This is a genomic window from Immundisolibacter sp. (assembly GCF_050250495.1).
Taxonomy (GTDB): domain Bacteria; phylum Pseudomonadota; class Gammaproteobacteria; order Immundisolibacterales; family Immundisolibacteraceae; genus Immundisolibacter.
The window spans coordinates 1-111,799 of sequence record NZ_JBFWOM010000003.1 but is presented as its reverse complement, the minus strand read 5'-3'; the positions used below and the strand labels follow the sequence as shown (position 1 = coordinate 111,799).

General features: G+C 68.2%; 116 protein-coding genes and 5 tRNA genes (1 of these 121 cut by a window edge). 54 read left to right on the top strand and 67 right to left on the bottom strand.

Annotated elements, in window-relative coordinates; genetic code table 11:
• The 3 genes from AB7F93_RS03930 to AB7F93_RS03920 form a co-directional block, all read left to right on the top strand.
• Positions 1-627 carry the 3' portion of a sulfite exporter TauE/SafE family protein gene (locus AB7F93_RS03930; RefSeq protein ID WP_428301580.1) on the top strand. It extends 108 nt beyond the left edge of the window, so the window shows 627 of its 735 coding nt (coding positions 109-735); its start codon lies beyond the left edge, outside the window; its stop codon occupies positions 625-627.
• A 212-nt stretch (positions 628-839) separates the two neighbouring features.
• Complete coding sequence (locus AB7F93_RS03925) at positions 840-1,598, top strand: TIGR01458 family HAD-type hydrolase (RefSeq protein WP_428301579.1); 759 nt, start codon at positions 840-842, stop codon at positions 1,596-1,598.
• A gap of 166 nt (positions 1,599-1,764) precedes the next feature.
• Positions 1,765-1,986, top strand: coding sequence for a type II toxin-antitoxin system HicB family antitoxin (locus AB7F93_RS03920; RefSeq protein WP_428301578.1), 222 nt, complete (start codon positions 1,765-1,767; stop codon positions 1,984-1,986).
• Between the two features lie 186 nt (positions 1,987-2,172).
• Here AB7F93_RS03920 and AB7F93_RS03915 read toward each other — a convergent pair whose 3' ends face one another.
• The 3 genes from AB7F93_RS03915 to fumC form a co-directional block, all read right to left on the bottom strand.
• Entirely contained in the window at positions 2,173-2,556 is a 384-nt protein-coding gene (locus tag AB7F93_RS03915) for a hypothetical protein (protein WP_428301577.1), read from the bottom strand.
• Positions 2,557-2,657: 101 nt separating this feature from the next.
• Positions 2,658-3,047 (bottom strand): hypothetical protein, encoded by a 390-nt coding sequence (locus AB7F93_RS03910; protein ID WP_428301576.1) that lies wholly within the window; start codon positions 3,045-3,047, stop codon positions 2,658-2,660.
• 154 nt (positions 3,048-3,201) lie between these two features.
• Entirely contained in the window at positions 3,202-4,596 is a 1,395-nt protein-coding gene (gene fumC / locus AB7F93_RS03905; protein WP_428301575.1) for a class II fumarate hydratase, read from the bottom strand.
• A 302-nt stretch (positions 4,597-4,898) separates the two neighbouring features.
• On the opposite strand from fumC, the gene AB7F93_RS03900 reads away from it, so the two are divergent.
• The 7 genes from AB7F93_RS03900 (at position 4,899) to msbA (ending at position 14,524) form a co-directional block, all read left to right on the top strand.
• Positions 4,899-5,693: an SDR family oxidoreductase gene (locus AB7F93_RS03900; protein ID WP_428301574.1), complete on the top strand. Its 795-nt coding sequence runs from the start codon at positions 4,899-4,901 to the stop codon at positions 5,691-5,693.
• 8 nt (positions 5,694-5,701) lie between these two features.
• Entirely contained in the window at positions 5,702-6,472 is a 771-nt protein-coding gene (locus AB7F93_RS03895) for a 2-keto-4-pentenoate hydratase (protein WP_428301573.1), read from the top strand.
• Between the two features lie 69 nt (positions 6,473-6,541).
• Positions 6,542-9,103, top strand: coding sequence for an alpha-glucan family phosphorylase (glgP, locus tag AB7F93_RS03890; RefSeq protein WP_428301572.1), 2,562 nt, complete (start codon positions 6,542-6,544; stop codon positions 9,101-9,103).
• Positions 9,104-9,216: 113 nt separating this feature from the next.
• Positions 9,217-11,613: a DNA internalization-related competence protein ComEC/Rec2 gene (locus tag AB7F93_RS03885; protein ID WP_428301571.1), complete on the top strand. Its 2,397-nt coding sequence runs from the start codon at positions 9,217-9,219 to the stop codon at positions 11,611-11,613.
• A gap of 70 nt (positions 11,614-11,683) precedes the next feature.
• The gene (locus tag AB7F93_RS03880) at positions 11,684-12,325 is read left to right on the top strand and encodes a MotA/TolQ/ExbB proton channel family protein (protein WP_428301570.1); all 642 of its coding nucleotides are present in this window, start codon (positions 11,684-11,686) and stop codon (positions 12,323-12,325) included.
• Positions 12,322-12,747, top strand: a complete 426-nt coding sequence (locus AB7F93_RS03875) for an ExbD/TolR family protein (protein WP_428301569.1) — start codon at positions 12,322-12,324, stop codon at positions 12,745-12,747. The genes AB7F93_RS03880 and AB7F93_RS03875 overlap by 4 nt, the downstream gene beginning before the upstream one ends.
• 10 nt (positions 12,748-12,757) lie before the next feature.
• Positions 12,758-14,524 (top strand): lipid A export permease/ATP-binding protein MsbA, encoded by a 1,767-nt coding sequence (msbA, locus tag AB7F93_RS03870; RefSeq protein ID WP_428301568.1) that lies wholly within the window; start codon positions 12,758-12,760, stop codon positions 14,522-14,524.
• A gap of 5 nt (positions 14,525-14,529) precedes the next feature.
• Here msbA and AB7F93_RS03865 read toward each other — a convergent pair whose 3' ends face one another.
• Complete coding sequence (locus tag AB7F93_RS03865) at positions 14,530-15,783, bottom strand: EAL and HDOD domain-containing protein (RefSeq protein ID WP_428301567.1); 1,254 nt, start codon at positions 15,781-15,783, stop codon at positions 14,530-14,532.
• A 26-nt stretch (positions 15,784-15,809) separates the two neighbouring features.
• Positions 15,810-16,229, bottom strand: a complete 420-nt coding sequence (locus AB7F93_RS03860) for a YybH family protein (RefSeq protein ID WP_428301566.1) — start codon at positions 16,227-16,229, stop codon at positions 15,810-15,812.
• Between the two features lie 113 nt (positions 16,230-16,342).
• On the opposite strand from AB7F93_RS03860, the gene AB7F93_RS03855 reads away from it, so the two are divergent.
• Positions 16,343-17,377 carry an ABC transporter substrate-binding protein gene (locus AB7F93_RS03855; protein ID WP_428301565.1) on the top strand — a complete coding sequence of 345 codons (1,035 nt, stop codon included), beginning with the start codon at positions 16,343-16,345 and terminating at the stop codon, positions 17,375-17,377.
• Positions 17,378-17,418: 41 nt separating this feature from the next.
• The gene (locus tag AB7F93_RS03850) at positions 17,419-17,787 is read left to right on the top strand and encodes an MAPEG family protein (RefSeq protein ID WP_428301564.1); all 369 of its coding nucleotides are present in this window, start codon (positions 17,419-17,421) and stop codon (positions 17,785-17,787) included.
• 219 nt (positions 17,788-18,006) lie between these two features.
• On the opposite strand, the gene AB7F93_RS03845 is transcribed toward AB7F93_RS03850, so the two are convergent.
• On the bottom strand, positions 18,007-19,890 hold the full coding sequence (locus AB7F93_RS03845) for an ATP-binding cassette domain-containing protein (RefSeq protein ID WP_428301563.1): 1,884 nt from the start codon (positions 19,888-19,890) through the stop codon (positions 18,007-18,009).
• 115 nt (positions 19,891-20,005) lie between these two features.
• Between AB7F93_RS03845 and AB7F93_RS03840 the strand changes: the two genes are divergently transcribed.
• Together AB7F93_RS03840 and AB7F93_RS03835 are read left to right on the top strand one after the other, a co-directional pair.
• Positions 20,006-20,329, top strand: coding sequence for a hypothetical protein (locus tag AB7F93_RS03840; RefSeq protein ID WP_428301562.1), 324 nt, complete (start codon positions 20,006-20,008; stop codon positions 20,327-20,329).
• A gap of 23 nt (positions 20,330-20,352) precedes the next feature.
• Entirely contained in the window at positions 20,353-21,564 is a 1,212-nt protein-coding gene (locus AB7F93_RS03835; RefSeq protein WP_428301561.1) for an aromatic ring-hydroxylating oxygenase subunit alpha, read from the top strand.
• A 55-nt stretch (positions 21,565-21,619) separates the two neighbouring features.
• On the opposite strand, the gene nadC is transcribed toward AB7F93_RS03835, so the two are convergent.
• Both nadC and AB7F93_RS03825 read right to left on the bottom strand, forming a co-directional pair.
• Complete coding sequence (gene nadC, locus AB7F93_RS03830; protein WP_428301560.1) at positions 21,620-22,480, bottom strand: carboxylating nicotinate-nucleotide diphosphorylase; 861 nt, start codon at positions 22,478-22,480, stop codon at positions 21,620-21,622.
• A 130-nt stretch (positions 22,481-22,610) separates the two neighbouring features.
• Positions 22,611-24,710, bottom strand: a complete 2,100-nt coding sequence (locus AB7F93_RS03825; RefSeq protein ID WP_428301559.1) for a PhoX family protein — start codon at positions 24,708-24,710, stop codon at positions 22,611-22,613.
• Between the two features lie 461 nt (positions 24,711-25,171).
• Between AB7F93_RS03825 and AB7F93_RS03820 the strand changes: the two genes are divergently transcribed.
• The 11 genes from AB7F93_RS03820 to gspM are packed head-to-tail and all read left to right on the top strand — an operon-like array spanning position 25,172 to position 34,818.
• The gene (locus AB7F93_RS03820) at positions 25,172-25,621 is read left to right on the top strand and encodes a type II secretion system protein N (protein ID WP_428301558.1); all 450 of its coding nucleotides are present in this window, start codon (positions 25,172-25,174) and stop codon (positions 25,619-25,621) included.
• A 29-nt stretch (positions 25,622-25,650) separates the two neighbouring features.
• Positions 25,651-27,591: a type II secretion system secretin GspD gene (gene gspD / locus AB7F93_RS03815; RefSeq protein WP_428301557.1), complete on the top strand. Its 1,941-nt coding sequence runs from the start codon at positions 25,651-25,653 to the stop codon at positions 27,589-27,591.
• The gene (gene gspE, locus AB7F93_RS03810) at positions 27,557-29,065 is read left to right on the top strand and encodes a type II secretion system ATPase GspE (protein ID WP_428301556.1); all 1,509 of its coding nucleotides are present in this window, start codon (positions 27,557-27,559) and stop codon (positions 29,063-29,065) included. The genes gspD and gspE overlap by 35 nt, the downstream gene beginning before the upstream one ends.
• The gene (gspF, locus tag AB7F93_RS03805; RefSeq protein WP_428301555.1) at positions 29,065-30,276 is read left to right on the top strand and encodes a type II secretion system inner membrane protein GspF; all 1,212 of its coding nucleotides are present in this window, start codon (positions 29,065-29,067) and stop codon (positions 30,274-30,276) included. The genes gspE and gspF overlap by 1 nt, the downstream gene beginning before the upstream one ends.
• Positions 30,276-30,722 (top strand): type II secretion system major pseudopilin GspG, encoded by a 447-nt coding sequence (gspG, locus tag AB7F93_RS03800; protein WP_428301554.1) that lies wholly within the window; start codon positions 30,276-30,278, stop codon positions 30,720-30,722. The genes gspF and gspG overlap by 1 nt, the downstream gene beginning before the upstream one ends.
• 15 nt (positions 30,723-30,737) lie before the next feature.
• A complete protein-coding gene (gene gspH, locus AB7F93_RS03795) occupies positions 30,738-31,253 on the top strand; it encodes a type II secretion system minor pseudopilin GspH (protein ID WP_428301553.1) in 516 nt (171 codons plus the stop codon).
• On the top strand, positions 31,253-31,708 hold the full coding sequence (gspI, locus tag AB7F93_RS03790; RefSeq protein ID WP_428301552.1) for a type II secretion system minor pseudopilin GspI: 456 nt from the start codon (positions 31,253-31,255) through the stop codon (positions 31,706-31,708). Before gspH ends, gspI begins: the two co-directional genes overlap by 1 nt.
• Positions 31,705-32,277 carry a type II secretion system minor pseudopilin GspJ gene (gene gspJ / locus AB7F93_RS03785; RefSeq protein ID WP_428301551.1) on the top strand — a complete coding sequence of 191 codons (573 nt, stop codon included), beginning with the start codon at positions 31,705-31,707 and terminating at the stop codon, positions 32,275-32,277. Before gspI ends, gspJ begins: the two co-directional genes overlap by 4 nt.
• Positions 32,274-33,188: a type II secretion system minor pseudopilin GspK gene (gene gspK, locus AB7F93_RS03780; protein ID WP_428301550.1), complete on the top strand. Its 915-nt coding sequence runs from the start codon at positions 32,274-32,276 to the stop codon at positions 33,186-33,188. Before gspJ ends, gspK begins: the two co-directional genes overlap by 4 nt.
• A complete protein-coding gene (gspL, locus tag AB7F93_RS03775) occupies positions 33,188-34,330 on the top strand; it encodes a type II secretion system protein GspL (protein WP_428301549.1) in 1,143 nt (380 codons plus the stop codon). The genes gspK and gspL overlap by 1 nt, the downstream gene beginning before the upstream one ends.
• Positions 34,327-34,818, top strand: coding sequence for a type II secretion system protein GspM (gspM, locus tag AB7F93_RS03770; protein WP_428301548.1), 492 nt, complete (start codon positions 34,327-34,329; stop codon positions 34,816-34,818). Before gspL ends, gspM begins: the two co-directional genes overlap by 4 nt.
• An 85-nt stretch (positions 34,819-34,903) precedes the next feature.
• Here the strand turns inward: gspM and AB7F93_RS03765 are convergent, their stop codons facing one another.
• Positions 34,904-35,923, bottom strand: coding sequence for a sulfotransferase domain-containing protein (locus AB7F93_RS03765; protein ID WP_428301547.1), 1,020 nt, complete (start codon positions 35,921-35,923; stop codon positions 34,904-34,906).
• Positions 35,924-35,952: 29 nt separating this feature from the next.
• Complete coding sequence (gene ispG, locus AB7F93_RS03760) at positions 35,953-37,089, bottom strand: (E)-4-hydroxy-3-methylbut-2-enyl-diphosphate synthase (protein WP_428301546.1); 1,137 nt, start codon at positions 37,087-37,089, stop codon at positions 35,953-35,955.
• A gap of 68 nt (positions 37,090-37,157) precedes the next feature.
• On the opposite strand from ispG, the gene AB7F93_RS03755 reads away from it, so the two are divergent.
• Genes AB7F93_RS03755 through AB7F93_RS03745 form a run of 3 tightly spaced genes read left to right on the top strand, consistent with a single transcriptional unit; the run spans position 37,158 to position 38,691 of the window.
• Positions 37,158-37,634: a PaaI family thioesterase gene (locus AB7F93_RS03755; protein WP_428301545.1), complete on the top strand. Its 477-nt coding sequence runs from the start codon at positions 37,158-37,160 to the stop codon at positions 37,632-37,634.
• A complete protein-coding gene (locus AB7F93_RS03750) occupies positions 37,627-38,013 on the top strand; it encodes a PaaI family thioesterase (protein WP_428301544.1) in 387 nt (128 codons plus the stop codon). Before AB7F93_RS03755 ends, AB7F93_RS03750 begins: the two co-directional genes overlap by 8 nt.
• A gap of 60 nt (positions 38,014-38,073) precedes the next feature.
• Entirely contained in the window at positions 38,074-38,691 is a 618-nt protein-coding gene (locus AB7F93_RS03745) for an HAD-IA family hydrolase (RefSeq protein ID WP_428301543.1), read from the top strand.
• Here AB7F93_RS03745 and AB7F93_RS03740 read toward each other — a convergent pair.
• Positions 38,619-39,284: a pseudouridine synthase gene (locus tag AB7F93_RS03740; protein ID WP_428301542.1), complete on the bottom strand. Its 666-nt coding sequence runs from the start codon at positions 39,282-39,284 to the stop codon at positions 38,619-38,621. The genes AB7F93_RS03745 and AB7F93_RS03740 overlap by 73 nt on opposite strands.
• Between AB7F93_RS03740 and AB7F93_RS03735 the strand changes: the two genes are divergently transcribed.
• The 5 genes from AB7F93_RS03735 (at position 39,276) to AB7F93_RS03715 (ending at position 43,247) form a co-directional block, all read left to right on the top strand.
• A complete protein-coding gene (locus AB7F93_RS03735) occupies positions 39,276-40,697 on the top strand; it encodes a DUF4139 domain-containing protein (RefSeq protein WP_428301541.1) in 1,422 nt (473 codons plus the stop codon). The genes AB7F93_RS03740 and AB7F93_RS03735 overlap by 9 nt on opposite strands.
• A gap of 28 nt (positions 40,698-40,725) precedes the next feature.
• Positions 40,726-41,355, top strand: a complete 630-nt coding sequence (locus AB7F93_RS03730) for a hypothetical protein (protein WP_428301540.1) — start codon at positions 40,726-40,728, stop codon at positions 41,353-41,355.
• A 126-nt stretch (positions 41,356-41,481) separates the two neighbouring features.
• Positions 41,482-42,498: a ketopantoate reductase family protein gene (locus tag AB7F93_RS03725; RefSeq protein ID WP_428301539.1), complete on the top strand. Its 1,017-nt coding sequence runs from the start codon at positions 41,482-41,484 to the stop codon at positions 42,496-42,498.
• 157 nt (positions 42,499-42,655) lie between these two features.
• Entirely contained in the window at positions 42,656-42,946 is a 291-nt protein-coding gene (locus AB7F93_RS03720; protein ID WP_428301538.1) for a BrnT family toxin, read from the top strand.
• The gene (locus AB7F93_RS03715; RefSeq protein ID WP_428301537.1) at positions 42,936-43,247 is read left to right on the top strand and encodes a hypothetical protein; all 312 of its coding nucleotides are present in this window, start codon (positions 42,936-42,938) and stop codon (positions 43,245-43,247) included. The genes AB7F93_RS03720 and AB7F93_RS03715 overlap by 11 nt, the downstream gene beginning before the upstream one ends.
• A 113-nt stretch (positions 43,248-43,360) precedes the next feature.
• Here the strand turns inward: AB7F93_RS03715 and AB7F93_RS03710 are convergent, their stop codons facing one another.
• The 3 genes from AB7F93_RS03710 to AB7F93_RS03700 all read right to left on the bottom strand — a co-directional run bounded on the left by AB7F93_RS03710 (position 43,361) and on the right by AB7F93_RS03700 (position 53,485).
• Positions 43,361-49,579 (bottom strand): DEAD/DEAH box helicase, encoded by a 6,219-nt coding sequence (locus tag AB7F93_RS03710; protein WP_428301536.1) that lies wholly within the window; start codon positions 49,577-49,579, stop codon positions 43,361-43,363.
• 7 nt (positions 49,580-49,586) lie between these two features.
• Positions 49,587-52,964: an STY4851/ECs_5259 family protein gene (locus tag AB7F93_RS03705; RefSeq protein ID WP_428301535.1), complete on the bottom strand. Its 3,378-nt coding sequence runs from the start codon at positions 52,962-52,964 to the stop codon at positions 49,587-49,589.
• 278 nt (positions 52,965-53,242) lie between these two features.
• A complete protein-coding gene (locus AB7F93_RS03700) occupies positions 53,243-53,485 on the bottom strand; it encodes a sulfurtransferase TusA family protein (protein ID WP_428301534.1) in 243 nt (80 codons plus the stop codon).
• Positions 53,486-53,564: 79 nt separating this feature from the next.
• On the opposite strand from AB7F93_RS03700, the gene AB7F93_RS03695 reads away from it, so the two are divergent.
• Positions 53,565-55,028, top strand: a complete 1,464-nt coding sequence (locus AB7F93_RS03695; protein WP_428301533.1) for a M48 family metalloprotease — start codon at positions 53,565-53,567, stop codon at positions 55,026-55,028.
• 83 nt (positions 55,029-55,111) lie between these two features.
• Here the strand turns inward: AB7F93_RS03695 and AB7F93_RS03690 are convergent.
• Positions 55,112-55,187, bottom strand: a tRNA-Ala gene (locus tag AB7F93_RS03690).
• 128 nt (positions 55,188-55,315) lie between these two features.
• Between AB7F93_RS03690 and AB7F93_RS03685 the strand changes: the two genes are divergently transcribed.
• Positions 55,316-55,879 carry a tetratricopeptide repeat protein gene (locus AB7F93_RS03685; RefSeq protein WP_428301532.1) on the top strand — a complete coding sequence of 188 codons (564 nt, stop codon included), beginning with the start codon at positions 55,316-55,318 and terminating at the stop codon, positions 55,877-55,879.
• Between the two features lie 50 nt (positions 55,880-55,929).
• The gene (locus AB7F93_RS03680) at positions 55,930-56,721 is read left to right on the top strand and encodes a sulfite exporter TauE/SafE family protein (protein WP_428301531.1); all 792 of its coding nucleotides are present in this window, start codon (positions 55,930-55,932) and stop codon (positions 56,719-56,721) included.
• Between the two features lie 102 nt (positions 56,722-56,823).
• On the opposite strand, the gene AB7F93_RS03675 is transcribed toward AB7F93_RS03680, so the two are convergent.
• Together AB7F93_RS03675 and AB7F93_RS03670 are read right to left on the bottom strand one after the other, a co-directional pair.
• Positions 56,824-57,321, bottom strand: coding sequence for a dihydrofolate reductase (locus tag AB7F93_RS03675; RefSeq protein WP_428301530.1), 498 nt, complete (start codon positions 57,319-57,321; stop codon positions 56,824-56,826).
• Positions 57,318-58,112: a thymidylate synthase gene (locus AB7F93_RS03670; RefSeq protein ID WP_428301529.1), complete on the bottom strand. Its 795-nt coding sequence runs from the start codon at positions 58,110-58,112 to the stop codon at positions 57,318-57,320. Before AB7F93_RS03670 ends, AB7F93_RS03675 begins: the two co-directional genes overlap by 4 nt.
• A gap of 45 nt (positions 58,113-58,157) precedes the next feature.
• On the opposite strand from AB7F93_RS03670, the gene apaG reads away from it, so the two are divergent.
• From apaG to trmB, 4 genes are all read left to right on the top strand, one after another.
• Positions 58,158-58,559: a Co2+/Mg2+ efflux protein ApaG gene (apaG, locus tag AB7F93_RS03665; RefSeq protein ID WP_428301528.1), complete on the top strand. Its 402-nt coding sequence runs from the start codon at positions 58,158-58,160 to the stop codon at positions 58,557-58,559.
• A 1-nt stretch (position 58,560) separates the two neighbouring features.
• Positions 58,561-58,761, top strand: a complete 201-nt coding sequence (gene thiS / locus AB7F93_RS03660; protein ID WP_428301527.1) for a sulfur carrier protein ThiS — start codon at positions 58,561-58,563, stop codon at positions 58,759-58,761.
• A gap of 96 nt (positions 58,762-58,857) precedes the next feature.
• On the top strand, positions 58,858-59,649 hold the full coding sequence (locus AB7F93_RS03655; RefSeq protein WP_428301526.1) for a thiazole synthase: 792 nt from the start codon (positions 58,858-58,860) through the stop codon (positions 59,647-59,649).
• Complete coding sequence (trmB, locus tag AB7F93_RS03650) at positions 59,642-60,325, top strand: tRNA (guanosine(46)-N7)-methyltransferase TrmB (protein ID WP_428301525.1); 684 nt, start codon at positions 59,642-59,644, stop codon at positions 60,323-60,325. The genes AB7F93_RS03655 and trmB overlap by 8 nt, the downstream gene beginning before the upstream one ends.
• A gap of 70 nt (positions 60,326-60,395) precedes the next feature.
• On the opposite strand, the gene AB7F93_RS03645 is transcribed toward trmB, so the two are convergent.
• Positions 60,396-61,619: a DUF1015 domain-containing protein gene (locus AB7F93_RS03645; protein WP_428301524.1), complete on the bottom strand. Its 1,224-nt coding sequence runs from the start codon at positions 61,617-61,619 to the stop codon at positions 60,396-60,398.
• A 69-nt stretch (positions 61,620-61,688) separates the two neighbouring features.
• Positions 61,689-62,558 carry a protease HtpX gene (htpX, locus tag AB7F93_RS03640; protein WP_428301523.1) on the bottom strand — a complete coding sequence of 290 codons (870 nt, stop codon included), beginning with the start codon at positions 62,556-62,558 and terminating at the stop codon, positions 61,689-61,691.
• Between the two features lie 325 nt (positions 62,559-62,883).
• On the opposite strand from htpX, the gene AB7F93_RS03635 reads away from it, so the two are divergent.
• From AB7F93_RS03635 to AB7F93_RS03605, 7 genes are all read left to right on the top strand, one after another.
• On the top strand, positions 62,884-63,639 hold the full coding sequence (locus AB7F93_RS03635) for an alpha/beta hydrolase (protein ID WP_428301522.1): 756 nt from the start codon (positions 62,884-62,886) through the stop codon (positions 63,637-63,639).
• Positions 63,640-63,700: 61 nt separating this feature from the next.
• Complete coding sequence (locus AB7F93_RS03630) at positions 63,701-64,450, top strand: S1 family peptidase (RefSeq protein WP_428301521.1); 750 nt, start codon at positions 63,701-63,703, stop codon at positions 64,448-64,450.
• Positions 64,447-64,836 carry a VanZ family protein gene (locus tag AB7F93_RS03625; RefSeq protein ID WP_428301520.1) on the top strand — a complete coding sequence of 130 codons (390 nt, stop codon included), beginning with the start codon at positions 64,447-64,449 and terminating at the stop codon, positions 64,834-64,836. Before AB7F93_RS03630 ends, AB7F93_RS03625 begins: the two co-directional genes overlap by 4 nt.
• 151 nt (positions 64,837-64,987) lie before the next feature.
• Complete coding sequence (locus AB7F93_RS03620; protein WP_428301519.1) at positions 64,988-65,977, top strand: glycosyltransferase; 990 nt, start codon at positions 64,988-64,990, stop codon at positions 65,975-65,977.
• On the top strand, positions 65,967-67,268 hold the full coding sequence (locus AB7F93_RS03615; protein ID WP_428301518.1) for a glycosyltransferase: 1,302 nt from the start codon (positions 65,967-65,969) through the stop codon (positions 67,266-67,268). Before AB7F93_RS03620 ends, AB7F93_RS03615 begins: the two co-directional genes overlap by 11 nt.
• A complete protein-coding gene (locus AB7F93_RS03610; protein ID WP_428301517.1) occupies positions 67,265-68,299 on the top strand; it encodes a GNAT family N-acetyltransferase in 1,035 nt (344 codons plus the stop codon). The genes AB7F93_RS03615 and AB7F93_RS03610 overlap by 4 nt, the downstream gene beginning before the upstream one ends.
• On the top strand, positions 68,296-68,994 hold the full coding sequence (locus AB7F93_RS03605) for a tetratricopeptide repeat protein (RefSeq protein WP_428301516.1): 699 nt from the start codon (positions 68,296-68,298) through the stop codon (positions 68,992-68,994). Before AB7F93_RS03610 ends, AB7F93_RS03605 begins: the two co-directional genes overlap by 4 nt.
• Before the next feature lie 34 nt (positions 68,995-69,028).
• Here AB7F93_RS03605 and AB7F93_RS03600 read toward each other — a convergent pair whose 3' ends face one another.
• On the bottom strand, positions 69,029-70,003 hold the full coding sequence (locus AB7F93_RS03600; RefSeq protein WP_428301515.1) for a sulfotransferase: 975 nt from the start codon (positions 70,001-70,003) through the stop codon (positions 69,029-69,031).
• 76 nt (positions 70,004-70,079) lie between these two features.
• Between AB7F93_RS03600 and AB7F93_RS03595 the strand changes: the two genes are divergently transcribed.
• Genes AB7F93_RS03595 through AB7F93_RS03580 form a run of 4 tightly spaced genes read left to right on the top strand, consistent with a single transcriptional unit; the run spans position 70,080 to position 74,206 of the window.
• Entirely contained in the window at positions 70,080-71,237 is a 1,158-nt protein-coding gene (locus tag AB7F93_RS03595) for a GNAT family N-acetyltransferase (protein WP_428301514.1), read from the top strand.
• Positions 71,234-72,967 (top strand): asparagine synthetase B family protein, encoded by a 1,734-nt coding sequence (locus tag AB7F93_RS03590; RefSeq protein WP_428301513.1) that lies wholly within the window; start codon positions 71,234-71,236, stop codon positions 72,965-72,967. Before AB7F93_RS03595 ends, AB7F93_RS03590 begins: the two co-directional genes overlap by 4 nt.
• A gap of 45 nt (positions 72,968-73,012) precedes the next feature.
• Positions 73,013-73,492 carry a GNAT family N-acetyltransferase gene (locus tag AB7F93_RS03585; RefSeq protein WP_428301512.1) on the top strand — a complete coding sequence of 160 codons (480 nt, stop codon included), beginning with the start codon at positions 73,013-73,015 and terminating at the stop codon, positions 73,490-73,492.
• Between the two features lie 36 nt (positions 73,493-73,528).
• Positions 73,529-74,206 carry a DUF4197 domain-containing protein gene (locus tag AB7F93_RS03580; protein ID WP_428301511.1) on the top strand — a complete coding sequence of 226 codons (678 nt, stop codon included), beginning with the start codon at positions 73,529-73,531 and terminating at the stop codon, positions 74,204-74,206.
• A 31-nt stretch (positions 74,207-74,237) separates the two neighbouring features.
• Here AB7F93_RS03580 and AB7F93_RS03575 read toward each other — a convergent pair whose 3' ends face one another.
• Positions 74,238-75,557 (bottom strand): UDP-glucose dehydrogenase family protein, encoded by a 1,320-nt coding sequence (locus AB7F93_RS03575; protein WP_428301510.1) that lies wholly within the window; start codon positions 75,555-75,557, stop codon positions 74,238-74,240.
• A gap of 136 nt (positions 75,558-75,693) precedes the next feature.
• On the opposite strand from AB7F93_RS03575, the gene AB7F93_RS03570 reads away from it, so the two are divergent.
• Entirely contained in the window at positions 75,694-76,866 is a 1,173-nt protein-coding gene (locus tag AB7F93_RS03570) for a (Fe-S)-binding protein (protein ID WP_428301509.1), read from the top strand.
• On the top strand, positions 76,863-78,287 hold the full coding sequence (locus AB7F93_RS03565) for an FAD-binding oxidoreductase (protein ID WP_428301508.1): 1,425 nt from the start codon (positions 76,863-76,865) through the stop codon (positions 78,285-78,287). Before AB7F93_RS03570 ends, AB7F93_RS03565 begins: the two co-directional genes overlap by 4 nt.
• Here AB7F93_RS03565 and AB7F93_RS03560 read toward each other — a convergent pair.
• Both AB7F93_RS03560 and AB7F93_RS03555 read right to left on the bottom strand, forming a co-directional pair.
• The gene (locus AB7F93_RS03560) at positions 78,280-78,705 is read right to left on the bottom strand and encodes a universal stress protein (protein ID WP_428301507.1); all 426 of its coding nucleotides are present in this window, start codon (positions 78,703-78,705) and stop codon (positions 78,280-78,282) included. The genes AB7F93_RS03565 and AB7F93_RS03560 overlap by 8 nt on opposite strands.
• Positions 78,702-79,445 carry a TerC family protein gene (locus AB7F93_RS03555; protein WP_428301506.1) on the bottom strand — a complete coding sequence of 248 codons (744 nt, stop codon included), beginning with the start codon at positions 79,443-79,445 and terminating at the stop codon, positions 78,702-78,704. The genes AB7F93_RS03560 and AB7F93_RS03555 overlap by 4 nt, the downstream gene beginning before the upstream one ends.
• A gap of 152 nt (positions 79,446-79,597) precedes the next feature.
• Between AB7F93_RS03555 and AB7F93_RS03550 the strand changes: the two genes are divergently transcribed.
• On the top strand, positions 79,598-80,563 hold the full coding sequence (locus AB7F93_RS03550) for a dihydrodipicolinate synthase family protein (protein WP_428301505.1): 966 nt from the start codon (positions 79,598-79,600) through the stop codon (positions 80,561-80,563).
• Between the two features lie 104 nt (positions 80,564-80,667).
• Here the strand turns inward: AB7F93_RS03550 and rplQ are convergent, their stop codons facing one another.
• The 44 genes from rplQ to AB7F93_RS03330 all read right to left on the bottom strand — a co-directional run bounded on the left by rplQ (position 80,668) and on the right by AB7F93_RS03330 (position 111,658).
• Entirely contained in the window at positions 80,668-81,051 is a 384-nt protein-coding gene (gene rplQ / locus AB7F93_RS03545; protein ID WP_428301504.1) for a 50S ribosomal protein L17, read from the bottom strand.
• 32 nt (positions 81,052-81,083) lie between these two features.
• Positions 81,084-82,085, bottom strand: a complete 1,002-nt coding sequence (locus AB7F93_RS03540) for a DNA-directed RNA polymerase subunit alpha (protein WP_428301503.1) — start codon at positions 82,083-82,085, stop codon at positions 81,084-81,086.
• An 86-nt stretch (positions 82,086-82,171) separates the two neighbouring features.
• The gene (rpsK, locus tag AB7F93_RS03535; protein WP_428301502.1) at positions 82,172-82,564 is read right to left on the bottom strand and encodes a 30S ribosomal protein S11; all 393 of its coding nucleotides are present in this window, start codon (positions 82,562-82,564) and stop codon (positions 82,172-82,174) included.
• Positions 82,565-82,607: 43 nt separating this feature from the next.
• Entirely contained in the window at positions 82,608-82,964 is a 357-nt protein-coding gene (gene rpsM, locus AB7F93_RS03530; RefSeq protein ID WP_428301501.1) for a 30S ribosomal protein S13, read from the bottom strand.
• A 38-nt stretch (positions 82,965-83,002) separates the two neighbouring features.
• Complete coding sequence (rpmJ, locus tag AB7F93_RS03525) at positions 83,003-83,116, bottom strand: 50S ribosomal protein L36 (protein ID WP_075968177.1); 114 nt, start codon at positions 83,114-83,116, stop codon at positions 83,003-83,005.
• A gap of 175 nt (positions 83,117-83,291) precedes the next feature.
• A complete protein-coding gene (secY, locus tag AB7F93_RS03520; protein ID WP_428301500.1) occupies positions 83,292-84,653 on the bottom strand; it encodes a preprotein translocase subunit SecY in 1,362 nt (453 codons plus the stop codon).
• Positions 84,653-85,090, bottom strand: coding sequence for a 50S ribosomal protein L15 (gene rplO, locus AB7F93_RS03515; RefSeq protein ID WP_428301499.1), 438 nt, complete (start codon positions 85,088-85,090; stop codon positions 84,653-84,655). The genes secY and rplO overlap by 1 nt, the downstream gene beginning before the upstream one ends.
• On the bottom strand, positions 85,090-85,278 hold the full coding sequence (rpmD, locus tag AB7F93_RS03510) for a 50S ribosomal protein L30 (protein ID WP_428301498.1): 189 nt from the start codon (positions 85,276-85,278) through the stop codon (positions 85,090-85,092). The genes rplO and rpmD overlap by 1 nt, the downstream gene beginning before the upstream one ends.
• On the bottom strand, positions 85,275-85,778 hold the full coding sequence (gene rpsE, locus AB7F93_RS03505) for a 30S ribosomal protein S5 (protein ID WP_428301497.1): 504 nt from the start codon (positions 85,776-85,778) through the stop codon (positions 85,275-85,277). Before rpsE ends, rpmD begins: the two co-directional genes overlap by 4 nt.
• Before the next feature lie 9 nt (positions 85,779-85,787).
• The gene (rplR, locus tag AB7F93_RS03500) at positions 85,788-86,141 is read right to left on the bottom strand and encodes a 50S ribosomal protein L18 (RefSeq protein WP_428301496.1); all 354 of its coding nucleotides are present in this window, start codon (positions 86,139-86,141) and stop codon (positions 85,788-85,790) included.
• Between the two features lie 27 nt (positions 86,142-86,168).
• Positions 86,169-86,705, bottom strand: coding sequence for a 50S ribosomal protein L6 (gene rplF / locus AB7F93_RS03495; protein ID WP_428301495.1), 537 nt, complete (start codon positions 86,703-86,705; stop codon positions 86,169-86,171).
• Positions 86,706-86,717: 12 nt separating this feature from the next.
• Positions 86,718-87,113, bottom strand: a complete 396-nt coding sequence (rpsH, locus tag AB7F93_RS03490) for a 30S ribosomal protein S8 (RefSeq protein ID WP_428301494.1) — start codon at positions 87,111-87,113, stop codon at positions 86,718-86,720.
• A 15-nt stretch (positions 87,114-87,128) separates the two neighbouring features.
• Complete coding sequence (gene rpsN / locus AB7F93_RS03485) at positions 87,129-87,434, bottom strand: 30S ribosomal protein S14 (protein WP_428301493.1); 306 nt, start codon at positions 87,432-87,434, stop codon at positions 87,129-87,131.
• A gap of 13 nt (positions 87,435-87,447) precedes the next feature.
• The gene (rplE, locus tag AB7F93_RS03480) at positions 87,448-87,987 is read right to left on the bottom strand and encodes a 50S ribosomal protein L5 (RefSeq protein ID WP_428301661.1); all 540 of its coding nucleotides are present in this window, start codon (positions 87,985-87,987) and stop codon (positions 87,448-87,450) included.
• A 15-nt stretch (positions 87,988-88,002) separates the two neighbouring features.
• The gene (gene rplX / locus AB7F93_RS03475) at positions 88,003-88,317 is read right to left on the bottom strand and encodes a 50S ribosomal protein L24 (protein WP_428301492.1); all 315 of its coding nucleotides are present in this window, start codon (positions 88,315-88,317) and stop codon (positions 88,003-88,005) included.
• Between the two features lie 10 nt (positions 88,318-88,327).
• Positions 88,328-88,696, bottom strand: a complete 369-nt coding sequence (rplN, locus tag AB7F93_RS03470; protein ID WP_428301491.1) for a 50S ribosomal protein L14 — start codon at positions 88,694-88,696, stop codon at positions 88,328-88,330.
• 25 nt (positions 88,697-88,721) lie between these two features.
• A complete protein-coding gene (gene rpsQ / locus AB7F93_RS03465; protein ID WP_428301490.1) occupies positions 88,722-88,985 on the bottom strand; it encodes a 30S ribosomal protein S17 in 264 nt (87 codons plus the stop codon).
• Complete coding sequence (gene rpmC / locus AB7F93_RS03460) at positions 88,982-89,176, bottom strand: 50S ribosomal protein L29 (protein ID WP_428301489.1); 195 nt, start codon at positions 89,174-89,176, stop codon at positions 88,982-88,984. The genes rpsQ and rpmC overlap by 4 nt, the downstream gene beginning before the upstream one ends.
• Positions 89,177-89,178: 2 nt before the next feature.
• Positions 89,179-89,595 carry a 50S ribosomal protein L16 gene (rplP, locus tag AB7F93_RS03455; RefSeq protein WP_428301488.1) on the bottom strand — a complete coding sequence of 139 codons (417 nt, stop codon included), beginning with the start codon at positions 89,593-89,595 and terminating at the stop codon, positions 89,179-89,181.
• A gap of 17 nt (positions 89,596-89,612) precedes the next feature.
• Positions 89,613-90,272, bottom strand: a complete 660-nt coding sequence (gene rpsC / locus AB7F93_RS03450) for a 30S ribosomal protein S3 (protein WP_428301487.1) — start codon at positions 90,270-90,272, stop codon at positions 89,613-89,615.
• Positions 90,273-90,275: 3 nt separating this feature from the next.
• Positions 90,276-90,623, bottom strand: coding sequence for a 50S ribosomal protein L22 (gene rplV, locus AB7F93_RS03445; protein ID WP_428301486.1), 348 nt, complete (start codon positions 90,621-90,623; stop codon positions 90,276-90,278).
• Between the two features lie 7 nt (positions 90,624-90,630).
• Positions 90,631-90,897, bottom strand: coding sequence for a 30S ribosomal protein S19 (rpsS, locus tag AB7F93_RS03440; RefSeq protein WP_428301485.1), 267 nt, complete (start codon positions 90,895-90,897; stop codon positions 90,631-90,633).
• Between the two features lie 21 nt (positions 90,898-90,918).
• A complete protein-coding gene (gene rplB / locus AB7F93_RS03435) occupies positions 90,919-91,746 on the bottom strand; it encodes a 50S ribosomal protein L2 (RefSeq protein ID WP_428301484.1) in 828 nt (275 codons plus the stop codon).
• 29 nt (positions 91,747-91,775) lie between these two features.
• The gene (gene rplW, locus AB7F93_RS03430) at positions 91,776-92,060 is read right to left on the bottom strand and encodes a 50S ribosomal protein L23 (protein ID WP_428301483.1); all 285 of its coding nucleotides are present in this window, start codon (positions 92,058-92,060) and stop codon (positions 91,776-91,778) included.
• Positions 92,057-92,677 carry a 50S ribosomal protein L4 gene (rplD, locus tag AB7F93_RS03425; protein WP_428301482.1) on the bottom strand — a complete coding sequence of 207 codons (621 nt, stop codon included), beginning with the start codon at positions 92,675-92,677 and terminating at the stop codon, positions 92,057-92,059. The genes rplW and rplD overlap by 4 nt, the downstream gene beginning before the upstream one ends.
• A 1-nt stretch (position 92,678) precedes the next feature.
• Complete coding sequence (gene rplC / locus AB7F93_RS03420; RefSeq protein ID WP_428301481.1) at positions 92,679-93,329, bottom strand: 50S ribosomal protein L3; 651 nt, start codon at positions 93,327-93,329, stop codon at positions 92,679-92,681.
• An 82-nt stretch (positions 93,330-93,411) separates the two neighbouring features.
• Positions 93,412-93,723, bottom strand: coding sequence for a 30S ribosomal protein S10 (gene rpsJ, locus AB7F93_RS03415; RefSeq protein ID WP_290616701.1), 312 nt, complete (start codon positions 93,721-93,723; stop codon positions 93,412-93,414).
• 5 nt (positions 93,724-93,728) lie between these two features.
• On the bottom strand, positions 93,729-94,919 hold the full coding sequence (gene tuf, locus AB7F93_RS03410) for an elongation factor Tu (protein ID WP_428301469.1): 1,191 nt from the start codon (positions 94,917-94,919) through the stop codon (positions 93,729-93,731).
• 39 nt (positions 94,920-94,958) lie between these two features.
• Positions 94,959-97,043, bottom strand: coding sequence for an elongation factor G (fusA, locus tag AB7F93_RS03405; RefSeq protein WP_428301480.1), 2,085 nt, complete (start codon positions 97,041-97,043; stop codon positions 94,959-94,961).
• 39 nt (positions 97,044-97,082) lie between these two features.
• On the bottom strand, positions 97,083-97,553 hold the full coding sequence (gene rpsG / locus AB7F93_RS03400; RefSeq protein WP_428301479.1) for a 30S ribosomal protein S7: 471 nt from the start codon (positions 97,551-97,553) through the stop codon (positions 97,083-97,085).
• A 61-nt stretch (positions 97,554-97,614) separates the two neighbouring features.
• Positions 97,615-97,989, bottom strand: a complete 375-nt coding sequence (gene rpsL, locus AB7F93_RS03395; RefSeq protein ID WP_428301478.1) for a 30S ribosomal protein S12 — start codon at positions 97,987-97,989, stop codon at positions 97,615-97,617.
• 226 nt (positions 97,990-98,215) lie between these two features.
• Positions 98,216-102,424, bottom strand: a complete 4,209-nt coding sequence (gene rpoC, locus AB7F93_RS03390; protein WP_428301477.1) for a DNA-directed RNA polymerase subunit beta' — start codon at positions 102,422-102,424, stop codon at positions 98,216-98,218.
• Between the two features lie 48 nt (positions 102,425-102,472).
• On the bottom strand, positions 102,473-106,549 hold the full coding sequence (gene rpoB / locus AB7F93_RS03385; RefSeq protein WP_428301476.1) for a DNA-directed RNA polymerase subunit beta: 4,077 nt from the start codon (positions 106,547-106,549) through the stop codon (positions 102,473-102,475).
• Positions 106,550-106,809: 260 nt separating this feature from the next.
• Positions 106,810-107,187, bottom strand: coding sequence for a 50S ribosomal protein L7/L12 (gene rplL, locus AB7F93_RS03380; protein ID WP_428301475.1), 378 nt, complete (start codon positions 107,185-107,187; stop codon positions 106,810-106,812).
• Positions 107,188-107,253: 66 nt separating this feature from the next.
• Positions 107,254-107,778, bottom strand: a complete 525-nt coding sequence (gene rplJ, locus AB7F93_RS03375; RefSeq protein WP_428301474.1) for a 50S ribosomal protein L10 — start codon at positions 107,776-107,778, stop codon at positions 107,254-107,256.
• Between the two features lie 47 nt (positions 107,779-107,825).
• Positions 107,826-108,518, bottom strand: coding sequence for a 50S ribosomal protein L1 (gene rplA / locus AB7F93_RS03370; protein ID WP_428301473.1), 693 nt, complete (start codon positions 108,516-108,518; stop codon positions 107,826-107,828).
• A gap of 1 nt (position 108,519) precedes the next feature.
• Entirely contained in the window at positions 108,520-108,951 is a 432-nt protein-coding gene (gene rplK / locus AB7F93_RS03365) for a 50S ribosomal protein L11 (protein WP_428301472.1), read from the bottom strand.
• A gap of 66 nt (positions 108,952-109,017) precedes the next feature.
• Entirely contained in the window at positions 109,018-109,551 is a 534-nt protein-coding gene (gene nusG, locus AB7F93_RS03360) for a transcription termination/antitermination protein NusG (protein ID WP_428301471.1), read from the bottom strand.
• A gap of 3 nt (positions 109,552-109,554) precedes the next feature.
• Positions 109,555-109,935: a preprotein translocase subunit SecE gene (gene secE, locus AB7F93_RS03355; protein ID WP_428301470.1), complete on the bottom strand. Its 381-nt coding sequence runs from the start codon at positions 109,933-109,935 to the stop codon at positions 109,555-109,557.
• Between the two features lie 44 nt (positions 109,936-109,979).
• Positions 109,980-110,055 (bottom strand) — tRNA-Trp (locus AB7F93_RS03350).
• Between the two features lie 39 nt (positions 110,056-110,094).
• Complete coding sequence (gene tuf / locus AB7F93_RS03345; protein WP_428301469.1) at positions 110,095-111,285, bottom strand: elongation factor Tu; 1,191 nt, start codon at positions 111,283-111,285, stop codon at positions 110,095-110,097.
• A 57-nt stretch (positions 111,286-111,342) separates the two neighbouring features.
• Positions 111,343-111,418: transfer RNA gene (locus AB7F93_RS03340), tRNA-Thr, on the bottom strand.
• 20 nt (positions 111,419-111,438) lie between these two features.
• Positions 111,439-111,512 (bottom strand) — tRNA-Gly (locus AB7F93_RS03335).
• Between the two features lie 61 nt (positions 111,513-111,573).
• Positions 111,574-111,658: transfer RNA gene (locus tag AB7F93_RS03330), tRNA-Tyr, on the bottom strand.
• Positions 111,659-111,799: the final 141 nt, after the last annotated feature.

The following is a 111,799-nucleotide window of genomic DNA, read 5'->3' as shown; positions in this document are numbered from 1 at the left end:
GGCGGCGGCCGCGGGCCGGCGTGGCGCAGCGCCCTGCTGCTCAGCACCGGCCGCGTCGCCAGCTACAGCCTGGCCGGCGCCATCGCCGGCACGGGCGGCGCGCTGCTCGGCCGCGGGCTCGATCTGCTGCACCTGGGGCAAACGCTGCGGCTCGTCTTCGGCCTGCTGCTGGTGGCGGTGGGGCTCACGCTCGCGCTGCGCTGGCGCGGGCTGCTGCGCATCGAGGCGCTCGGCGGGCGCCTGTGGGCGCGCCTCGCCCCGGCGCTGAAGGATTTGCTGCCACCGCGCGGCCCGGCGCAGGCGCTGCTGGCCGGCGCGCTGTGGGGCTGGCTGCCGTGCGGGCTGGTGTACAGCATGCTGACGCTGGCGCTCGCGAGCGGCGATCCCGCCCGCGGCGCGCTGGTCATGGCCGGCTTCGGTCTTGGCACGCTGCCGGCTGTGGTCGGCGCCGGCAGCGCGGCGGCAGGCGCGCTGCGGCGACTGCGCGGTGGCGCAGGGCAGCGCGCAGCCGGTGTGCTGCTGGCGGTGTTCGGCGTGTGGACTGCGATCGGCGCCCTGCCACATGGCGAACATGCGGCGCACGCCACCCACGCGCCCGCAGCCGCAGCCGAGCATCACCACCACTAGGCGAGCGCTGATCTTTTCAGCGATCGCCGTCCGGGCAGGACGCCCCGGCCTGAATCAAGGGCATCAGCCATTGATTCAGGGAGCGCCACGCGGGTGTCACCCGCGTGGACGTGAGCTGAAACATTCCACGGACGGAACGTTTCAGCCTTTCCGTAGAATCTATCCGCCACCGGAGGAGGCCGCACCGCCAGCCCGACTGGCCGGAGGCCCACATGTCCACCCTGCGTGCCGTACTGCTTGATCTCGGCGGCGTGTTCTACGAAGCCGACCGCCCCATCCCGGGCGCCACCGAGGCGCTGGCGCGGTTGCGGGAAAGCGGCCTGCCGCTGCGCTTTGTCACCAACACCACGCGCCAGAGCCGCGCCGCCCTGCTGCGGGAACTCGCCGGGCGCGGCCTTGCGATTGCGCAAGACGAACTGTTCACGCCGGCCACCGCAGCGCGCGACCTGCTGGTCGGCCGTGGCCTGCGCCCGCTGCTGCTGATCCACCCGGATCTCGCGCCCGATTTCGCCGGCCTCGACACCGCCGAGCCGAACGCCGTGGTCGTCGGCGATGCCGGCGAGCATTTCCGCTACGCCACGCTGAACCAGGCATTCCGGCTCGTCCACGGCGGCGCGCCGCTGTTTGCGCTGGGGCGCAATCGCTACTTTCAGGAGGCGGACGGCCTGTCGCTCGACGCCGGGCCGTTCGTCGCCGCGCTGGAATACGCGAGCGGCCAGACGGCCGAACTGCTCGGCAAACCCGCGCCGGCCATCTTCCGCGCTGCGCTCGCCTCCACAGGCTGCGCGCCCGCCGACGCCGTGATGATCGGCGACGACGTCGACTCCGACGTCAATGGCGCCATCGATGCCGGGCTGCGCGGCATTCTGGTCAACACCGGCAAGTACCGGCCGGGCGACGAGTCGCGTCTCAAACCGGGCGGCGTGGTGGTCAACGACATCGGTGCGGCGACGACCGTGGCGCTGCGATAAGGCTCAGTCTTCGTGGCGCGTCCCCGGTAACGGCGTAACGCGGAATATGCTGCGCTGTCCCGCGGGCGTTTCACGGAGCTTTGCGCGCCCCGTTTCCGTTGGCATGATGCGATCGCAACGGCGCCAAACGCACACGCCTCGGCGCGACAACACGGCAGCACGCATCATGCACATGCAGCTCACAGCGATCATCGAACGTGAGGGGGATGGCTACGTCGCCTTGTGCCCCGAAATCGACATCGCGAGCCAGGGTGAATCGGTCGAGGAAGCCCGCGACAACCTGCGGGAGGCGCTGGAGCTGTTCTTCGAAACCGCGTCGCCGGAAGAAATCAGGCAGCGCACGCACGAAGAAGTGTTTGTGACACGCCTGGAAATCGCGATTGGGTAAGCTCCGAGTCCTTTCCGGGCAAGCGGTCTGCGCGATTCCGAGGGCGGCATGGTTTCAACGAGGTGCGCCGCCGCGGCAGCCACGTCGGTGCGCGACGACCGTGGCGCTGCGATAAGGCTCAGTCTTCGCCCGGTAACGGCGCAACACGGAAGGCCGAATACGCGGCGCTATTCCGCCCTTCGCGGGCTACGCGGGCTCACGGGCGGAATAGACCGATGAATCAAAGCGATCTCTATAACGTTGTGAAAGTGCCTCAGAAATTCCACTTAACCTTGAGTCTGATGGCACGGTAAGGCGAGCGCTGATATTGAAATGTGGATATCTGCCATGTATTTCAGGATGGAGATAAGCAGCCACCTCAACATCACTAGTTGATATATACCGACCAGCCCATTCTTCAATAATGTGTTTTAGTGCGAATGTTTTTGTCGTTGGGTTTTTAATTTTTTTCTGCGCATCAAGCCATTCGTAAGCCATGCGAATGCAGTCGTGGTGTTCATGGCGGCCGCCTTCATTGAGGCTGTACGTCACCTTTGCCTTTCCATACTCAATTTGATTATCGGTAAGCACAATGAGCTCCTTGTTACAGTTAACGTGTTAGTTAAGGTGCCCGCCAAGCAGGTTTTTTCCGCGCATAGGGCGGGTCGCGATCCCCTTCCGCGTTAGGCGGGCTATATCAGTCCCAATCTCGACAATTCCTCTCGGATTCGAGTCGCTGACCCTCGCGGTGTTGTGCCAATCCAAGATTTGTCCTTGATATTAAAATCAAAGTGATCCCACTTCTTGGTGCTCGGCATTTTGTTGGTAAATTCAGTGATGCATATCACGGTGACCTCCGAGTCGCCGGCGTTCCAAGTGATGGCCGCTTTCGTTCCATAGAGGTCGAACTCCTCCACATGGATTTTCTCTTTCTTAAAAACATCTAGCCATATTTCGTAGTCATCGGCGTATTGCTTTCTTTGAGGCTGGAGGTGGCTATTGCCCTTGCTCAATATGGGGATCAATTTTCGTATAAAAAATACCACCAAAATGACGGCAATGGCTGTCAGAAATAGGTTCACTTCCCTTCCCTCTCAACATTGACCATGCTTCGCAGGGCGTAGGGCGGATCGCGATCCGCCTTCCGAGTGGCCATTGGGCACAACTCTACCCCACACACGGAAGGCGGAATACGCCGCGCTATTCCGCCCTACGCCTACTGGCGTCGCGCCGTCCTCACCCCGGCCCCAGCATATCGGCCGGGCGGATCAGCCGGTCGAAGTCTTCCGCACTCAGCAATCCGAGTGCCACGACGGATTCCTTGAGCGTGAGGTTCTCGTGGTGGGCCTTCTTGGCGGCCTTGGCGGCGTTGTCGTAGCCGATGTGCGGGTTCAGCGCCGTGACCAGCATGAGGTTGCGGTCGAGGTACTCGGCAATCTGCGGTTTGTTGGCCACGGTGCCGGCGGCGCAGTGGTCGGCGAACGAGCGGCCGGCATCGGACAGCAGGCGCACGGACTGCAGCAGGTTGCGGATCATGAGCGGCTTGAAGACGTTGAGTTCCAGATGCCCGCTGGCGCCGCCGAAGTTGATGGCGACGTCGTTGCCGAACACTTGCGCGGCGACCATGGTGAGCGCTTCGGACTGGGTCGGGTTGACCTTGCCGGGCATGATGGAGCTGCCGGGTTCGTTTTCCGGCAGGTACAGCTCGCCGATGCCGCAGCGCGGGCCGGAGCCGAGCAGGCGAAAGTCGTTGGCGATCTTCATGCACGCGGCGGCGACGGTCTTGAGCATGCCGCTCATCAGCACGATGGCGTCGTGCGCGGCCAGCGCGGCGAACTTGTTGGGCGCGGACACGAACGGCAGGCCGGTGAGCTTGGCGATGTGCGCGGCGACGGTGTCGGCGAACTTCGGGTGGGTGTTGAGGCCGGTGCCAACGGCGGTGCCGCCAATGGCCAGCTGGTACAGCCGCGGCAGGGCGCTGCCCACGGCGTCGATGACGTCGTTGAGCTGATGCACGTAGCCGCTGAATTCCTGGCCGAGCGTGAGCGGCACGGCGTCCATCATGTGCGTGCGGCCCACCTTGATGATGGGCTCGAACTCGGCGGCCTTTCTGGCCAGCACGTCGCGCAGGTGCCGCAGCGCCGGCAGCAGGCGGTCGTGCACCTCGCGCGCGGCGGCGATGTGCATGGCGGTGGGGAAGGTGTCGTTCGACGACTGGCTCTTGTTGACGTCGTCGTTGGGGTGCACGGGCTTCTTGGAGCCGAGTTCGCCGCCCACCATCTCGATGGCGCGGTTGGCGATGACTTCGTTCACGTTCATGTTGCTCTGCGTGCCGGAGCCGGTCTGCCAGACCACCAGCGGGAAGTGGTCGTCGAGCTTTCCGGCGGCGACCTCGGCCGCGGCGCGGGCGACCAGATCCGCCTTGTCCTGCGGCATGAGGCCGAGTTCCGCGTTGGTGATGGCGGCGGCCTGCTTCAGGATGCCGAACGCGTGGACCACTTCCAGCGGCATGCGCTCGCGCTCGCCGCCGATGGCGAAGAACTTGAGGCTGCGCGCCGTCTGGGCGCCCCAGTAGCGGTCGCTCGGGACTTCGAGTTCGCCCATGGTGTCGCGTTCGATGCGAATAGACATTGCCGTGCTCCGCGGTGGCTGTGCGTGGAAAGGCGGCGATTTTACCGGGCCGGGGGGAAGGGCTTGGGGTGGGTTTGTGGGAGGCCCGCCCTCGGGCCGAAGGGGCGTGGCTGGAAGATTCGCGGCGGGGGCGCCGCTCCCACAGCACCGCTCCCACAAGGCCGCTCCGACAGGGGCTTGCTGTGGGAGGCCCGCCCTCGGGCCGAATGCCGGGGCGCAGACCATAGAATCTGCCGCGTGGCACGGACGGTGGGTCCGTGGCGGTTTGCCTTCGGCAGCGAAGGCCAGGCGGAGGGCGAAACGTGGATTTGGGCTTGAAGGACCGCGTGGCGGTGGTGTGCGGGGCGAGTCAGGGCATGGGGCGGGCGATTGCCCAGAGCCTTGCCGCCGAGGGCGCGCGGGTGCTGCTGGTGGCGAGGAGTGCGGACAAGCTGCAGGCGGCGCAGGTGGAGATCGCGGAGCACGTGCGCGGCGCGCAGCTCGCGACGCTGGCGCTCGACCTCACCCCGCCCGACAGTGCCGCGGCGGTGGTGGACGCCGCGCGCACGCACTGGGGCCGGCTCGATGTGCTGGTGACCAATACCGGTGGGCCGCCGCCGGGGCAGCCGCTCGACCTCGACGATGACAAGTTCATGCTGGCCTACCAGCAGAATTTCATGAACGTGGTGCGCCTGTGCCGGCACGCGGTGCCGCTGATGCGCGAGAACCAGTACGGGCGCATCGTGAATGTGCTGGCGCTGTCGGTGCGGCAGATCGAGGACAACCTGGTGCTCTCATCCACGTCGCGTCTGGGCGTGGTCGCCTACTCGCGGTATCTGGCCGAGCAGGTGGCCAACGACGGCATCACTGTCAACAGCGTGTTACCGGGCTCGATCCACACTGAGCGCCTGGGGCAGGTGGCCGCCAATCAGGCGCGGCATTTCGGGCGCGATCCGGACAAGGAGCTTGAACTGCGCGCCACGCGCGTGCCGATGCAGCGCCTGGGCCGGCCGGACGAGATGGGTGATCTGGTGGCGTTTCTGGCGTCCGAGCGGGCGGCGTTCCTCACCGGGCTCAACATTCCGGTGGACGGCGGGCAATTGCGGTCAGTGGTATGAGGCAAGACATGGATATCAACGCGATCGTCGAGGATTTCTGGGCGAGCCGCGCGCGCGGCGTGGCCTACCCGCCGCAGTGGTTCGACAAGCTCACGCTGGACCAGGCGTGCCGCGTGCAGCTCGGCCTGCTCGACAAGGCCGTCGCGGCGGGCGCGCGGCAGGTGGGCTGGAAGGTGGGCCTCACCGCCGCGGCCATCCGCGAGCAGTTTCGCGTGCACGAGCCGGTGTTCGGTTACCTGCTGGAGGAAGGCCGGCTCGACAGCGGCGTCGAGATCGATCTTTCCACCTGGCAGGGCACGGGCTTCGAGAATGAACTGTGCCTGCGGCTCGGCCAGGGGCTGCGCGGGCCGAACGTGACGACCGAGCAGGCGCGCGCCGCGGTGCGCAGCTGTCACCCGTCCATGGAGCTGGTGGAGAACCGCGGCGATTTCACCGCTCAGCTCGCCGTGGCGGTGGCCGACAACGTGCAGCAGCGGGCGTTCGTGATCGGCCCCGAGGTGGCGCTGGATGGCGCGATGAATCTCGCCGCCGTGCGCTGCGCGGTGGACATCAACGGCGCGGAGGTGGCGCAGGCGACCGGTGACGCCGTGATGGGCGACCCGTGCGCGTCGCTCGCCTGGCTCGCCAACAAGCTCGCCGAGTACGGACGCGGGCTCGAAGCCGGCCAGTACGTGATGAGCGGCTCGTTCACGCGGCAGTTCCCGCTGCGGTCGGGCGACGCGGCGCGCACGCGGTTCGAGGGCATCGGCGCGGTGGCCGTGAGCGCGCGGCCGGCGTAACACGGCCGTGACGTTTGGCACGGAGCCTGCTGCCGACCCGCTGCCCTCCCCACACGCGGAACGTTTGCGATGACGCACACCACCTTCACGCTGGAAGTCCAGCCGCGCATCCCGGCGCGCTTGCGCCGCCTGGAGGAGCTGGCTGGCGATCTCTACTACAGCTGGGACCGGCGCGTGCGGGCGCTGTTCGCGCGCCTCGACGGCGAGCTGTGGCGGGCCTGCGGGCACAACCCGAAAGTATTCCTGCGCCGCGTGTCGCAGCAGGCGCTGGACGAGGCCGCCCAGGACCGCGGCTATCTTGAGGAATACGGCCGCGCGCTGTCCGGCTACGACAGTTACCTGCAGGCACAGGCGAGCCCGCGCGTGGCGGCGCACTTCGACCCGCAGGCGGACCTGGTGGCGTATTTCTGCGCCGAGTACGGCCTGCACGAAAGCCTGCCGATCTACTCGGGCGGGCTTGGCATCCTGGCCGGCGACCACTGCAAGGCGGCAAGCGATCTCGGGCTGCCGTTCGTCGCCGTCGGCCTGCTGTATCGGCAGGGCTACTTCACGCAGGCCATAGACGGCCGCGGCCAGCAACAGGCGCTGTACCGGCCAAACCAGATCGATGACCTGCCGGTGACCATCGCGCTGGATGCGGGCGGCGTGCCGCTGCGCGTGCAGGCGGAGCTGCCCGGCCGGGCAGTGGGCCTGCACGTGTGGCGCGCCAAGGTGGGGCACATTGATCTTTACCTGCTCGATTCCGACTTGCCCGAGAACAACGAGTCGGACCGGGCGCTGACCTATCAGCTTTATGGCGGCGACCGCGAGTGGCGCCTGCAGCAGGAGATCGTGCTCGGCATCGGCGGCGTGCGGGCGCTGCGCGCGCTGGGTCTCGCGCCGACCGCCTGGCACATCAACGAAGGCCACGCCACGTTCCAGATTCTGGAGCGCTGCCGCGAGAAGGTGGCGCAGGGCATGACCTTCGCCGCGGCGCTGGAACGCGTGGCGGCGAACACCGTGTTCACCACCCACACGCCGGTGCCGGCCGGGCACGACATCTTCGACGCGACGCTGTTCGATCGCTATTTCACGAGCTTTGCGCCGACGCTCGGCATCGGCCTTGACGCCCTGCGGGCGCTGGGCACCTCGCCGCACAACGCGAGCGGCTTCAACATGACCGCGGCCTCACTGCGCGGGTCGCGCTTTCACAACGGCGTGAGCAAGATTCACGGCGAAGTGGCGTCGGTGATGGAGCAGTACATCTGGCCGGACGTCCCGCCGGACGAAAACCCGGTCGGGCACGTGACCAACGGCGTGCACGTGAGCACCTTCCTGGCCCAGGAATGGACCAACCTGCTCGACGTGCGCTTCGCCGACTGGCGCGGCTCGCTGACCGACTGCGCGTGGTGGGAAGCCCTGCGCGAGGTGCCCGATCATCGCTTCTGGAGCCTGCGGCAGGAGCTGAAGTCGCTGCTGCTGCAGGTGGCGCGGCGCCGGCTGATGCTGCAACACCGCCGGGCCGGGGTGTCGGACGCGCAACTGCGGCGCATCACCCAGCACCTCGGCAACGACAACGGCCACGTGCTGGTGCTGGGCTTCGGGCGGCGTTTTGCGACCTACAAGCGCGCCACGCTGCTGTTCCAGGACCCGGCGCGGCTGGCGCGGCTGCTTGGTGATCCGCAGCGGCCGGTGCTGATCATGTTCGCCGGCAAGGCGCACCCGAGCGACCAGCCGGGGCAGGACCTGATCCGGCAGATTCACGAGTTCTCGATGCGCCCGGAGTTCATCGGCCGCATCCTGCTGCTGGAGAACTACGACCTGAACCTCGCACGGCGTCTGGTGTCCGGCGTCGACGTGTGGCTGAACAACCCCATCTATCCGCTGGAAGCGAGCGGCACCTCCGGCATGAAGGCCGCCATGAACGGCGTGCTGAACTTGTCCGTGCTCGACGGCTGGTGGGCCGAGGGTTACGACGGCAGCAACGGCTGGGGCATCGTGCCGCACGGCGCCGACTTCGACCCGGCCTACCGCGACCGCGAGGAGGCGAACGACCTGTATGACCTGCTGGAACGGCAGGTGATCCCGCTGTACTTCGAGCGCGACGGCCACAGCTACTCGCCGCGCTGGGTGGAAATGGCCAAGGCATCGATGATCACCATCCTGCCGCGCTTCAACGCCGAGCGGCAGGTGCTGGACTACGTCGAGAAGTTCTACGCACCGGCGCGCGATCATCGCCGCCGCCTGGACGCCGCCGACGGCGCTGCCACGCTGGCGGCCTGGAAGCGGCGCGTCGTCGAGCGCTGGTCGGGCGTGGGTTTCGTGCCGCAGGCCGATATCGGCGCCGCCGCGAGCCGCCTGCTGCCGTTCGGCGACACGCTCGACGTGCAAGCCGTGCTGCGCCTGAACGGTCTCGCCACGCAGGACGTGGTGGTCGAATGCCTGCTCGGCGAAGCGCAGGACGACGGCAGCCTGGTGGTGCGCGAGACCCTGCCGCTGGAACCCGGCGCCAGCCTGCCGGGCGGCGAGGTGAGCTATCAGCTCGCCCTGCGCCCGCGACGAACGGGCCTGCAGCAGTACCGCATCCGCGCCTATCCGTACCACGAGTTGCTGGGGCACCGCTTCGAGCTCGGCTGCATGCGCTGGCTGTAGGTGCCCGCGCCACCGGCAGTGACGCGTGACACTGTCGCTGCGCCACCCGCCGGCTAAGGTCTGACGCTCCATCATCTGGCGGCGCCGTCCTTGGCCCCGCGCGGGGGCGTTACGTGGACAAGCCGGCTGGCATCACGCCGCTTGCGCTGGCCTACGGCGTCGGGCTCGGACTGGCGCTGTCAGCACCGGCCCTGCCGGCGGCGGGTAGCGCCTGGTTGCTCGCGGCGAGCGGTGGGGCCATTGCCCTCATTGGCCTGCTTCGGCGACGCGCCGTCTGGCTGTTGCTGGCAGCGGCCTGTGCCGGAGCCACCGCCGGCCTGCTGACCGCCGAGGAGACTCTGGGCCGGCGTCTGCCGCTGGCGCTCGAAGGCGCCGACGCCGTGCTGACGGGCGTCATCGCCGATCTTCCCCAGATGAACGCGCTGCGGGCGCGGTTTCCTGTCGACGTCGAGCGGCTCACGGTCGCCGGCCGGGCGGTGCCGGGCCCACGGCGCGTTCTGCTGTCCTGGTACGGCGCACGGCCGGCGCTGCGGGCGGGCGAGCGTTGGCAACTGCCGGTGCGTCTGAAGGCCCCGCGGGGCTTCGTGAATCCGTCCGGCTTCGATTACGAGCGCTGGCTGGCCGGCGCCGGCATCGACGCCACCGGCTACGTGACTTCCGCGCACGCGCAGCGCGTGCCGGCGGGCGCCGCGACAGCGCCGGTGCAGCGCCTGCGCCACGCCATCGCCGACCGGCTGGATCGGCACCTGCCGGCTGGCGATGCCGGCGGCGTGGTGCGCGGCCTTGCCATCGGTGTCGGCAACGCCGTCGGGCCGGCCACCTGGCGCACGCTGCGCGACACCGGCACCGCGCATCTGCTGGCGATCTCCGGCCTGCACGTGTCCCTGAGCGGACTTCTGGTGTATGCGCTGACACGCCGGCTGTGGCCGTGCTGGCCGGTGCTTGCCCGGCGCTGGCCGGCGCCATGGGCGGCCGCCGGGGCGGCGACGCTGGCCGTATTCGTCTACGCGGCGCTGGCCGGCTTTGCCGTGCCGGCGCGGCGCACGGCGCTGATGTTCAGCGTGGCGGCGCTCGGCGCGGCGAGCGGGCGCGTCACCTCGCCCGCCCGGCTGCTGGTGCTGGCCGGGTTGGTGGTGCTGCTGCTCGACCCGCTGGCGCTGCTGGCGAGCGGTTTCTGGCTGTCCTTTGGCGCGGTGGCGATCCTGCTGTGGCTGGCGCTCGGCCGCGCGCGGCCGCCGGACGACGATCCCTCCGCGCCGCCGGCAGGCTCTTTAAGGCGCGCCTGGCTTGGCGCGGAGCGCACCGCGCGCGGGGCGGTGCGCTTGCAGGTGGCCGTCGCGCTGGCGTTGACACCGCTGACACTCGGCTTCTTCGGGCTTTTGTCGCCAAGCGCGGTGCCGGCCAACCTTATCGCAGTGCCGCTGCTCGGCCTGGTGGCGGTGCCGCTCACGCTGCTCGGCGTGCTGGCGCTGCCGGCGCCTGCCGTGGCCGGTCCGCTGCTCTTTGCGGCGGAGCGGGTGTGCGCCGGCACGCTGTCGCTGCTCGGGTTATTGCAAGCGACGCTACCGGCACTTTTGTGGTCGCCGGTGCCCTGGCCGTTCTTGGCGGCCGCGGGCGTGGGCGTGCTGGTGTTGCTCGCGCCGCGCGGCCTGCCGGGGCGCTGGCTTGGCCTGCTGTGGTGTCTGCCGGCGCTGCTGTATAGGCCGGCGGTTCCAGACGAAGGCGTCTTCGCGGCTACGGTGCTCGACGTGGGACAAGGGCTCGCCGTGGTGGTGCGCACGCGCGCTCATGCGCTGGTTTACGACAGCGGGCCGCGCTTCAGTGACCGGTTCAGCGCCGGCGAGGCCATCGTGCTGCCGGAACTCGCGCGGCGCGGCGTGCGGCGGCTCGACCTGCTGCTGCTGTCGCACGGCGACGCCGACCACGCCGGCGCCGCCGACGACATTCTGGCGGGCGTCACGACAGACCGGGTACTGAGCGGTACGCCGGAGCAGATGGTCGGCGGCGGGCCAGTCGCGCCGTGCCAGAACGGCGAGCGCTGGACCTGGGACGGCGTGCTGTTCGAGCTGTTCGCGCCCGGCGCCGACGTCGGGGGCGCCGGTGACAACGACCGCTCCTGCGTGTTGCGCGTCCGGGACGCGGCGGGGCGCAGCCTGCTGCTGACCGGCGATATCGAGGTGCCGGCCCAGCGGCAGTGGCTGCGGTCAGGCGTCACGGCGCCGGTGGATGTGCTGCTGGCGCCGCACCACGGCAGCCGGGGCGCGCTGCACGCACCGCTGATTGCGCGCCTCCAGCCGCGCGAGGTGATTTTCTCGGCCGGCTACCGCAGCCGCTTCGGCCATCCGCATCGGGAAGTGACCAGCGCTTACCGGGCGGCCCGCGCGCGCCTTTGGAATACCGCGCAGGACGGCGCGGTGTCGATCGGCTCCGGCGCCGATGGCCTGGAACTCAGGGGCCAGCGCGCCCGCTATCCGCGCTGGTGGCGGGCCGGAGCACCGGAGGCCCCGTGATAGACTGCCGGCCCGCCATTGCGCGGGTTTTGGCTTCGCTTTCAACGCTCGATCGGGGATCTCGGCCGCCGTGTGGGAACTGCTGAAGGCCGGTGACTGGCCCGTCATCCCGTTGCTCCTGTGCTCCGTGGTGGCGCTCGGCATCGTGCTCGAACGCGCCTGGTCATTGCAGCGCCGCCGCGTGCTGCCGCCGGGCCTGCTCGCCGAGGTGCGAGGCTGGTGCCTGGCGGGCGAGGTGGATGCCGACCGGATCAACCGCCTGCGCGCGCACTCCCCGCTCGGGCGCATCCTGGCGGCGGTGCTCATGCACGGCGGCGAGGACCGCCAGCGCCAGCGCGAGAATGTCGAGGACACCGGCCGGCATCTCACGCTGGAGCTGGAGCGGTACCTGAACGCGCTCGGCACGCTCGCCACCATCGCGCCGCTGATCGGCCTGTTCGGCACCGTGATCGGCATGATCGAAACCTTCAACGCCATCAGCCTGGCCGGCATCGGCGCGCCGGAGAAGCTGGCGAGCGGCATCGCCATTGCGCTGGTCAACACGGCGTTCGGTCTGTTCGTGGCCATCCCGAGCTACATCTTTCACCGCTATTACCGCGGCCGGGTGGACGAGCTGGTGGCCGACCTCGAACGCCAGGCGGCGGAGCTGTCGGAGTCGCTGGCGCACCTGTCCGAGCGCCTGCAGCGCGAGCGCGCGGTGCGCCGGGCATGAATTTCCGCACCCGGCGCCGGCCGGACGACGTTGAACTGAACTTCGTGCCGCTGATCGACGTGCTGATCGTGCTGCTGATCTTCCTGATGGTGACCACCAGCTTCAGCCGCCTGAGTCGGCTCGACATCACCCTGCCGCAGGCGGCCAGCGACGCCACGCCGCCGCAGGACAACAGCATCGAGCTCGCCATCGCCGCCGACGGCAAGAGCGTACTTGGCGAACGCACGCTGGCGGCGGGCGATATGGCGGGCCTGGTCGCCGCGCTGCGGCAGGCTGCCGCCGGACGCCCCGAACCGGTGCTGGTGCTGTCCGTCGATCACCTGACGCCGCACGAGCGCGTCATCGCCGCCATGCAGGCGGCGCGCGAGGCCGGCATCGAGAGCCTCACCTTTGCCGTGGAGACGGCGGGCGCCACACCGTGACGACCACGTGGTGACCGACACCGTCGAGCGCGCCGCGCGCTGGCAGATTTACGCCCGCCTGCTGGGTTACGCCCGCCCGCACTGGCGCGTGTTTGCGCTGGCGCTGATCGGCATGATCGGCGGCGCGGCCACGGACCCCGCGTTTGCCGCGCTGATGAAGCCCATGCTCGACGGCAGCTTCGTCGAGCGCGACCCGCAGGTGATCCGCTGGCTGCCGGTGGTGCTGGTGGGCCTGTTCGTGCTGCGCCTGCTGTGCACCTTCGTGTCCGACTTCGGCATGAACTGGGTCGCCCGGCGCGTCATCAAGGACTTGCGCACGGCCATGTTCGACCACCTGCTGCGCCTGCCGGCGAGTTTTTACGACCGTCAGGCGGCCGGTGCGCTGATCTCGAAAATCACCTACGACGTCGAGGCCGTGGCCGGCGCCACCAGCGACGCGCTGACCACGCTGCTGAAGGACTCCGTGGCGGTGCTCGGCCTGCTCGGCTGGATGTTCTATCTGAACTGGAAGCTGGCGCTGATCTTCCTGGTGATCGGTCCGGGCATGGCGGCCTCGATCAGCGCAGTCTCGAAGCGCTTTCGGCGCCTGAGCGGTCACATCCAGGCGTCGATGGGCAACATCACCTCCGCCGCCGGCGAGGTGGTGGAGGGCCACCTCGTGACCAAGCTGTTCAACGGCCAGGAGCGCGAGTCGGCGAGCTTCGGGCGTCTTTCCGAACGCAACCGCCACCTGCACATGAAGTGGGTGTCCGTGGACGCGCTCGGCAATGGCGTGGTGCAGCTGCTGATCGCGCTCACCATGGCCGGCATCCTGTACGCGGCCACCACGTTTGCCAGCACCGAGCGCACCACGGTCGGCGGGTTCACGTCGTTCATCGTCGCCGTGACCATGCTGCAGGCGCCGGTCAAGCGCCTGACCAAGGTCAACGGCGTGCTGCAGAAGGGCATCACCGCCGCGCGCAGCGTGTTCGGGCTGATCGACGAGCAGGCCGAGCTGGACACGGGCACGCGGCGGCTGGAGCGCGCCCGGGGCGACGTGGTGTACGACAACGTCGAGTTCCGCTACGCGACCAGCCCGGCGCCGGTGCTGCGGGGCGTGTCGCTGCACGCGACGCCCGGGCAGCGGGTGGCGCTGGTGGGGCGATCGGGCTCCGGCAAGACCAGCCTCGTGAACCTGCTGCCGCGCTTCTACGACCCGAGCGCCGGGCGCATCCTGGTCGACGGTGTCGACATCCGCGATCTCACGCTCGCCTCGCTGCGCGACCAGATCTCGCTGGTCAGCCAGCAGGTGGTGCTGTTCAACGACACGGTCGGCGCCAACATCGCCTACGGCCGCCGCGGGGCGGTGAGCGAAGCCGACATCGTCCGCGCCGCCGAGCAGGCGCACGCCATGGAGTTCATCCGCGCCCTGCCGCAGGGGCTCGACAGCCTGGTCGGCGACAACGGCGTGCTGCTGTCGGGCGGCCAGCGCCAGCGCATCGCCATCGCCCGCGCGCTGCTCAAGGACGCGCCGATCCTGATCCTGGACGAGGCCACCTCGGCGCTCGACACCGAATCCGAGCGCCACATCCAGGCCGCGCTCGACGCACTGATGAGCCACCGCACGACACTCGTGATCGCGCACCGGCTGTCGACCATCGAAAACGCCGATCTCATCCTGGTGATGCAGGACGGGCGCATCGTCGAGCGCGGCACGCACGGCGAGCTGCTGCGCGCCGATGGCGCCTACGCGCGCCTGCACGCGATGCAGTTCCGGGATGTCCCGCTGGCGGTGTAACGCCGTCAGCGGCTGGCGGCGAGGATGTTCTGCGTGAAGTCGACCGCGTCCACGTAGAGCGCGGTCAGGTCAAGACCGGCCAGCTCCGCCACCGCGGGGTGCTCGAAATGGCCCTGCTCGTACTCGACCACGGCTTCGAGCAGGCGACCGAGCCCGCCCTCGCGGTGCAGGATCGCGCGCACCACAGGCTGACTGAGCGGCAAATCCTTCATTACCGCGGCCAGAGGCTGGTCAAGCAGCAGACCCGCAGTCGAGAACAGCCCCACCGTGAAGGCGGCATCCGGGTCCAGCTTGCGCTCGCGCGCCAGCAGCTCGCACAGACGCGCGCGAAGCAGGGTCAGACCCAGCAACTCGTGTGGTGGCGAGTCGCCCTCGTCCAGCAGCAACAGGGCTGCGATCTGGCCGATCTGCCGCTGTCCCAGCAGCACCACCGCCTGGCGCAGGGAATCGATGCGGCGGGACAGGTAAAACGTCGCCGAGTTGATGTAACGCAGCAGCCGGTGGCTGAGGCTCGCGTTGTGGCGCACCAGGTCGTACAGCTCGCGTGTCTGCAACGCAGGGTCCTGCAGGCGAGCGGCCAGACGCAGCGTGGCAGCGCGGTCGTCTGGGCCGCGGCTGCCGGTCATTGTTTTCGGTCGGGCCAGCCAGTAGCCCTGAAACAGCGTGAAGCCGAGATCTTGCGCGCGGGCGAATTGGCCCTCGGTTTCCACCTTTTCCGCCAGCAACTGCACGCCGAAACGGCGCAGCGCCTCGACCTGCGCCGGCAGATCGGCGTCGGCGATCGCCGGCAGGTCCACCTTCACGATGTCGGCGAGTGCCAGCAGCGGGTCGAGCGCCGGTTGGTACACCACGTCATCAAGCGCAATGCGGTAACCGCGCTCGCGCAGGTGGCCGAGCGCCGCCAGCACCGGCGGCTCCGGCGCTACGGTTTCCAGCACCTCGATCACCACCCGCTGCGGCGGCAGGGACAGCGGCAGCTCCGCCAGCAGGCTCGCGGTGTCCATGTTCAGGAAGGCGCGCTGCGGGCCAACCAGGCGCTCGAAGCCGATCGACATCAGCGCGTCCACCATCACCACGCTGGTCGCGTTCCGGTCGCCACGCTGCGCCGAATCGGTCTGGTCGTTGTGGCGATACAGCAGCGCGTAGGCGGCGACCTGACGCTGCTCGTCGAAAATCGCCTGCCGGCCGATGAAGACCTGTCGCGTGGTGACCGGGCTCGTCGTCGATCCAGCCGCCGCGCTGGCCGCCGCTCCCCGCATCCCGGGCGCCGGATCCTGACCCGCCGTCAATGCAGCACCGTGTCCTCGTCGACCGTCACGGTCGGCGTCGGCGAGGCATGGTGCAGGATCATCCGCCAGCCGGCCGGCGTGTGGCGGTAGATGTTGGTAGCCACCACCGGCGGCTGCTGGTCGTCCTCGCCGCGCAGGGCGAGCTGCTCATGCACCACGTGCATGGCCAGATCCCCGTCGCGGCGCTGCAGCACCGGCACGGTGCTGACGGTCAGATGCGGGCCGGCCGCGAACATGCGCCGCCAGGCGGCGAAGATGGCGCGGTGGCCGTGCAGCTCCGGCCACATCGGGTGCACGCACACCAAGTCCGGGCCGTCGTCCCACACGGCTTTCATCAGCTCGGTATTGGCCGATTCGAGCGCTTCGTAGAAGGCCGCCTCGGCGGCGGCCGGCGTGTCGAACTCGCGCGGGTTCATGGGGGTCCGGAATGGCCTCGTCTGCACGGTTGTCGGCGCCGACAGTTGGGGACTAAAGTGCGCGCCTTCAAGACCCAACCGGCGGTGCCGGATCAGACCGAGGAGGAACACTCATGCCCCGCACCCTATGGTATACGCGCTGCCCGGTGGCCACGGCGTCCGGCATCGCCTTCCAGCGCAAGTCCTTCGACGAGGAATTCGCCGGCTCCGATTTCGACGTGCGCAACATCAAGGAACTCGGCGCGGCGCAGGCCGACACGCATTTCGATCATCGCCTGGCGGACTCGTTCCGTGAGGGCGGCGCCATCCCGCCGCTGTGGGCGCGCACGCGCGGCGCGGACACGCTGGCGGTGGGCCTGACCTTCGTCGCCGACTCGCTGGCCACCTTCGTGCGGGCCGATGATCCGGCCCGGCGTGTGCAGGATCTGGCCGGCCGGCGCTTCGGCCTGCCGGTGCGCCCGAACATCCTGATCGATTTCATGAAGGTGAACGCCCACAAGGGCTTCTATTCCACCCTGCTCGCCAACGGCATGCAGGAGTCGGACGCCAAGTTCGTCGAGATGACCATCACCGACGACATGCACAGCACCATCAATGCCGACCTCAAGCAGGGCGACCGGCCGTCGCTGTACGACGCCGACGTCGACTACCTGCTGCGCGGCGAGGTGGACGCCATCTTCTGCAAGAACGCCGAAGTGGGCCTCATCGAGCGCCGCTACAAGGGCCGCATCCGCAAGGTCTACGACCTGATGACCGACCAGACCGATCGGGCCCACATGGTGAACGCCAACCCGCGCATCATCACCGTGAGCGCGGGTCTCGCCAAGGAAGCGCCAGAGGCGGTGGAGCGTTATCTGCAGGTGCTGGTGCGCACGGCCAACTGGGCGTCCACCCACCCGGCCGAGGCCACGGCCACCATGGCCAAGGAGCTTGGCGTGTCCGAGGACGACATCCGCAACACCTACGAGCCGGACTTCCACAAGAAGCTGTGGCCGTCGTTCGGCCCGGAGGTGCGGCGCCTGCTGCAGGTGCAGATCGACTTCATGCAAAGCCACGGCTACCTTGGGCAGGTGGACCTGGAGTCCTGGATGCAGCCGCGGTTTCTGGAGCAGGCGTACCGGCGCGAAGGGCTGCCGGCGGTCGCCTGATTGGCCATTCAGCAGCCCTGAACAACGCTTAGGAGGGGAGTGTGACTACAGCCTACTGGTGTGTGCTGGCTCTGGTGTTTTTCCCGCCCGTGCTGGGCGCGATGGCCAAGAGCGCCGGCTTCGACAACAGCAAGCCGCGCGAGGCGCTGGCGGCGGCGACCGGCTGGCGCAAGCGCGCCGACTGGGCGCAGTCGAACGCGCTGGAGAACTTCGCCCCGTTCGCGGCGGCAGTGATCATCGGTCACCAGCTCGGCCTTGCCCAGCCGACGCTCGACAAGCTGGCGCTGGCGTTCGTGGCGCTGCGCGTCTTGCACGCGATCTTCTACATCGCCAACCAGGCGACGCTGCGCTCGCTGTCGTACGTGGGCGGTCTTGCCTGCATCATCGCCATCTTCGTGATGGCGGCGTAAAGCCAAGACAACGCGCTGAAAAGCCGGCCGGGACCTGCGCGTCCCGGTCGGCTTTTTTTATTGGGCGCAGAGTTTGTGAAGAAATGCACGTCCTGTGCATTTCTTGCATCGCAAGTCCGGTACAGGCCCGGACTTGCCCGCCCGAATCAAGCCCTTGCGTGCTTGATTCGGGTCCGGCCATCCCTGGCCGGCCTGAGAGCTTGAAAAATTCACAAGCGCTCAGTCCTGCGCGGCTTCGAGCGCCGTCCAGCGTTCAAACGCCTGTTCGAGCGCGGCTTCCTGCTCGGCGAGGTCGCGCTGCGCCGCGCGTTGCTCCTCGACCGGCTGCTGGTAGAACTCGGGCGCGGCCATGCGCGCGTGCAGGGCGGCGATGCGGGTTTCGATCTTCTCGATGTCCTGCGGCAGGCGTTTCAGTTCCCGCTGTTCGGCGGAACTGAGGCGCGCGGCGGCGGTCGGCGCGGCGCTCGCCTGCTGGGCGGGTCTCGCCGCGGCCTTGGTGGCTGTCTTGGCAGGCGCGCCGTTGGCGGCGCAGCGCGCCTGGCGCAGCCAGTCGTCGTAATCGCCCACGTAGTGCCGAAAGCCGCGCTCGCCCTCGTGCACCAGCAGACCGTCGATGACTTCGTTCACGAAGGCGCGGTCGTGCGACACCAGGATCACCGTGCCGGGGTAGTCGAGAATCAGATCCTCCAGCAGCTCCAGCGTTTCGACGTCGAGATCGTTGGTCGGCTCGTCCAGCACCAGCACGTTGGAGGGCTTGGCGAACAGGCGCGCCAGCAGCAACCGGTTGCGCTCACCGCCGGATAACAGACGCGTGGCGGTGCGGGCACGGTCCGGCGTGAACAGGAACGCCTTCAGATACCCCAGCACGTGCAGGGAACGGCCGTCGAAGTCGATGCGGTCGGCGCCCTCGGCGATGTTCCAGGCGGCGTCCCGGTCCCCGTCGAGCTGCTCGCGGTTCTGGTCGAAGTAGGCGACCTCAAGGTTCTCGCCGTGCACCAGCGTGCCGCTGTCCGGCGCGCGCAGGCCGAGCAGCACATTCAGCAGCGTGGTCTTGCCGCAGCCGTTCGGGCCCATCACGCCCAGCACCTGGCCGCGTTGCAGCTTGAAGCTGAAATCGCGCAGCACGGTGGTGTCGGCGATGTGCGCCGATACGTTCTTCGCTTCCAGCACGCGCTTGCTCGACTGCTCGCCGAACTGCGCCTTGATGGCCGCGCGCTGCTGATACTTGCGCCGCCCGGCGGCCTGCTCGCGCAGGTCATCAAGCGCCCGCACGCGGCCCATGTTGCGCGTGGTGCGGGCCTTCACGCCGCGGCGGATCCAGGCTTCCTCCTCGGCGAGCTTCTTGTCGAAGTCGCGGTTCGCGGCCTGTTCGGCGGCGAGCGCGTCGAGCTTGCGGCGGCGGTAGTCGGCGTAGCGGCCCGGCCAGTTGTGCAGCGCGCCGCGGTCGACCTCGACGATGCGGGTCGCGATGCGGTCCAGGAACGCCCGGTCGTGGCTGATGAACACCAGCGTCAGTGCGGCGCCGAGCAGGAAGTCTTCGAGCCAGGTCACGCCGGCGATGTCGAGGTGGTTGGTCGGCTCGTCCAGCAGCAGCAGGTCGGGCGCCCCGACCAGCGCTTGGGCCAGCAGCACGCGCCGCTTCATGCCGCCCGACAGTTGCCGGAAGTCCATCTCGGGCGGCAGGCCCATGCGCGTCAGCAGCGCGTCGACTTCCACGCGCGCGGTCCATGCACCGGCCGCTTCCAGCGCGTGCTGCAGGCGATCGAGACGCTCGGCAGGCGCGTGGTCGGCCACGGCCGTGTGGTACGCGTCGAGCAGCCGGCCGCGCTCGCCGAGCCCCGCGCTCACCACCGCGTACACGCTGCCCGTGATGTCGGCCGGCACTTCCTGGGGCAACTGCGCCACGCGCAGGCTGTCCCGGCGCTCGATCTCGCCGCCGTCAGGTTCGAGCGCGCCGGCCAGCAGTCGCATCAGCGTCGACTTGCCGGCGCCGTTGCGCCCGACCAGGCACAGCCGCTCGCCCTCCTCGACCGTGAGGTTGACCTTGTCCAACACCGGCTCGCGGCTGTACTGGACGGTGATGTCGCGTAGGGTGATCAGCATGGCTTAACGGTCATTCGGGAGGGCTTGCGGGCCGGTCGGCGCTGCGTCAGCATGGACGGCACGGGGCACGGAATGCCCGGAAGCAAAATCAACAACATCAAATGGAGGAGAACGGATGGCGGCCTTTCCTTCGGAGTTTGCGGGCCTGGAGCCGCTGCGGGCGGACTGGGCCATCGGTGATGAGGCGGCGCGCAACCGCCAGCGTCTGGCCTCGTCCATGGCCGAGCTACAGACGTTCTACAACGCGCTGCTGCCGCGCATGGACGCCATTATCCAGCACCTCAACAGCCGGCCGCTCGACGCGCTCGCGCCGGGCGAACAGGCGCTGCTGAATCTCGCGCTGATGTTCATGGAGGTGGCGCCGGCGGTGGAGATTTACAAGCACCCCGACGTGCCCTGGGGCTTTGCCGCCGAGCGTTTCCACATCCTGCCGGCCTGACCGGACCTGCCAAGGAGGCCCCCATGAACAAGCCCGCCGATACGCTGCATCCCTACCTCGCGCAGTGGCCGGACCTTGGCACCGGCCCGGTGCCGGTGGCGCCGGTGGTCTCGCCCGAGTATTTCGAGCGCGAGCGCGAGGCCGTCTTCAAGAAAATCTGGCTGAACCTCGGCCGCGTCGAGGACATCCCGAACCCCGGCGATTACCTGGTCAGGGACGTCGCCATCCTGAAGGCATCGATCATCCTCGCGCGCGGCGACGACGGGCAGGTACGGGCGTTTCACAACGTCTGCCGCCACCGCGGCAACCAGGTGGCGCAGGGCCGCGGCAATTCCAAAGGCTTCGCCTGCGGCTTTCACGGCTGGACCTACGACACGGCCGGGCAGTGCGTGTTCGTGCCGGACGAGGAGGCGTTCTTCGATCTCGACCGCGCGCAGATGAACCTGCCGCCGGTGCGCTGCGAGACCTTCGCCGGGTTCATTTTCGTGACGGTCAATCCCGCCGCGGCGCCGCTCGCGCAGTACCTCGGCGGCTTCGGCGAGCAGATTCGTGACTTCCCGTTCCACACCATGCAGCGCATGCACACGCTGCAGGCCGACGTGAACTGCAACTGGAAGGTGTTCGTCGACGCCTTCCAGGAGTCCTATCACGGGCGCTTCGTGCACAAGCTGACCGCCACCGCCGCCGGCTGCACCGACGACGATCCCTACGCGCACCTGACCTCGGTGCGCCTGTTCGGTCCGCACCGGTCGGCCTCGGTGCCGTTCAACCCGGGCTACCAGCCCTCGCCGGCCGAGGCGCTGTCGTTCAAGTACGCGCAGTCGCTGTGGCTGCACGAGGGCAACGCCGGCACCCAGCGCGTGCCCGGCACCAACCCGCAGGGCCACCCGAACTGGCTGTTCGACATCAACGTGTGCTTTCCGAATTTCTTCGTGGACGTGTCCAGCAGCTGGTTCTTCACCTACCACTTCTGGCCGGTGGCGGTGGACCGCACGCACTGGGAATACAACTTCTACATGCTGCCGCCGGCCAACGCCGGCGAGCGCATCAGCCGCGAATTCTCGAAGCTGTACCTGCGCGACCTGCTGCGCGAGGACCTGTCGACCGTGGAGACGACGCAGGCGGGCCTCAGCTCCGGCGCCATCGAGCACATCATCCTGTCGGACCAGGAAGTGGCCGTGCGCCACCAGTACAAGGTGGTGGACGACATGGTGAACGGCCGCTGGCGCGGCTGACGGTCGTCTATCGGTGCACAGCAAGAAGGCCCCGCGGGGCCTTCTTGCTGTGGTCTCAAGCCCTCAGCGTGATGCCCGACACGCGCATGGACAAATCCACCGCCTCCACGTGCTTGGTGAGCGCGCCGACCGAGATGAAATCGACGCCGGTGTCGGCGATGGCGCGCAGTTGATCCAATGCCACGCCGCCGCTCGCCTCCAGCGTCGCCCGACCGGCGGCGATGGCCACGGCGTCCCGCATCATGTCCAGCGAAAAGTTGTCGAGCAGGACCTGCGGCGCGCCGGCGGCGAGCGCCTCGCGCAGTTGATCCAGCGTCTCGACTTCCACCTCGATTGGCGTGCCCGCCGGTGACTGCCGGCGGGCGGTTTGTACCGCCGCCGTCACCGAGCCCGCCGCGGCGATGTGGTTTTCCTTGATCAGGATGGCGTCGTAGAGCCCCTTGCGGTGGTTGTGGCCGCCGCCGCAGCGCACGGCGTACTTCTGCGCCAGCCGCAGGCCCGGAACCGTCTTGCGGGTGTCGAGCAGGCGCGTGCGCACATCGCCGAGCGCCGCCACGAAGCGCCGGGTGGCGGTGGCGGTGCCGGACAGCGTCTGCAGGAAGTTGAGCGCGCAGCGCTCGCCGGTGAGCAGTGCCCGCGCCGGGCCGGCGAGCTCGCACAGCACGTCGTTGGGGTTGACCGCGTCGCCGTCGGCCACGCGCCAGTCGATGCGGACGTCAGGATCGATCTGCCGGAACACGGCATCGAACCAGTCCCGCCCGCAAACCACCGCCGCGTCGCGGCTGATGACGCGTGCCGTGGCCTGCGCATCCGCGGGGATCAGGCCGGCGGTGAGATCACCCGCGCCGACGTCCTCGGCAAGGGCGGCGGTCACCTGCGCGGGCAGGGTAGCCAGTGTGTCGGAATCGGGGCGCATGGCCTGGCACGGGATGGCGGTCGGGAGACCATTATCGCCGCAGCAGGAATGAGCCGACGCCCAAAAGAAACCGCCCGGTGCGTCGGCGCCGGGCGGTCTGGTCTGCGATCGGATCGCCGCCGGGGCGGCGTCAGGTGCCGATCACGCCGCCGTCATCGCGGGTGATCACCACCACGCCCGAGCGCGGCTTGTGCACCGTGCCGAGTGCGCTCGCCGTGGTCGGACCGTTCACGCCGCTGTCCGGCCAGGTGGAGTTGTCGGTGGGGCTCACGCTCCAGTCCTCGCCGGGGTGCTGGATGCCGACGAACAGCGTGCGCCCGTCGGGCGTGCCGGTGACGCCGGTCACCTCGCAGTGGCGCGGGCTGGTGAGGAAGCGGCGTGTGTGCCCGGTCGACGGGTCCGCGCACATCATCACGTTGCCGCCGATGTTGACCCAGTCGCCCTTCGCGTCGCCGGCCTGGTCGGTCTGAATCCACAGCCGGCCGTCGCCGTCGAACCACAGCCCGTCCGGCGCGCCGTAGTCGTCGCCGTTGATGTTGCCCTTGTAGCCGTCGTGGCCGTCCGGCGTGTAGCTGCCGCCGAGCGTCTTGGTGGTCGCCTTGTCGCCGCACAGCACGAACACGTCCCAGGCAAACACGGTGGCCGCCGCGTCGCCGGCGCTCTCGCGCCAACGGATGATGTGGCCGAAATCGTTGTCCGGGCGCGGGTTGGCGGCGTCGACCGGCGGGTTGGCGCTGGCCGCCGCCGTGGTGCCATCGACCTTGTTGCTGGACGCTGGCGTGTTGCCGCGCCGGCTGTTGTTGGTCAGGGTGAGGTAAACCTCGCGCGTGGTCGGGTGCGCCGCGACCCACTCGGGGCGGTCCATCATGGTGGCGCCGACGCGGTCGGCGGCCTGGCGGCACTTGATCAGCACCTCGCCCTGGTCGGCGAAGCCGTTTTCCGGCGTCAGGCCGTTCTGCCCCCACACCAGCGGCAGCCACGTGCCGCTGCCGTCGGCGTCAAAGCGCGCCACGTACAGCGTGCCGGTGTCGAGCAGATCGCGGTTGGCGGCGCGGTTGCGCGGGTTGTACTTGCGGGCGCAGACGAACTTGTAGACGTACTCGTTGCGCTCGTCGTCGCCCATGTACACGGCCACCGTGTTGTCGGGACCGACCACCACGCCCGCGCTCTCGTGCTTGAAGCGCCCCAGCGCGGTGCGCTTCACCGGCGTGCTGTGCGGGTTGTAGGGATCGATCTCGACCACCCAGCCGAAGCGGTTCGCCTCGTTGCGGTGCTGGTTGATGTCGAAGCGCTCGTCCACCTCGTGCCAGCGGTAGTTGAAGCCGGCGGCGCTCAGACCATAGCGGGCCTCGTGCGCGGTGCGGCTGTAGCTGCCGTTGGCGCCGAAGTAGCCGTTGAAGTTCTCCTCGCAGGCCAGATACGTGCCCCACGGCGTTTGCCCGTGCGCGCAGTTGTTGAGGGTGCCCAGCACGCGCCGGCCGCTCGGGTCGGCGCCGGTGCGCAGCAGCGCGTGCCCGGCCGCAGGACCGCTGACCGCGCAGGGCGTGTTGCCGGTGATGCGGCGGTTGAAGCGCGAGGTCCGGTGTACGCGCCAAGTGCGGGCGATTTGTCTGACCTTGACCACATTCACGCCGTGGGCAGCTTGCTGGGCGCGCACCATGTCGAGCGTGAGCGGCGCCGAGGCGTAAGCCGAGGCTGGCGTGATGCCGTTGACCAACGGCGGGTCCACGTACTCGCTGTTGCTCACCAGTAGGCCGCGCTTGTTGCCAAGATGGCCCTTGCCCGCCCCCGGGAAGGGGAAGTAGTTCATGCCGTCGGTGTGCGCGCCGTAGGCCTGCAGCTGCGTCGCCTCGTCCATCGGGTCGGCCGGGTTCCACTGCGCGCCGGCCGTCAGCCGGTCACCCCAGGCCACCAGCACGCGGGCGCTGTAGCCGGCCGGCACGGTCACGGCGTCGGTCATCGGAACGACATTGGCGGGCACGGACGTGAAGCCGATGCCACCCACCGGTGCCGGCGCCGCCAGCGCGGGGTTGAACACGGCGTCCAGCAGCGAACCGCCGAACACGCCGGCCGCCGTGAGGCCGGCGGTGGTGGCCGCGGAGTGCTTCAGAAAGCCGCGCCGGCTCACCAGCCGTTGCGCGAGCACCTGCTCGAACGACGGGTTGGCGGCGGGATTGCTGGTCTCGTCGTGCGCGTCGTGGGCGCGGTCGGGGTGCAGGTCGCTACTCATTGCGAGAGGTCTCCGAAGTTGGGTGGCGTCGATCGCACTGCCGGCGGGGGGGGCTGGACGTCGCCGACCCCACCGGACGCGGCAGGACCATAGCGGCGGCATGTTGCAATCCGGTTGCGCCGGCCGCGTGGGCGCGGTCGAGGCGCGTCGCGTCGCGCGGCCAGCGTCCATGCTGGATTCGGCCGCCGCTGTGGGGCGCCTGGTGCGAGCGACAACCGCGTACCCGGGCAGCGTCACATTGGGCGTTTCAGATTTCTTTCAGACACCGCAGCCGGCGCGTCACCGCCCCGGCTGACCCAACACCGCCGCGCGGCCGGCCTTAAACGAACTGTCAAATTCGACGTTCACCATGCCGCGCTTTGGTCGTTCCTACACGTTGCGGCGGGAGAGGCTTGATGCGCGGACGGCATGCCGGTCGAAGGCTCGCTGTCGCGGCAATGGTGGCGCAGCAGGCGCCGCGGATGCTGGCCATCCTGCTCTTCGCGCTGGCCGCGTGGTCGGTGCACACCCTGTGGCAGGGTGCCCCGGCGCCGCAGGCCATGTCGGCCCCAACGGCGGTGCCCGCTGACCGTCCGCCGGCACTGGCGGCGGACGTGGGCGCGATCGTCGGTCGGCATCTGTTTGGCGATGCGGTGGCAAGCCAGACCAACACCCCCCCGCCGCCAACGCGCGCCGCGCTGGTGCTGGGCGGCATCTGGTACACGCCGGCCGGCGACGCCTACGCGCTGATCGGCGAGCCCGGCGCCGCGCAGCGGCCGTACCGCACCGGCGACCGCCTGCCGGGCGGCGTCGAACTCGCCGGCATAGAGGCCGACCGCGCGCTGCTGCGCCGCGACGGCAAGGTCGAGACGCTGGCGCTGCCGCGTGCCGCGGCCGTGCCCCAGCCCACCACCGCGCCGCCGGCGCGCTGAACCTGTCCCAATCGAGCCCGAAGGTGGCGATGAGCCGATCGACCCTGCGTATGCGTATAGCCGGCGCCCTGCTGGCACTGGTTTCCGGGGTGGCGAGCGCCGCCGAGCCGGTAACGCTGAACCTCAAGGACGCCGACATCCTGGCGCTGGTGGAGCTGGTGGCGGACGCCACCGGGCGCAACTTCATCGTCGACCCGCGCGTGAAGGGCACGGTGAACGTGATCTCGCCGCGCCCGCTCGACAAGGACGCGCTGTATCAGGTGTTTTTGTCGGTGCTGAAGGTGAACGGCTTCGTGGCCGTGCCGAGCGGCGACATGGTGAAGATCCTGCCGGACACCAGCGCTCGCACCGAGGCGAGCTTCGGCGCCGCACCGCCGGCGCAGGGCGACGAGCTGGCGACGCAGGTGGTGAAGGTGGACAACGTGCCGGCGGCGGCGCTGGTGCCGGTGCTGAGGCCACTGCTGTCCAAGGACGCGCACCTGGCCGCGGCGCCGGCCAGCAACACGTTGATCATGACCGACACCGCCGCCAACGTGGCGCGCCTGGCGCAGATCGTGCGCCGCATGGACCTGCCGGCGAGCGGCGATATCGAGACGGTGGTGCTGCAGCACGCCACCGCCAGCGAGGTGGTGCGCGTGCTGGAGACGTTGCAACAGCGCACCACCGGCGGCGAGGGGGGCAACGCGCGCGGGGCCTTCGTGGCGGACGAGCGCAGCAACAGCGTGCTGATCGGTGGCAGTCAGGGCACGCGCCTGGCGCTGCGGGCGGTGATCGCCAACCTCGACACGCCGCAGGCCGACCGCAGCGGCAACATCCACGTCGTCTACCTGCGCTACGCGAACGCCGAGGATCTGAAGGCGGTGCTCGAAGGCGTGCTCAATTCGTTGCAGAGGGTGCCGGCGGCGCAGGGCGAGACCGATCCTTCGGGCGGACTCTCGTCGGTACAGGCGGACCCCGGCACCAACGCGCTGATCGTGTCGGCACCGCCGAGTCTTTGGGCGTCCGTCGAGTCGGTGGTGAAGCAGCTCGACATCCCGCGCGCCCAGTTGCTCGTGGAAGCGGTGGTGGTGGAGGTGTCGAGCAGCCTCGCGCGCGAGCTTGGCGTGCAGTGGCGCGGCAGCGCCGGTTACAAGGACAACCGCGGCGTGATCGGCGGCACCAGTTTCGACGACACCCGCGCCGGCGCCGATCGGGTCAACCTGAACCCGTTCGGCGGGCTGGGGGACGGGCTCAATCTTGGCTTCCTGGACGGCACGCGCAGCGTGCTCGGCGCCAACGTGACCATGGGCGTGCTGCTGAAGGCGCTGGAGGCCGATTCCGGCACCAACGTCTTGTCCACGCCGTCGCTGGTGACGCTCGACAACCAGGAGGCGGAGATCATCGTCGGCCAGAACGTGCCGTTCATCACCGGCTCCTACAGCACGCCGGGCAACGTGGACAACGCGCCGTTCCAGACCATCCAGCGCGAGGACATCGGCCTGAAACTCAAGGTCAAGCCGCAGATCAACCAGGACGGCACGGTGCGCCTGCAGATCGAGCAGGAGGTGTCGTCGATCAGCGACGCCACGGTCGGCTCGGACATCATCACCAACAAGCGGGCGATTACCACCACCGCCGTGGTGCAGGACCAGCAGCTGGTGGTGCTGGGCGGCCTCATGGACCGCAGCCTCAGAAGCACCGACTCGCGGGTGCCGGTGCTGGGTTCGATCCCGCTCGTGGGCCGCCTGTTCCAGTACCGCTCCACCAGCGGTGGCAAGACCAACCTCATGGTGTTCATCCGCCCGCGGGTGCTGCGCGACGCCGAGATCACCGCCGCCGTGACGGGCGACAAGTACGACGCCATCCGCCGCCTGCAGCGCCTGGACGCGGCCGACCGCGACCTGCTGGCGCCGCCCGGCGCGGCGCCCATGCTGCCGGCGCTTGAGGAGATGATGCGTGGAGCCCAAGGCACCGCCCCCGCCGGTCGTTGACGCGCCGGCAGCGGCCACGCTGCCGTTCGCTTTCGCCAACCGCCACGGCGTGCTGCTGGTAGCGAACGAAGACGCGCCGACGCTGCTGCATCGACCGGGCGTGCAGGCCCGCACGCTGGCCGAGATGCAGCGCATGTTCGGCGCCCGGCTGCGGTTGCAAGCGCTGCCGGCAGACGCCTTCGAGGACGCGCTGCGCCGCGCCTACCAGGACGGCGGACGCGCCAGCGCGCAGGTCATCGACGACATCGGCGAGGACATGGACCTCGACGACCTGGCGCAGGCGCTTAACCAGCCGACTGATCTGCTCGACAGCGCCGACGACGCGCCCATCATCCGCCTGCTGAACGCGCTGCTGTCGGAGGCCATCCGCGAGGGCGCGTCGGACATCCACATCGAGCCGTTCGAGCAGCACCTGGTGGTGCGCTTTCGCGTGGACGGCGTGCTGCGCGAGGTGCTGCGCCCGCAGCCGGCGCTGGCGAGCCTCGTCATCTCGCGCGTCAAGGTGATGGCGCGCCTGGACATCGCCGAAAAGCGCCTGCCTCAGGACGGGCGCATCTCGTTGCGCGTGGCCGGGCACGCCGTGGACGTGCGCGTGTCGACCATCCCTTCGGCGCATGGCGAGCGGGTGGTGCTGCGCCTGCTGGACAAGCAGGCCGGCCGGCTCGATCTCGGGCATCTCGGTCTGGCGGACGACCTGCTGCGCCAGGTGGACGCACTGATCCACCGCCCGCACGGCATCCTGCTGGTCACCGGCCCCACCGGCTCCGGCAAGACCACGTCGCTGTACGCCATGCTGACGCGGCTGAACGACCGCTCGCGCAACATCCTCACCGTCGAGGACCCGGTTGAGTACCACCTCGACGGCATCGGCCAGGTACCGGTCAACCCGCGCATCGACATGAGTTTCGCGCGGGGTCTTCGCGCCATCCTGCGCCAGGATCCGGACGTGGTGATGGTGGGCGAGATACGCGATCTGGAGACCGCGCAGATCGCCGTGCAGGCCAGCCTCACCGGGCATCTGGTGCTCTCCACGTTGCACACCAACACCGCCGCCGGCGCCGTGACGCGCCTGCGCGACATGGGCATCGAGCCGTTTTTGCTGGCGTCGTCGCTGATCGGCGTGATCGCCCAGCGTCTGGTGCGGCGCCTTTGCCCGCAGTGCCGGCGGCCGTACGAGGCCACCGCCGCCGAGGCGGCGTTGCTCGGCGCGGATGCCGAGCAGCCGCCGACGCTTTACGCCGCGGCCGGCTGCACGCACTGCCACGGCAGCGGCTACCGCGGGCGCAGCGGCATCTACGACCTGGTCGTGGTCGACGACGCCCTGCGCGCCCTGATCCACGACGGCGCCAGCGAAGCCGCGCTAGAAGCCGAAGCCCGCCGCCACACCGCCAGCCTGTTCGACGACGGCCGCCGCCGCGTGCTGGCGGGCGACACCAGCCTCGACGAACTGCTGCGCGTGACGCAGCTGCAGTGATGCCGGCGTTCCAGTACACGGCGGCGCGCGCGGATGGCGGGAGCACGCGGGGTCTCATCGAGGCCGACTCGCCGCGCCAGGCGCGCGCCGAGCTGCGCCGCCAGGGCCTGCTGCCGCTCGATGTCGCCGAGGTGCGCGCGGGTGCGGCGCGCGACGGCTTCGCGCTGCGGCGCGACCACCTGCGCGGGCCCGAACTGGCCCTGCTCACGCGGCAGCTGGCGGTGATGGTCGACAGCGGCCTGCCGCTCGAAGAAACCCTGCGCTCGGTGGCCGAACAGGCGGAGTCACCGCGCCAGAAGCGCGTGCTGACCGCGGTGCGCAGCCGCGTGCTGGAGGGCCATTCGCTGAACGCCGCGCTCGCCGAGCACCCGCGCAGCTTTGCCGAGTTCTACCGCGCCGCGGTCAGCGCCGGCGAGGCGGCCGGGCGCATGGGCGTGGTGATGGACCGCCTGGCCGACTTCCTTGAACAGCGCCAGGCGCTGCAACAAAAGGTGCTGCTGGCGCTGTTCTACCCGGCCACGCTCACCGTGGTGTCGGCGGCGGTGGTGATTGGTCTGCTCACCTACGTGGTGCCGGAGATCGTGCAGGTGTTCGACCGCATGGGCCAGACGCTGCCGTGGATCACCCGCGCGCTGATCGCCGTCAGCGGTTTTCTGCGCACGTTTGGCCCGCTGCTGCTGCTGGCGCTGGCAGCGCTGCTGATCGGCACGCGACTGCTGCTGCGCGTGCCGGCGCTGCGGCTTCGTTTCGCCGCCGGCGTGCTGCGCGTGCCGCTGCTCGGCCGGCTGCTGCGGGGCCTCGACGAGGCGCGCTTCACCGGCACGCTCGGCACGCTGGTCAGCGCCGGCGTGAACCTGGTCGACGCGCTGCGCGTGGCCGCGCGCGTGGTCGGCAACCGGCATTTGCGCGGAGGTTTCGAGACCGCCGCCGAGCGCGTGCGCGAAGGCGCGGCGCTGAGTCAGGCGCTGCGCCGCGAGCGCCTGCTGCCGGCCATGAGTGTGCGTTTGATCGCCAGCGGCGAGGCCGGCGGCGAACTCGGCGCCATGCTGGAACGCGCCGCCACGCTGCAGGAGCGGGCGCTGCAGAACACCGTCGCGGTGTTGCTCGGCGTGTTCGAGCCGGCGCTGATTTTGACCATGGGCGGCGCGGTGCTGGTGATCGTGCTCGCCATCCTGATGCCGATTTTCGAACTCAACCAACTGGTGAAGTAATGCAGTCCAAGCAGGCGCAACAGCGCGGTTTCACCCTCATCGAGGTGATGGTGGTGGTGGTCATCCTCGGCATCCTGGCGGCTCTGGTGGTGCCCAAGATCATGGGCCGGCCGGACGAGGCGCGCGTGATCAAGGCGCGCCAGGACGTGCAGGCCGTCGAGGCGGCCCTGAACCTGTACCGCCTCGACAACCACGCCTACCCGGGCACGGACCAGGGCCTGAAGGCGCTGGTCGAGAAGCCCTCCGGCGAGCCCGCCGCGCCCAACTGGAAGGCCGGCGGTTACCTCGACCGCGTGCCGCAGGACCCGTGGGGCCGGCCGTACCAGTACCTGAACCCCGGCCTGCACGGCGAGATCGACATCTGGAGCTACGGTGCCGACGGCCAGGAAGGCGGCGAGGGCCTGAATGCCGATGTTGGCAACTGGGCCGAAGCGACGGGCGGCTGAACGGACGCAGGCCCGATGCTCCCCGCTGCCCGCCACGCGCGCGGTTTCACCCTGCTGGAACTGGTGGTGGTGCTGGCGCTGATCGGCGTGATTCTGGGCTTTGCGCGGCTGTCGCTGGGCGACGGCGGCGCCGCGGCGCGCCTGGAGCACGACGCCCGCACGCTGGCGGCGGCGCTGCGCCTGGCGCAGGAAGAAGCCGTGCTCGACGAGCGCGAGTTCGGCCTGCGGCTCGGCGCGGATGGCTATGCGTTCATGCGGCTTGTCGATCGGCGCTGGCAGCCGCTCAAGGATGCGCAGGCGCTGCGGCCGCGGCGCGTGGACGGTGAACGGCGGCTGACGTTGCGTATCGACGGTCAGGCGGTGCCGCTGCCAGACGCGCTGCAACAGGTGGACCGTCCGCAGGTGTTCCTGCTGTCCAGCGGCGAGGCGACGCCGTTTTGCGTGGCCGTCGCCGACCGCCGCGAGCGCGCCTGGCGGGTGTGCATGGCGAGCGACGGGGCGGTCGATGTCGCGCCGCCGGAGCGCGGCTGATGCGCGGCTTCACCCTGCTCGAAGTGCTGATCGCGCTGCTGGTGGTGTCGGTCACGCTGGCGGCCGCGAACGCCGCCATCGGCGGCACGGCGGCGCGCCAACGCGGACTGGAAGACCGCACCTTCGCTACCTGGGCCGCGCACAGCGCGCTCGCACAGTTGCGCCTGGACGGCTTTGCCGGGGAGAGCACCCAACTTGAGCGCACCGAGGCCGGCCGGCGCCTGCGGGTGAGCGTGACGGTGGAACCCGGCGACGACGTGCGGCAGGCGACGCTGACCGTGCGCCCGGCCGACGGCCCGGATCAGAGCAACGAAGTGCTCGCCACGGTGAGCGGTTTTTTGCCGCTGCCGGTTAAGGACGAGCCGGTGCCGTTTGCGCCGATGCCGGACGCCGCACCGGACGCGCCCGATGGCGCTGCGCCCGACAGCGCGCCGCCGCCGGAGCTGGCCCCGTGATTGCGCGCAGCCGCGGCTTCACGCTGCTGGAACTGCTGGTGGCGCTCGCCGTGTTCGCGGTGCTGGCGACACTCGCCTACGGCAGCCTCGGGCGATTGCTCGAAGCGCGCGACACGCTCGCCGCGCGCGCCGAGGCACTCGGCCGCCTGCAGCGCGTGCAGGCGCTGCTGGCGCGCGACTGCGGGGCGCTCGTGCAGCGGCCGGTGCGGGACGAGCTTGGCGATCCCGAGCCCGCGCTGCGCCGCGCGCCGGACGGCAGCCTCGAACTCACCCACGGCGCCTTTGCGAATCCTCTCGACCAGCCGCGGGCACAGGTGCAGCGCGTGCGCTGGCAGGTACGCGATGGCGTGCTGTACCGCGACGCCTGGCCGGTGCTGGACCGCGTGCCCGGCAGCCGACCACACGCGCAGCGGATGCTGGACGGCGTGCGGCGTTTCACGGTCGGCATCGAGGTTGGCACTGGGGGCGACAGTGGGGCCGGCACCGACAGCCGGGCCGTCAGCGTGCAGCTCGACGCGCCGCCGTTCGGCGCCGTCGAGTGGCTGTTTCTGGTGCCGGAGGACGCGTGAGCAGGTCTGCCCACACCCAGCGCGGCGTGGCGCTGCTGCTGGCGCTGCTGCTGACGGCGCTGGTCACCGTGCTGGCGGTGGCGGTGGCCGGCAGCGAGAGCTTTGCCATGCACCGCAGCGGCAATTTGCTGCGCCGGGCGCAGGTGGATGGGTATCTGTCGGGAGCCGAGATCGTCGCCGCCGAGCGCCTGCGGCCGCTGCTGCGCAATGCCGAGCAGCCGACGCCGGTCAAGATCGACCTGCCGTGGACGTTCAAGCCCGCGGGGCGCGCCACGCTCGGCGACGCGCAGGGCTGTTTCAACCTCAACGCCCTGTCGCCGCAGGCGGGCGACATTGCGCTCGCCGAGCAGCGCTTCCGGCGCCTGCTGGACCTGCTGGATCTGCCGGCCGACATCGCCGACCAGCTACTCGACTGGCTGGACGAGGACAGCGAGGCCCGCTTCGCCGGCGCCGAGGACGACGCCTACAGCCGTCGCAAGCCGCCCATGCGCGCCGCCAACGCGCCGCTGGCGGATGTGTCCGAGCTGCGCCTGCTGCCGGCGGCGGACGCCAAGGCCTACGCGGCGCTCGCGCCCGTGGTGTGCGCGCTGCCACCGGATGCGCCGCTCAACATCAACAGCGCGCCGCCGCTACTGCTGATGGCGCTGGTGGACGGCTTGCGGCAGGGACCGGCGCAGCAACTCGCGACTCGGGCGGCGCAGATGCCGTTTGCGAGCGTGGATGCGTTCCTCGCCGACAGCGCGCTCAGCGGCACACTGGTCGATGCGAGCGGCCTGACAGTGCGTTCGGCCTGGTTCACGCTGCGCGCCGAGGTGACGCTCGACGGCCTCACGCGCCAGCGCGACAGCCTGCTGCAAGCCCACGACGGCGCGCTGCGCGTGCGGCGCCGTCACGACGAGAGGATTGGCTGATGACGGCGCTTGCGGTGCGCTGGGATGGCGCGGACGCCTTTGACTGGCGCGACGGCGACGCGGTGCGGCAGGGCGACGCGGCCGCGCTGGCGCGGGCGGCGGGTGCGGTGCCGCTCTCCGTGCTGCTGGCGGCGCCGCAGGCGTGGGTGGGCGGGCAGATGCTGCCGCGCGTCGCCGGCCGGCGGCTCGCGCAGGTGGCGGCCTTCGCCATCGAGGACCAGCTGGCCGGTGAACTCGACGCTATGCAGGTGGCGGTTGGGCGCCGCGCCGGCGATGGAGTAACCGAATTTGCCGTGATGAACCGCGCCGCACTGGCCGACGCGCTCACACACCTGCGTAACGGTGGCCTGAACGTCGCGAGCCTGACACCGCTCGCCGCGGTGCTGCCGGGCGATGCTGCCACCGTGCTCGCCGAACCCGACTGGCTCACCGCGCGCCTGGGCGGCGAGGCCAGCCTGTGCGGGCCGGCGGCGGACGTGCTGCCGCTGCTCGCGGCGCTGGCGCCGGCGGGCCTCGACTGGTGGCAGACGCCGGGCGGTGCAACCCCGCCGCTTGAGCTGCCCGCAACCGTCCGCAGCGTGCCGGCGGTTGAGGCGCTGCGCCTGGCGGAGGCGGGCGTCGGAATCGACCTGCTACAGGGCGATTTCGCGCCCCCGCGCCCGGCCGGCGACTGGCGGCGCTGGCGACTTGCCGTTGGCCTCGCGGCGCTTTGGTTCGCGCTGCTGCTCGCCGGCGGGCTGATCGAAAGCCGCCGGCTGGACCAGCAGAACGCCGCCCTGCGGCAGGCATTGAACGCCGAGTTCACGCGCCTGTTCCCGGAAGAGGGTCGCCCGGTCAGCCTGCGCGCGCAGGCGCAGCGCCGCCTGGCGCTGCTGGAGCGCGGCGCCCGTGGCGGCGGTGCAGTGCTACCGCTGCTGACCGTGGCGGCGGCTGCATTGCCGGCGGGGCAGGCGTTGACCGGGCTCGATTACAAGGAGGGCCGCCTGACGCTCGATCTCGCACTGCCCGACCTGCCGGCCGTCGAGACGCTGCGCACGGCGCTCGCGGCGCAGGCCGGCGTGCGCGCCGAGTTGCCGGTGGCGGTGGCGGAAGGTGGCGTGGTGCGCACGCGCGTGGTGCTGCAAGCGCAGGAGCGTCGATGAGCGCGGTGGACAACCTCAAGGCCGGCTGGCGCCAGCGCTCGGCGCGCGAACGGCGTCTGCTGCTGCTGGCCGGCGGCGTGCTGATCGCGCTCGCCGGCCATGCGCTCGTGTGGTCGCCCTGGCAGGCGGCGCGGACGCGGCGTGCTGCGGACAACGCGCGCCTTGCGGCGGATCTCGCCTGGCTGCGCGGCCTTGCGCCGCAGGTGGACGCGCTGCGCGCGAGCCAGGGCAGCAGCGCACCGCAAGACGGCGCGCTGCCGGTGCGGATAGACGCCAGCCTGCGTGCGGCCGGCCTTGGCGAGCACCTGCAACGGCTCGAACCCGCCGCCGACGGCAGCGTGCGGCTGTGGCTTGACGACGCGCCGTTCGACGCGCTGGTTGGGTGGCTCGGCGCGCTGGCGCAGCAAGGTCTCGAAGCACGCACGCTCGGCATCGGGAGTGGCGCGAGCGCCGGCCGGGTCGATGCGCAGCTGCTGCTCGCGCAATAGCGATTGCGCCGCCCGTACGGCGGACGCTGCTGGTGCAGGCGCTGCCCGTTCGCGCGGGTGCTGTCGGCCCCGCGCCGACGCGGCCTTAGCCGAAAGTCCGCTCGTACGGAAAATCGCTGCCGAGTCTCGCGAGCCCGGCCTTGGCCCAGGCATCGATGTGCGCCTGCTGGGCGGGCGACAGCATCTCGCCTGAATTGCCCCGGCGGCCGCTGCGGATCATCTGCCCGCCGGGGCGGGCGAAGGGCGACACCTCGCCCGGGTAGAACTTGTGGTCGATGGCCTTCATGTGCTCGAACGAGCACAGCTCGCGCACACGCTCGATTTCGGCGTCCGTGAGCGTCACACCCATCAGGTCGGCCACCCGGCGGATGGTGCCGGTGGGGTCGTCCTGCAGGTCGTTGTAGGTGAGAAACAGCACGTTCGGCCGCTGGCGCCAGGCCCAGTAGCCGGCGGTGAACTCGTACCAGGGGTGGAACACCGCGTCCTCGGACGTGCAATGGCGCACCCAGGTGTCGACCGACGGGATCAGGCTGCCGAGCAGCATGGAGCCGAAGAAGTGATAGCCGGACACGATCACTTCCTTCGGGTCGCGCACCACGCAGATGTACCTGGCCTTGTCGTTGTAGGGCACGAACTGGGCGCGGGCGTGGGTCTTGATGACGCGAAGGCCCGAGCGCGAGCGCTGCTGCGGGCGCGGGTCGTTGAGCCAGACGGTGGTTTCCTGATCCGGGCAGTCCACCCACGGCACCACGTCCAGGATGTCCTCGAACTGCCCCTCGCCGTGCTCGGCGACCTGATAAGCAGTGTGCATGGCCCAGTTGGTGCCGCTCTTGAAGTACGAGCACACGAACACGTCGTGCCCGGTCGGCGTGTAGCCGGCAAAGGCCTTGTCGATGGCGGTGTCGAACATGCCGACCATCGGCTTGAAGAAGCGCCGGAACAGCGGGTACTCGAAGCCCAGCACCTTTGAGAGGTCGAATACCCGCCGCAGCAGCCAGGTGACCGGCCGCATCCGTCCGCGCAGGCGCGCCATGTTGGCGAGCGTGCGCCGGCGGCGCTCGGTGACGTCGGCGAATTCATAGCCGGGCGGGGCGGTGGTCGCCATCGATCGGTCTCCCTGTGTGTGCTTGCAGCTCAGGCGGGTGATGTGGCGATCAGCGCATCGAGTTCGGCCTTCAGACGCGGCAGGATCTGGTCGTAGCCGAAGGCGCCCAGCAGCTCGCCGCGGCGCTTGAAGTTGACCTGCTTCGGCCCGCACCACAGACCGAGGTCCGCGTCGTCCGTCTCGCCGGGGCCGTTCACGCGGCAGCCCATCACGGCGATGGTCAGGTGGTGGTCCTTGGCGTACGCGGTCAGCTCGCGCACCTGCTCGGCAAGGTCCACGAAGGCCTCGTTCTGCACCCGCGAGCAGCTCGGGCAGGAAATGATGTTGAGCCCCTTGCCGAAGTCCACCACCGAGCGCACGCGCCCGGCGGCGATGTCGGCGAGGATCTGCTGGCCGGCGGCGACTTCCTCGGCCTTGCGCGGGTTCGGCAGCGTCAGCGACACGCGGATGGTGTCGCCGATGCCGGCGCCGATGAGCTGCTCGAACGCAATGCGCGTCTTGATGATGCCGTCCGGCGGCAGGCCCGCTTCCGTCACCCCAAGATGCAGCGGCACGTCCGGGCGCTGGGCGGCGAAGCGCTTGTTCAGCTCCACCACCTTGGCCGGGTCGGAGTCCTTCAGCGACACGCAGTAGCGGGTGAAGCCGAGGCTGTCCAGCAGCTCGCAGTGCTCGAAGGCGCCGACCAGCATGGGCGAGACGGAATCGTCCGGCGCGAACTGCGCCGCCCGCTCCGGGTCCAGCGAGCCGGCGTTCACGCCCACGCGCAGCGCGCAGTCGTGCCGGGCGGCGATGTCGGCCAGATACCGCACCTTGTCCTGCCAGGGCTTGTGCTTCTCGTGGTGGTAGAGGTGGCCCGGGTTGTAGCGAATCTTGTCCACGTGCGGCGCCACCCGCTCGGCCATGCGGTAGTTCTCTTGCAGGTCCACGGACAGGTTGGCCTGCGTCTGCGCGCGGATGGCGGCCAGCGCGTCGGCGTCCTTCGGCGTATCGACGGCGATGCGCACCACGCCCGCACCGGCGGCAGCGAGGTCGTTCGCCTGCGCCACCGTGGCGGCGACGTCCTGCGTCTTGGTAGCGCACATGCTCTGCACGGCGATCGGGTGATCGGCGCCGATGGTGATGCTGCCGATGCGGACGGGGCGGGTGGGATAGCGGGCTATCGGCATGGCGGATTCGCGGGGGCGTGTCGGGGCGGCCAGTATACTGACCGGCGTTCACCGCCCCAGGAGCGCGCGTGCTCTACCGCTACCTCGCCGACAGTGCCGAGCACCGACGCGACTACATCGGCGTGGTGCCGCACAGCGCCGCGCTGGGGCTGGAAATCACGGCGGCGGATCTGAACCGCTGCGTGCTGCGCCTGCCGTTTCGGGCGGAACTCGCCGACCACCACGGCGGGCTTGCCAATGGCCCGGTGACGGCGTTGCTCGACAACGCCGGCGGCGTCGCCACGTTCTGCGCGCTGCACGCGCCGACCGACTACTCCACGCTCAGTCTGCGGGTCGAGTTCATCACCGCGCCGGCGGCCGGCGCCGACGTGTACGCGCGCGTCGAGTGCGTACGCGTGGTCGGCCGGCAGGCACACATCCGCGGCGTGGCGGACTGCGGCGGGCCGGACGCGCCGGGCGAGCCGTTCGCCACCGTGGCCGGGGTGTTCTTTCTGAAACCCGATGGCAAGCCGCTGCGCGACTTCGGGGCCCTGGGCAATGTCTGAGCGCGACGCGGCGCTGGCCGCCCTGCCCTACGCCGCCTACCTCGGCCTGCGGATGGACGACAGCGGCGCACTGTGGCTGCCGTTTCGGGCGGACCTGGTCGGCAACTACCACATCGGTGCCCTGCACGGCGGCGTGGTGGCGGCGGCGCTCGAATGCGCCGCCCTTGTTTGGCTGCGCCGCGAAACCGCGGCCGCGCCGCGCACCATCGACTTCACCATCGACTATCTGCGCCCGGCCGTGTCGCGCGACCTGCACCTCACCGTCACGCCCATCCGCGTTGGCCGCGCCGTGGCCACGGTGCGGGTCGAAGCCTGGCAGACGGACCCCGAGCGGCCGGTGGCAGCGGGGCATGGGAACTTCGGATTGAATGGCGGGTGACGGGGCAATGATTTTCGCGATCCATTCGGCCCGAGGGCGGGCCTCCCACAGCACAGTCTGATGCTGCGCGCGGTCATCTTCGACTTCGACGGCGTCGTCGCCGAGCGCGGATTTCGCGGCGCGCTGAAGGCGCTCGCGCAGCGGCGCGGCCTCGACTACCCGCCCCTGCCGGGGCTGGCGTTCCAGGCGTTGGTAGACAGCGGTTACGTCACCGGCCGCGGCGCCGAAGCGGACTGGTGGCGCTGCCTCGAAGCCGCGCTCGGGCCGCTCGGCGATTGCGCGCGCTTTCGCGCCGACGTGCTGGCGCTGTCCGAGGTGCGGCCGTGGCAACTCACGCTTGCCGCGGAGCTTGCGCGCGCCGGGTACGCCACGGCGGTGCTGTCCGACCACACCGACTGGCTCGACGACATCGAATCCGCCCAGCCCTTCGCCCACGCCTTCGGGCGGGTGTTCAACAGCTACTACCTTGGCGCCTGCAAGCGCGAGGCGGCGGCCTTCGCGGCGGTGGCCGATGCCATCGGCGTCGACCCGGCGCAGGCGGTGTTCATCGACGACAACCCGGACAACGTGGCCCGCGCCATGGCGCTCGGCATGACGGGCGTCGTCTACCGCGAACGGGCGGCGTTCCTGCGCGATCTCGGCGCCGCGCTCGGCCGGCCGGTCGGGGCGGTTGACTGAACGCGGTCGAGCGCGGCGAGTTCCGCCGCCGTCGCCGCGCGCCACTGGCCCGGCGCAAGCTCACCGAGCCGCAGCGGACCGATGGCCACGCGGATCAGGCGCAGCGTGGGGAGGTTCACGGCCGCCGTCATGCGCCGCACCTGCCGGTTGCGGCCCTCGGTGATCGTGAGTTCAATCCAGGCGGTTGGAATCAGCCGGCGCTCGCGGATGGGCGGCACGCGCGGCCACAGCCAGGCGGGCTCGGGCACCACGCGCGCCTGCGCCGGGCGGGTGGGACCGTCGTTCAGCACCACGCCGCGGCGCAGCGCGTCGAGCGCGGCCTCGTCCGGCATGCCTTCAACCTGGGCGAGATAGGTTTTCGGCAGCTTGAAGGCGGGATCGGCGATGCGCTGCTGCAAGCGCCCGTCGCCTGTCAGCAGCAACAGGCCCTCCGAGTCGCGGTCCAAGCGGCCGGCCGGGTACAGGCCGGGCAGCGGCAGCAGCTCGGCGAGCGTCGCCCGGCCGGCCGCGTCCGTGAACTGGCACAGCACGTCGTAAGGTTTGTTCAACAGCACCAGACGCGGCGCGGCCGCAGGAGTGGACGAATGCGACATGGGCTACGGGCACTGGCGTTCGCGGCGCCGCTGGCGGGACTGGTGCAGGCGGCGCCGCTGCGCAGCACGCTGGATGATCAGAAGGCGCTCGCCGTCACCGTCTACAACGGCGACCTCGCGCTGGTGAAGGATACGCGCGAGCTGACGCTGCCATCCGGCGAAAGCGTGCTGGAGCTGCGCGACGTGAGCGCGCAGATTCGGCCCGAAACCGCACTGCTGCGGGTGGCGAAGGGCAACCCGATCGCGCTGCTGGAACAGAACTTCGACTTTGATCTCCTCACGCCCGCCAAGCTGCTGGAGAAATACATTGGCCGCGAGGTGCGCGTGGTGCGCACCCACCCCACGACGGGCGCCGACAGCACCGAGACGGCCCGCGTGCTCGCCGCGGGCGAGGGCGTGGTGCTGAAGATCGGCGATCGCATCGAGACCGGCCTGCCGGGGCGCCTGGTGTTCGACGCCGTGCCGGACAACCTGCGCGACCGGCCGACGCTGGCGGTGACCGTCAACGGCGACGGCGCCGGACAGCGGGCATTGGAGCTGTCCTACCTCACCGGCGGCCTGACGTGGCAAGCCGATTACGTGGCCGAACTGGCGGCAAACGAAAAGGAGCTCGCCCTATCCGGCTGGGTGACGCTGACCAACCGCAGCGGCACCGCGTATCGCAACGCCCGCCTGCAACTGGTGGCCGGCGACGTGAACCGCGTGCAGCCGGCCCTGCAGCGCGACGTGATGGCGGCCGAGATGATGGCCAAGGCCGACGCCGGCGCCATGCGCGAGGAGTCCCTGCTCGATTACCACCTCTACACACTCGGCCGGCCGACCACGCTCGCCGACCAGCAGACCAAGCAGGTGGCGCTGCTCGCGGCGCCGGCCGTGCAGGTGCACAAGGAATATCGCCTCAGCGGCGCCGAGTACTACTACGGCGCGCAGATCGGCGAAGTCGACACCCCGCACAAGGTGGCCGTGCTGCTGCACGTCGACAACCGCAAGGCGGCCGGGCTCGGCCTGCCGCTGCCGGCCGGCGTGGTGCGCGTCTACCAGCGCGACTCGGCCGGCGGCGCGCAGTTCGTCGGCGAGGACCGCATCGACCACACGCCGCAGAACGAAACCGCGCGCATCAAGCTCGGCGACGCCTTTGACGTGACCGCCCGGCGCACGCAGACCGCCTTCAAGGTGCTGACGGTCGACACGGACCAGCGCCCGCAGTTCGAGAGCGCCTGGCGCCTCGACCTCAAGAACGCCCGCAAGACGCCGGTGACCGTGACCGTGGACGAGCCCATCCCCGGCGACTGGACCCTCATCGACAGCTCCCACCCGCACAAGAAGGCCGCCGCGCACACCGCCCGCTGGCGCGTGACAGTCCCCGCCGGCGGCGGTCAAACGCTCACCTACCGCGTGCGGGTGAAAATCTGACCGGTCGCCTCACAGGAGTGTGCTGCTGATGATTCGTTCTCTGCTGTTTGTCGCCGCGGCACTCGCCGCGGCCCCTGCCCTTGCCGACCTGACCGCCGTCTACGCCATGGCGGGCGGCGAGCAACTGCGCGTCGAGTACCGCGACGCCGGCAACTTTCGCATCGGCACCGACGCCGAGAACTACCAGCTCATGCTGAACGGGCGCCTGTACGCCGTGGCGCAAGGGCAGGTGATCGACGTCGAGAACGTCTCGCGGCAGATCCGCGCCGTGGGCGCCGACACCTTCCTCGCCGGCCTGCTCGGCGACGCCACCTCGGACGTGCCGACGGATGTCACCGTGCGCCCGCTCGGCCGGCAGGAAACCGTCGCCGGCTACACCGGCGCGGTGTACGAGGCGGTGGCGCGCACCTCGAACGGCGAGCAGCGCGCCGAGATGGTCGTCACCGACAACCCGGATCTGAAGGCCGTGCAGGACGCGCTGATGAAGGTGGCCAAGGACGCCGTGGCGGCGGTCGGCGCCGAATCGAGCGCCTACGCCCGCCCGCTGGAACAGGTGGAACAGCAGCGCCTGGGCGGCCTGCTGCGCTACGGCGAGGACCTGCGCCTGGTGTCGCTGGGCCACGAGCCCATCCCGGCGGGGCGAATTCAGCTTCCGTAACCCTCACGCCGGCCGTGTGGCGGGACACGGATTTGCGCGTCGCGCAAGCATTTGGCATGTGCGAATCTTGGCGAAGCCGCCCTGACCCATGGGCGGCACGATAAAGACACAGCCAGGAGGAGAACCATGCGCTTCATCATCTGCGGCGCCGGCGGTCTGGGCTCGGTCATCGGCGGCATGCTGGCGCGCGCCGGCGAGGACGTGACGCTGGTCGGCCGGCCCCGCCACATGGACGCCATCAAGGCCAGCGGCCTGCACATCACCGGCATCTACGGCGACTTCGTGGTGCGCGAGCACCTCACCTGCGTGACGCACCCCGACCAGGCGCCGGGCGAGTTCGACCTCATGATCCTGCTCACCAAGGGCAAGGACACCGAAACCGCGCTCGCCGAGGCCGCCTCGCTCAAGGACCGCGTGCGCATGGTCTGCTCGTTCCAGAACGGCATCGGCAAGGAAGAGCGCCTGCGCGACTGGGCCGGGCGCGACAAGGTGATCGGCGCGTCCACCATCGAGGGCGGCGTGCTGCTCGAACCCGGCCACGTGATGGCCGGCCTCACCACGCCCACCACCGCCTACTTTGGCGAACTTGACGGTGGCGTCACGCCGCGCATCGAGGCCGTCGTGGCGGCGTTCCAGAACGCCGGCTTCGGCACCAAGGCCATGCAGAACATCCGCCAGGTGCTGTGGGAAAAGCTGATGCAGATCGGCACCGCGTCCGGCTGGTCGGTGAGCACGCTCGGCCTGCCGCTGACCTTCCCGGACGGCCTGGAAGTGCGCGCCGGCGCGGTCAACTACATCCTGCTGGCGCGCGATTTCCTCAAGGTCTACAAGGCCATGGGCTACGCGCCGCAGAACTTCTACGCGCCGATGGGCCAGTTCCGCGAGTACGACAGCCTGCCCTTCGACGACGCGGTCGACCTGATGATGCAACTCGGCGTGCGCTTTCGGCAGCGCATGCAGGCCAGCGGCGAGACCGAGGGCCGCACCTCCATGCACCAGGACCTGCACCGCCGGCGCAAGATGGAAGTCGACATCATCCTCAAGCCGTATCTGGACAAGGCGGCGGAACTGGGCGTCGACGTACCGGTGCTGCAGTACGTGTACGGCGTGGCCAAGGTGCAGGATTCGGGGCTGGCGGATTGAGGGTCTGCCGGCCGCGTCGCGGCGTGCGCGGCTGCGAGTCGTCGCCTTGAAAAAATCCGGCTTTTCGTAGCGCCGCTACGATTGAGCCAACTTTATCCGTCCCATCAACAGCCACGAACCGATGACAAACGGCACACGGTGAGCTAGATTGCCAAGCGTGAAACCTTTCCGCTGGGGTGCCGAGAAAAATGCCGAGTTGCAGGCCGAACGTGGCATCAGCTTCGAGCAAGTCGTCGTAGCTGTGGAGGCCGGCGGCCTGCTCGATGTGGTGACCCACCCGAACCCGGCCAGATACCCCAACCAGCGGGTAATGGTGGTCGCCTGGGACGGCTACGCCTACCTGGTTCCGTTTGTCGAGGAAGGCGACCATTACTTCCTCAAGACCGTCATCCCGAGTCGCAAGGCGACACGCGACTTTCTGAACAAGGGTGAGCCCGATGTCGAATGACGCTCAGTACGAAGAAGAACTGCTGGCCGCCTACGAGGCCGGCAAGCTCAAGTCCGTTGCCACCCGGGGCGAGCTCTCGAAGCTACGCGCCGCGGCGCGGGCAACCGCCATCAAGGATCGGCGTGTCAACATCCGCCTGTCGGCCGGCGACCTGCAGGACATCCAGGTGCGGGCGCTGGAAGAAGGCATGCCGTACCAAACGCTCATCGCCAGCGTCCTGCACAAATACGTCACCGGCCGGCTCGAAGAACGCAAGGCCCCTGCGAGCGGCAGGGCACGTAGCCCGCGTAAGCCGGAATAGCGCAGCGTATTCCGCCCTCCGTGTTCGAGACAAAGTACCCGAAAGACAACACGGAACGCGGATCGCGATCCGCCCTACGCGCTAAATAGGGACAACGTCCACGACTCCTACAACTACCGCACCTTTGCAAAAATTTGGGTCGGATGAGATGCGCCTTCGATGTCGATCATCAATTCCGCCAACTGCCTACCCCGTACGTCGGCCTCCCCAGCATCAAACCTAAAGTAGCAGGCTTGACGGCTGTTCGACCGGGCCGCCCGCCAGTATGAAACGCCCTGATCGAGGCGCAAGGTCACTTTTTTGCCCGACGACCATTCCACATCAAGCAGCCGGCCATGGCCGGTCGTGGCTCCGTCAGCCACTTGTACCACTATGTCGATTCCGAGGTAACGAAAAGTCGCTTCCAATACTTGCTCACGGATGTTCATCTCCGACCAGTCCGACCAAATCATGTTCCGGGCCGTGTTTCCTGCGACACTGCGGCGATTCGTTGTGGTGATGTAACAATCACGAACCGCCCATCGTTCCTGCCCAACGATTTGGCGCAGTCCGTAAACCAATTCAGCGAGCAGGGCAACCGACAACGGCGTGAATAAATAGCGGTCACGATAGGCGATCGAAACGATGTCGGCATCGAGGTCATCCAAGACGTCTCGGACAGCAGGATGTTCGCCAGCGACGTGTCGCCAAAATCGACAACCGAAGCCCTGAAGGCCGCCGTCCAACTCGTGGTGGATTTCCATCTCTCGGTCACCCGAGTCAGTCCGCTCTGGCCGGATTAATTCTGCACGAAGAGCCTCACCCGACAAATGTAACCGTGCGCCATTTCTGGCTGTAACCAATGGCCCTTCACTTTTACCCCACCCGGGACTGAAGGCTATTGCCTGTTCGCTCACCACCCCCCAGCGAGATGATGGATCACTCGAAGTCTCGGCTATTAACCAGCCCTGTCCGCAACGCTGAGTTGCGGCGATGGCACGGATAGTGATGTTCGGCTGATCGGCGAGGCTTGCGAGCAGGTAGCGGTCCGCGTGATCTAGCTGGTCGACGGAAACGTCAGCCAGAATGATTTCCACGGCCACCCCATGACCCGCCAAACGGTAGGCGAGCTCGCGCAGAGAAGACGGGCCGACATCCCAGATGCTTGCATCCCCGCCTGTGTATAGGCGCACCCCTGGGGCACCTTGCCGAATAACTGCGTGCCAGATCGCCTCGGGCAGGCTCCGATATTCGGCGCGGGATGCTGGACCGAAATAGCTCAGCTCCGAAGGCAGGTGAAACTGATCCAGCCAACCCTTGGTAAGAACGGCGAGGGCGGCGTGCCGGTCCAGATCGTCTGCAGCAAAACGCTGGTCGAAATCGAGAACGCAACGCGGGCATGCACTATCGCAAGCCCCTGGACAGTCCAGCCGCTTGTGCGCCAAATGGAAAATGGAATCCAAGTGGCCCTCTACGCTGGAGGCATACCCCGCCGAACTGCGATCGTAAATTAAGATGGACCGGCGCACGGGCTCGTTCTCTGGCCGCACCGGTTTGGTCGTGCAACCCAATTCAGTGGCCAAAACTCCGATGGACTCGGCAAGGGCATCTCGCAACGCCACCGCCAGGGTCATGGCAGCGCGCTCGTCATCGAGCCAGATACCGGTCGCCGTCTTCAGCTGAAGTTCGAAAACGTCCGTCCAGGCTTCATGCCCGAGGGTGATACCGTATTTGATTTTCCAGTCGCTTTCGCTGCCCGCGCATGGCGCCCCACCCTCATCCTTGGCGCGGCGCAGTTTGTAATGCGGTCGTTCAAAGGCTTTCGGACGGCCGCCGTCTGGCAACATAGGCTCGGCGCGGCCGCATTGTAGACACAGGGCGTACCCCTGGCCGTGGATACCACGCGATTGGTGGAAAACATGGCCGCCCGAAGTCGAGCGGAATCGCCCCAATGCCGGGTTCACCAGAGGAAACCAGCCCCCCTTTGCATCGATCCACGGCGTTTCCACTGGAACAAAATGCTGACTGGTGATGTCGTTGCTCGGCTCCTTATAGAAATCTGCGGCAAAGCCGGCGGGCTGCAAAAATTCACGGATGTCCATATCCGCAACGCGGTCGCCGCACGCATCGCAACGGCGCGCCGCTTCCAAGCTGTAGCTGGAACCGCTGGCACCGCAATGCCGACAGCGCCAGGCATGACGGATGTCTTGGATTTCCCGTGCCTCCTGCTGGTCGGCGGGAACATGCCAGTTGAGGGTCACGCCGGCGGAGCGGTACACCAAGCCATCCATGACTACTTCCGAACCGGGCGCGTATTCTCGCAACGCCGTCATGAGATCGCGGCTGGCCAGCTCGCGGCGGCGGTAGCGGTTGTCCTCGCGGCTTTCCACATGTTGCTGCATGCGGCCACGCGTGAGATTGTCGAACGGGGCGATATGGGTAGGGAAACCATAGGCTGGCAAGTAGCCACGGGTAGCAAGCTCCCGCAGTAGGTACTCCCCGGACAGCCTTTGCTGGTGCAGTTTGACGGCGCGAACAGCCGGAGCCGCCTCGCCGCCCGGGCGAACTTCCTCGGCTTCCCGTTCCAATTGCTCCCACTCCCGCCGCCAGCCCAGAGATAGCGCATCCATTTCTTGCGCGGCAGTGTCCAGCAGGCGGTGCAGATCAACGCTATCGTGCAGGCTATAGCGCAATAGTTGGCGCAGTCCCCGTGCCAGTTCCGGGTCTCGCTGTTCGGAGTAGCTGCGACACCAGTCAGCATAGCGATTGGCCATGGGTGTGTCGCCTGAAAAAAACAGGCCACAGGTGAGCTTTGTTTGTTCCTGTCCACTCCCCGCCAGATGGGCTGCGAAGAACCGGGCCAGCAAGAGGGAATGCACATGCCGTTGCACGAGAATGCCGCTGTCCAGACTGACGCGGGGCGCGGGGAGTTGGGTATCGAAGGCCCAGCGAGAATTGGCGAACACGGACTGGTCGAGCGGATTCGACTTACACAAGGTCATGGCCACCGAACGGGCTTCCCTGCGCCGCCCTGCACGACCGGCACGCTGCAAGTAATTGGCCGGATGCGGCGGCACGTTGTTCATGCCGACGCTGGCGATACCGCCGATGTCGATTCCCATTTCCATCGTCGTGGAACAAGACAGCAGATTGATGTCGCCGACCTTGAACGCCTTCTCGTAACGTTCCAGGGTCTTTGAGTCCTGCTGTGCAGAGTGTTCGGCGGCCGTGAAATAAGGCGCCAGTTCAATGAGCCGGTCGTTCAAATCGGGCCACAGGCCTTGCTCACGAAGTTGGGCGATATCGGTTTGACCTGCCAGCCAGTCTCGGCCACGGCGGATGCGCTCCAGATCGTCACTGACGCCGCCGAAGGGCTCATCATAAAGGGGGATAGCGACCCGCCGGCAAAGGCGGGTGGTATCGGTCGCCCGGTCCGGCAGGTAAGGAGTATGCGTAAGCAGTGTGGTATCGAGAAACCGTCGGGTGACGGGACAGATCCAGGCATGGTCCATTGGTGCAAAAGCCAGGCTAGCGGGTTGCAATACACGGCCGTCACCGGTGAGCTGCAAGACTCCTGTTCCGATCAGTGCCGCCCAAGCGGCCTCGAGCACCGCATCTACCCTGTCCTCGCCCTGGGGCGCGCCAAGGTCCGCCTTCAGCACATGCGTGAGCAGGCGCACCAAGGTGGCGCGCAGGCCGCTTTGCCTGGCGCGGGGCCAGCGCCTCTGGCTGCGTCCTGTGTCCGGTTGGTCGCGCGGCACTAGCTGGCTTTGCGGGAAAGGCATACCAAGCCAGTTGCGCCAGGAGGCGGGTATGGCCAGCGAACCTCCGGCACGTACAAAGAAATCCAGGCTGATTTTCAGAAAATCCCGCCAGCTGTCGAGGTCGAAACCCGCTGCCTGGGTCACGGCCGGCGGCACCAGTTGGATGTTGTCCAGCGCGGGGTAGCGGACCGCCACCAGCCCCATGCTTTCCAAGTTGTTAAGGCGCTTCGGTCGCCGGCCGAATTCGCGCACCAGGAACATCCGCGCCAGTTCAACAGGGCCGCCTGGCTCATGGAAGATGCCGGGCGCCTGCCGGCGGTAATGCCCCAGCATGAGATCGAAGTCGCGGCCCTGGTTGGCCAGGTGCTGGGCCAAGTCGTTAAATGGGATGGGGATGGGGCGAGTGAGATCGTCGAGTCGTTTCCGCTTTTCGGCGATAAGCTCATCAAGTCTTGCGTTTGGCGTGGCCGGGAGATTTGCCGTCAAGATTTCGATTTCCTCACCCAGCCTTGCAGCCTCTTGACTCGCCTGCCCCCGTCCCTGTTGCAGCGCCAAGTGATACACGAGCCCGCGTACCCGGTTGCGCTCCGAATCCTGTTGCAGCTTAGCGGCTATGCGCGCGGTACCCTGGCGGCTGTCGTTGAAGGTGAGCAGGCGTCGGCCCCGGCAGGGGTGATCGGCAGGTTTTTCACCATCCGGCGCGTACTCCAGCAGGGTGGGCAGAATGCCGCCCAACAGAAAGGGCGCGCCCAGACGACTGGACTGGAACAGGGGGTACTTGGGGGTGTCATGGGCGCCGCAGACTGGGCAAAACAGCCCATCCCCTTCGTCTTCCCTCACCAGCAGCCGCACGGTATCAGAGGCGTGTTCTACGATCCGGCGGCTATGCCGTTCGATGTCTAGTGGCCCGACCTTGTCGAAGCTGCGGTTGACGATCAGCACCCTATGTTGGTGGCCGGTCATTTCCTCGTCTTCCGATTCCTCAAAGATTTCACCCGGTTCCATTTCGAGTTCGAATTCATCCAGTGCTGCCTGTGAGCGGTAATGGCCAAGCAGTCCCATGCTCTCGCCTGCCAGCAGATGCACGGCACCGCAATCCCCGCAGGTAACTATTTCGTAAGCCGGGCTGCCGCAATCACAGTGTTTGCGCGGTTCAAAGTAGATAGGGCCGAAGGGCCAGTCGGGGTCATCTAGGACGGTACCGGCTCTTTTCAGACAGCTCGGGTCGGCACAGGCCCATATGCCAGAAAGCGTTTGGTGGAAAAGGTGCGCTCGCAAAGGCAAAAACGCCGTGCCGTCATTGGCCCGAGTGCCGGAAACCAGGTCGAGCCAGCGCAGCGCTTCCTGCTGTTGCGCCAATGTAGGGATGGGATCACCCGGATACAAAAGATGGCAAATCTCAGAGAGCTTCGCCACCGACGGCGAGTTGGACATGCCGAGGAACAGATCGCGCAGGCGTCGCGCTTTGGCATGACGCACCAGCGCGCTATAACGGCCGGAGGACCGCTCCTGGTCCGAATCAATCGCTTCGAGTGCCGTCAGAGTCGAGGCAGCTTCCGTCGCATTGCCACCGAGAGTGGGCACTTGCCGCCGGCCCGACACCAGCCGCACCCGATCCAGCGCCACCCCTGCCACATCGGCGAGAAAACGCTTCAGCTTCTGCCCGGCCTCGCCTTCCGGATCGCCGATGGTGGCCGAAGTCGCGACAAAACGAACTTGCTCCGGTTTGACACCGAAGGCGAACAACACCCGCCGGATCAACAGGGCCGCTTCCGCCGCCTGCGAGCCGACATAGGTATGCGCCTCGTCCAGCACCACCCATTCCAGCTTGCCTTGCGAGTGGTCGAGGATGGATTTGTCCACCGTGCGCACCAGCATGTACTCCAGCATGGATGCGTTGGTGACTAGGATAGGCGGGGGCGAGGCACGGAGGGACTCGCGGTCACGGACTTCGTTGGGATGGTCGCGCTTCTCGTGGGCGGGTAGGGTTTCCGGAGTATTGCCGTTATACAAACAAAAACGGATATCGCCCCCAAAGCACTGCGTCCAGGCGCGCAACCGTTCCCGTTGACTGTTGATGAGGGCATTGAGCGGATACAGGAACAGGGCTCGCACGCCAATTTGAGGGCCACGCTGTTCCGCACGCTGGCGTATCAAGCGATCAATGATGGGAACCATATAGCATTCGGTCTTGCCAGAACCGGTACCGCTGGCGACAATCACGGACTGTGGTGTAGTTTGCGCGAGTACTTGCCAGGCTTGCAGTTGATGCAAATAGGGCTGCCGGTCACGTGGGAAACGGTAGTCCTCCCGCAATTCACCCGGTACGTTATCCATCGCCTGGACGAGTTCTTTCGTCAGCAAGGCGCCAGCCAGGTCGGCCATGCGCGGCTCCGCCCCCTGCCAGCCAAACACCGCCTCGAACGTGGGATCGCCGAGAAATGATCCCTGCTCGCCGTAGGGCCGACCGAATATCTCAACCAGATGCCGGCGCAGCGGTACGTTGGCGAAACCCAATCGACTGATCGCAGCCAGCTTGGAGCGTTCAGCCAGAACGGGCAGTAACTCGGAGAAGTAGGTTCGGCTCATCTTTTCCTCAACCATCCAGCACGCCAGCGGCCAGACAACGGGCAACGGTCAGGTTATAGGCTTCGTCGAACCACTCCGGATCAAAGGCACGATGCTCCCGCAAGGCGTGAATGCGATCGCGTTCGGCAAACCATCCATCGGTCTGGTTAATGCACACTTGAGCGGCGAGCAAGAGCGGCAAGTTGCCGACACCGTCGCAGTAGTGGAGATTTTGGGTACATAGAAATCGCGCGATTTCTTGTTGGGCTCGGGCTTGGCCAACGATCGCATTTAAGCCCGTCGGCCACTCGTCATTGGCGTGAGATCGACGCAACCGCATGAGCAGGCTGTCGGCGCCTTCAAACAGCCTGGAGTCTGCAGTACCGCCGAAATACCGAAGCGCGGGTAAATTTTTTTTGGCTTCCGGCATAAACTTTGAGCTTGCAATACCGAGAAAGTAGTGCAAGGCACCGTGCATCGCGGTCAGATCTTTGATCCGTGAGTTCAGATGCGCCTGGAAGAGATAATCCCCCGAATTGTCACCAAAACTCTTGCATTGGGTGTGCAAGCGTTCCATCGCTTGCGTCCACGCCGTGAAGGGGACAGTCTCCCACGCGAACGGCAACTCTCGATCAAATCGATCCAAAAAGCCCGCGGGCAGGGTACCAAAGCGAATCGCCAATGCCGCCATGCCCTTCGGAGATCGCGCGAACCGACGCCAAACATCCAGAGTTACAAGGGCCAAGTGACCGACCTGCCCAACCAGTTGTTCGACCTCAGTCCAGCAGGGATTCAGGAAATCGGCCGCAAGCTTTTCTATAGCATCATCCAACGCAGCTTCACGATCCTTCTGGTAGGCAATACCAATCGCCCGGGCCAATGGACTGTCAGACTGCGATTCGCCGGCAACCGTCCAAAGCGTAGGACGGAAACGTAAGCGCGCGTCCGGGCCAGGGTAGATCAGCCAACATCCTGGCTCACGAGCCTGTGTCGCAAATTCCCACGAGCCGGTGGGTACCCCCTCGGTGGTACGGGGACTCAGCCGAATTGCTTCGTCGCCAGGTCGCTCCAGACGTAAAGCCATCACAGGCAACGCTTGGATTTCTTCCGAGGTGAGCATTGCGAGGCCAGCGTCGTCAATCGCTGCGTTCGGGCCGTTTTTGTCCAGCTTAGCGGCATAGCGGGCCACATTGAGCCGCCAAGGTTCGCTGCCACCGACCCGTAGTTCGACTTGCACTCGGGCGTCCGGGCTGTCGTCGGCGGAAAGCACGTGCTGGATATCGGTTCCATAATCCCTCAGCCGAACTTCGATGCTGAGTGCACCCGGCAAAGTACGGAGCTTATGCCTGCGTAGATGATCGCCATGGCTGGACGCGACTTCCAGGGTCATGGGCGCATTACTCCCACCATCGAGCATCAATGCACGGACGCCGGCAAGCTGATCTGCAGCGAGTAGCGTGCCGGAGCGTAGTTCCGCGCCGCTGGCATCAAAAGCTCGTGCGCCTCGTCCGGGGAATGGCACGGCCAGCCGCACCGGGGTCAGGGTTTGGGGCCAGAAAAGCTCGATCTCGACCCTTTCTGGTGCTCGCTTGGCCGGTGCGACCCTAAGCGAGAGGACCAACGTATCATTTATACTCCGCGACTTATGTAGAACTCCGTCTGTAAGAACCCGTGCGGCTGCCGCCCCCCAATTGTCGAAAGTCACGTCGCCCGAGGTGGCATCATGACTCACTAGCGATAGCGCAGCACTCGCTGGCAGAGCGACCAAGCGGGCACGTTGTTTCACTTCGCCCGTGGCCGGATAACGGGCGGCGACAGGACCAATCGGCTGTATGTTGGTCGCCGCTGGCGCACCTATCACGCTCCAGCCAGGGTGTCTGTCTACCTTTTGGGCAACCCCGTCCGGGCTGATTCGATAGAGATTAGGTAGTCCTTTGAAAGCCATCGTCGGACTCCGGAAATTCAGCCAATAGCGCTGACCTCGCCATTCGTAACTTTCTTCTGGCGACGTGACTTGTCCTGTGCGTATCCGGCAAGAAAATCCTGTGTCGTCATGAAAATCGACCATGCCCTGAATGCGGAGTATCCGCCGATCGTGTAAAGCCAAGCGACCGCAATCTGACGCCGCGGCGCCTTCAACGCACTGAATGTGCCAACCCACCGGTAATGCAATCAGAGCTTCAGTTTCAGCGACGCCGCCGCTACCCTGGCGTAGGAAGCGAAATGATGATTCTTCCGTGGAAAACACCCAGGGTAAGTCCTCGTCAAGCGCCTCACCCTTTGGGAGCATCCCGGACCAGGCTCGGCCATCCGGTGCTGAAAGATGAAGCACATGCTCGTGAGCGCAGATTGCGCCGGAGTATCCCCAAGGCTTCCGTTCTACACGATAACCGTCACTCCCGGCCATGCGGCGGATTGTCGTAGCCAAGCGTTTGTCGCCAGCGATCAAAGCGAGTTCCCCCGCGCGAGGCAGGTCGTCAACCGTCACGTCAATGAGCTTGGCAAGCTGGCTAGCCTGGATGCTTTCCGGAAGAGCAACGTTGGATTGCAACAACCAAGCGCCACTCTCGTCAGCGATGAGCTTGCGCTCGACTGAAAGGCAGAGTGCGTGCCGTTCAATGCGCACATCGGCCGCATCTCGAACGAGTTGGTCAATCAAGCCCTGAGCATCGACATCCTCGATGGGCAGGGGAAACCGCTCCCGCCAGCCATTGACTTGTTGATCGAGCTTCGAAATCGCATCCGCACTGGACGTAAGATTCGCTTCGTCCTTCAGGCGCAAAATCGTCCAGGCGACATCGGCCAACAAGGTATAAATGGCCGCCTGCCGATAGCTTTGTGGCAAGCTGCTTTGCAGGCTTTCTACCCAGGTCAGGAGATCGGAATGCGTGACGCTGCTATTGCCGGCCTGCCTGAGGATCTGACTCAATAACTGGCCAATCTTTCCACGGGCTTGAACCAGCAACCGCAAAGGGAGGCCGCCCTGGACCGCGACAGCTCCAAGAAAGCGCAGGCCCCCTGTTTCTCTGACCTGCAAGCCCCATTCTTTAAATCCTAATAGAACACATTGGCTTCGTTGCAACTGATTCCATTCGTTGGGGTCTGCACCGATGTCGTATAAGATGGGTTCCCAAGACCAATGTGCGCCGTCGAATCGACGCCGCCACCACTCAGCGGCGTAAAGCACGAACAGGCTTGAGAACCCTGGCGAGCGGATGCCTTGCGACAGATTGAAGGGAGGCGGGCCGCTCAGGCATTCACGTAGCAATCGCTCTAGATCACTGAATTCCGCGGGCGTGAGGCGGTATTGGTAAAGGCTGCGCCCGTCTGGTCCGGCGAGCTGATGGCGAAGTAGCAGCTTACGTTCCCAGTCAGCGAATATTCCGACGTGATCGTACCCCGTCATGCGGGCCTCCCTCTAACCTGTTGTCCGCGTCAAACCTGAGGCCGTGCAAAAGGCCCGCTTGCCCTATATCGCTAATTCACCGGCCAGGTGGGCGCAACCTCACATTAGTCACGACATTAGTCACGGCGCCCACACCTACAACCGACGCGACGAGGTGGTCGATCTAAAACGCGGTGGCGAGACCACCGCATCAAGCAAGATGCCCGCCAAGCGCGCCGTCAAATTCCTGGCCGCACCCCCGTTAGGGCCACACATGCCGTCGCCGTGGGAGCTTCGAATCACCGCTTCTGCACCACGATCCGAAACCCCTCCCCCTCCCGCGTGGACTCCACCAGCACGTCGCCCGACTGCTGGCAGTAGGCCGCGAAGTCGTCCGGCGCCTTGGGGTCGGTGGCTATCACACAAAGGCGCTGGCCGGACTGCATGGTGTTCAAGGCGCGGCGGGCCTTGAGCACCGGCAGCGGGCACAGCAGACCGCTGGTGTCGAGTTCCTGCGTGGCGTGGGGGGCCGTATCGGTCATGGCGCGTGGGCGGTGGCGTAACTGCGGCTCAAGCATACTGTCTTAGTCGGCACCCATTGCCCTGCCCGAACGCCCGCCCATGTTGCGTCGCCTGATGTGCCTCTTGCTGTGCCTGTGCGTGCCGCGCGCGCAGGCGGAAATCGCCCTGCCCGAGATCGGCGATGCGGCCGGCGGGCTGCTGTCCGCGCAACTGGAGCAGCGCATCGGCGTCAGCTTCATGCGGCAGGTGCGCCAGAGCATGCCGGTGCTGGACGACGCGCTCGTGAACGGCTACCTGCAAGGGGTGGGCCAGCGCCTTGGCCGCAACAGCGGCGACGCGCAGCGCGGGTTCGATTTCTTTGTCGTAACCGACCCGACACTGAACGCCTTTGCCGGCCCAGGCGGCTACATCGGGGTGAACAGCGGGCTGATCCTGACCACGCGCACGGAGGACGAGCTGGCGTCCGTGCTCGGCCATGAAATTGCGCACGTCACGCAGCGCCACCTGCCGCGCGCGTTCGAGAACCAGCAGCGGATGACCATGCCGACCATCGCTGCCATGCTGGGCGCGATCATTCTCGGCGCCTATGGCGGCGGCGATGCCGGCGTGGCGGCCATCACCGCCGTGCAGGCGGGGGCGGTGCAGAACCAGATCGACTTCACCCGCCAGAACGAATCGGAAGCGGACCGCATCGGCATCCAGACGCTGTCGGCGGCTGGCTTCGACCCGAAGGCGATGGCGGATTTTTTCGACCGCATGCACCAGGCGACGCGCTTTTCGGCCGGCGAACAGATGCCGGCCTTCCTGCGCACGCACCCGGTCACGCTGGACCGCGTGTCGGAGTCGCGCGACCGGGCGCTGCGCCTGCCTGGCCGGCGCCTGCCGGACAACGGCGCCTTCCTGCACCTGCGCGAACGGGTGCGGGTGCTGACCGCCACCGGCCCCAACGACGCACTGCGCTACTACGAGCAAAACGCGATGCCCGACGAGCCGATGGCGGCGCGCGCCTGGCGCTATGGCGAGGCGCTGGCGCTGATGCGCGCCGGCCGGACCGAGCAGGCCGCCGCGCGGTTGACGGCGCTGAGTGCGAACGCCGGGGATTTTTTGCCCTACCGGGTGGCGCAGGTGGAACTGGCGATGGCGAACAACCAGCCGGCCGCCGCCAGCGCCCTGGCGCGCGAGGACCTGAAGCTGTACCCGGACAACCTCGCCCTGCAGCTGCTGCTCGCCGAGTCCGAGCTGCGTGCCGGGCACGCGGACGTCACGCGCGGCGTGCTCGCCGCCCGTGCGCACCAGGCGCAGCCCGCCCCGCCGGTGCTGGAGCTGCTGGCGCGCGCCGCCGAACAGCGCGGCGACAAGGTGGAGGCGTTTCAGATGCGCGCCGAGCACCACGTGCAGAACGGCCGCCTGGAGCTCGCCATGGAGCAGCTGCGCCGCGCCAGCAAGCTGCAGCCGATCGCCTTTGCGCAGCTCGCCACCATCGAGGCGCGCCTGCGCCAGTTGCAGGACGACCTGGAGTTCGAGCGGCAGTTCTTTGGCCGCCGCGCGCTGACGGTCAATTGATGCCCGCGCCGGCGGCACGCCATCGCCCAACAAAATCGCCCAACAAAAAAGGCCCGGACGCCAAGCGCCCGGGCCTTCATGTTTGGTGGAGCGGAGGAGGATCGAACTCCCGACCTTCGCATTGCGAACGCGACGCTCTCCCAGCTGAGCTACCGCCCCATCGTGCTTTGCTCCCCGTGGGCGGGGCCGCTGGAACAAGCCACGGCGCCGATTTTCGGGGGCGCGCAGTGTACCATGCTGCCCGCGCTGGCCAAGCCCGCCGGCGTGACTCGCGAGGAGGACTCACCGTGCGGACATTGACTCGCCTGCTGATCGCAACCCTGGCCCTTGGCACGCTCGGCGCACAGGCCGGCGCCCTCGAAGACGGCATCGCCGCGTTCGAGAAGCACGACTTCAACACCGCCGTGCGCCTGATCGAGCCGCTGGCCGACCAGGGCAACGTCGAGGCCGAGTACTTCATGGGCACGTTCTACATGTACGGCCACGGCGTGCCGATGGACCCGCCGCAGGCGACCACCTGGTTCAAGCGCGCCTACGGGCACTGGGAAACTCAGGCCCGCGCCGGCAACGCGCAGGCCATGGTCGAGATCGCCACCATGCTGACCTCCGGCCTTGGCGTGACGCGCGACGACAAGGCGGCCGCGGACTGGCTGCGCAAGGCCGGTGAACTCGGCAACGCGGAAGCGTGGGCGGAGCTCGGCGGCCTGTACGTGGAAGGCGCCGGCGTGCCGCGCGACATGGCGGAAGGCGAGCGGCTGCTGAAGAAAGCCGCCGCCGCCGGCAGCGCCCGCGCCACCGAGATGCTGCAAAAGCTCGCCGCGCGCACGCAGCCGGCGCAGACCAGCCTTTGAGCGAACCCGCCGACGGCGCAGAACGCCACACGCCGTAAACGCACGGCGTGATGCTGGTTGCGTACCTCGCCGTCGGCGCGCTGGCGGGGCTCATCGCCGGCATGCTGGGTCTTGGCGGCGGCGTGGTCATCGTGCCGGCGCTGGCGTTGGTGTTCCCGCTGCTGGGTATACCGCCCGCGGTGCTGATGCATCTGGCGATCGGCACGTCGCTCGCGGTGATCGTGCCGACGTCGATGTCGTCCACCTGGGCCCACTACAAGCGCGGCGCGGTCGATGGCCAACTGCTGCGCCTGCTGCTGCCGGGTCTGGTGCCGGGCGCGCTGCTCGGCGGCTGGCTGGCGGACAAGCTGCCGAGCGCGCTGCTGGCGCGCATCTTCGGCCTGTTTGTGATCGGTGTCGCGACGCAGATTTTCTTCAACGCCACCGCGCCCGGGCGCCGGCCGCTGCCGGGCAAAACCGGCCTGCTCGCGACGGGCAGCGTGATCGGCACCGCCTCGACGCTGCTCGGCATCGGCGGCGGTTCGCTGACGGTGCCGTTTCTGAACTACTGCCGGGTGGACATGCGCCGTGCGGTGGCGACGTCCTCGGCCTGCGGGCTGGTGCTGGGCGTGCTCGGCGCGGCGGCGTTTCTGTGGAACGGGCGCGACCACGCGGGCCTGCCGCCGGGCGCGGTCGGCTACCTCTATGTGCCCGCGTTCGTCGGTCTCGCGGCGGCGGCGGTGGCGACGGCGCCGCTTGGCGCGCGCCTGGCGCACAGCCTGCCGGTGCCGACACTCAAGCGCGTGTTCGCGGTGTTCCTCGCGCTCGCCGGGCTGCGCATGCTGGGCGTGCTGTCGTTCTAGAAACCCGTCCAACGTCGCCGTGGGAGCGGCGCCCCCGCCGCGAATGTCACGGTTAGAGCATTCGGCCCGAGGGCGGGCCTCCCACAAAAACTCGACCGGGTTTCAGTCGCGCCGGTAGGTGACGAAGCTGTACGCGTGGGCGTTTCGCGCGTCGGCTGGATGGTCCTCGCGCACCACCTCGTGCCAGTCGGCGCCCAGCGGCGGGAAGTGCGTGTCGCCCGGCAGGTCGGCGTGGATTTCCGTGAGTTCGATGCGCTGCGCGTCGGCCAGCACCTGCGCGAAGACCTCGGCGCCGCCAATGACCATGACCGGCCCGCCGTGCACGGCGGCGCGCGCGTAGGCAGCGGCGAGGCTCGCCACGACCTCGACGCCCGGCGGGGAGTAGTCGGCCTGGCGCGTCAGCACGATGTTGAGACGCTGCGGCAGCGGCCGGCCGATGGACTCGAACGTCGCCCGGCCCATGATCACGGCGTGCCCCAGCGTGAGGCGCTTGAAGTGCGCGAGATCCGCCGGCAGGTGCCACGGCAGTGCGCCGTCCGCGCCGATCACCCCACCGCGCGCGACCGCCACCACCAGCACGATCTCGGTCGCTGCCGTCACACGGCCACCGGCGCGCGGATGGCCGGGTACGGGTCGTAGGCCGTCAGCGCGAAATCGTCGTATTCGAGATCGAACAGCGAGGTTGTCTGCCGGCGGATGGCCAGCCGCGGCAGCGGTCGCGGCGTGCGCGCGAGCTGCTCGCGCGCCTGATCGAGATGATTCAGGTACAGGTGCGCATCGCCCAGCGTGTGCACGAACTCGCCGGGCTTCAGACCCGTCACGTGCGCCACCATCTGCGTCAGCAGCGCGTAGGACGCGATGTTGAACGGCACGCCCAGAAAAATGTCCGCGCTGCGCTGGTACAGCTGGCACGACAGGCGCCCGTCCGCCACGTAGAACTGGAACAGCACGTGGCACGGCGGCAGGCGCATGGCGTCCACCTGCGCCGGGTTCCAGGCGCTCACCAGCAGGCGGCGCGAGTCGGGATCACGGCGGATGCGCTCGACGACGCCGCCGATCTGGTCAATGTGGCCGCCGGCGTAGTCCGGCCAGGACCGCCACTGGTAGCCGTAGATCGGCCCGAGCTCGCCGCGCTCGTCGGCCCACTCGTCCCAGATGCTGACGCCGTGCGCGTGCAGGTAGGCGACGTTGGTGTCGCCGCGCAGGAACCACAGCAGCTCGTGGATGATGGATTTGACGTGCAGCTTCTTGGTGGTGAGCAGCGGGAAGCCGGCGCCAAGGTCATAGCGCGACTGCCAGCCGAACAGGCTCAGCGTGCCGGTGCCGGTGCGGTCGGCCTTGCGCGTGCCGCGCTCCAGCACGGCGCGCATCAGATCGAGATATTGCTGCATGAAGACGGGCGTGGGAGGTCCGAAGCGGGGCGCTAGAATACCGCCATGAACGCTCCCTACGATCCCCGCCAGCCGCGCCCGCACGACGTGGCCGTCGCCGTGAGCACCCAGTACCTGGCCGACCAGTCGGAGCCGGCGCGCGGCCGGTATGCGTTCGCCTACACGGTGACCATCAGCAACCGCGGCACGGTGCCGGCGCGGCTCGTATCGCGGCACTGGATCATCACCGACGCCGAGGACAACACGCAGGAAGTGCGGGGCCTGGGCGTGGTCGGCCAGCACCCACACCTGGCGCCCGGCGAGTCGTTCACTTACACCAGCGGCACCCTGCTGGACACGCCGACCGGCCTCATGCACGGCAGCTACCAGATGGTGGCGGACGACGGCGAGGAGTTCGACGCGCCGATTCCGCCGTTTCACCTGGCGGCGCCGCACAGCCTGCATTGACGTGGACATCGTGCTGAACGGCGAGCCGCGCGCGGTGCGGGCGGAGCTTTCACTGGCGGCGCTGCTGGACGAGCTTGGTCTTGCCGGCAAGCGTCTGGCCGTCGAGGTGAACCGCGACATCGTGCCGCGCGGCGAGCACGTGACGCGCGTGCTGCGCGACGGCGACCGGGTGGAAATCATCCACGCCATCGGCGGCGGCTGACGCCGTCGCCAACAGGACGGAGCGCGCCGCCCATTACTTGCGGCGGCGGGTGCCGCCAGGCCAACACGGCGGCTCATGCCGCCAGGATCAGCAACCATGACTGCACACGACGACCCGCTGCGCATCGGCGCACGCACCTTCACCTCCCGCCTGCTGGTCGGCACCGGCAAGTACAAGGATCTGGACGAAACCGACCGCGCCATCGCCATGAGCGGCGCCGAGATCGTCACCGTGGCGGTGCGGCGGGTGAACATCGGCCAGAACCCGGACGAGCCGAACCTTCTCGACGTGCTGCCGCCGGACCGCTACACCATCCTGCCGAACACCGCCGGCTGCCACACCGCCGACGAGGCGGTGCGCACCTGCCGCCTGGCGCGCGAGCTGCTGGACGGCCACAACCTGGTCAAGCTTGAAGTGCTGGCCGAGCACAAGACGCTGTACCCGGACGTGGTCGAGACGCTGGCGGCGGCGAAAACGCTGATCGCCGACGGCTTCGAGGTGATGGTCTACACCTCCGACGACCCCATCCTCGCCAGGCGCCTCGAAGACATGGGCTGCGTGGCGGTGATGCCGCTGGCGGCGCCGATCGGGTCGGGCCTGGGCATCCGCAACCCGTACAACCTGCGCCTGATCATCGAGCAGGCGGGCGTGCCGATTCTGGTCGACGCCGGCGTCGGCACGGCGAGCGACGCCGCGGTGGCCATGGAACTCGGCTGCGATGGCGTGCTGATGAACACCGCCATCGCTGGCGCCAAGGACCCGGTGCTGATGGCAAGCGCCATGCGCAAGGCCGTCGAGGCCGGCCGCGAGGCCTACCGGGCCGGCCGCATCCCGCGCAAGGCGTATGCGTCCGCCTCGTCGCCGCTCGAAGGGCTGATGTTTGACTGAGACGCCTTCGGCTGAAGCTCCCGCACCGCGGCGCGCCATCCGCAGCTTTGTGGTGCGCGCCGGGCGCATGACGCCGGCGCAGCGGCAGGCGCTTGATCGGCTGTGGCCGCGCTACGGCATCGACCTGCCGGACGGCGGGCTCGATCTGGACCACGCCTTCGGCCGCCGCGCGCCGCGCACGCTCGAAGTCGGCTTCGGCATGGGCGACGCCTTGCTCGATCTTGCAACGGCGCACCCGCAGCGCGACTTCGTCGGCGTGGAGGTCTACCCGCCCGGCATCGGCCGCTTTCTGCTGCGCGTCGAGCAGGCCGGGCTTCGCAACGTGCGCGTGGTGTGCGCGGACGCGGTCGAGGTGCTCGGCCGGCACCTGCCGCCCGGCAGTCTCGATGAACTGCTGGTGCTGTTCCCGGACCCGTGGCCGAAGAAGCGCCACCACAAGCGGCGCCTGGTGAACGCGGCGTTTCTTGCGCTCGCCGCGCGCGCGCTCGCGCCCGGCGGTCGGCTGCACATCGCCACCGACTGGGCGGATTACGCGCAGGCGATCGCGGAGCTGCTGGCTGACAATGCCGATTTCATCGCCGAACCGGGTACCGCCGCCCGCCCGCCGACCAAGTACGAGCGCCGCGGTGAGCGGTTGGGGCACGCGATCGTGGATTTCTGCCTGCGGCGACAGTAATTCGGCCCGAGGGCGCGCCTCCCACAAGCAACCCCGTGGGAACGGCGCCCTCGCCGCGAATGACGGTTGCTCAGTCCAGCAAGTGACTGACCATGCCGTCGGCGAGCTTCGGCTCGAACCAGGTGGACTTCGGCGGCATCACCTGCCCGGCGTCGGCCACTGCCATCAGGTCTTCGAGCGAAGTGGCGTACAGCGCGAACGCCACCGCCATCTCGCCGCTGTCGACGCGCCGTTCGAGCTCGCCCAAACCCCGAATGCCACCGACAAAGTCGATGCGCTTGTCGCGCCGCGGGTCGCTCACGCCCAGCACCGGCTCGATCAGCCAGTGGTGCAGCAGGCTCACGTCCAGCCGGCCGACCGGGTCGTCCGGCACCCGGCCGGGCTTGAGCGTCAGGCGGTACCACTGGCCGCGCAGGTACATGCCGAATTCGTTGGCCGTCGTCGGCCGTGCCTGGCCGGCGGTCGGCTGGCACTCGAAATGCTCACCGACGCGGGCCAGAAAGGCATCCGGCTCCAGGCCATTCAGGTCCGTCAGCAGACGGTTGTAGTCGAGGATCTTCACCTGGTCATGCGGGAAGCTCACGGCCAGAAAGAAGTGGTGCTCGGCATTGGGATCGCCGCCGCGCGCCGCGGCCACGCGGGATGCAGCGGCGCTGCGGTGGTGGCCGTCGGCGATGTAGAGCACGCCCTGCGCGTTCGCGGCGGCGGTGATGGCGGCGATGTCTGCCGGGGCATCGATCACCCACAGCGTATGGCGCACGCCGTCGGCGGCGGTGACGTCGGCCGCCGGCTGGCCGGCCGCGGCGCGCGCCAGCACGCCGTCCAGCGCCGCGTCGGCGCGGTGCACCAGAAACACCGGGCCGGTCTGCGCGTTGCTCGTGTCGACGTGCCGCACGCGGTCGTTTTCCTTGTCCGGGCGCGTGAACTCGTGGCGGCGTATGCGGTTCTCGTCATAGGCACTGACGGACGCCGCCACCACTACACCCAACTGCGCGCGCCCGTCCATCACCAGCCGGTAGGCGTAGTAGCAGGGCTCGGCGTCCTGCCGCAGCACGCCGTCGGCGATCAGCCGGCGCAGGTTCTCGGCGCCCTTGGCGTAGACGGCGTCCGCGTAGGGGTCGGTGTCCTCCAGCAGGTCCACCTCGGGCCGGGACACGTGCAGAAAGCTCAGCGGCCGGCCCGCCACCATGGCGCGCGCCTCGGCGGTATTCATCACGTCGTACGGCGGGGCGATCACCTCGCCGGCACGGCCGGCCGCCGGACGCAGGCCGCGGAACGGGCGTATCAGGGACATCGGATACCTCGATCGAAAAACAGAAAGCCCGGGGCTCCTGAACGGAACCCGGGGCGTGACTAGCCGCCGTCAGGCCGCCTGCTGCAGGGCGGCGATGCGCTCTTCGAGCGGCGGGTGCGACATGAACAGCCGCGACACGCCACGACCGTTGATGCCGAACGCGGCCATCTGATCCGGCAGGGCGGACGGCTGGTGCGCGGCCTGCAAGCGCTGCAGGGCGGCGATCATCTTGCCGCGCCCGGCCAGCGTGGCGCCGCCGCGGTCGGCGCGGAACTCGCGCTGGCGGCTGAACCACATCACGATCACGCTGGCGAGAATGCCGAACAGCACCTGCGCCACCATGCTGGCGACAAAAAAGCCGGCGCCGTGGCCCTCCTCGTTGCGAAACACCGCCCGGTCCACGAACTGCCCCACCAGGCGCGAGAACACGATCACGAACGTGTTCAGCACGCCCTGGATCAGCGTCAGCGTCACCATGTCGCCGTTGGCGACGTGGCTGACCTCGTGCCCCAGCACGGCTTCCGCCTCGTCGCGCGACATGCCGCGCAGCAGGCCGGTGCTGACCGCCACCAGGGCGTTGTTGCGGCTCATGCCGGTGGCGAACGCGTTCACGTCCGGCGCGTCATAGATGGCGACCTCCGGCATGCCGATGCCGGCGAGTTCCGCCTGCCGGCGCACCGTGTTGACCAGCCAGGTTTCGAGCTCGGTCTGCGGCTGTTCGATGACCTGCGCGCCGACCATGCGCTTGGCGGTCCACTTCGACATGGCGAGCGAGATGAACGCACCGCCCATGCCGAACACCGCCGCGAACACCAGCAGCGGCGCCATGCCGCCCTGTTCCGGGCGGATGCCCAGCAGCGGCATGATGATGCCGAGCGCCACACTGAGCACCAGCATCACCGCAAGATTGGTCAGCACGAACAGAAATACGCGTTTCATGGGCGCTCCTCGATCGACGTCCGCGGGGGTACGGAATGTCGCTCAAGATAGGGGCCGCGGGCGACGCATTCAAGTCGGTGCAGTGGGACCAGGGGCGCTCGCCCCCGCCTTGGCGCAGATCGTGATGGTTTGTCCACGAAAAGACCTTACCGAACGATCGTTTTCTGCTTTGCGAAAAAAATCGGGAGGGCCGAAGCACTCCCGATTGGAGGTTTAGAGGAGGAGAAACGACGTTCATTGCGAACGTCGGGGCGAATAGTAAAGTGCCGGTCAAAACGTTGTCAAGCAATCCATTCTGCAACTGCAAATTTCACGGAGTCCTGCCTTGACGTCGATCAAAGCGACATTGATGGTCGGCCCCGACCGCATTGCCTACGACTGCATTGCCGGCCGAGAACCGGGGGTCGTGTTCTGTGGCGGGTTCATGTCCGACATGACCGGCAGCAAGGCGAGCGCGCTTGCCGCGCACTGCGCTGCCCATGACCGCGCCTTCGTGCGCTTCGACTACTCGGGGCACGGCGCGTCGAACGGCCGCTTCGTCGACGGGACCATCGGCCGGTGGCGCGACCAGGCGCTCGCCGTGCTGGATAACGTCGCGGCGGGGCCGCAGGTCGTCGTCGGCTCCAGCATGGGCGGCTGGATCGCGCTGCTGCTGGCCTTGGCGCGGCCCGAGCGCGTGCGTGCGCTGGTGCTGCTGGCGCCCGCCCCGGACTTCACGCAGGCCATCTGGGACCAGGAACTCGACCCCGCCGAGCGCGAGCGTCTGCTTGCCGACGGCCGCATCGAGCGTCCGTCCGAGTACAGCGCCGAGCCGTACGTGATCACCCGCCAACTCATCGAGGATGGCCGCCGGCACCTGCTGCTGGATAAACCGATCGACATCCGCTGCCCGGTGCGCATCCTGCACGGCATGCGCGACAGCGACGTCGCCTGGCAGCGATCAATCACATTGGTGGAGCGCCTGTCCGGCACCGATGTCACACTCACGCTACTCAAGACCGGCGATCATCGCCTCTCCGGCGCGGCCGACCTGCAACGCCTGACGGCAGTCGTCGACGCGTTGTGCGAAAGCGGCTCCTAGCCCGCCACTACACCGCATTTCACCCCTTGAAGTCATGCGCCGATCGCTGCGGAATGTACTGATGACATGCGCCTGCCTGCTGGCGCCGATCAGTACTGCCCTGGCGGCCGATTACGTCGCCGCCATTGCCGCGATCAAACCGTCGATCGTCGGCATCGCCACCTACGCCGACAATCGCAGCCCGCGCCTGCGCGTCGTTGGCACCGGCTTCGCGGTCGGCAACGGCCTGCATGTGGTCACGAATGCCCACGTGGTGGCCGCCAGGCTGGCGCAGAACGAGCGCTGGGTGGTGGTGCGCCCGACAGGCACCGAAGGCGCCGAGGTCAGAGCGGTGCTGCGCACCACGCCCCGTCCGGAGCGCGACATCGCCTTGCTGCACGTAGCCGAGCCGGCCCTGCCGGCACTGCGGCTTGGGGACTCGGACGCGCTCTCGGACGGCCGGGAGATGGCCTTTACCGGCTTTCCGCTCGGCCTGATCATGGGCCTTTATCCGGTCACGCACCGGGCGTTCTTGGCCGGTGTGGTGCCGTTCAGCGTGCCGCCGCTGCGCGGCGCGCAGCTCACACCCGAGAGCATCAAGACCCGCCGGCAGGGCAATTTCGCGGTGTTTCAGCTCGACGCGACGGCCTTTCCGGGCAACAGCGGCAGCCCGCTGTACGACCCCGCCGACCGCAAGGTGTACGGCATCATCAACATGGTGCTGCGCGCCGGCGCCGGCACCAATCCGGCGGAAAAACCGAGCGGCATTACGTTTGCGGTGCCCGCCCGTCACATCGCGGAACTGCTCACCGCACAAGGCCTCACGCCGTGAAGACCTTCACGTACCTGCGCGGGGCGGCACCATGGCTGGTGATGGGGATCCTCTTTTACCTGTCGAGCCAGCCCGGCAATACCGACCACGCCGTCATCGACCTCGCCCCGAGCGCCTGGCACAACTCACTGCACGTCCCCGCCTACGCCGCACTGGCGGCGAGTTGGCACTGGGCGCAGCCGGACTGGCACGGGCGGCGTGCCATGCTGCGGGTGGCGCTGCTGTGCGTTGGCTTTGGCCTCACGGACGAGTGGCACCAGAGCCTCGTGCCTGCGCGCGAGTGCTCGACAGTCGATCTGCTACGCGACGCACTCGGGGCACTACTTGGCAGCTGGGCCTGGACCACCTTTCGCCAACAGTGGACCAGGCATGCCGTTCAACGCTGAGCCGGCCACCGCAGCAGACGGCGTGGATGCCTTCAGCTTCGGGCAGCGCCTCCCGATACCGCAACGACCGGCGGCTTGCACCAACCACTGCCGGCCTGGCGCGGGATAGGTTTGCCGACGCCGGCCCTCGCCACCACCATCAAGCACCCGCATGACACCTGACATCTCGATCATCGTGCCGGCGTACAACTCGGCGCGGTTTATTGCTGACACGCTGCGCACCGCGCAGGCCCAGCAGGGCGTACGCAGCGAAATCATCCTCGTCGACGGCGCCTCCCGGGACGACACGGTGGCCGTGGCGCATGCCGCCTGCCCGAACCTGAAGGTGATCAGCGAACCCGATCGCGGCGTGTCGGACGCGCGCAACAAGGGGCTGCGCCTGGCGCAGGCGGACTGGGTGGCGTTCCTGGATGCCGACGACGTGTGGCAGCCAGAGAAGCTCGCCCGGCAACTGGCCGTGGCGCGCAGCGTGCCGGACGTGGCGCTCGTGTTCTGCGACGCCTGGCAATTCCGCGGCGAGGAGCGGCTGCTCGATTCCTTTCTCGTCACGCGGGCCGATTTCCCCGACCTGCCGCGTCACGCCGTAGCCGGTGTCGAGCAGGGACAGGTGTTCGACACCGACATGGCGGCGGCGATCATGCGCACCAACTACGTCGTGACGACCTCCACGGCGATCGCGCACCGCGCACACGCGCTCGCCGTGGGTGGTTTCGATCCGACGCTGAAGGTCTGCGAGGACTATGAGTTCTGGCTGCGCCTGACCAAGGATCGGCGCGTAGGCGTGGTGGAGGCGCCGCTGGTCGGCTACCGCCACCACGGCAGCAGCCTGTCCGACGACCAGGAAGCGATGATTCGCGGCCGCATCGAGGTCGCCGAGCGGGTGTTCGCCGCCCCGCAACGCTATCCGGAAGGCGCCCCGGCGTTCTTTCACACCGAGCAGGCTCGGCGTTACGCGCAGCTTGGCCGCCGTGCGCTGCACGCGGCTGATCTTCGCCTCGCGCGACATCATTTCTGGAGCAGCCTGCGCGCCGCGCCGCGTCTGGGCACCGCCGCCCTGCTCGCCGCGAGTTGCACGGGCCGGGCCGGCAGCCGCTTCCTGCTGCGCGCCAAGCGCCTGAGCGGACTCGACCTTGACCGCTAGCGCGGGCGAGCCGCCGGCGGCGGATGCCCGCCGCGGCCTGCTGATGGTGGCGTTTCACTACCCGCCGGACAACAGCAGCACCGGCGTGCTGCGCAGCCTCAAGTTCACCCGCCACCTGCTGGACCTGGGCTGGCGTTCGCACGTGCTGACCGTCGATCCGGCCATCTATGCCCACCGTGACGCAGCGCTCGAAGCGCAGATTCCGCCGGCCGTCAGCGTCACCCGCCTGCCGTGCCGGGACGCCAAGCAGCGCTGGAGCATCGCCGGGCGCTACCCGGCCATCGTCGAGGTGCCGGACCGGTTCGGTTCCTGGCGCGGGCCGGCCATCCGCGCCGGGCGCTCGCTGATCGCCAAGGACGCCGTGCAGGCGATTTACTCAACCTACCCGGTGCCGAGCGCGCACATGATCGCGCTCGCGCTCAAGCGCCGCAGCGGCCTGCCGTGGCTTGCCGATTTCCGCGACCCGTGGGCCGGCGGTGGCGGGCGCGGCTGGCGGTACCGCGTCGACGCCTGGCTGGAGCGCCGCGTGGTCCAGGCCGCCGACCGCGTGCTCGCCAATACGGATGCCGCGCGCGACGACTTCGTCGCCCGCTACCCGGACGTGCCCGCCGAACGTTTCGTGACGCTGCCGAACGGCTACGACGAAACCGATTTTGCCGAGCTGCCAATGCCGGACCGCGAGCGGTTCCACATCGTCTACCCCGGCAGCATCAACCGCAGCAACCGCGACCCGACGCCGCTGCTGCAAGCGATCGGCGCGCTGCTGCGCGCCGGGCGCCTGCCGCGTGCGCAAACGCGCATCACGCTGCTCGGCTGCGGAGCCGCGGGCGCACAACCGTGGCTGCGCGAGCTGCTGACCGCCGAGGGTCTGACCGACCTCACGCAGGTTGTCCTGGAGCGGGTGCCCTATCGGGACAGCCTGCACCAGTTGGCCCGCGCCGGGCTGCTGGTGGTGCTCAACGAAGCCGCCGGCGACACACGCGAGGACCTCGCCTACGCGCGCCTCATGGTGCCGGCCAAGGTGTACGAGTACCTGCGCCTGGGGCGGCCCTTTCTGGTGCTGTGCGGCGCCGGTGCCGTCCCGCAACTGCTGGCGCGTACCGGCGGTGGCGCCGCCTGCGCGGCGGCGGATCAGGCGCGCATTCAGGCGCACATCGAGCAGGCATTCGTCGGCTGGCAGGCCGGCGACCGCGGCGCGGCGCCGAGCGACATCGTCAGCCAGTTCGAACGTCGGCAACTAAGCTCACGGCTGGCGCAGGCGCTGGACCAGGTCTGCGGCAGGGCGCCATGAGTCGATCGCCGGACCCCACTGCGGCCCTTGCCGGACCGGCCTGGCTGGACGCCTGGTTCGCGGCGTTTTCGTCCACCGGCGAGCGGATGGCGCTCGACACGGCCAGGTCGCTGTGGCTGCGCCGCGACCGCGGCCGCGTGCTCGGCCTGCCGCTGCGCGTGCTGCGCTCGCCCACCAACGAGCACACGCCCCGCTACGACTGGCCGGGCGACCTGTCGCCGGCCGCGCTGGCCGGCTGGCTCGCCGCCAGCCGGCGCGTCTACGCCTGGCACCTGCTGGAGCTCGACCTGCTGGCCGAGAACGCGAACGCGGTACGCCTGCTCGCCGGCCTGCCGAAACCCTGGCGACGGCTCGCGCTGCTGGCGCGCTGGGAAACGCCCGTGATCGACCTCGCGCAGGGCGCGGACGCCTACTTCGCTGGCCTGCCGCAGAAGCTGCGCGCCAACACCAACCGCGCCGAGAACGGCCTCGGCAAGGCGGGCGAACTGCGGGTGCGCGATCTGGCGCAGGACGACGACTGGCAGACCTCCCTGGACGCCTGCCTGGCGCTAGAAAGCGCCGGCTGGAAGGGCGAGGCAGGCGGTGCCATCGCGCGGCAGGATCGCACCCGCACGTTCTACCTCACCGTGCTGCGGCACTTTCAGGCGGCCGGCGCGCTGCGCCTGTACGGGCTCACGCTGGACGGCGAGCTGCTGGCCTTCAACCTGCTCCTGCGCGACGGGCCGGTCTGGTATGGCTTCAAGACCGGCTACGCCGAGGCCTGGGCCAGGCAAAGCCCCGGCAACGTGCTGTTTCGGCATGTGCTCAAAGCGCTGTTCGCCGACGGCGACGCGCATACGCTCGACATGCTGGACCCGGTCACCGACTGGAAACGCCGCTGGGCGAGCCGTGTTGAACCGCGATTGCGCCTGCGCCTGTACGCGCCCGGCTGGCGCGCAGGACTCGCCTATCATGGCGAACGCATCGCCCGCCGCCTGGCCCTTACGCCGGCAGGCCAGCGCCTGATTCGCCTCGTGAGGACACGACGTTGAACCTGAAAATCCTGATCGTGATCGTCGGCACCCTGGCTGGCACGGGGACTGTGGCGGCGCCAACGTTCAACAACAGTGGCCGCTGCACCGCCGGCTGCAACTACTTCGAGGGTGACAGCAAACATATCTGGGCGGTGGAGAACTATCACCTCGGCCCGGCCAAGGCGAAACTCGCCGACGGGCGAGTCGGGTACGCCATGAAAGACATCGAGTTCATGCTGCGGCACTTCCCGAATAACCCGAACGCGCTGATGCTGCTCGACGACGCTGCGAAGCGGCTAGAACAACCGAACATGCCTGCCCGTTACTTCAAGGAGGCCATCGCCGCCTATCCGGAGGAACCGATGACCTACGTCGTCCACGGCATGTTCCTGCAAAAACGCGGCAAGACGGCGGACGCCATCGGCCAGTACGAACGCGCCGTGTCGCTGAATCCGAACCTGCCGGACGCGCACTACAACCTCGGCCTCGCGCTGGTGCAGGCCAAGCGCTACGCCGAGGCCAACACGCACGCTGTGGCGGCCTATCGGCTGGGCCATCCGATGCCGGGCCTGCGCAATCAGCTCCAGCGGGTGGGCGCCTGGAACCCGGACGCGGCAGCGCCAGCCAGCCCGGCAAAGGCAGACGCGAGCGCCCCGGCCAAGGACGCCGCGGCAGCGCCTGCCACCCAGACCGAGGCGGCGCCGAAGCCTTGAGGACCGCCAGGCGCGCGCAGTGAGTGGGGGCGCCTTACCAGGCCTCGGCGTAGTACGCCCCGGGCGCGGTGCCGTCCACGACCGCCCGAATCCGCGCCACCACGTCGGCCGGCAGGCTGTCGCGCCACTTGTTGGCGGATTTCAGCGGATCCTTGAACACGCTGTAGTAGTTGTCCTTGTCGGCGCGGGTGCTGTTGGAGATGAAGCACTCGGTCTGCGCCGCCCATTCCAGGCCGACGAACTCGAACATGCGCCGTGTCATCGCCTGCGGCTCGCGACAGACGTTCTCGTACGGCATCGGCAGGCAGCGATCGGGCAGGTCCGGCGCCAGCGCCGCCTCGTTGTAGATCACCCACCGCCAGGCCAGCCGCTCGACCGGGTGCATGGCCTTGAACGCGGGCAGATCAAGGCCGCGGCGGCGCGCCGGCGCGGTCGCCGCCAGGATCTCGTACAGGCCAAAATCCTCGCTGGCGGGATCGGCGGCCGTGAACTTGCCGGCCGACTCGCCGCGCAACACGGACGCCACAAAGCCGGCCGGATGGCGCAACAGGTGGATAGCCCGCGCCGCTGGCAATGCGGCCAGCAGCCACCGCAACCGCCCGAGCGATTCGATAGACTTCCACACCGGCTGCACGGTCGGGCTGTGTCCGGCCCGGCCGACCCACGGCAGCGGACACTCGCCGGCCAGCCGCGCGAGCAGCTTGGCGCTCCACACCGACGCCAGGAACGCCCGATTCCCAACCGCGCCCCAGTACGCCTTGGCGAACACCGGTGTCGAGGCGCGCACCTTGGCCTCGCGGGCACCCGGCAGGGTCGCCACGAAGGCATCGATGCGCTGCCGGTCGGCCGGGTCGACCGCGCCCTCGGGGAACATCGGCAGCCAGTTCAGGCGCCCCCAGCTGTCCGGCTCGTGCAGGTAAAGCGTTTGTGGGTGGCTGTCGAAAATCTTGCCGATCCAGGTCGTGCCCGACCGCGGCAGGCCAAACAACAACACAACGGGCTTGGACATTGACGAGCAGTGCCGATGGCGACGGGTGCGGCATGGTAAACGCTGCCACTGACGGACCGGCATGAGCGCGGCATCAATGCCGAGACCGGCCGCCGTCACCACACGCTGGGTGCGCGACGCGCCCGGGTTCGCCGCGCTGCACGCCGACTGGAACCGCCTGTGCGACGCCCTGCCGCAGGCCACGGTGTTCCACCGCCACGAGTGGTTCGCAGCGGCCTGGCAGTGGCAGCGCCACAGCCACGCGCTCAACATCCTGGTGGTCGAGTCCGGCGGCGTGCCGATCGGCATCGCACCGCTGGCGAGCACGCGCCCGCCGAACCCGCGATTGCTCGAATTCCTGACCGTGCCGGACAGCCAGTGCTGCGACCTGCTGGCGGCACCGCCCGACCTGCCCGCCGTCGCCGCCGCGCTGGCGGATGCCCTGCGCGAGGCGGCGTCGCAGTGGGACGAGCTGCGCCTGCGGCTGCTGCCCGCCGCGTCGCCTGCCGTCCCCGCACTGCACGCCGCGCTGCACGCAGCCGGCCTTCGCCCGGCCCGCGAGGCCGGCGGCTCGAACCCCTGCATCGACCTGTCCGGCACCTGGCATGACTACTACGCCACCCGCAGCCGGCGCCTGAAGAAAGGCAACAACCTGATCGCGAACCACCTGCAAAAGGCCGGCGCGGTCAAGCTGCAGCACATCGCCGGCGCGATCGACCCCGCTGCCGCCGACCGCCTGCTGGACACGCTCGCCGACATCTCCGCCAGGAGCTGGAAACAGCGCACCGGCAACACGCTGGATCAGCCCGGCCCACGCGCGTTTTTGGCCGCGCTGACGCGCACTGCCGCGGCCCGGGGCTGGCTGTCCGTGTGGCTGCTGACGCTCGACGACGCGGTCATCGCCACCGAATACCAGCTCCGATTCGGCGGGCGCGTGCACGCGCTGCGCTCGGACTTCGACCCCGCCCACGACAGCCTGTCGCCCGGCACCTACCTCAACTGGAAGCTGCTTGAAGCCTCGTTCGGCGGCGAGCACGTGCAGTACCTGTTCGGCCCCGGCGACAATCCGTACAAGCAGCGCTGGGCGCAGGACGCGCTGGCGCTCGGCACGCTGCGCGCCTGGAGCCCGTCGCTGCGCGGGCGGTTGCGCCACCTGTGGTTTGCGCGCCTGCGCCCGCTGGCCAAGCGCCTGCTGCGCCGCCCCGCCCCGACTGCCCCCAAACCAAGCACCACCAACCCGGCCGACGACACATGACAGCCCTGTCCGGCAGCCTTGGCGACAGCGCCATTCACACCGCGAGCGCCCCGACCTACAGCGCGCCGGACCTGACCGTGGCGCTGCTGGGCCAGCCGCGCTGGGCCGGCCAGCCGATGCCCGTGGACGACGTCGCCGCGTGTCTCGCCGAGGCCTTTCGCAGCCGCGGCGAGACCGCACTGACCGATCTGCACGGCCGCTTTGCCGTGGCCGTCGTGCACCCGCACACGCAAGAAGCGTGGCTGGCCACGGACCGCTTCGGCATCGAGGGCCTGTACGTGCGGGCGGATCACCACGGCATCGCCTGGTCGACGCACCTGCACGCGCTGGCGGGCGGCGCCCGGCTCGACCCGCAGGCGCTCTACGACTACGTCTATTTCCACTGCATCCCGGCGCCACGAACTATCTACACCGGCGTCTACAAACTGCCCGCCGGGCACGTGCTGCGCTGGCGTCCGGGGCACGATCCGCAACTGGCCCGCTACTGGCGGCCCGACTTCGCCGAGGACGAGACTCCCGCCGACACGGCCACGCTGACCGAGGCACTGCGCACGCTGCTCCGGCAGGCGGTCGAGCGGGCCAGCCACGGCGCCGGCACGGTCGGCGCCTACCTCAGCGGCGGCCTCGACAGCTCCAGCGTGGTGGCCGCCGCCGCTGGCCTGCGCGACGCGCCGCTACCGACCTTCTCGATCGGCTTCGATGCCGACGGCTACGACGAGCTGCCGTTCGCGCGCGTGGTCGCCGCGCAGTTCGGCACCCGCGCGCATGAACACTACGTCACGCCACAGGACGTGCTCGATGCGCTGCCGGTGCTGGCGGCCGGCTACGAGCAGCCGTTCGGCAACGCGTCCGTCATTCCGGCCTACCAGTGCGCGCGCCTGGCGCGCGAGCACGGGGTGGATACGCTGCTGGCGGGCGACGGCGGCGACGAGGTCTTCGGCGGCAACGCGCGCTATGCGAAGCAGGGCCGCTTCGAGCGCTACGGGCGCGTGCCGCGCTGGCTGCGGCGCGGCCTGATCGAGCCGCTCGCCGTGCCGCTCGCGAACCGCGTGCCGGTGCTCGGCAAGCTCGGCAGTTACGTGAAACAGGCGCGCATCGCGCTGCCAGCGCGGCTGCAGACGTACAACCAGCTCGAACGGCTGGGGCCGCAGACGGTATTCAGCGGCGATTTTCTCGCCAGCATCGACCGCGACGAGCCGCTGCATGCGCTGCAAGCCGAATACGCCGCCGTCCCGGCGCAGCATTACGTGAACCGCCTGCTGGCGCTCGACGCCCGGTTCACGCTGGCCGACAACGACCTGCCGAAGGTGGTCGGCACGGCCGCGCTCGCCGGCGTGTCGGTGGCGTTTCCGATGCTGGACGAGGTGCTGGTCGCCTTCGGCTATCGCCTGCCGATCCCCCACAAGGTGCACGGCCAGGCGCTGCGGCCGCTGTTCCGGGCGGCCATGCAAGGCGTGCTGCCGCCGCAGACGCTCGCCAAGTCCAAGCACGGCTTCGGGCTGCCGTTTGGCGTGTGGCTCGGCAGCCACGGCGGCCTGCAGGAACTGGCCGACGACAGCCTGACCGCGCTGGGCACGCGCGGCTGGTTCGACGACGCCTTCCTGCGCCGCCTGCGGGACGAGCTGCACGGCACCCACCTCGCCTACTGGGGCGAGCTGGTGTGGGTGCTGGTGATGCTCGAACAGTGGCTGCGGCAGCACGCCGCCGCGCCGCCCGGCAGCGACTGCTAGACTCGGTTGCGGGTCTCGCCATCCGCCTTTTGCACCGAACCGACCATGCCCGGAACCGCGCTACGCCTGCTGCCTGCCAAACCGGCCCACGCCGCGGCCGTGGCACAACTGGTGCGGATCGGCCTGCCGGCAAGCCAGCATCCGCGGTGGGATGCCGCGCGCCTCGCCCGGCGCATCCGCAGCCCGAACAGCGCGCTGGTGCTGGCCGTGTCGGATCGCTACCTGACCGGCGCCGCCGTGGTCGATCTGCTCACCGACCAGGCGCAGCTCTCGCTGCTGGTGGTGCACCCGCAGTACCGGCGCATCGGCGTTGGCAGCGCGCTGCTGGGTTGGGTCGAGACCACCGCCAGCACCGCCGGCCTGTTCACGCTGCAACTGAAGCTTGAAGCCAGCAACGGCGCCGGGCGGGCGTTCTGCTTTGCGCACCAGTTTCGCGAGCGCGGCCGGCTGCCGTCGTTCTATGCCGATGGCACCGCCGCCGTGCGGCTGGTGCGGGACCTGCGGGTGAATTCCGAGCCCGCCTGAGCACGCCGTCATAGCCCCCCCCCGGAGGATCTGCCCATGCGCACACTGCTGACCCTGCTCGCCGCCTGCCTGCTGGCCACCGCGGCGCAGGCCGTGTCGCTCGCCGATCTGTCCGCGGGCGACGCCTCCGGCGGCCTGAAGGACGCCCTCACGCAGGGCGCCGGCAAGGCCGTCGGCCTGCTCGGCCGGCCAGATGGATTCCTGGACGATTCGCGGGTGCGCATCGGCCTGCCGGGCAAGCTGCGCAAGGCCGAAGGGCTGCTGCGCCAGCTCGGCCTCGGCAACCAGACCGACGAGCTGATCACCACCATGAATCGCGCCGCCGAGGCCGCCGTGCCGGCGGCCAGGCCGCTGCTGGTGGACGCCATCCGGCAGATGACCGTCAGCGACGCCCGGGCCATCCTGACCGGCGGCGACGATGCCGCCACGCGCTACTTCGAGCGCACCACGTCCGAGCCGCTGGGGGAGAAGTTCAAACCGATCGTCAGCCAGGCGATGGCGAAGCTGAACCTGAACCAGAAATTCCAGGCGCTGGCCGGCCAGGCCGGCCCGCTCGGCATGGTCAAGGACCCGAACGGGTACCTGGAGGACTACGTCACCCGTAAGACCATGGACGGGCTGTTCCTGATGATTGCGCAGGAAGAGAAGGCCATCCGCAAGAACCCGGCGAGCGCCGCCGGCAGCCTCGCCAGGAAGGTGTTCGGCGCGCTGTAAGACACCGCATCTGCGGGCGCGGGATCGCCCTTCAGGCCGCAGCGCCGCTGCGGCCGACGCCGTGGTAATCGAAGCCGCGCGCGGCCATCTGCGCCGGGTCGTAGACGTTGCGCAGGTCCACCACCACGCGCCCCGCCATACGCCGCGCCACCTCGTCGAGGTCGAGGCCGCGGTACTCGTTCCACTCGGTCATCAGTACCAGCGCGTCGGCGCCGTCTAGCGCGGCATACGGATCGGCCACGTACTCGACCGCGCTTGGCAACAGGCTGCGCGCTTCCGGCACGCCCTTCGGGTCGTGCGCGCGGATGCGCGCGCCGCGGTCCAGCAGCGGCGGCAGGATGGCCAGCGCCGGTGCCTCGCGCATGTCGTCGGTGTTCGGCTTGAAGGTCAGGCCCAGCACGGCGATGGTCTTGCCGGCCTCACTGCCGCCGAGCGCCTGACGGATCTTCAGCACCATGCGCGCCTTCTGCGCGGCGTTGACCTCGACCACCGCCTCCACGATGCGCGACGGCGTGCCGGCCTCCTGCGCCATGCGGATCAGCGCCAGCGTGTCCTTCGGAAAACACGAGCCGCCGTAGCCCGGCCCCGGGTGCAGGAACTTGCGCCCGATGCGGCCGTCGAGGCCAATGCCGCGCGCCACGTCGTGCACGTCGGCGCCGGCGTGCTCGCACAGCTGCGCCATCTCGTTGATGAAGCTGATCTTGGTGGCCAGGAACGCGTTCGCTGCGTACTTGATCAGCTCCGCCGTCTCGAGGCCGGTCACGACGATCGGCGTCTCGATCAGGTTCAGCGGCCGGTACAGCTCGCGCAGCAGCGCCTCGGCGCGCGGGCTTTCCACGCCCAGCACCACGCGGTCCGGGCGCATGAAATCGCCGATCGCCGCGCCCTCGCGCAGGAATTCCGGGTTCGACGCCACGTCGAAATCGGCGGTCGGACTCACCTCGTGCACGATGCGCCCGACCTGCCGCGCCGTGCCCACCGGCACGGTGGATTTGTCGACGATGACGGTGTAGCCGGTCAGGTGCTCGGCCACCTGCCGCGCCGCCGCGTAGACGTAGCTGAGATCGGCGTGGCCGTCGCCGTGCCGGCTCGGCGTGCCGACCGCGATGAACACCAGATCCGCCGCGCGCACCGCGGCCGGCAGGTCGGTGGTGAACTTCAGGCGCCCGGCGCTGGCGTTGCGCGCCACCAGCTCGTCGAGACCCGGCTCGTAGATGGGGATTTCGCCCCGCCGCAGGCGCTCGATCTTGCCCGGATCGATGTCCACGCACACCACGTCGGCGCCGAAATCCGCAAAGCAGGCGCCGGACACGAGGCCCACATAGCCGGTGCCAATCATCACCACGTTCATGCGTCAGCAAACTCCCTTGAACAAACCGACCACGCAGCCGGCGCGCATGATCGCATGCGCAGTTTGCCGAGCGCTGACGGCGACCGGCACGCCCACCAGGCTGCGTTAAATTAGCCGCGCACCGCCTGGAGCCGACATGACCGACGCCGGATTCGCCCGCCTGCGGGCTTACGAGAACGCGCTGTACCACTGCGCCACCTGCAACTACTGCGTGTCGGCAACGTGGTCCGAACGCGGCATCGACGGCGTGTGCGCCACGCTGCGCGGCCACACGCCGGCGGCGTCGCATTCCGGCAAGGGGTATCTGGCCACCGCCCGCGCGCTGCTGGAGGGCGAGGCGCTGGATCTGCCCACCGTCGCCGAGCGGGCGTACGCCTGCACCACCTGCGGCAACTGCGAGGCGGTGTGTCCGATCGGCATGCCGCCGACCACGGTGCTGAAGGCGCTGCGCGCCGAGTTGGCAGATCGCAAGCTTGCGCCCGGCGGCGCCGTCGCCATCCGCGACGCGGTGCTGCGCCAGCAAAACCCGTGGGCTGCGCCGGCCGTGCAGGGCACGGACTGGAGCCTCGGCCTCGATCCGCACCCGCGGCCGAACCTGTGGCTGCTGCCCGGCTGCGCCGCCGCGCACCGCCACCCGGCCGAGGCGCGCGCGGCGGCGCAGTTGCTCGGCGTGATCGGTTACGACGTGGCGTGGTCCACCGAGCCCACCTGCTGCGGCGCGCCGCTGTCGGCGCTCGGCTTTGTGGATGCGGCCGCCGGCCAGCACGCGGCGCTGGCAGCGGGCACACCCTCGCTTGCGCGCGCCGTGCTGGGCGGCGAGTGCCTGGCCGAACTGCGCGCCGCAGGACAGCCCGCCACGGCCGTGCTGGAGCTGCTGCACGCGGCGCTGCACGACGGCCGGCTCGAAGCCGCTGCGCGCGGCGACTCGCCGCCGCCCGCCGTGGTGGCCGTGCTGGACGGCTGCCATGTATCCAAGCCGCATCATGGCCTCGCCGATCTCGACGCCCCCCGCTTGCTGCGCGAGGTGCTCGCCAAGCTTGGCGTGCAGGTTTCGCAGGCCCCGGCCGCGCCGCGCTACGCGGTGTGCTGCGGCGCCGCCGGCGGCATGGCGCAGCTGCACCCGGCCTCGGCCGCGCGCATGGCGGCGGCGCATCTGGCCGGCATCGACGAATACGGCGCCGCGGCGCTGATCAGCGCCAGCCCGCTGTGCGCCGGGCATCTGTCCGACCACGCCGGCGGGCAGTTTCCGGTGTACGGCATCTGCGAGTTCATCGCCGCCCACTTTGCCGTCGCGGGGCCGGACCTGTGACCCGCTCGGTGAGCTGGCAGGACGCGATCAGCGCGCTGCTGCCGCCGGGGCTCGCCTGGCAGGAGCCGGTCGACACCCTCGCCTACCGGCGCGACACGTCCATCGTCACGCCCGGCCGGCCGGATCTGGTGGTGCGACCGCTCGACGCGCCGACGGTCGGCCGCGTGCTCGCCGCCGCCAGCCGGCTGAACGTGCCCGTGTACTCACGCGGCGCCGGTTCCATGTACGCCGGCGGCGTGAACCCGCAGGCCGGCGGACTGGTGCTGGATCTGGGCGGCCTCGACCGCGTGCTCGACATCGACACCGTCAAGGGCGTGGTGGTGCTGGAGCCCGGCGTCACGTTTGGCGCGCTGGCGGCGGCGCTCGAACCGTTCGGGCAGACCATCGGCATCGTGCCGTCCACCGGTGCTGCCGCCACCGTCGGCGGCGCGGTCAGCGCGCACGCGCTCGGCACCGGTTCACCGCGCTTTCAGAGCATGGGCGACGAGGTGGCCGGGCTCGAAGTGGCGCTCGCCGACGGCAGCTTCATCCGCACCGGCAGCGCCGCCGCGCACGACGCGGGGTTCTTTCATCGCTACGGCATCGGCCCGGATCTGACGGGCCTGTTCATCGGCGCCGACGGCACGCTTGGCGTGATCACCAAGATCGCGCTGTGGCTGCACCCACTGCCGGTGCACCGCGAAACCGGCTGCCTTGGCTTCGCCGACTATCCGTCCGCGGCGGCGTTTCTCGGCGAGCTGCAACGCAAGGCGCTGCTGGACAACGTCTGGTACGGCGCCGGTTACGACGCCATGGCGGTGCGCGGCCGGCTGCTGGGTGCCGATCCGGGCCTCGACCCGACCACCCTGCCGCGCTTCGTGCTGGGCATCGACTACGGCGGCGAGGCCGACGCCGTGGCGCGGGACCGCGCGCGCATCGAGGCGCTCGCCGCCCACTACGGCGGCCAGCCACAGCCGCGCTTCGACGAGGTGTATTTTCATAACCTGCGCCGGGACGAGCTGTACTGGTACTCGTACGCCGGGTACTTCGCCAAGTCGCGCTGCGCGATGGTGATGGCCTCGCTGCCCACCGACGCGCTGCCGGCGTTCCTGGACCAGGCGCAACGCTGGCGTGAGCGCCACCCGCAGTTCGCCTGGGCGAGCGCCACCGTGCTGTGCCGGCGCGGCCTGCACGGTGCGGTGCTGACCTTCTACGACGAGCAAAGCCAGTGGGCGGACGTGCAGCAGGTGGTGGCGGGCTGCACGGCGGAGCTGATGGCGATCGGCTGCGTGCCCTACAAGAGCGGCAAGCTGTGGGCCGCGCAGGTGAGCAAGCTCACCGAGTACCAGCGCGCCGTCGCGCGCATCAAGGCGGCGCTGGACCCGGCCGGCGTGCTGGCGCCCGGGAATCTGGGTCTCGGCGGCGGCCCGAGCGCTACTTGACCAGCAGCACCGGCCGATCGGCGAGGTGCAGCACCTCGCTCGCCACCGAGCCCAGCAGCGCGCCCTTGACGCCGCCCAGGCCGCGCGTGCCCATGACGATCTGGTCGCAACCGTGGCTCTCGGCGAACTCGGCGACGGTGGCGGCGACATCGCCCACCACCACGTGCGATTCGGCCGCCACGCCGTGTTGCGCGAGGAGCGCCTCCACGGGCTCAAGTGCGCCCCGCGCCTCGTCCCGGTAATAGCCGTCGAGCGCCTCCTGACTCAGAAACCGTCGCACGAGCCCCGAGGCGACCGGTGGCTGCACGTTCAGCACCAGCACTGTGGGCGGAGTGGTCAACTGCGCGCGCAGTGCGGCGACGTACTGGGCGGCGCGCAGCGCGTGCTCGGAGCCGTCGACGGCCAGTAGCAGTTTCATTGCGTGCGCTCCTTGTCAGATTCGCCCTGGGCGCTGGCGAGCGGCACCTCGTGCGCCGGCACCGCGTGCCGGGCCGCCAGCCACTTGCCGACCACCACCACCAGCACCGCGCCCAGCAGCGGCGCCACGCGGTGCGCGTACGGCACTGCCTGTTGCAGCCAGGCGTGCACAAAGCCGTCGGTCACCATCATCTCGGCGGCCACATAACCCAGCAATGCCGCGCCGATGACGATGATGACCGGGTAACGGTCCATCAACCGCAGCAGCACGGCGCTGCTGAAGATGATGAGCGGAATGCTGATGGCGAGCCCCAGGATCAGCAGCAGCGCGCTGCCCTTGGCCGCCGCCGCGATGCCGACCACGTTGTCGAGGCTCATCGCCACGTCGGCCACCAGGATGGTGCGCACGGCACCGGACAGCGTTGTGGCGGACGGCCCGTCGTGGCCACCCTCCGCCCCTTGCGGCCGCAGCAGGCTGACGCCGATCCATAGCAACAGCAGGCCGCCGGCGAGCTTGAGCCCGGGATAGGTGAGCAGCGCCGCCGCCACCAGCGCCAGCACCACGCGCATGGCGATCGCGGCACCGGTTCCGAGCAGCACCGCCCGGCGTCGCTGCTCCGGTGGCAGGCCGCGCGAGGCGAGCGCGATCACCACCGCGTTGTCGCCCGACAGCACGATGTCGATGCCGATGATTTGCAGCAGCGCGATCCAGAACGCGCCACCGGTGGGGATTTCGTGCATGGGTATGGCCGTCGCGAAGGGCCGCGCATTCTAACCGGCGCGCCTCGGGAGTATTGTTGCAGTACCGCGCGAGACCGCACGGGCACACACGCGGGGCGCAAGCCCCCAACGCGCGGCGCCAGACAGGTACCGCCCCACCCGGAGGAGACGACATGGCCGAATTCACCCGCAGCGAAGCGAAAGCCTGGGCCAAAAAACGCGTGCGCGATTTCTACGCCGCGCCGATCACGCCGCTGACCAAGGACTTCCAACTCGACGAAGCCGGCATCCGCGAGAACATCGAGGCCTACATCGAGTGGGGCGTCGATGGTCTGGTGGTCGGCGGCTTCGCCAACGAGACCTGGAACATGCGCCCGGAATGGTGGTATCGCCTGCACGAGATCACGGCCGACGCCGTACGCGGGCGGACGGACCTTTGGACCATCATCCTCGACCCCTGCGCCGAGGTGTGTCTGGACAAGCTCAAGCACGTCGAGAAGCTTGGCTTCTCTGGCGCCGAGCTGATGAACCCGATGACGCAGCTGCGCGGCGACGACGAGATATACAACTTCTTCAAGTACATCACCGACCGCAGCGACCTGGGCATCTGCCTCTACCGCACGCCAGTGTCAGGCAAGGTAATGGGGCTCGACCTGCTGAAGCGCCTGGTCGATATCCCGACCGTGGTGTGCACCAAGCAGGGCAACCTCAACCGCGCCGAGTCGCTGCTGCTGCGGCGCGAGCTGCGGGACGACTTCATCGTGTCGGACCCGACCGAGCACTTTTTCCTCGACGACCTGCGCGAAGGCGGCCAGGTGCTGTTCGCCGAGTTCTCGTACCTCATCTACGGGCGCAAGCGCTCGGTGCTGCGCTCGTATGTGCAGAAGGCCCGCGCCGGTGACTTCGAGGGCGCCTATCCCGAGTGGAAGAGCCTGCGGCCGATCTGGCACCTGTACGAGGACGAGTTCATGAACCCGCTCATCCGCACGGCGTCCTACGCGTCGTTGATGTCGGTGATCAAGATCTGGTGCGAGACGCTGGGCCTTAAGGCTGGGCCGATGAAGCCGCCGGTCGAGCACCTGCCGCCGGCCGACCGCGAGCGCCTGGTCGGGCGCATCAAGGAACTGGGACTGGTGTGAGACAAGGATGACGGCATCGGCGGCGGACAAGCGCCACGCCGCCGATGCGGCACACAAAAAAAGCCGGGGCATGCCCGGCTTTTTTTGTGTCAGCGAAGCCGACCTCAATCGGCCGTGGCGGATTCCCGCGCCGGCCGATCCACCAGCTCCACGTACGCCATCGGCGCCGCGTCGCCCGGCCGAAAGCCGCACTTGAGGATGCGCAAATACCCGCCGGGGCGCGCCGCGTAGCGCGGACCGAGTTCGCCGAACAGCTTGCTGACGGCGTCCTTGTCGCGCACGCGGGCGAACACCAGGCGCCGGTTGGCGACTGAGTCCACCTTGGCGCGCGTGATCAGCGGCTCGACCACCCGCCGCAGCTCCTTGGCCTTGGGCAGCGTGGTGCGGATCAGTTCCTGCTCGACCAGCGCGGCCGCCATGTTCTTGAACATGGCCGTGCGGTGGCTGCTGTTGCGGCCGAGCTTGCGGCCGGACTTTCTGTGTCGCATGTCTTAAACCTCGTCGGTGCCGCGGCGGCGCGTCAGGAAATCATCTCGGTCGGGCGCGGCAGGTTGGCCGGCGGCCAGTTCTCCAGACGCATACCGAGCGACAGGCCGTGGCGAGCCAGGATTTCCTTGATCTCGTTCAGCGATTTCTTGCCCAGATTCGGCGTGCGCAGCAGATCGGCCTCCGTGCGCTGGATCAGGTCGCCGATGAAATGGATGTTCTCGGCCTTCAGGCAGTTGGCCGAGCGCACGGTGAGTTCCAGCTCTTCTACCGGCTGCACCAGGATCGGGTCGATGTCGCCCACCGCCTCGCGGCTGCGACCGGCGGCGGCGCCGCCCTGCAGGTCGACGAACACGGCGAACTGCTCGTACAGGATGGTCGCGGAGCGGCGAATGGCCTCTTCCGGGTCGATGGTGCCGTTCGACTCGATGTCGATGATCAGCTTGTCAAGATCGGTGCGCTGTTCGACGCGGGCCGCCTCGACGCTGTAGCTCACCTGGCGCACCGGGCTGTACAGCGCATCCAGACGCAGCGCGCCGATCGGCGGCAGATCCTCGCCCTCGTCCGCCACGGCCGCCGGCTGGTAGCCGCGACCGGTGCGCACGGTCAGCGTCATGTCGAGCTTGCCGGACCCGATCAGCGTGGCCAGGTACACGTCCTTGTTCACGACCTCGACGTCGTGGCTGACTTCGATATCGGCGGCGGTGACCACGCCCGGGCCCTTCTTCAACAGGCGCACGGTGGCCTCGTCGCGCCCGCTCAGGCGCACCGCCACACCCTTCAGGTTCAGCAGCAGCTCGATCACGTCCTCCTGCATGCCTTCGAGCGTCGTGAACTCGTGCAGGGCGCCGTCGATCTGTACCTCGGTGATGGCCGCGCCGGGCAGCGAGGACAGCATCACCCGCCGCAGCGCGTTGCCCAGCGTGTGGCCGAAACCACGCTCCAGCGGCTCCAGGGTGACCTTGGAGTGCGTGGCCGACAGGCGCTCGACCTTGACCAGTTTGGGCTTCAGAAACTCGTGTACGGATGACTGCATGATGAACACGCTCGCTGCGTTGGCTGGTGCCGATGACTCACTGGCGACGGGCCGACCCGATCAGTCGCCCGCGCACGAACCGCGTCTTAAACGCGGCGCTTCTTGGGCGGACGGCAACCGTTGTGCGGAATCGGCGTCACGTCGGTAATGCTCAGAATCTTGAAGCCGCCATTGTTCAGCGACCGCACGGCGGAATCGCGACCCGGACCCGGACCGTTGACCACCACGTCCAGCGTCTTGACGCCGAATTCCTGCGCCTTGCTGCCGGCGCGGTCGGCGGCGACCTGCGCGGCGAACGGCGTCGACTTGCGCGAGCCCTTGAAGCCGCAGGAGCCTGCGGTCGCCCAGGACAGCGCGTTACCCTGCCGGTCGGTGATCGTGATGATGGTGTTGTTGAACGACGCGTGCACGTGCGCGACGCCCTCCGAAACGCTCTTCTTGACGCGCTTTCGCGTCTTGCTGGTGCCGGGCTTGGCCATGGCGCGATCCTATGGAATGACTGTGTGAATGATGGGCCGGCGCTTACTTGCGGATCGGCTTGCGCGGGCCCTTGCGGGTGCGCGCGTTGGTGCGCGTGCGCTGGCCGCGCACCGGCAGGCCGCGCCGGTGGCGCAGCCCCCGGTAGGTGCCCAGATCCATCAGGCGCTTGATGTTGATCTGCAGCTCGCGGCGCAGGTCGCCCTCGACCGTGAACTTGCCGACCTCGCGGCGCAGCGCCTCGATTTCCGCTTCGCTCAGATCCCGGATGCGGCGAGCCGGCTCGATCTGCGCCGCGGCGCAGATTTCCAGCGCCCGGGTGTCACCGACGCCATAGATCGACGTCAGCGCGACGCGCGTGTGCTTGTGGTCGGGAATGTTGATACCAGCAATACGAGCCATTTACCGAACTCCAGAAATCCTGTGCGGGCCGAGCCGACTCAGCCCTGCCGCTGCTTGTGCCGGGCTTCGACACAAATCACGCGAACGACGCCCTTGCGCCGGATGATCTTGCAGTTGCGGCAAAGCTTCTTCACCGATGCGCGAACTTTCACTGTCCTGACTCCAAATCGATGGAAACACTGAAAAACTCCATCCCTGGAACTTTTTCAGTTCGCCGCATCGCGGTACACGCCCGCGATGCGCTACCTGCATCGATGGCTTACGCCTTCGCTGCAGGCCGGGGCATCCTGCCCCGCTCGGGAAAGCGCCGGATAAATCTGCGCTTCCCTAGCGACCGCCGAACAAACCGCCGGCGCCGCGACCCTTCAAATTGGCCTTCTTCATCAGGCCCTCGTACTGGTGGCTCATGACGTGGGTCTGCACCTGCGCCATGAAATCCATGATCGTGACCACCACGATCAGCAGCGACGTGCCACCGAAGTAGAACGGCACGTTCCAGTACACGATCATGAACTCCGGCAGCAGGCACACCAGCACGATGTACGCCGCGCCGGCCACCGTCAGGCGCGTCACCACGCCGTCGATATACCGCGCCGTCTGCTCGCCGGGCCGCACGCCAGGCAACACCGCCTGCGAGCGCTTGAGGTTATCCGCCGTGTCCTTGGGGTTGAAGACCACCGCGGTGTAGAAAAAACAAAAGAACACGATGCCGGCCGCATACAGCAGCACATAAAGCGGCTGCCCCGGCGACAGTGCCGTGGTGACGTGCCGCAGCCACGACAGCGCGCCGTCGCCACTGCCCGCCCAGCTCGCCAGCGTGGACGGGAACAACAGGATGCTGGAGGCGAAGATGGCCGGGATCACGCCCGCCATGTTCAGCTTCAGCGGCAGGTGGCTGGTCTGCGCAGCGTACATGCGCTGACCCTGCTGGCGCTGGGCGTAATTGACGGTGATCCGCCGCTGGCCGCGCTCCACGAACACCACGAACGCCGTCACGCCAAGAATCACCAGCAGCAGCAGCAACACCACCGCGCCACCGAGCTCGCCGGTGCCGACCAGCTCCAGCGTCCCGCCGAAGGCACCCGGCAGGCCGGCCACGATGCCGGCAAAAATCAACAGCGAAATGCCGTTGCCGATGCCGCGCTCGGTCACCTGCTCGCCGAGCCATAGCAAAAACATGCTGCCGGCCACCAGCGTCGACACGGCAATCAACCGGAACGCAAGCCCGGGGTCGATCACCACGCTCATGCCGCCCGCGGTCTGGCTCTCCAGCGCGATCGCGATGCCGAGCGCCTGGAACAGCGCCAGCACCACGGTGCCGTAACGCGTGTACTGCGTCAGCTTGCGCCGCCCGGCGGCGCCTTCCTTGCGCAGTTCCTCCAGCGTCGGCAACACGCTGCTGAGCAGCTGCACGATGATCGAGGCCGAGATGTACGGCATCACGCCAAGCGCAAAGATCGACAACCGCTCCAGCGCCCCGCCCGAGAACATGTTGAACATGTCGAGCACGGTGCCGCGCTGCGCCTCGAACATCGCCGCCAACGCCTGCGGGTTGATGCCCGGCACCGGCACGTGCGCGCCTAGGCGAAACACCAGCAGCGCGCCGATGACGAACAGCATCCGCCGCCGCAGCTCGGCAAACTTGCCGAGCCCGCCGAGCGTGGCCGGGTTGGCGGCGCGCGTAGCCATCAGGCTTCTTCGATGCTCCCGCCGGCCTGCTCGATCACGGTGCGCGCGCCGGCCGTCACGGCCACGCCCTTCAGGCGCACCGGGCCCGACAGATCACCGGACACGATCACCTTGGCGCGCTTGGCCTCGCGCGGCACCACGCCGGCGAGCTTGAGCGCGTCAAGATCGATAACCTCGGCCTGCACCAGACGCAGCTCGGAGAGGCGCACCTCGGCGCAGTCGTCACGCGTGCGGGAGTTGAAACCGCGCTTCGGCAGGCGGCGCTGCAGCGGCATCTGGCCGCCTTCGAAACCCACCTTGTGGTAGCCGCCGGCGCGGGCGTGCTGACCCTTGTGACCGCGACCGGCGGTCTTGCCAAGGCCGGAGCCGATGCCGCGACCGAGCCGCCGGCGCGCCGTGCGCGAACCCTCGGCGGGCTTCAGGGTGTCAAGACGCATCAGACTTCCTCCACCTTGAGCAGGTAGCTCACCTTACGGATCATGCCGCGCACGGCCGGGGTGTCTTCCAGCTCGCGCTGGCTGCCGATGCGGCGCAGACCGAGGCCGGTCACGCAGGCGTCGTGCACGCGGCCGCGGCCGGAGCGGCTGCGGATCAGTGTCACGCGTACTTTCTTGGTGGTGCTCATACCAGCAGGTCTTCCACGTTGAGGCCACGGCGCATGGCGATGGCGTCCGGCGATTCCATGCCGACCAGGCCGGCGATGGTGGCCATGACCACGTTCACCGGGTTGCTGCTGCCGATGCACTTGGCGAGCACGTCGCGCACGCCGAGTGCCTCGAACACGGCGCGCATGGCGCCGCCGGCGATGATGCCGGTGCCTTCCGAGGCCGGCTGCATGTACACCTTGGCCGCACCGTGGCGGGCGGTGATCGGGTAGTACAGCGTGCCGCCATTCAGCGGCACGCGCACCATGTCGCGGCGCGCCGCGTCCATGGCCTTCTGGATCGCCACCGGCACCTCGCGGGCCTTGCCCTGGCCGAAGCCGACCCGGCCGTCGCCGTCGCCGACCACGGTCAGCGCCGCGAAGCCGAACTGCCGGCCGCCCTTGACCACCTTGGCCACGCGACGGACGTTGATCAGCTTCTGGACTTCGTTTGTTTCGTATGCCTGTTCAGCTCGCGCCATGACCAGCTCCTAGAATTGCAGGCCGGCTTCGCGGGCGGCGTCCGCCAAAGCCTTGACACGGCCGTGAAACATGAACCCGCTGCGGTCGAATGCGACCTTGTCGACGCCCGCCTGCTGCGCGCGCTCGGCGACGATGCGGCCGACGAGGCGTGCCGCATCGACATTGCCGGTGTGCCCGAGCTGCTCGGCGAGCGCTTTTTCAAGCGTGCTCGCCGCCGCCAGCACGCGCCCGCCCGAGGCGTCGATGACCTGTGCGTAGGTATGCCGCGGCGTGCGATGTATGCACAGCCGCACCACGCCCAGCTTGCGAATCTGTGCCCGCGTGGCGCGTCCGCGCCGCAGCCTCTTGACCTTCTTTTCCATTTCCCGCTTACCTGCTGCTGGCGTCCGTTACTTCTTCTTCTTGGTCTCTTTACGAGCCACGACTTCGTCGGAGTACCGGATGCCCTTGCCCTTGTACGGTTCCGGCGGACGGACCGCCCGAACATTCGCTGCGAACTGCCCGACCCGCTGGCGATCGGCGCCGCGCACCACCACCTGCGTCTGCGTCGGCGTCTCGACCTGCAAACCTTCCGGCACCGGCATGTCGACCGGGTGCGAGTAACCGACCGCGATGTTGAGCACCGGGCCCTTCATCGCCACGCGGTAGCCGACGCCGACCAGGTCCAGCGTGCGCGCGAAGCCCTCGCTGCACCCCTTGACCATGTTCGCGATCAGCGCCCGCGCCGTGCCGGCCTGCGCCCACGCCGACGGGGTTTCCTCGCGCACGCCGATGCGCAGCGTGCCGCTCTCGTTGGTGACCTCGACATCGCTGTGCAGCGCCTGCGAGAGGCTGCCCTTGGCGCCTTTCACCTGGATCTGCTGCGCCGACAGCGTGACTTCCACGCCCTTGGGCAGCGGGATGGGACTCTTGGCAACTCTAGACATGGGACTGATCCGTCAGGAAACCAGGCACAGCACTTCGCCGCCGACGCCGGCGCGACGCGCGGCACGGTCCGACATCACGCCCTGCGGGGTCGACACGATGGCAACGCCGTAGCCGCCCAGCACGCGCGGCAGCTCGTCCTTGCCGCGGTACATGCGAAGCCCCGGGCGGCTCGCCCGGCGCAGCGTGCGAATGGCGGGCTTGCCCTCGACGTACTTGAGGCTCACCGTCAGCACAAGCCGGCCTTCGGCGTCGGCCACGGCATAGCCGCTGATGAAGCCTTCGCTCTTGAGCACCTCGGCCACCGCCACCTTGAGGGTGGACGAAGGCATGACAACGTCCGCATAGCGACGCGCCTGGGCGTTACGCACCCGCGTCAGCATGTCGGCAATCGGGTCCATGATGGTCATATCGTGTCCCCGCCCTTACCAGCTGGCCTTGACCATGCCCGGCACATCGCCGCGCATGGACGCTTCGCGCAGCTTGTTGCGCCCGAGACCGAACTTCCGATACACGCCGTGCGCACGGCCGGTGGCCTTGCAGCGCTCGACCACGCGCACCGGGCTCGCGTCACGCGGCAGCTTCTGCAGCGCGAGCTGCGCCGCGTAGCGCTCCTCGTCGGACAGGTTCACGTTGACGGCGGCGGCCTTCAACTCGGCGCGGCGCGCGGCGTACTTGCGCACCAGCGCGGCGCGCCGGTCGTTACGGTTGATCACAGACTTCTTGGCCACGATACGGTGTCCTTTAGCCCCGGAAGGGGAAATTGAAGGCGGCCAGCAGCGCGCGGCCGTGCTCGTCGTTCTCGGCGGTGGTTGCGATCGACACGTCAAGCCCGCGAATCTTGTCGACCTTGTCGAAGTCGATCTCGGGAAAGATGATCTGCTCGCTGAGACCCATGTTGTAGTTGCCGCGGCCGTCGAAGCCGCGCGACGACAAACCACGGAAGTCACGGATGCGCGGCGCGGCGATGCTGATGAAGCGGTCGAGAAACTCGTACATGCGGTCGCGGCGCAGCGTCACCTTGCAGCCGATCGGCCAGCCTTCGCGAATCTTGAAGCTCGCCACGGCCTTGCGGGCCTTGGTCACCAGCGGCTTCTGACCGCTGAGCAGCGTCATGTCGGCGACGGCGGCGTCGAGCGCCTTCTTGTCGGCCGCCGCCTCGCCCACGCCCATGTTCAGCGTGATCTTCACGAGCCGCGGAATGGCCATCACGTTGTCGATGCCGAGCTCGCTCTGCAAGCGCGGCATGACGACCTGTTTGTAATGCTGTTCAAGCCTGGTCATGTGCATCGGCCGACCTCAGTCGACCACCTCGCCGTTGGATTTGGTGAACCGCACCTTGCGGCCGTCCTCAAGCACGCGAAAGCCGATGCGATCGGCGCGCTGCGTGGCCTTGTTGAAATAGGCCACGTTCGAGATGTGCAGCGGCATTTCCTTTTCGAGGATGCCGCCCTGCTGGCCGGCCATCGGGTTCGGCTTGACGTGCTTCTTGACGACGTTCACGCCCTCGACCACCACCTTGTCGTCGCCGGCCATGCGGACCACCTGGCCCCGCTTGCCCTTGTCACGACCGGTAATGACGATGACCTCGTCGCCTCGCTTGATCTTGCGCATCGGCAAACCCTCAGAGCACTTCCGGTGCCAGCGACACCAGACGCATGAACTGCTCGGTACGCAGCTCGCGCGTCACCGGGCCAAAGATGCGCGTGCCGATCGGCGCGCCCTGGTTGTTCAGCAGCACCACGGCGTTGCTGTCGAAGCGGATCTTCGAGCCGTCGCTGCGGCGCACGCCGTGCACGGTGCGCACGACCACGGCGCGGTAGACCTCGCCCTTCTTGACCTTGCCGCGCGGGATGGCGTCCTTGACGCTGACGCGGATCACGTCACCCACGCCCGCGTAGCGGCGCTTGGAGCCACCCAGCACCTTGATGCACATCACCCGTCGCGCGCCGCTGTTGTCCGCCACGTCGAGGTGGCTTTGCATCTGAATCATGTCCGTCTCCGCTTACCGGCCGCGCTCAAGCACCAACCCGCTCGATCACCTCGACCAGACGCCAGGTCTTGGTCTTGGAAATGGGCCGGCACTCCTCTATCCGCACCAGATCGCCGATCTGGCAGGCGTTGTCGGCATCGTGCGCGTGGAATTTCTTCGAGCGCCGCAGGTACTTCTTGTACAGCGGGTGCTGCTCGCGGGTTTCCACCAGCACGCTGATGGACTTGTCCATCTTGTCGCTGACCACCCGCCCCACCAGCGTGCGGCGACTTTGGGTTTCTTGCGTCATGCGCTTGCCTGCGAAGCCTGTTCTTGCATAAGGGTCTTGATGCGCGCCACGTCGCGCCGCAGCGCGCGAAAACGCGCCGGCTGCGCCAGCTGCCCGGTGGCGCGCTGCACGCGCAGATTGAGGTGCTCGCGGTGCAGCTCAATCAGCATCTTGTTCAGTTCCGCGGCCGACTTGCCGCGCAGTTCGGCCATCTTCATGCCGCAAGCCCCCGCTTCACGAAGGTGGTGCGCACGGCGAGCTTGGCCGCGGCCAGCGCCATGGCCTCACGCGCCACCGCCTCATCCACACCTTCCATCTCGTACAGCACCTTGCCGGGCTGGATCTCGGCCACCCAGTACTCGACGGCGCCCTTGCCCTTGCCCATGCGGACTTCGAGCGGCTTCTTCGAGATCGGCTTATCAGGGAACACCCGGATCCAGATCTTGCCGCCACGACGCACGTGGCGGCTGATGGCGCGGCGCGCCGCCTCAATCTGGCGGGCGGTAATCCGACCGCGGCTGACCGCCTTCAGGCCGTACTCGCCGAAGCTGACGGCATTACCGACCAGGGCCAGACCCCGATTACGGCCCTTGAACTGCTTGCGGAATTTGGTCCGCTTAGGCTGCAACATCGTGCTTCCCCTGTACCTCAGGCGCCGGAGCCGACGACGCCGTCCGCGCCGTCCGCACCGTCACCCTTGTAGATCCAAACCTTGACGCCGATGATCCCGTAGGTCGTCTTCGCTTCGGCGGTGCCATAGTCGATGTTGGCCTTGAAGGTGTGCAGCGGCACCCGGCCTTCGCGGTACCACTCGCTGCGCGCGATCTCGGCGCCGTTCAGGCGACCGGCCACGTTGATGCGGATGCCCTGCGCGTGCAGGCGCATGGCATTGCTCACCGCCCGGCGCATGGCGCGGCGGAACATGATGCGCCGCTCCAGCTGCTGGGCCACGCTCTCGGCCACGAGGTACGCGTCGAGCTCCGGGCGGCGAATCTCCTCGACGCTGATGTGCACCGGGATGCCCATCCGCTCGCCGACCAGGCGGCGCAGCTTCTCGATGTCGTCGCCCTTCTTGCCGATGACGATGCCGGGCCGCGCGGTGTGGATGATCACCCGGGCGTTCTGCGCCGGGCGCTCGATCTCGATGCGGCTCACCGACGCGTGCGCCAGGTGCTTGCGCAGCAGCGCCCGCACGGCGATGTCCGCGTTCAGGTTGTCGGCGAACGTGCGACCGTGGGCATACCAACGCGAGTTGTGGTCCTTGACCACGCCCAGGCGGATGCCGGTCGGATGAACTTTCTGTCCCATGGCTTAGCCCTTGGCCTTCTTCTGGTCGCTCACGACCACCTTGATGTGGCAGGTGCGCTTGGTGATGCGGTTGCCGCGGCCGCGGGCCCGGGCGTGGAAGCGCTTCATCGACGGCCCCTCGTCCACCAGGATGGCGGCGATGCGCAGCTCGTCCACGTCGGCGCCGTTGTTGTGCTCGGCGTTCGCGATGGCCGACTCGACCACCTTCCTGACCAGAAACGCCGCCTTCTTGGTGCTGTGCGCGAGCAGCACCAGCGCCTTGTCCACGGCAAGGCCACGCACCTGGTCGGCGACCAGGCGGCCCTTCTGCGCCGAGATGTGCGCGTTGCGCATGAGTGCAAAGGTTTCCATGGCGGCCTCAGCGCGTCTTGCGGTCGGCCACGTGGCCGCGGTACGTGCGCGTCGGCACGAACTCGCCGAGCTTGTGCCCGACCATGTTCTCGTTGATGAGCACCGGCACGTGCTGGCGGCCGTTGTGCACGGCGAGCGTGAGGCCGATCATGTCCGGCAGCACCGTGGAACGGCGCGACCAGGTCTTGATCGGTTTGCGGCTGCCGGCCGCCTGCTCCACCTTCTGCATCAGGTGCAGGTCGACGAACGGACCTTTCTTTACGGATCTTGGCACGAGGTTGGCTCCGTACTTGCCTTACTTGGCGCCGCGCCGGCGCACGATCTGGCCGGTGGTGCGCTTGTTCTTGCGGGTCTTGTAACCCTTGGTCGGCACACCCCACGGGGTGACCGGGTGGCGGCCGCCGGACGTGCGGCCTTCGCCGCCGCCGTGCGGATGGTCGACCGGGTTCATGGCAACGCCGCGCACGGTCGGGCGCACGCCGCGCCAGCGCTTGGCGCCGGCCTTGCCGAGCGAGCGCAGCGAATGCTCGCCGTTGCCCACCTCACCCAGCGTCGCCCGGCAGTCGGCCGGCACGCGGCGGATTTCGCCGGACTTCAGGCGCAGCGTCACCGCGTCGCCCTCGCGCGCCAGCAGCTGCACCGAGGTACCGGCGCTGCGCGCAATCTGCGCACCCTTGCCGACCTTCAGCTCGACGCAATGCACCGTGCTGCCGACCGGAATGTTGCGCAGCGGCAGCGTGTTGCCGGCCTCGATCGGCGCCTGCGCGCCCGACATCAGGGCCGCACCGGCCGAAACACCCTTGGGCGCGATGATGTAGCGACGCTCGCCGTCGGCGTACACCAGCAGCGCCAGGTGTGCGCTGCGGTTCGGGTCGTATTCCAGGCGCTCGACGCGGGCCGGAATGCCGTCCTTGTCGCGACGGAAATCGACCAGCCGGTAACGCTGCTTGTGACCACCGCCCTGATGGCGGGTGGTCACGCGGCCGTTACTGTTGCGCCCACCGGCGCGATGCTTGATCTCGACCAGCGGCGCGTAGGGGGCGCCCTTGTGCAGCTCGGGCGTGACCACGCTTACGACGAAGCGACGGCCCGGCGACGTTGGTTTTCTCTTGACGACTGCCATGTGCTTATCCAGCGATCCTGGGGTGCGCCTTACGCGACCCCGGTGAAGTCGATGTCGTGGCCTGGAGCCAACGTCACGTAGCTCTTCTTCCAGTCCTGACGGCGGCCGTTGCGCTTGGTCTTGCCCTTCACGCGCAGCGTGCGCACGGCCTCGACCTTCACCGAGAAGGCGTGCTCGACGGCGGCCCGGATCTCGTCCTTGCTGGCGGTAAGCGCCACGCGGAACACGATCTGGCGGTTCTTCTCGGCGACCCGCGTGCTCTTTTCGGAGATGTGCGGGGCGCGGATGATGTCAAAAAGTTTCGCTTCGTTCACTGCAGCCACTCCTCGACCGCGCGCGCCGCGTCGGCCGTCATCACCACGCGCTCGGCCCACACCAGCGCCAGCGGGTTCAGGTCCTGCACTTCGCAGGCTTCGACGCCGACCAGGTTCCGCGACGCGAGCGCGAGCTCCACCGACAGCTCGTCGACCACCAGCAGCAAATGCCCGGTTTGCAGGTCGAGCTGTGACAGGCGGCTCACGAGGTCGCGCGTCTTGAGGCTATCGAGCCCGAAGCCGTCCACCAGCTGCAACCGGCCGAGGCGACGCAGCTCGGAGAAAATGCTGCGCATGCCGGCGCGGTACATCTTCTTGTTGAGTTTTTGCGAGTAATTCTCGCCGCCGGCCGGGAACACCTTGCCACCCCCACGCCAGAGCGGGCTGCGGATGCTGCCGGCGCGCGCGCGGCCGCTGCCCTTCTGCTTCCAGGGCTTGCGACCGCCGCCACGCACTTCGCGCCGGGTCTTCTGCTTGGCGTCTGCCTGACGGGCGTTGGCCATGAAGGCCACCACCATCTGGTGCACCAGGCCCTCGTTGAAGGGCCGGTCGAACACGGTGTCGGCAAGCTCGATGTTGCCGCCGGTGCCGGTGACTGCGGTTACTGGCATTTCCATGTCACGCTCCCGCCTTCTTGACCTTCACCACGGGACGCACCACCAGCTCGCCACCCTGCGGGCCGGGCACGGCGCCCTTGACCAGCAGCAGGCCGCGCTCGGCGTCCACGCGCACCACTTCCAGGTTGATCTGCGTGCGCTGGGCGTTGCCGTAGTGGCCGGCCATCTTCTTGCCCGGGAACACGCGGCCCGGGGTCTGGTTCTGACCGATCGAGCCCGGCGCGCGGTGCGACAGCGAGTTGCCGTGCGTGGCATCGCCGCCGCCAAAGCCCCAGCGGCGCACGGTGCCGGTGAAGCCGCGACCGCGCGTCACGCCGGTGACGGACACCTTCTGGCCGGCCTCGAACTGATCGACGCCCAGCGTGTCGCCCACGGCGAACTCGCCGGCGCCTTCGCCCAGACGAAACTCGGTGAGGCTCTCACCCGGCTCGACGCCGGCCTTCGCGTAGTGGCCGGCGAGCGCCTTGTCCACCAGCGCCGCGCGCTTGCTGCCGCGCGTCACCTGCACGGCGCTGTAGCCGTCGACGTCCGGCGTGCGTACCTGCACCACGCGGTTGCCGGACACGTCGATGACGGTAACCGGCACGCCGGCGCCTTCCGCCGTGAAAATGCGTGTCATGCCGCATTTGCGGCCTACCAAACCAATGGCCATTGCCAGGTTCCCTTCTCTGTTATCGGTGCCGCGGGTCTCGGTGGTGACTGGCGCACCCCACACCCGCGGACTTACGGTCAACTCAACTGAGCTTGATGTGCACGTCCACGCCGGCGGCCAGGTCAAGATTCATCAGCGCGTCGACCGTCTTGTCGGTCGGGTCGATGATGTCCATCAGCCGCTTGTGGGTGCGGATCTCGAACTGGTCGCGCGAGTCCTTGTCCTTGTGCGGCGAGCGCAGCAGCGTGAAGCGCTCGATCTTCACCGGCAGCGGAATCGGCCCGTGCACGCGCGAACCGGTGCGCTTGGCGGTGTCGACGATCTCGCGGGCTGACTTGTCGATCAGCTGGTGCGAGAAGGACTTCAATCGAATGCGGATTTTCTGTCCGGCCATGATGTTTACTCGATCACCTTGACGACCACGCCGGCACCGACGGTGCGGCCGCCTTCGCGGATGGCGAAGCGCAGGCCGTCGTCCATCGCGATCGGCGTGATCAGCGACACCTGCAGGTTGACGTTGTCACCCGGCATCACCATCTCGGTGCCGGCCGGCAGCTCGCAGCTGCCGGTCACGTCCGTGGTGCGGAAGTAGAACTGCGGGCGGTAGCCCTTGAAGAACGGGGTGTGACGGCCGCCCTCTTCCTTCGACAGCACGTACACCTCGGCCTCGAACTTGGTGTGCGGGGTGATGGAACCCGGCTTGCACAGCACCTGCCCGCGCTCGACCTCGTCCCGCTTGGTGCCGCGCAGCAGCACGCCGACGTTGTCGCCCGCCTGGCCCTGGTCCAGCAGCTTGCGGAACATTTCAACACCGGTGCAGGTGGTCTTGACGGTCGGGCGCATGCCGACGATCTCGATTTCATCACCCACCTTGACGATGCCGCGCTCGACACGACCGGTCACGACGGTGCCGCGGCCGGAGATGGAGAACACGTCCTCGACCGGCATCAGGAAGGCGCCGTCGATGGCGCGCTCCGGCTGCGGGATGTAGCTGTCGAGCGCGTCCACCAGTTTTAGGATGGCCGGCACGCCGATGTCGCTCTGGTCGCCTTCAAGGGCCTTCAGTGCACTGCCGGTGATGATCGGGGTGTCGTCGCCCGGGAAGCCGTACTGGCTCAGCAGCTCGCGCACTTCCATTTCGACCAGTTCGAGCAGCTCGGGGTCGTCGACCATGTCGGCCTTGTTCAGGAACACGACGATGTACGGCACGCCGACCTGCCGCGCCAGCAGGATGTGCTCGCGGGTCTGCGGCATCGGGCCATCCGCCGCCGACACCACCAGGATGGCGCCGTCCATCTGCGCCGCACCGGTGATCATGTTCTTCACGTAGTCGGCGTGGCCGGGGCAGTCGACGTGCGCGTAGTGGCGGGCCGTCGACTCGTACTCGACGTGCGCGGTCGCAATGGTGATGCCGCGGGCACGCTCTTCCGGCGCGTTGTCGATCTGGTCGTAGGCCTTGAACTCGCCCCCGAACCGCTCCGCGCCGATCTTGGTCAGCGCCGCCGTCAGCGTCGTCTTCCCGTGATCCACGTGACCAATCGTCCCCACGTTCACGTGCGGCTTGGTGCGCTCAAATTTGGCCTTGGACATGACTCAAACCCTTTGCTTGTCGGACCCGTCGGACGGGCGTTATTGGTTGATAACCTTCTGGGCGACGCTGCTCGGCGCCTCCAGATACTTGCTGAATTCCATCGAATACGTGGCGCGACCCTGGGTGGCCGAGCGCAGGTCCGTGGCGTAGCCGAACATCTCGGCCAGCGGCACCTCGGCGCGCACCAGCTTGCCGGCCGGCGAGTCGTCCATGCCCTGGATCATGCCGCGCCGGCGGTTGAGGTCGCCGACCACGTCGCCCATGTAGTCCTCGGGCGTCACGACCTCGACCTTCATGATCGGTTCGAGCAGCACCGGGCTCGCCTTGCGGGCGCCTTCCTTGAAGGCCATGGAACCGGCGATCTTGAACGCCATTTCGTTCGAGTCGACGTCGTGGTACGAACCGTCGAACAGCGTGACCTTGACGTCCACCACCGGGTAGCCGGCCTGGATGCCGTTGCCGAGCGCCTCCTGAATACCCTTGTCGACGGCCGGAATGTACTCGCGCGGTACCACGCCGCCGACGATGCCGTTCTCGAACTGGTAGCCCAAGCCCGCCTCGCGCGGCTCGATGCGCAGCCACACGTGACCGAACTGGCCGCGGCCACCGGTCTGGCGCACGAAGCGGCCTTCCTGCTCCACCGCCTTGCGGATGGTTTCGCGGTAGGCCACCTGCGGGGCGCCGACGTTGGCCTCGACCTTGAACTCGCGCCGCATGCGGTCGACGATGATTTCAAGGTGCAGCTCACCCATGCCGGAGATGATGGTCTGGCCGGACTCCTCGTCGGTACGCACGCGGAACGACGGGTCTTCCTGCGCCAGCTTCTGGAGCGCGATGCCCATCTTTTCCTGGTCGCTCTTGGTCTTCGGCTCCACGGCCACCGAGATCACCGGCTCCGGGAACTCCATGCGCTCCAGCGTGATCACGGACTTCTCGCTGCACAGCGTGTCGCCCGTGGTGACGTCCTTCAGACCCACCGCGGCGGCGATGTCGCCGGCGCGCACTTCCTTGATCTCTTCGCGCGTGTTGGCGTGCATCTGCAGGATGCGGCCGATGCGCTCGCGCTTGCTCTTGACCGGGTTGTAGACGCTGTCGCCGGAGCTGAGCACGCCCGAGTAGACGCGGAAGAACGTGAGCGTGCCGACGAAGGGGTCGGTCGCGATCTTGAACGCCAGCGCGGAGAACGGCGCCTCGTCCTCGGCCTTGCGGCTGTCTTCCTGTTCGCGCTCGTCGGTGCCGCGCACCGGCGGCTTGTCGACGGGCGAGGGCATCAGCTCGACCACGGCGTCCAGCATGGCCTGGACGCCCTTGTTCTTGAACGCGGAGCCGCACAGCATCGGCACGATCTCGCCGCGCAGCACGCGCGTACGCAGGCCGCGGCGAATCTGTTCGTCCGACAGCTCGCCCTGTTCGAGGTAGAGCTCCATCAGCTCCTCGTCGGCCTCGGCGGCGGCTTCCACCATCTTTTCGCGGTAGGACTCGCAGGCGGCCTTCATGGCGTCCGGGATCGCCCGCGGCTCGTAGCTCATGCCCTGCGTGGCGTCGTCCCAGTAAATGGCGCGCATGCCGATCAGGTCGACCACACCCTCGAAGTTCTCTTCCGCACCGATCGGCAGCTGGATCGGAACCGGGTTCGCGCCAAGGCGGGTCTTGACCTGCTCGACCACGCGCAGGAAGTTGGCGCCGGCGCGGTCCATCTTGTTCACGAACGCCAGACGCGGCACGCCGTACTTGTTGGCCTGGCGCCACACGGTCTCCGACTGCGGCTCGACGCCGCCGACCGAGCAGAACACGGCGACTGCGCCGTCCAGCACGCGCAGCGAGCGCTCGACTTCAATGGTGAAGTCCACGTGGCCGGGCGTGTCGATGATGTTGATGCGGTGCTGCGGGAACTGCTTGTCCATGCCCTGCCAGAAGCAGGTGGTGGCCGCAGACGTGATGGTGATGCCGCGCTCCTGCTCCTGCTCCATCCAGTCCATGGTCGCGGCGCCGTCGTGCACCTCGCCCATCTTGTGCGACACGCCGGTATAGAAAAGGATGCGTTCCGTGGTGGTCGTCTTGCCGGCATCAATGTGGGCCATGATGCCGATATTGCGGTAACGCTCGATCGGGGTGGTGCGCACGACTGGATACTCTGTCGGGTCTGGAACGTGAACCGCTGCTTACCAGCGGTAGTGCGAGAAGGCCTTGTTGGCCTCCGCCATGCGGTGCGTGTCTTCGCGCTTCTTGACCGCCGCGCCGCGGTTCTCGGCGGCGTCGCCGATCTCGCCGGCCAGGCGCAGCGCCATCGACTTCTCGCCGCGCTTGCGGGCGGCGTCGATCAGCCAGCGCATGGCGAGCGCCTGCTGCCGGGACGGACGCACCTCGGTCGGCACCTGGTAGTTGGCGCCGCCGACGCGGCGGGACTTCACCTCGACCAGCGGGCCGATGTTGGTCAGCGCCTGACGCACCTTGTCCAGCGGGTCGGCGCCGGATTTCTCGCCCAGACGGTCGAGCGCGCCGTAGACGATCGCCTCGGCGACCGACTTCTTGCCGTCATCCATGATCACGTTGATCAGCTTGGCCAATACCTTGTCGCCGAACTTGGGGTCCGGCAGGATGTCGCGCTTGGCTGGTACTCGTCGTCTCGACATGGGCGAATCTCTGGCAAGTCAGGAAAGCTCACCCGGCGCGGGCCGGGGCTCGGCAAATCGATCAGCTCTTCGGCCGCTTGGCGCCGTACTTGGAACGGCCCTGGCGACGATCCTTCACACCCGTGGTGTCGAGCGTGCCGCGCACCGTGTGGTAGCGCACGCCGGGCAGGTCCTTGACGCGGCCGCCGCGGATCAGCACCACCGAGTGCTCCTGCAGGTTGTGGCCCTCACCGCCGATGTAGGTGGTGACCTCAAAGCCGTTGGTCAGGCGCACGCGCGCCACCTTGCGCAGCGCCGAGTTCGGCTTCTTCGGCGTGGTGGTGTAGACGCGGGTGCACACGCCACGCTTCTGCGGGCAGGCTTCGAGCGCCGGGACCGCGGACTTCTTGCGCGGCTGTACCCGCGGCTTGCGGACCAGCTGATTCATCGTCGCCATGGAAAATTCCTGGTCGCAAAAATAAATTGACAGGCGGGGCGTGGAGCCCCGGCCTGTCAGGGGAGCGGAATTCTAGGGATGGCCCCGGGCACTGTCAACCCGGAAAGGCCGTCATTTCGTCGTTTTTTGTCAGCCGTGGGCTCGGCTCGCCACAGCCGACGCACGGCGTCCTCAGACAGCGCGCGCGGGCGCCTGACGAGGCGACCGAGCGCGCCAACCGCCCGCCTTACGGCGCTGCGGCCTGCTGCTCCTGGGCGGCACCCTCGGCATCGGCCTCGGTCTGGTTCCACAGCTCGGCGAACTGCTCCAGCTCGCTCTGCGGGCCGCGCCGACGCTGCTCGTGGTAAGCGAAGCCGGTGCCGGCCGGAATGAGCCGTCCAACGATGACGTTCTCCTTCAGGCCCCGCAGGTCGTCGCGCTTGCCGTTGACGGCCGCCTCGGTGAGCACGCGCGTCGTCTCCTGGAACGACGCCGCCGAGATGAACGACTCGGTGGCCAGCGACGCCTTGGTGATGCCCAGCAGCACCGGCTCGTACCGCGCCGGCTGCTTGCCCTGGGCCACGAGAGCGGCATTGGCTTCCGCCACCGCGCCGCGCTCGGCCTGCTCGCCCTTGAGGAACTTCGAGTCCCCGGCGTCGGCGATCTCCACCCGGCGCAGCATCTGGCGCACGATCACTTCGATGTGCTTGTCGTTGATCTTCACGCCCTGCAGGCGGTAGACCTCCTGCACCTCGTTGACGATGTAGCGCGTCAGCTCCTCGACGCCCAGCAGGCGCAGGATGTCGTGCGGCACCGGGGCGCCGTCGGCAATCTGCTCGCCCCGGCTCACGTGCTCGCCCTCGAACACCGTGATGTGGTGGTACTTCGGAATCAGGTACTCGTGCTGCTGGCCCTGATCGTCGGTGATGATCAGGCGCTGCTTGCCCTTGGTCTCCTTGCCGAAGGACACGATGCCGGTCTGCTCGGCCATGATGGCCGGGTCCTTCGGCCGCCGCGCCTCGAACAGGTCGGCCACGCGCGGCAAGCCGCCCGTGATGTCGCGCGTCTTGGAGGTTTCCTGCGGGATACGCGCCAGCACCTCGCCGACGCCGATCTCGGCGCCCTTGACGGCGGTGATGATGGCGCCGGCCGGCAGGAAGTAACGCGCAGGGATATCGGTGCCCGGCAGCATCTGATCCTTGCCGGAGGCATCGACCAGCTTCACCATCGGGCGCAGGTCGCGCCCGACGGCGCCGCGCTGCTTGGCGTCAGTCACCACGATGTTGGACAGACCCGTCGCCTCGTCCACCTCGCTGACCGTGGTGACGCCTTCCTCGACGTCGCTCAGCTGCGCGAAGCCCGCCACCTCGGCGATGATCGGGTGGGTATGCGGATCCCAGGTGGCGACCACCTGACCCGCGTCGACCCGGTCGTCGTCGCCGGTGGTCACCACGGCGCCGTACGGCAGCTTGTGGCGCTCGCGCTCGCGGCCGTGCTCGTCGATGACCACCAGTTCGCCCGAGCGCGACACCGACACGCGGTTGCCGCTGGCCTGCGTGACCACCTTGACGTTGTCAAGACGAATGCTGCCGCGGGTGCGGACCTCGATGCTGGCCGCTTCCACCTGACGCGACACCGCGCCGCCGATGTGGAAGGTGCGCATCGTCAGCTGCGTGCCGGGCTCGCCGATCGACTGTGCGGCGATGACGCCCACCGCCTCGCCGATGTTGACCCGGTGCCCGCGCGCCAGATCGCGCCCGTAGCACTTGGAGCACACGCCAAAGCGCGTCTCGCAGGTGATGACCGAGCGCACCTTGACGGCGTCGACACCGGCCTGCTCGATCTGCGCGACCACCTCTTCGGTGAGCAGCGTGCCGGCCTCGACCAGCACGTCGTCCGAGCCCGGCAGCAGCACGTCCTGCGCCGCCGTGCGACCGAGGATGCGGTCGCGCAGCGGCTCGATCACGTCGCCACCCGCCAGCACGGCGCCCAGATGCACGCCGTCCTCGGTGCCGCAGTCCTCCTCGGTGATGACCAGGTCCTGCGCCACGTCCACCAGGCGGCGGGTGAGGTAGCCCGAGTTGGCGGTCTTGAGCGCCGTGTCGGCGAGACCCTTGCGCGCGCCGTGGGTCGAGATGAAGTACTGGATAACGTTCAGGCCCTCACGGAAATTCGCCGTGATGGGCGTCTCGATGATCGAGCCGTCGGGCTTCGCCATCAGGCCGCGCATGCCGGCCAGCTGGCGAATCTGCGCCGCGCTGCCGCGGGCGCCCGAGTCGGCCATGATGTAGATGGAGTTGAACGACGGCTGGCTCACGGTGTTGCCGGCGCGGTCGACCACCGACTCCTGGCCGAGCTTCGCCATCATGGCGGCGGCCACCTGCTCGTTGGCGTGCGACCAGATGTCGACCACCTTGTTGTAGCGCTCGCCGTCGGTCACCAGACCCGACACGTACTGCTCGGCGATTTCCTTCACCTCGCCTTCGGCGCGGGCAATGATGTCGGTCTTCTCGTCCGGCGTGACCATGTCGTCGACGCAGATCGACGCCCCCGAGCGGCTCGCGTACTGGTAGCCCGTGTACATGAGCTGGTCGGCGAACACCACCGTGGCCTTCAGGCCCACCTTGCGGTAGCAGTCGTTGATGAGGCGCGAGATGACCTTCTTGTCGAGCGGCCGGTTGACCAGCTCGAACGGCATGCCGGGCGGCAGCAGCTGCGACAGGATGGCGCGGCCGATGGTGGTTTCGAGCAGACGCGTGCGGGTTTCGGGCTGCCCGTCGGCGCCGAACGGCGCGTCGGTGATGCGCACCCGGATGCGCGCGTGCAGCTCCGCGGTGCCGGCGTCGTACGCGCGCTTGGCCTCGGCGGGGTCCGCGAACACGCGGCCTTCGCCGCGGGCGTTGATGCGATCGCGCGACATGTAATAAAGGCCCAGCACCACGTCCTGCGTCGGCACGATGACCGGGTCACCGTTGGCCGGCGACAGGATGTTGTTGGTGGACATCATCAGCGCGCGCGCTTCGAGCTGGGCTTCGAGCGACAGCGGCACGTGCACGGCCATCTGGTCGCCGTCGAAGTCGGCGTTGAACGCGGTGCACACCAGCGGGTGCAGCTGGATGGCCTTGCCTTCCACCAGCACCGGCTCGAACGCCTGGATGCCCAGACGATGCAGCGTCGGGGCGCGGTTCAGCAGCACCGGGTGCTCGCGGATGACCTCTTCCAGCAGGTCCCACACTTCCGGGCCGCCCTTCTCGACCAGCTTCTTGGCGGCCTTGATGGTGGTGGCCAGGCCGCGGCGTTCGAGCTTGCCGAACACGAACGGCTTGAACAGTTCGAGCGCCATCTTCTTCGGCAGGCCGCACTGGTGCAGCTTCAGCTGCGGGCCGACCACGATGACCGAACGGCCCGAGTAGTCGACGCGCTTGCCGAGCAGGTTCTGCCGGAAGCGGCCCTGCTTGCCCTTGATCATGTCGGCGAGCGACTTAAGCGGCCGCTTGTTGGTGCCGGTGATGGCACGACCGCGACGGCCGTTGTCGAGCAGCGCGTCGACCGACTCCTGCAGCATGCGCTTTTCGTTGCGCACGATGATCTCGGGCGCGTTCAGGTCCAGCAGGCGCTTCAGGCGGTTGTTGCGGTTGATGACGCGCCGGTACAGGTCATTGAGATCCGACGTCGCGAACCGGCCACCGTCGAGCGGCACCAGCGGGCGCAGTTCCGGTGGCAGCACCGGCAGCACGGTCAGCACCATCCACTCGGGACGGTTGCCGGACTCCTCGAACGACTCCAGCAGCTTCAGGCGCTTGACCAGCTTCTTGTGCTTGGTCTCGGAGCCGGTGCTGGCGATTTCTTCCCGCAGGCGCAGCGTCTCGGCCGGCAGGTCGAGCGCCTTCAGCAGCGCCAGCACCGCCTCGGCGCCCATGCGGGCGTCGAACTCGTCACCGTGCTGCTCGCGCGCCTCGTAGTACTCCTGATCGGTCATGAGCTTGCCGCGTTCGAGCGGCGTCATGCCGGGGTCGACCACCACGTAGGCCTCGAAGTACAGCACGCGTTCGATTTCGGACAGGCCCATGTCGAGCGCCATGCCCATGCGCGACGGCAGCGACTTCAGGAACCAGATGTGCGCGACCGGGCTCGCCAGCTCGATGTGGCCCATGCGCTCGCGGCGGGTCTTGGTCAGCGTCACCTCGACGCCGCACTTCTCGCAGATCACACCGCGGTGCTTCAGGCGCTTGTACTTGCCGCACAGGCACTCGTAGTCCTTGATGGGCCCGAAAATCTTGGCGCAGAACAGGCCGTCGCGCTCGGGCTTGAAGGTGCGGTAGTTGATGGTTTCCGGCTTCTTGACCTCGCCCCACGACCAGGAGCGGATCTTCTCCGGCGACGCCAGACCGATACCGAAGGCCTCGAAATCATCGATGCCGGTGGTCTGCTTCATCAGGTTCAGAAATTCTTTCACGATCGTATCCCCGCTTCAGGTGACCGAAAACCGCAGTTCGGTACTGCCTTATTCGCGCTCGAGTTCGATGTCGATGCCGAGCGACCGGATTTCCCGCACCAGCACGTTGAACGATTCCGGCATGCCGGCCTCGATGCGGTAGTCGCCGTCCACGATGTTCTTGTACATCTTGGTACGACCGTTCACGTCGTCGGACTTCACGGTCAGCATTTCCTGCAGCGTGTAGGCGGCACCGTAGGCTTCAAGCGCCCACACTTCCATTTCGCCGAAGCGCTGGCCGCCGAACTGCGCCTTGCCGCCGAGCGGCTGCTGCGTGACCAGGCTGTACGGGCCGGTGGAGCGGGCGTGCATCTTGTCGTCGACGAGGTGGTTCAGCTTCAGCATGTACATGTAGCCGACCGTCACCTGCCGGTCGAAGGCATCGCCCGTGCGCCCGTCGTACAGCGTGGTCTGGCCGCTTTCCGGCAGGCCCGCCAGGCGCAGCATGGCCTTGATGTCGGCCTCGCGGGCGCCGTCGAACACCGGCGTTGCCATCGGCACGCCGCCGCGCAGGTTCTGCGCGAGCTCCGTGACCTCGGCATCGTTGAAGGCCGCCAGGTCAACGCCGGCACCCTCGGACTCGTTGTAGATGCCGTGCAGCACGCTGCGCAGTTCCTTCGGCTTGCCGCCGGCATCCAGCACCTTGCCGATCTTGAGCCCGAGCGCCTTGGCCGCCCAGCCCAGGTGCGTTTCCAGCACCTGGCCCACGTTCATGCGCGACGGCACGCCGAGCGGGTTCAGGATCACGTCGACCGGCGTGCCATCGGCCATGTACGGCATGTCCTCGGCGGGCACGATCACGGAGATCACACCCTTGTTGCCGTGGCGGCCGGCCATCTTGTCGCCGGGCTGCACGCGGCGCTTCTGCGCCACGAACACCTTGACCATCTTCAGCACGCCGGGCGGCAGCTCCTCGCAGGTGGTCAGCGTCTTGCGCTTCTCGTCCTGCAGCTCGTCGAACTCCTTGCGCTTGCGCGCCAGCTGTTCGAGGATGCGCTCCACCTGCGCCGCCGCGTCGGCGTCCTTCAGGCCGATGTCGGCCCACTTCTCGCGCGGCAGGCCGGCCAGGTACTCGGCCGTGATGGCGGTGCCGGCCTTCAGCTTGTTCGGGCCGACCTGGGCTTCCTTGCCGACCAGCACGCGCTCGATGCGCGCGTAGGCGTCGTCGGCCGTGATGCGGAACTGGTCGTCGAAATCCTTCTTGACGCGCGCCAGCGCGTCCGCCTCGATGGCCCGGGTGCGCTCGTCCTTGGCAACGCCCTCGCGCGTGAACACGTGCACGTCGATGACGGTGCCGACCACGCCGGCCGACACGCGCAGCGAGGTGTCCTTCACGTCGGACGCCTTCTCGCCGAAGATCGCCCGCAGCAGCTTTTCTTCCGGCGTCATCTGGGTCTCGCCCTTGGGCGTGACCTTGCCGACCAGGATGTCGCCCGGGCGCACCTGGGCGCCGATGGCGATGATGCCGGACTCATCGAGGTTGGCCAGCGCCGCCTCGCCCACGTTCGGGATGTCGGCGGTGATTTCCTCTGGCCCGAGCTTCGTGTCGCGCGACACGCAGGTCAGTTCCTGGATGTGGATGGTGGTGAAGCGGTCTTCCTGCACCACCCGCTCGGAGATGATGATCGAGTCCTCGAAGTTGTAGCCGCTCCACGGCATGAACGCGACCAGCACGTTCTGGCCGAGTGCCAGTTCTCCGATGTCGGTGGACGAGCCGTCCGCCAGCACGTCGCCGCGCTCGATGCGGTCGCCGGCCGCCACGCGCGGGCGCTGGTTGATGCAGGTGTTCTGGTTCGAGCGCGTGTACTTGGTGAGGTTGTAGATGTCGACGCCCGACGCGCCGGCGCCGGCCTCGTCGTCGTTGGCGCGCACCACCACGCGCCCGGCGTCCACCGACTCCACCACGCCGCCGCGCAGCGCCACCACGGCGGTGCCGGAGTCGCTCGCCACGGTGCGCTCCATGCCGGTGCCGACCAGCGGCTTGTCGGCGCGCAGCGTCGGCACGGCCTGACGCTGCATGTTCGAGCCCATCAGCGCGCGGTTGGCGTCGTCGTGCTCAAGGAACGGAATCAGCGAGGCGGCCACGGACACGATCTGCCGCGGCGACACGTCCATGTACTGCACCCGCTCCGGGGTGGTCATGGTGAACTCGTTCTCGTGGCGGCAGGAGATCAGGTCGTCGACCAGGCGTCCCTTGGCGTCCACGCGGGTGCTTGCCTGCGCGATCACGTACTCGGGCTCGTCAAGCGCCGACATGTAGACCACCTCGTCGGTCACCAGACCGTCGCGCACCACCCGGTACGGCGTTTCGAGGAAGCCGTACTCGTTGGCGCGCGCGAACACGGCCAGCGAGTTGATCAGACCGATGTTCGGGCCTTCCGGCGTCTCGATGGGGCACACGCGCCCGTAGTGCGTGGCGTGCACGTCGCGCACCTCGAAGCCGGCGCGCTCGCGCGTGAGGCCGCCCGGACCCAGCGCCGAGATGCGCCGCTTGTGGGTGACCTCCGACAGCGGGTTCACCTGGTCCATGAACTGCGACAGCTGCGAGGAGCCGAAGAACTCCTTGATGACCGCCGACACGGGCTTCGCGTTGATCAGGTCCTGCGGCATCAGGCCTTCGGACTCGGCGAACGACAGTCGCTCGCGCACCGCCCGGTCGACACGCACGAGGCCGATGCGGAACTGGTTCTCGATCATCTCGCCCACGCAGCGCACGCGGCGGTTGCCGAGGTGGTCGCCGTCGTCGACGGTGCCGTCGCCGTTCTTGATGTCGATGAGGCGCTTGAGCACCGCCACGATGTCGTCCGGCGACAGCACGCCGGCGCCGGTGATCTCGCTGCGGCCGACGCCGCGGTTGAACTTCATGCGGCCGACCGCGGACAGGTCGTACAGCTCGCTGCTGAAGAACAGGTTGTTGAACAGCGTGTCGGCGGCATCGCGCGTCGGCGGCTCGCCCGGGCGCATGATGTGATAGATCTCGACCAGCGCGTCCTGCCGGCCGGTGGTGTGATCCACGCGCAGCGTGTCCGAGATGTAGGCGCCACGGTCGACGTCGTTCACGTACAGCACCGACAGCTCACGCACACCGGCCGCGCGCAGCTTGTCCAGCAGCGGCGCGTCTATGACGGCGTTGGCCTCGGCCAGAATCTCGCCGCTGCCGGCGTCCACCACGGCCTTGGCCAGCACCTTGCCGTGCACGTAGTCGGCCGGCACGGTCAGCTCGCGCGTGCCGGCGGTTTCGAGCTGCTTCGCCTGGCGCGCCGAGATGCGCTTGCCGGCGGACACGATGACCTTGCCCTTGGCATCCAAGATGTCGAACGTGACCAGCTGGTTGCGCATGCGCTCGGGGACTACATCAAGCGTGATCTCGTCGCCCGACAGACGCAGCGTGTCGGTCTCGAAGAACATGCCGAGGATGTCCTCGACGCTGTAATTGAGCGCCCGCAGCAGCACCGTGGCCGGAATCTTGCGCCGGCGGTCGATGCGCACGTAAACGAGGTCCTTCGGGTCGAACTCAAAGTCGAGCCAGGAGCCGCGGTAGGGAATGATGCGCGCCGAGAACAGCACCTTGCCCGACGAGTGCGTCTTGCCCTTGTCGTGCGTGTAGAACACCCCCGGCGAGCGGTGCAGCTGGGAGACGATGACGCGCTCGGTGCCGTTGATCACGAAGGTGCCGGTGTCGGTCATCAGGGGGATTTCCCCCATGTAGACCTCCTGCTCGCGCACGTCCTTGACCACGCGGTTCTTGCCGGCCTTGTCGTAGATGGCCAGGCGCACCCGGGCGCGCAGCGGCGCCGCGTAGGTCATGCCGCGCACCTGGCAGTCGAGCACGTCGAACGGGGAGCGACCCAGGCGGTATTCGACGAATTCGAGCGCCGCCGCGCCGGTGCTGGACTGGATCGGGAACACCGAGCGGAACGCCGCCTGCAGGCCGACGTCCTCGCGCCGCTCCGCGGGCACGTCCGTTTGCAGGAAGCGCCGGTACGAATCGAGCTGCATCTGCAGCAGGTTCGGCACTTCCAGCACTTCCGGCCGGCGGCCGAAATTCTTGCGGATACGCTTTTTCTCGGCGAATGAGTAAGCCATGGATCGCAGCCCCCAGGAACCGTTCAGATGTCGCTCGTCAGCGGGCCCGGCAACGTCACGCGCAGCCGGCCGCCAGCACGCAAAGCGGCCAAAAAATCAGACAAAAGAAGACCCCGACGCGTTCCAGCCGACCATCGAAGCCGGCCACGCGCGCCTGGGGTCTTCCCTTGGCTTGCGGCTGACCCCGGTCGGCGAGCGACCGTTGGCCAGCGGCACGAAGCACCCGACCGGAAACCCGGCCGGGCGCAGCGTGGCGAGGATTACTTGACCTCGGCAGTCGCGCCGGCTTCGGTCAGCTCCTTCACCACCGACTCGGCCTCGGCCTTCGGCACGCCGGTCTTGATGGTGGCCGGCACGGCCTCCACCAGGTCCTTGGCTTCCTTCAGGCCCAGCCCGGTCAGGCCGCGCACCACCTTGATGACGTTGACCTTGTTGTCGCCGAAGCTCGACATGACGACGTCGAACTCGGTGCGCTCCTCGGCAGCCGGGCCGGCTTCCGCCGCCACCGCCACCGGCGCCGCCGCGAAGGCGGCCGCGCTGACACCGAACTTCTCTTCCATCATGCCGATGAGGTCGACGATCTCCATCACTGTCATGTTGGAAATCGCGTCGAGAATTTCTTCTTTGGAAACCGCCATGGTCCTGACTCCTGGGAACGAAAACTAAAAAAGTTAAGAAATGCGCAGCGAATGTCCGCCGCGGCTTCAGCCCTGCTTCTGGTCGCGTACCGCCGCCACCGTGCGTACCAGCTTGCTGTGCGGCGCCGCCAGCGTGCGCACGAACTTGGCGATCGGCGCCTGCATGACGCCCATCAACTGGGCGATGGCCTCGTCACGGGTCGGCAGCTTGGCCACCGCGTCGAGGTCCTCCGGACGCAGCAGCCGGCCGGCCACCGCCACCAGACGCACTTCCGTCTTCGGGTTGGCCTTCCGGAAGTCGCGCACCATGCGCGCCGCCGCGCCGGGCTCGCCCCGCGAGAAGGCCACCATCAGCGGCCCGCGGGCCGCCTCGCGCACGCACTCGAAGCCGGTGCCCTCGACCGCCCGCCGCAGCAGGGTGTTCTTGACCACCTTCAGATACACATCCGCCTTGCGCGCTTCGCGCCGCAGGCCGGTCACCTGGGCGACCGTGAGGCCGCTCAGTTCAAGTCCCACCAGCACCGGCGCGTTGGCCGCCACGGCGGCCACTTCGCTCACGATTGCCTGTTTTGTTTCGAGAATGCTCGCCACGGCCAGATTCCTTTGTTGACTGCCAATGTTGACGGCAACGAGCCGGCTTACTGGCCGAGACTCGTGAGATCAACCGACAGGCCAGGGCCCATGGTCGACGACACCGTCACCTTGCGCAGGTAGGTGCCCTTGGACGTCGCGGGCTTGAGCTTGTGCACGTCGGCCAGCACCGCCGCGAGGTTCTCCTGCAGCGCCTCGACCGTGAACGACGCCCGCCCGATCACGCAGTGCACGATGCCCGCCTTGTCAGTACGAAACCGCACCTGGCCCTTCTTGGCGTTGTTGACGGCGGTCGCGACGTCCGGCGTCACGGTACCGACCTTCGGGTTCGGCATGAGGCCACGTGGGCCGAGCAGCTGACCCAGCGTGCCGACCACGCGCATGGCGTCCGGCGCAGCAATCACCACGCTGAAGTCGATGTCGCCACCGCGCATGCGCTCGGCGAGATCCTCCATGCCGACCGCGTCGGCACCGGCCGCGGTGGCGGCCTCGGCGGCCTGACCCTGCGCGAACACGGCCACGCGCGCCTTCTTGCCGGTGCCGTGCGGCAGCACGGTGGCGCCGCGCACCACCTGGTCCGACTTGCGCGGGTCGACGCCGAGGTTCAGCGCCACGTCGAGCGACTCGTCGAACTTGGCGGTCGCCACTTCCTTCAGCAGCCCGAGGGCATCGCCCAGCGGCAACAGACGGCGCCCGGCGAGGCGCGCGTCGATGTCACGACGTCGCTTGCTGGTCGCCATGTCAGACGCCCTCCACGTTGAGGCCCATGCTGCGCGCGCTGCCGGCAATGGTGCGCAGCGCCGCTTCGAGATCCGCCGCCGTCAGATCAGGCTCCTTGGCGCGCACGATTTCTTCGAGCTGCGCGCGCGTCACCGATCCCACCTTGGTGGTGTTGGGGTTCGAGCTGCCCTTGCCGATGCCCGCCGCCTTGCGCAGCAGCACGGACGCCGGGGTCGTCTTCTTGATGAAGGTGAAGCTGCGGTCCTCGTAGACCGTGATCACCACCGGCACCGGCAGGCCGGGCTCCAGGGAGGCCGTGTCGGCGTTGAACGCCTTGCAGAACTCCATGATGTTCACGCCGCGCTGACCGAGCGCCGGGCCGACCGGCGGGCTCGGGTTGGCCTGACCGGCCTTCACCTGCAGCTTGATGTATGCCGTGACTTTCTTTGCCATCTCAAATGTCCAGTTGACGGGTCAAACGCCTCTCGGCTCCCCGCTGCCGTCCCGCAAGGCGGGCGGCTAGGCTTTCTCGACCTGGGAGAAATCCAGTTCGACCGGGGTGGAGCGGCCGAAAATCATGACCGATACGTTCAATCGGTTCTTCTCGTAGTTGACGTGTTCCACCACACCGTTGAAATCGTTGAACGGGCCATCGGCCACGCGCACCATCTCGCCCACCTCGAACAGCACCTTCGGGCGCGGCTTGTCCTGGCCCTCGCGCACGCGGTTGAGGATCTCGTCGGCCTCGCGCTCGGTGATAGGCGCCGGCTTGTCGGCGGTGCCGCCGATGAAACCGAGCACCCGCGGCACGCTGCGCACCAGATGCCAGGTCTCCTCGTCCATCTCCATCTGCACCAGCACGTAGCCGGGGAAGAACTTGCGCTCGCTGGACCGCTTCTGGCCGTCCTTCATCTCGACCACTTCCTCGGTCGGGACCAGGATGTCGCCGAAGCGGTCTTCGAGACCGGCGCGCGCGACCCGCTCCTTCAGCGTGCGCTGCACGGTCTTCTCGTAACCCGAGTAGGCGTGCACCACGTACCAGCGCATGGCCATCGATCAGCCTCCAAGACCCATGAAGCCGCCGATCGCGAGGTTGATCAGCCAGTCAAAAAACCACAGCATGAGGCCAACCACCACCGCCGCTGCAAACACCACACCGGTGGTCTGCAGCGTCTCGCGGCGCGTCGGCCACACCACGCGCCGAAGCTCGGCGCGCGAATCCTTCAAGAAACCCCAAAGCTGCATTCCGGGGCCGCTGCGCGCGCCGATCAGCAGCGCCAACAGCACCCCCGCCAGCACGGCCACCACGCGCACCACCTGCGCCTGGTCCGACAAGACGTAAAAGCCGGCAATGCCGGCTACCAGCACCGCCCCGGCCAGGGCCAGCTTCAATCGATCCGCAAAGCCTTGCTTGGCGACCGGCGCATTGACTGCCATTTCGTGAGCCTTACAAAAGCCTTGCTTCAAACCTGAGCCGGGAATGGCAGGCCAGGAGGGAATCGAACCCCCAACCTGCGGTTTTGGAGACCGCCGCTCTACCGATTGAGCTACTGGCCTGTACCCTGCAACCCCCGGCGTGCCGCTGTCGGCCTAACCTTACTCGATCACCTTGACGACCACGCCGGCACCGACGGTGCGGCCGCCTTCGCGGATGGCGAAGCGCAGGCCGTCGTCCATCGCGATCGGCGTGATCAGCGACACCTGCAGGTTGACGTTGTCACCCGGCATCACCATCTCGGTGCCGGCCGGCAGCTCGCAGCTGCCGGTCACGTCCGTGGTGCGGAAGTAGAACTGCGGGCGGTAGCCCTTGAAGAACGGGGTGTGACGGCCGCCCTCTTCCTTCGACAGCACGTACACCTCGGCCTCGAACTTGGTGTGCGGGGTGATGGAACCCGGCTTGCACAGCACCTGCCCGCGCTCGACCTCGTCCCGCTTGGTGCCGCGCAGCAGCACGCCGACGTTGTCGCCCGCCTGGCCCTGGTCCAGCAGCTTGCGGAACATTTCAACACCGGTGCAGGTGGTCTTGACGGTCGGGCGCATGCCGACGATCTCGATTTCATCACCCACCTTGACGATGCCGCGCTCGACACGACCGGTCACGACGGTGCCGCGGCCGGAGATGGAGAACACGTCCTCGACCGGCATCAGGAAGGCGCCGTCGATGGCGCGCTCCGGCTGCGGGATGTAGCTGTCGAGCGCGTCCACCAGTTTTAGGATGGCCGGCACGCCGATGTCGCTCTGGTCGCCTTCAAGGGCCTTCAGTGCACTGCCGGTGATGATCGGGGTGTCGTCGCCCGGGAAGCCGTACTGGCTCAGCAGCTCGCGCACTTCCATTTCGACCAGTTCGAGCAGCTCGGGGTCGTCGACCATGTCGGCCTTGTTCAGGAACACGACGATGTACGGCACGCCGACCTGCCGCGCCAGCAGGATGTGCTCGCGGGTCTGCGGCATCGGGCCATCCGCCGCCGACACCACCAGGATGGCGCCGTCCATCTGCGCCGCACCGGTGATCATGTTCTTCACGTAGTCGGCGTGGCCGGGGCAGTCGACGTGCGCGTAGTGGCGGGCCGTCGACTCGTACTCGACGTGCGCGGTCGCAATGGTGATGCCGCGGGCACGCTCTTCCGGCGCGTTGTCGATCTGGTCGTAGGCCTTGAACTCGCCCCCGAACCGCTCCGCGCCGATCTTGGTCAGCGCCGCCGTCAGCGTCGTCTTCCCATGATCCACGTGACCAATCGTCCCCACGTTCACGTGCGGCTTGGTGCGCTCAAATTTGGCCTTGGACATGCCCTAACCTCGTCTGGACTTGAACGGATGCCGACCCTGCGGCGCTGAAAAACCAACTGGTGCTCACGACTGGAATCGAACCAGCGACCTCTTCCTTACCAAGGAAGTGCTCTACCGACTGAGCTACGTGAGCGCGTTCGTCCCCGATAACAATGGAGCGGGTGATGGGAATCGAACCCACGCTATCAGCTTGGAAGGCTGAAGTTCTACCATTGAACTACACCCGCACCGGCACCTCACCGGCGCCGAAAATCGCCGTCAAAACAGCCACTCACGGGACAATCCAAATGGTGGAGGGGGGAGGATTCGAACCTCCGAAGGCTGAGCCGTCAGATTTACAGTCTGATCCCTTTGACCGCTCGGGAACCCCTCCCAGGGTAAAGAGCCGCGCATTATCTTGACCAACGGCAGCGGCGTCAACGGGGACAAGCCGGCGTCGACCGCACACCCCGGCGCGACCACGGGGGGCAGCCGAGCGCGACGCAGGCCGAAAAAGTGGAGCGGGTGAAGGGAA

Bases quoted from the DNA above. Each gene is read 5' to 3' on its own strand.
- AB7F93_RS03645 (WP_428301524.1), bottom strand. From the start codon at position 61,619: ATGTCCCTGATACGCCCGTTCCGCGGCCTGCGTCCGGCGGCCGGCCGT.
- rplQ (WP_428301504.1), bottom strand. From the start codon at position 81,051: ATGCGACACAGAAAGTCCGGCCGCAAGCTCGGCCGCAACAGCAGCCAC.
- AB7F93_RS03750 (WP_428301544.1), top strand. From the start codon at position 37,627: ATGTCTGAGCGCGACGCGGCGCTGGCCGCCCTGCCCTACGCCGCCTAC.
- AB7F93_RS03765 (WP_428301547.1), bottom strand. From the start codon at position 35,923: ATGGCGACCACCGCCCCGCCCGGCTATGAATTCGCCGACGTCACCGAG.
- secY (WP_428301500.1), bottom strand. From the start codon at position 84,653: ATGGCTACGCGCGCCGCCAACCCGGCCACGCTCGGCGGGCTCGGCAAG.
- AB7F93_RS03895 (WP_428301573.1), top strand. From the start codon at position 5,702: ATGGATATCAACGCGATCGTCGAGGATTTCTGGGCGAGCCGCGCGCGC.
- gspL (WP_428301549.1), top strand. From the start codon at position 33,188: ATGACGGCGCTTGCGGTGCGCTGGGATGGCGCGGACGCCTTTGACTGG.
- AB7F93_RS03580 (WP_428301511.1), top strand. From the start codon at position 73,529: ATGCGCACACTGCTGACCCTGCTCGCCGCCTGCCTGCTGGCCACCGCG.
- AB7F93_RS03865 (WP_428301567.1), bottom strand. From the start codon at position 15,783: ATGCGGGGAGCGGCGGCCAGCGCGGCGGCTGGATCGACGACGAGCCCG.
- AB7F93_RS03575 (WP_428301510.1), bottom strand. From the start codon at position 75,557: ATGAACGTGGTGATGATTGGCACCGGCTATGTGGGCCTCGTGTCCGGC.
- AB7F93_RS03835 (WP_428301561.1), top strand. From the start codon at position 20,353: ATGAACAAGCCCGCCGATACGCTGCATCCCTACCTCGCGCAGTGGCCG.
- AB7F93_RS03585 (WP_428301512.1), top strand. From the start codon at position 73,013: ATGCCCGGAACCGCGCTACGCCTGCTGCCTGCCAAACCGGCCCACGCC.
- rpsJ (WP_290616701.1), bottom strand. From the start codon at position 93,723: ATGGCCGGACAGAAAATCCGCATTCGATTGAAGTCCTTCTCGCACCAG.
- AB7F93_RS03705 (WP_428301535.1), bottom strand. From the start codon at position 52,964: ATGACGGGGTACGATCACGTCGGAATATTCGCTGACTGGGAACGTAAG.
- tuf (WP_428301469.1), bottom strand. From the start codon at position 111,285: ATGTCCAAGGCCAAATTTGAGCGCACCAAGCCGCACGTGAACGTGGGG.
- rpmD (WP_428301498.1), bottom strand. From the start codon at position 85,278: ATGAGCACCACCAAGAAAGTACGCGTGACACTGATCCGCAGCCGCTCC.
- rplB (WP_428301484.1), bottom strand. From the start codon at position 91,746: ATGGCAGTCGTCAAGAGAAAACCAACGTCGCCGGGCCGTCGCTTCGTC.
- gspI (WP_428301552.1), top strand. From the start codon at position 31,253: ATGCGCGGCTTCACCCTGCTCGAAGTGCTGATCGCGCTGCTGGTGGTG.
- rpmC (WP_428301489.1), bottom strand. From the start codon at position 89,176: ATGGCCGAACTGCGCGGCAAGTCGGCCGCGGAACTGAACAAGATGCTG.
- AB7F93_RS03925 (WP_428301579.1), top strand. From the start codon at position 840: ATGTCCACCCTGCGTGCCGTACTGCTTGATCTCGGCGGCGTGTTCTAC.
- AB7F93_RS03745 (WP_428301543.1), top strand. From the start codon at position 38,074: ATGCTGCGCGCGGTCATCTTCGACTTCGACGGCGTCGTCGCCGAGCGC.
- rpsE (WP_428301497.1), bottom strand. From the start codon at position 85,778: ATGGCGCGAGCTGAACAGGCATACGAAACAAACGAAGTCCAGAAGCTG.
- AB7F93_RS03730 (WP_428301540.1), top strand. From the start codon at position 40,726: ATGATTCGTTCTCTGCTGTTTGTCGCCGCGGCACTCGCCGCGGCCCCT.
- ispG (WP_428301546.1), bottom strand. From the start codon at position 37,089: ATGCCGATAGCCCGCTATCCCACCCGCCCCGTCCGCATCGGCAGCATC.
- apaG (WP_428301528.1), top strand. From the start codon at position 58,158: ATGAACGCTCCCTACGATCCCCGCCAGCCGCGCCCGCACGACGTGGCC.
- rpsQ (WP_428301490.1), bottom strand. From the start codon at position 88,985: ATGACGCAAGAAACCCAAAGTCGCCGCACGCTGGTGGGGCGGGTGGTC.
- AB7F93_RS03710 (WP_428301536.1), bottom strand. From the start codon at position 49,579: ATGAGCCGAACCTACTTCTCCGAGTTACTGCCCGTTCTGGCTGAACGC.
- nusG (WP_428301471.1), bottom strand. From the start codon at position 109,551: ATGGCCATGCGCTGGTACGTGGTGCACGCCTACTCGGGTTACGAGAAG.
- AB7F93_RS03820 (WP_428301558.1), top strand. From the start codon at position 25,172: ATGCTGGCCATCCTGCTCTTCGCGCTGGCCGCGTGGTCGGTGCACACC.
- AB7F93_RS03860 (WP_428301566.1), bottom strand. From the start codon at position 16,229: ATGAACCCGCGCGAGTTCGACACGCCGGCCGCCGCCGAGGCGGCCTTC.
- AB7F93_RS03595 (WP_428301514.1), top strand. From the start codon at position 70,080: ATGCCGAGACCGGCCGCCGTCACCACACGCTGGGTGCGCGACGCGCCC.
- AB7F93_RS03680 (WP_428301531.1), top strand. From the start codon at position 55,930: ATGCTGGTTGCGTACCTCGCCGTCGGCGCGCTGGCGGGGCTCATCGCC.
- rpsK (WP_428301502.1), bottom strand. From the start codon at position 82,564: ATGGCCAAGCCCGGCACCAGCAAGACGCGAAAGCGCGTCAAGAAGAGC.
- nadC (WP_428301560.1), bottom strand. From the start codon at position 22,480: ATGCGCCCCGATTCCGACACACTGGCTACCCTGCCCGCGCAGGTGACC.
- rpsH (WP_428301494.1), bottom strand. From the start codon at position 87,113: ATGACCATCATGGACCCGATTGCCGACATGCTGACGCGGGTGCGTAAC.
- AB7F93_RS03825 (WP_428301559.1), bottom strand. From the start codon at position 24,710: ATGAGTAGCGACCTGCACCCCGACCGCGCCCACGACGCGCACGACGAG.
- AB7F93_RS03725 (WP_428301539.1), top strand. From the start codon at position 41,482: ATGCGCTTCATCATCTGCGGCGCCGGCGGTCTGGGCTCGGTCATCGGC.
- AB7F93_RS03845 (WP_428301563.1), bottom strand. From the start codon at position 19,890: ATGCTGATCACCCTACGCGACATCACCGTCCAGTACAGCCGCGAGCCG.
- AB7F93_RS03740 (WP_428301542.1), bottom strand. From the start codon at position 39,284: ATGTCGCATTCGTCCACTCCTGCGGCCGCGCCGCGTCTGGTGCTGTTG.
- AB7F93_RS03610 (WP_428301517.1), top strand. From the start codon at position 67,265: ATGAGTCGATCGCCGGACCCCACTGCGGCCCTTGCCGGACCGGCCTGG.
- rplF (WP_428301495.1), bottom strand. From the start codon at position 86,705: ATGTCTAGAGTTGCCAAGAGTCCCATCCCGCTGCCCAAGGGCGTGGAA.
- AB7F93_RS03700 (WP_428301534.1), bottom strand. From the start codon at position 53,485: ATGACCGATACGGCCCCCCACGCCACGCAGGAACTCGACACCAGCGGT.
- AB7F93_RS03550 (WP_428301505.1), top strand. From the start codon at position 79,598: ATGGCCGAATTCACCCGCAGCGAAGCGAAAGCCTGGGCCAAAAAACGC.
- AB7F93_RS03590 (WP_428301513.1), top strand. From the start codon at position 71,234: ATGACAGCCCTGTCCGGCAGCCTTGGCGACAGCGCCATTCACACCGCG.
- htpX (WP_428301523.1), bottom strand. From the start codon at position 62,558: ATGAAACGCGTATTTCTGTTCGTGCTGACCAATCTTGCGGTGATGCTG.
- rplP (WP_428301488.1), bottom strand. From the start codon at position 89,595: ATGTTGCAGCCTAAGCGGACCAAATTCCGCAAGCAGTTCAAGGGCCGT.
- rpsC (WP_428301487.1), bottom strand. From the start codon at position 90,272: ATGGGACAGAAAGTTCATCCGACCGGCATCCGCCTGGGCGTGGTCAAG.
- AB7F93_RS03540 (WP_428301503.1), bottom strand. From the start codon at position 82,085: ATGCAGTCATCCGTACACGAGTTTCTGAAGCCCAAACTGGTCAAGGTC.
- rplE (WP_428301661.1), bottom strand. From the start codon at position 87,987: ATGACCAGGCTTGAACAGCATTACAAACAGGTCGTCATGCCGCGCTTG.
- AB7F93_RS03620 (WP_428301519.1), top strand. From the start codon at position 64,988: ATGACACCTGACATCTCGATCATCGTGCCGGCGTACAACTCGGCGCGG.
- rpsL (WP_428301478.1), bottom strand. From the start codon at position 97,989: ATGGCGACGATGAATCAGCTGGTCCGCAAGCCGCGGGTACAGCCGCGC.
- gspF (WP_428301555.1), top strand. From the start codon at position 29,065: ATGCCGGCGTTCCAGTACACGGCGGCGCGCGCGGATGGCGGGAGCACG.
- AB7F93_RS03840 (WP_428301562.1), top strand. From the start codon at position 20,006: ATGGCGGCCTTTCCTTCGGAGTTTGCGGGCCTGGAGCCGCTGCGGGCG.
- rplV (WP_428301486.1), bottom strand. From the start codon at position 90,623: ATGGAAACCTTTGCACTCATGCGCAACGCGCACATCTCGGCGCAGAAG.
- AB7F93_RS03920 (WP_428301578.1), top strand. From the start codon at position 1,765: ATGCACATGCAGCTCACAGCGATCATCGAACGTGAGGGGGATGGCTAC.
- gspG (WP_428301554.1), top strand. From the start codon at position 30,276: ATGCAGTCCAAGCAGGCGCAACAGCGCGGTTTCACCCTCATCGAGGTG.
- AB7F93_RS03600 (WP_428301515.1), bottom strand. From the start codon at position 70,003: ATGTCCAAGCCCGTTGTGTTGTTGTTTGGCCTGCCGCGGTCGGGCACG.
- rplX (WP_428301492.1), bottom strand. From the start codon at position 88,317: ATGCGCAAGATCAAGCGAGGCGACGAGGTCATCGTCATTACCGGTCGT.
- rpoB (WP_428301476.1), bottom strand. From the start codon at position 106,549: ATGGCTTACTCATTCGCCGAGAAAAAGCGTATCCGCAAGAATTTCGGC.
- AB7F93_RS03630 (WP_428301521.1), top strand. From the start codon at position 63,701: ATGACATGCGCCTGCCTGCTGGCGCCGATCAGTACTGCCCTGGCGGCC.
- AB7F93_RS03875 (WP_428301569.1), top strand. From the start codon at position 12,322: ATGAATTTCCGCACCCGGCGCCGGCCGGACGACGTTGAACTGAACTTC.
- AB7F93_RS03695 (WP_428301533.1), top strand. From the start codon at position 53,565: ATGTTGCGTCGCCTGATGTGCCTCTTGCTGTGCCTGTGCGTGCCGCGC.
- AB7F93_RS03670 (WP_428301529.1), bottom strand. From the start codon at position 58,112: ATGCAGCAATATCTCGATCTGATGCGCGCCGTGCTGGAGCGCGGCACG.
- AB7F93_RS03715 (WP_428301537.1), top strand. From the start codon at position 42,936: ATGTCGAATGACGCTCAGTACGAAGAAGAACTGCTGGCCGCCTACGAG.
- rplN (WP_428301491.1), bottom strand. From the start codon at position 88,696: ATGATTCAGATGCAAAGCCACCTCGACGTGGCGGACAACAGCGGCGCG.
- fumC (WP_428301575.1), bottom strand. From the start codon at position 4,596: ATGTCTATTCGCATCGAACGCGACACCATGGGCGAACTCGAAGTCCCG.
- rplC (WP_428301481.1), bottom strand. From the start codon at position 93,329: ATGGCCATTGGTTTGGTAGGCCGCAAATGCGGCATGACACGCATTTTC.
- rplA (WP_428301473.1), bottom strand. From the start codon at position 108,518: ATGGCGACCAGCAAGCGACGTCGTGACATCGACGCGCGCCTCGCCGGG.
- AB7F93_RS03570 (WP_428301509.1), top strand. From the start codon at position 75,694: ATGACCGACGCCGGATTCGCCCGCCTGCGGGCTTACGAGAACGCGCTG.
- AB7F93_RS03560 (WP_428301507.1), bottom strand. From the start codon at position 78,705: ATGAAACTGCTACTGGCCGTCGACGGCTCCGAGCACGCGCTGCGCGCC.
- rplK (WP_428301472.1), bottom strand. From the start codon at position 108,951: ATGGCAAAGAAAGTCACGGCATACATCAAGCTGCAGGTGAAGGCCGGT.
- rplR (WP_428301496.1), bottom strand. From the start codon at position 86,141: ATGGAAAAGAAGGTCAAGAGGCTGCGGCGCGGACGCGCCACGCGGGCA.
- AB7F93_RS03555 (WP_428301506.1), bottom strand. From the start codon at position 79,445: ATGCACGAAATCCCCACCGGTGGCGCGTTCTGGATCGCGCTGCTGCAA.
- secE (WP_428301470.1), bottom strand. From the start codon at position 109,935: ATGGCAGTCAATGCGCCGGTCGCCAAGCAAGGCTTTGCGGATCGATTG.
- tuf (WP_428301469.1), bottom strand. From the start codon at position 94,919: ATGTCCAAGGCCAAATTTGAGCGCACCAAGCCGCACGTGAACGTGGGG.
- AB7F93_RS03735 (WP_428301541.1), top strand. From the start codon at position 39,276: ATGCGACATGGGCTACGGGCACTGGCGTTCGCGGCGCCGCTGGCGGGA.
- gspH (WP_428301553.1), top strand. From the start codon at position 30,738: ATGCTCCCCGCTGCCCGCCACGCGCGCGGTTTCACCCTGCTGGAACTG.
- glgP (WP_428301572.1), top strand. From the start codon at position 6,542: ATGACGCACACCACCTTCACGCTGGAAGTCCAGCCGCGCATCCCGGCG.
- rplO (WP_428301499.1), bottom strand. From the start codon at position 85,090: ATGCGTCTTGACACCCTGAAGCCCGCCGAGGGTTCGCGCACGGCGCGC.
- AB7F93_RS03655 (WP_428301526.1), top strand. From the start codon at position 58,858: ATGACTGCACACGACGACCCGCTGCGCATCGGCGCACGCACCTTCACC.
- rpsM (WP_428301501.1), bottom strand. From the start codon at position 82,964: ATGGCTCGTATTGCTGGTATCAACATTCCCGACCACAAGCACACGCGC.
- rpsG (WP_428301479.1), bottom strand. From the start codon at position 97,553: ATGTCGAGACGACGAGTACCAGCCAAGCGCGACATCCTGCCGGACCCC.
- gspD (WP_428301557.1), top strand. From the start codon at position 25,651: ATGAGCCGATCGACCCTGCGTATGCGTATAGCCGGCGCCCTGCTGGCA.
- rplD (WP_428301482.1), bottom strand. From the start codon at position 92,677: ATGGAAATGCCAGTAACCGCAGTCACCGGCACCGGCGGCAACATCGAG.
- rplL (WP_428301475.1), bottom strand. From the start codon at position 107,187: ATGGCGGTTTCCAAAGAAGAAATTCTCGACGCGATTTCCAACATGACA.
- gspM (WP_428301548.1), top strand. From the start codon at position 34,327: ATGAGCGCGGTGGACAACCTCAAGGCCGGCTGGCGCCAGCGCTCGGCG.
- AB7F93_RS03855 (WP_428301565.1), top strand. From the start codon at position 16,343: ATGCCCCGCACCCTATGGTATACGCGCTGCCCGGTGGCCACGGCGTCC.